Genomic DNA, 115343 nt, shown 5'->3' with positions numbered 1-115343 from the left:
GACCCAGACGGCTGAGAGCAAAGTCGCAAGCCGCGCATTGCGTCGACACGGTACACTCGGTGCCGCGGATTGGGCGTCGCCCGGCGAATCCTTGTGACTAGTTTTTCCAAAAAAATGCCCCACCTGCCCGAAAGCCGCACGTTGCACCGCGCCCTGCATCGAATTTGCCCTAGACGGAACGTTGACCGCTCTGCCACTTCGCTCACATTTTCGGTAAATCGCGCTGCTTTGTCCGTGGGTCCTACAACGGGGAATTCCAACACTTCTGTTTGATATCAGAACCTTAAGATCTACTTCAATTTAGACAAATCAATCTCGGATTTGCCGCCAATTTCGGCGGCGGCACCGACGGTTCTGGCTTTGGATTTCGTTAACACTTGGCCACTACTCAAAACTAAGGGACCGCCGGATTATGAGTGATTTTGCACTCTCGGCACCGAGGTAGAGCCAAGAACTGAAGCTCCTGACGCAGAAAGCGGCGCGCGACGCAAACGATGCGACTCCGGTCATTTGACCCGCAACGTTTCAAAGCACCCGCCAAAATCATGATTCAGAGACTTTTCAGGATTTCTGCCGATGCCGACAACGATCACCCTCGACACCTCAGCCGCTCCCATAACCGTGCAGCAGGACATGTTTGGGTCCAACCTTCTGTCGGACACCAATGAATCGGGTGGCAGGCCAAATGACGCGTTCGTTGAGGCCGCCGATTTGGTTGGTGCTAGTCACTTTCGCTATCCTGGTGGACGCGCTTCTGGTGAGGACATCTCCCAACTCGACACTTCGGCAGAGGGCTTTGACCAGCTGGATGCCGAGCTAAGGACGTTTCTGGATTGGGCAAAGGAAACCGGTACGAGCGTAACCTTAGTGGTCGCAGCACTGGACGACAGTCACGCAAATCCCGCTGAGTTGGAAGCCTGGGCCGAGCTGGTTTTAACCTACATGGGTGAAGACGCGGATTTGATCAAAGCCTATGAAATTGGCAATGAATTTTGGCAATCCATCGACGAGACCACCTATGGCTCCAACGCACAAATCATCACCGAAGCCCTGAGCAATGTCGAAATCGACGGCTTTCGGCCGGATATCTATGTGCAAACCGCCAACGTGACCGGAGGGCAGTCCCACTACAAGGGTGCCAGCAATGGCACTTTCTCTGACGCTGACGCGCTGGCCGCAATGCAGCACTGGGACCCGGACATGCGCCCGTCGGGCTGGGAAGACGGCCAAACTGCTGAAGAATACTACTACAGCCTCAACGTCTACGAGCAGCGCATCATCAAAGGCAACCTTGAGCTGATGGAACAGCTTGATGCCGATGGCGACATGTCAAACGGCTTTCAATTTGACAGTTCCAACGGCTTTGATGGCATCGTCGCGCACTACTACATGAACGAATGGACTGACGGTTTCGACCTGTCTGAAAACGCAACAAGTATGGAATTGCGTAATCTTGACCTGCGGTTTTCGGTCTGGGAGGGCCTGATCCCCGAAGACATCGATGTGCGGGTCACCGAATGGAATATCGACACGGACAACTATGGCTCGCAAGGGTTGCGCGCCGCCGGCACATTGATCGAACAGTTTTCCAACATGCTGGAGCTTGGCGTTGATGGCGCAGAGTTTTGGACTGTGCGCCACAATACCTCAACGTCGGTCGCAGGATCGCCGGATGACGTGGGCGAGATCGAACTTTCCCCCGCCGGTTTGGCGTTGATGCACTTGGCCAACACCTATCAAAACGCAAACGGCGATCTGGCTCTCTATACTGCGGGAGGCTTTGACCCGACCGAGATGGAGGTCAACGTTTACGGCGACAACTATAGCCGCATTGTGTACGTAATGTCGCTCAGCGACGAATTTGGCGAGGAATTCTCTCTGGATTTGTCGGGTATCGCTGAAGGATCGACAGGCTGGTCTGCCGTAGTAATAGGCATCGACCCCACGTCGTCCGACGGGCTGAGCGAACAGCGGGTTTATGACGAAGATGGGTTGCTGATCTCGCGCAACCCGAAACGGGAAATCACCGAAGCAGAGCGTGATGCGTTGATCGACAAGCTTGGTGACGCCTACAGCGACGGCATGATCAAATTAGTCAATGGTGTGTGGATGACTTATTTGCCGGACGCCGACGACATTCTGGTACGCCCCGGCGTGACCAATCCAACCGCGCTGGAAGACTTCTACTATCCGACCGAAAGCGACGTCATAGGGTTGGAGACCTATTTTGACATGTCCGATCTCGGCCAGTCGGTGACAGACATTTCGTTTGATCTCGATCCTTACGAATTGATCGCCATCACATTGGAAGTTGTCTACGACCAAAATGGCGGCGCCACGTCGGATTACATCGCAGGCGGGGTTGGCCGCGACCTCATTCGGGGCAACGCCGGCGCCGACACCATCCGCTCCAAAGAAGGCGACGACACCCTGCACGGTCATGCGGGTGACGACTACCTTGTGGGCGGCAGAGGCAATGACGAACTGAACGGTGGCGGCGGACGCGACAGCCTGGAAGGCGAAGACGGCAACGACCTGTTGGCTGGCCACAACGGGCGTGACACACTGCGTGGCGGCGAAGGCGACGACACGCTTGATGGCGGAAACGGCGACGATTCCCTGTATGGCGACAATGGCGCAGACTTGATCTCAGGCGGGATTGGCTCGGACCGGCTCTCAGGCGGAAACAGCAGCGACACCCTGTTTGGCGGCGACGGCCAAGACACAATTTTTGGCGGCTACGGCAGCGACAATTTGTACGGAGACGCGGGCGACGATGTGCTCCGTGGCGACGGTGGTGCCGACCGGCTCTCAGGCGGCAACGGCAGCGATGTTCTGGACGGCGGGGTTGGCGACGACAGGCTGTTTGGCGGCAATGGATATGACTATTTGCAGGGTGGCGATGGCAACGACGTGCTAAATGGTCAGGTCGGAAATGACACGCTAACAGGCGGCACCGGGGCGGACGTGTTTGAATTCAGAACCGGTGACGGCGCAGATGTGATCACAGACTTTGATGGCGGAGAAGGCGATCAGATCAACTTGCACGGTGTCGCGGATATCGTCGATTACGCCGATCTGGTGGGCAATCATTTGGTCCAATCCGGCAGCAATGTGGTCATCTGGATGGATGCAAACCACCATATTACATTGGCAAACACTGCCCTCTCCGATTTGACTGCAGAACACTTCCTGTTCTAACGACATCAAATCGCACCACGGTATTGGAGCAGCGATTGAAATCTGCCCCGTTTGGGGCAATACCGTGCTTTGCCTGCAATATGCGAGATTGAGCAACCCTTTGTCATCACGTCTATTTTTCAAACGAACAGCGGCATTCACGGTGTTGCTAGGCAATTGATAAAAAATAATTGGAAAATCAAATTTCTCTCCGTATAGTCGCCGTCAAATCATAAGGGCAAAAATGCCCAGTTTGAGAACAAGAGCGGTGAATATTTATGAATAGTTATGGTTATGCCGTCCGCGGTGCGGACGAAGGCGTGGTACGTGGTCAGACTGCGGTTTCCGATCACGGGATCATTCCAGTGTCACAGGCGACGGATGTGTCATTGAACCTCTCGCCACTGGATGTGACGGCTTACACGCGCCAAGGTGGGGATCTTGTGATCACACTTGCCTCCGGGGAAACCATTACCCTTCAGGGCTATTTTGCCGGCGACCTCGCTGACGAACGCGAACTGTTTCTCAGCAAGGATGGCCAGTTTCACAAAGTCGACCTTGGCGACGCGGTTGGCGACCAGTATTTCGCGCAATACAACAGCCTTTCGATGGACGACAAGTGGTCGGAACACGACGACCTGGCCTTTCTCGACCTTGAGCGGATCGAACCGGTTGTGGCCCCTCTTGCGGCGGCGGTACCGGGTATCGGAACCTTGCTTGGTTTGGGGGGCGCTGCGGCCGTGACCGGCGTGGTTGGAGACGACGGCGGCGGCGGCGGTGGTGGCGGCCTGATCATCCCGACAGTCAACGATCCTGATGTCGGGATCGACATTGGCGGCACCGGCACTGACACCGTGACCATCACAGGAACCGGTGAGCCCGGTTCTGATGTCTCGGTGTCCGTTGGCGACACCACCGAAACCGTCATCATCGACGATAGCGGCAATTGGGAAGTTGTCCTCGAACCCGGCGAGCTGCCTGCTGATGGGGTTTACGACACCGTTGTGACCGTTACGGCGCCCGACGGCACGATTTACGATCTGGACGGCCCGACCGTCGACATCGACACCACCGCGCCCGACGCTCTGGTCACCGATGGCACACAGTCAACAGGCGATCTGGTCAACGAAGCAGACCACGCCACCGGCCATGTTATCACTGGCACCGGCGAAGCGGGCGCGACCATCGCGGTCGAAATCGACGGCACCACCCACACCACCACGGTGCTGGACGACGGTAGCTGGTCGGTGACATTTGCCACCGGCGAAATCGCAACCGGGGAATATGAAACCGCCGTGACCATCACCTCCACCGACGAACGCGGCAACGCCACCACGGTGACCGATGTTCTGGTGGTTGACACCATCGCCCCTGGCGCCACTCTTGGCACTGTTGAAGGCGACAATGTGATCAACGCGGGCGAAGCCAGCGACGGCGTCGTTCTTACCGGCACAGGCGAGGCCGGAACCACGTTGACCGTAGAGTTCCAGGGCACAACCCAGACCGTCACCGTTGACGACAGCGGCGCATGGTCCTTGTCTTATGGTGCCGCAGACATCGTGGCCGGTACCTACGACAGCGAAGTCACCATCACCGCGACCGATCTGGCGGGCAACAGCACCAGCGAGACGTTCACGGTGCATGTGGACACCGAAGGCGGCGCCGCGATCAGCACACCGATTGCAGGCGACGGCATCGCCAACGCCGCTGAGCTTGGCGCGGGTCTGACCTTGTCGGGCACAGCAGAGGCGGGATCACAGGTTGCAGTGACCGTCGAAGGTGTCACTCACAATGTGACGGCAGATGGATCTGGCAATTGGACAGCAACTTGGACCGACGGCGAAATTCCAACCGGGTCTTACGACACTTCGGTGACCGTTGTGGCCACTGATGCCAACGGCAACAGCACCACCGTCAGCGAAACTTTCCACGTTGATACCGAAATCAACGCCGGACTGGACGCAGGACAAATGGGTGGCGACAACACCGCCAACGCAGCCGAAGTTGCGTCAGGCATCACTCTGACTGGCGTCGCAGACGCAGGCTCGCAAGTGCTCGTCACGCTCGAAGGCGTCACCCGCACGGTGATGGCCGACGGTTCAGGCAACTGGACCGCATCTTGGGCTCCCGCGGAAATTCCGTCAGGCACCTATGACAGCACAGTCTCCGTGGTTGCGACCGATTCCGCTGGCAACAGCACATCGACCAGCGGCACCGTGCACGTCGACACCGAGATGTCGGTTGGCTACGACAGCGGTCAGGCTGGCGGCGATGATATCGCCAATGCAGCCGATGTGGCGGGTGGCGTGATGCTGACCGGCACGGCCGATCCAGGCACTTTGGTGCAGGTCACCCTTGCCGGAACCACCCGCACAGTGACCGCTGCCGCCAATGGCACATGGTCCGCGGCGTTTGGCGCTGGCGACATTCCTCAGGGCGAATATGACGCCACCGTCACCGTCACAGGCTCTGACGCGGCGGGCAACGTGGCGACCACCACTGGCACCCTGCGCGTCGACACCTCCACCGCAGTGACCGTGGATGTGAACGCCGAGCTTTTCACCAGCCCTGTGAACGCGGCGCAGATGAACGGCGGTCTGGTCATGGAAGGCTCAGCCGAACCCGGCGCCACGGTTTCCGTAACTGTGGACGGCGTTGTACGCACCGCAACCGCCGATGGCTCGGGCAACTGGTTTGTCACCTATGAGTCAGGCAGCCTGCCCGAAGGCACCTATACCGCCAACGCGACACTGTCGGTAACTGACCTTGCGGGCAACACCGCGACCACCACGGCCAGCTTTGACATCGACACCGAAGTCACCACGCCAATTGTGCAGTCGGTGACATTCGCCGACGATGACGTCAGCTCTGTTTCGTTGACCACAGAAGATCAGACTTACGAAGTTCACGCACTTCATCAGAACGGCAGCACGTCGGAACTGGCCACAACAGAAGTTCCGCTGGGCGGCGATGAAAGCCTCTTTGTGCTCAATCCTTCTGCGTCGGACGGTACCCACCTTGTGGTGTCCTCCACGGATGATGCCGGCAACCAATCAGACACGCTTTTGGTGTTGGACGACAACGTCACCAACGCCGGCACGCTGGATCACGCCTCGCTTGGCGGCTTCAACATCGAAGGCATCGAACTCGACTATGCCTCCGATGCAACCCTGACCCTGAACGAAGCGCAAATTCGCGAATTGTCCGACACGTCCGACACTCTCACGATCCACGGTGGGTCAGACGATCAAGTGACCGTTGCAGGCGCCCAGAACACAGGGCAAACGGTTGATATCGAAGGGGAAACCTACGATGTCTACACAGTGGGTGATGATGGTGTGACGCTGGTCATCGATCAAGACATCAACGTGATTGTCTGATCATCAAGACCGGGACCGCGCCACGCACATCCACAGGACTTGGACACTGACAATGCCCCGTAAACCGCTCAAATATGGTCTCATGCCCCTTCTGGGGCTGAGCCTGCTTGGCGGGTGTATGCAATCGCTTCCAAAGATGGAAAAGCCGGCCTTCCTGAAAAACCTGTCCAAAACCGACGCTGGTACAGACACAGAAGTCTCCAAGGCCGCCAACGCGTTTTCACAGCCCGAAACCAAAGCGCAATCCGACATTCTGGACACACTGGTAGCCCGCCGTTCGGTTCTCCCCAGCGACAGCCATCTGGCGCATGTGTCTGGCGTGGCGTTGACCTCTTCCAACCGCGCGGCAGAGGCACAGCTCAAGACTGCCAAGCTGCGCGCCGAGGCTGAAGACAAGAACTGGTTGCCGACATTGGGCCCAACTGTGTCGCTGACATCGCTGGGTGATGTGGTCGCGGGGCTGGTGCTGGATCAGGTGATTTTTGATCACGGTCGCAAAAAAGCCGAACGCGCCTATGCGGCGGCGGATGTCGAAGTGGCGGCCGTGACCTTGTCGCAGGACATGAACGACCGCAGCTACACCGCGATGGCGCTGTATATCAAAGCTCTGCGGGGCCAAGAAAAGGCGGCAGTCGGCGACCGTGCGCTCAAGCAGATGAACCACTTTGGCGACATCGTCGAAGGGCGCGTATCGGGTGGTGTGTCCAACAAGGGTGATTTGCGCATGGTGCGCACAAAGATCAGCACCCTGCGCACCATGCGCGACACAGCCTCTGAGAGTGTCGAGACCGCTTTGTCGGAGCTAACCGCCATGACCGGCACACGTTTTGACCTCGCGCCGGTGTCCGGCGTCGAGGTCAATGGCTCTGTCGAGGCTCTTGAGGTCATCAAATCCAGCGCCGAAGCCAAACGCGCCGTCGCGCAGGCCACCGTTGAGCGCGCTGGTCAGCTGCCGGGGCTGTCTGCATCAGGCACAGCCTCGACAGGCGGCAACTCTGCGTCACTGGATATCAGCACCGAAACCGGTCTGGGATTTGGCACCGGAAAACGCATTCAGGCCATTGAGTCCACCAAAGAAACCGCAAAGCGCCAAGTCGCCGAAGCCCGCGAGGATGCCGCGCGGTCCGAAAGCCGCCTGCGTCGTGAAATAGACAGCCTCGCGCGTCAGGAAACCGAGGCCGTCGCGCTGTCCAAGGACGGGCGCGAAACCTTTAAGCTCTTCCAAGCCCAGTTCCGTGCCGGACAGCGCTCCGTGCTGGAAGTTGTGGATGTCTATGAGCAATCCACCTATCGCGCGCTGGACGGGATCGATGCGAAATTCGACAAGATCCTCGCGCAGCTCAAATTGGCCCGAGACATGGGGCTTTTGGCGGACGGAGACACAATTTGACCAAGGCCAAAGCCCCGGTTGTGCTCTCCATTGCGGCTGTGAAACCCGGCGCAGCGGCCAATGCGCCTCAATCGGTCCCCACCAGCCCCAAACCAGCCGACCAAACCCACGCGCGCTCTGCCCCGCAGCCCGCGCCGACACCACAGCCTGATACAGCCAAGCCTGCAGACGCCCTTCACGATCTGGTCGAGGCCACGGCCACCCGCATTGAACACCGCGCCGGCCTTGTGGCCACCTTGGCCGCGCTCAATGGCGTCGACATACCCGTGTCCGACATCGGCGAGTTCATGTGGACGACGGCCCCCGGCGACGTGACCATTGGCGCGCTTGCCAAAGCTTTGGCCCACGCGGGCGTCGACCCCAAAGTACACAACCGCCTCGCCATCAGCCCCAAAAGCTGGCCCGCGATCGCGATGATGACCAACGGCCAATCCGTGCTCGTTCTGTCTCAAGAAGACGACACGCTGACAGTGTTTGACGCGACCTGTGTCGACAACCGCGCCGAGGTGCCGGTGGCTGACTTCGCGCCATTCTTTGCAGGCTCTGCCTTGGCCGCCAAGGTCTCCCTGCGCCAATTGGCGGATCGGCATGTGCCGCAACTGACCACGGGGCACTGGTTTTGGGGGGAGTTCTCCAAATACCGCCGCCATGTCGGCGAAATCATGTTGGGCTCGCTTGTGGCCAACTTGCTCGCAGTCGCCGTCGCGCTGTTTTCGCTGCAAGTCTATGACCGCGTGATCCCACATCAATCCGAGGCCACGCTTTGGGTGTTGGCGATGGGCGTTGTTGCGGCGATCCTGCTTGAGGGCGCGCTGAAACTGGCGCGCGCGCGCATGAGCGATGCCGCTGGCCGCCGGATGGAGCTTTCGATCCAGCACCGGCTGATGAAACGTCTGCTGGGCATGCGCTCGGACCGCCGCCCCCTGCCCCCATCCGGCCTGTTTGCCGCCATGCGCGACTTTGGCGCGGTGCGAGATTTCTTCACCTCCTCCACCATCGCAGTGCTGGCGGACATGCCGTTTATCTTGATCTTTCTTGCGCTGGTGGCGTCAATTGCGGGCAACATGGTTTGGGTTCTGATCGCGGGCGGTCTTTTGATGGTCCTGCCCGCCTATGTCCTGCAAAAACGCATGATCGCGCTGTCGCGCCAGACCCAAGGAGCGTCGACCAAGGTCGGGCGGCTCTTGCAAGAGGTCATCACCGAACTCGACACCGTGAAAACCCAACGCGGCGAGGATCGCGTGTTGCGCCTTTGGGACGAACTCAACGAAGTTTCCAGCCACTCCAGCGCCGAACAACGCCGCCTTGCCGCCACCTTGACCCACTGGTCCCAAGGTGTGCAGCAGATCACTTATATTGCCACCGTGGTCATTGGCACCTACCTCGTGTTTGCGGGCGAATTCACTGTCGGCACCATCATCGCCACGGGTATTCTTACCTCGCGCACGCTGGCGCCGCTCACGCAATTCGCCGGCACACTGGCGCGCTGGTCCAACGTCAAAGGCGCGCTGGAAGCACTTGATACCATTGCGCTTTCCGAACAGGAAAAAGATGGCGCCCGCAAGTATTTGCGCCGCGAAACCATTAAGGGTCAGTTTGAACTGCGCGAAGTCAGCTTTTCCTATGATGAGGACGTCGCGCCCACGCTCGATGTTCCCGGCGTTGTGATTAAGCCTGGTCAGCGCGTCACCATACTGGGCGCCAACGGCTCCGGAAAATCCACACTTCTGAAACTGCTCGCCGGACTTTACGGCACCACCAAAGGCCGCATTCTTGTGGACGGCGCCGACATGGGCCAAATCGACCAGCGCGACCTGCGACGTGGCATCGGCTACCTGTCCCAAGACGTACGCCTGTTTGCGGGCAGCTTGCGGGACAACCTCAACCTGACCCAACTGGAACGCGATGATGATCGCCTGATGGCGGCGCTTGATTTTGCCGGTCTTGGCGAATTCATTCGCAACCACGCCCAAGGCCTTGACCTGCAAGTGCGTGACGGCGGCGAAGGCCTGTCGATTGGTCAGCGCCAGTCCATCGGCTGGGCGCGGCTCTGGCTGCAAAACCCGCCTGTGGTGCTGTTGGATGAACCCACAGCCGCGCTTGATCAAACGCTGGAACGCACATTGGTCAGCCGCCTTGGCACTTGGCTTGACGGACGCACCGCGCTGATCGCCACACATCGCACACCTATTCTGGCGCTTTCCACCCGCACCTTGATCCTGCAAAGCGGGCGTCTGGTGGTGGATGGCCCGCGCGAAAAAGTGCTGGCGCATCTCGCCGCAGGGGAGCGCGCATGACCAGCCTGACACCTGAGCATTTTGACGACACCGACACGGCGTTTGACGATCAACTGCGCGCCTCACGCCTGACGATCCGCCTGATTGCGGGGGCAGTTTTGCTGTTCCTGATCTGGGCCGCCTTTGCTTGGGTGGACGAAATTGTGCGCGCAGATGGCGAAGTCGTCAGTTCCTCGCGCAGCCAATCGGTGCAAAACCTCGAAGGCGGCATTCTCGCAGATCTCGCCGTGAAACAAGGCGACTTGGTCGAAGCCGGACAGGTTCTCGCCACGCTCAGCGATACCCGCTTCCGCTCTGCCTTTGACGATTTGCAGGATCAGATCGACGCACTGGAAATTCGCCGCATGCGGCTTGAGGCGGAAATCGCCGGCGCCTTTGAATTTGAAGTTCCCGCAGAATACGCCAAGCGCGCCACGCGCATTCTTGCGTCTGAACGCGCGCTGCTTAAGGCGCGCCAAACCGATCTGGACAGCCGCCGTGAGGGCGCGTTTACCCAACTTGAGCAAGCCAAAGAGGAGCTGCGCAACATGCAGTCCCTCTACAAAAAGGAATACGTCGCGCTTTTGGAGGTCAACAAGGCGCGGGAAAAGTCCGCCGAGGCCGAGATCCGCTATATGGACATCCTCACGCAGGCAGAACTTGAGCTGGCCGAGGAATACTCCGAGACCCTCAAAGACATCACATCGCTCAAACAGGAAATCCGTCTTGCCACGGATCAGCTGAACCGCACCGTGATCACCGCCCCCATGCGCGGCATCGTCAACAGCCTTGCGGTGACAACCATCGGCGGTGTCATCCGCCCCGGCGACGAGATATTTGAGATCATTCCCTTGGGCGAAGACCTGTTTGTCGAGGCGCGGGTGCGACCGGAAAACATCGCCAATGTAGAGCCCGGTCAGGAAGCGTCGATCAAGCTCACGGCTTATGACTACACGATCTACGGTACGCTCAAAGGCAAAGTGGATTTCATTTCTGCCGATACATTTGAAGATGAGCGCGACCCGTCTTTGCCACCGTTTTATCGTGTGACCGTGACGGTCGACATCGACAATCTGACTGAGCGCCAAAAAGCCATCGAGATCCGCCCCGGAATGCGCGCCAGCGTCGAGTTGCACACCGGTTCAAAAACCGTGCTGCGCTATCTGATGAAACCGCTCTACAAATCCCGCGAAGCGTTCCGCGAACCATAGAGCCTCCCGTCGATCATTTGCGTGTTTGATAGGCAGCCCCACAAAAGGTGTATGGCTCCAACTCTTTAAGGCCATGACACATCCGGCATTCTCCCCTAGCCTACGCCAAGGACAGCCGGAGCACGCCTTATGGAACTCACCCACATCATCGCTTTCAACATCGCCCTGCTGGCAGCTATTGCCAGCCCTGGTCCGGCCTTTCTCGTCGCCGTAAAAACCGCGGTGTCCAGTGGTCGGCGCGCAGGTATCGCCGTCGGCATGGGGCTTGGCCTGATGGCTGCGCTCTGGACCGGTGCAGCGCTCTTTGGGTTGGAAGTTGTGTTTGTCGCCTTCCCATGGGCCTACACCGCCGTGAAGACCATCGGCGCGCTCTATCTTCTTTATATCGCGTTTGGCATGTGGAGGGGCGCCCGCGATCCGCTGTCCACAGATGTGAAACCCGCGCGACACGCCTTTCGCCAAGGCATCCTCATCAATCTGATGAACCCGAAATCGGTGCTGTTTGCTGCCGCCGTTCTGGTGGTGATCTTCCCGCCCAACATGACATTTGGCGAAAACTTCTTGGTCCTCGCCAACCATCTTGTGGTGGAATGGATCGTGTACACCGCCATCGCATTTGGCATGAGCACCGAGGCCGTCAGCCGGCGCTATTTGCGCGGCAAGCTTTGGCTAGACCGTATCGCCGCCAGCGTGTTGGGCGCACTCGGCTTGCGTTTGCTGATTGACCGTTAGGCCTCAGCCGCCCCGCATCATCTCTTGCAGGGCCTTAGCGGTTAGCGTCGTGCCAACAGACACAGTGCGCCCGCCCATCGCGGCACGGGCTGACACCACAGACACCAACGACGGTGTTTTTCCGTTTCTTAGAGCGAGAACCGGCGCGCCCGAGGCGCCAAAATCGACGTCACACGACATCACCAGCGTTTGGTGCTGCGTGGCCAGAACCCGACAGGGATATTCCAGCACCGGATCATTGCGATTGCCGATCGTATAGCTCAACACGCCCAGCATGTCGCCAGACCCCAACCGGATGTCCTGCGCCATAGGCAGTACAGCGCTGCTGTCAATCGGGCTGGTCAGCCGCAGCAACGCCAGATCGTGGCCCACCTGCGCCGCACCATTGCGGACGTGGCGGTAATCGGGATGGGCAACGGCGCTTTGGACGCGCCTTACAGCTGTGGCCTTGCCATTCCGAAGGCCCGCCTGAAATTCGATTTGGCCGGGTTCTACGCGGCGTCCGGTTTTGGGATCATAAAGACAATGCGCCGCCGTCAAGACCAGTTCCGGCGACACCAAGGCGCCAGTACACATGGCATTGCCACTGACCATCAAGCGACCCACCGACGCTTCGCCGGGCAGGCTGTCCTTGATATTGCGCCCTTGGGTGGCGTCGGCAAAACCCGCAGTTGGCACAAGGCCAAAAACGAAACAGGCTATTTTTAGAATGCGCATATCAGCTCCTCTGGACAGCCTGACCAGATAGAAGGAGCAGTTGGGCAGCATTCAGGCAAAAGCGGCGCCATTTGCCGCCCTTTTCGGCGCAGTTGATGGCACTGCGCCGCCCCCGCGCCGCGTTCCCGCCGCAATTCTTGACGCCCTCTTTGAACGCAGTGTGAGCCCTGAGCGCGCAGGCATGGAACGTTTTGTCACACCCGCCAACAAGTCGCTTTGCGCCGCTGTCTTCTGCGCAAAGGCAGGTGATTGCACTTTTTCATACACACGCCTGAGGTTAACAGAGTCCTTATTTTCAAGTAGATGCCCGACGATTTGGCAACTAATTTACAGATATTTCAGCGCTAACAGGAAATGTATTTACAGAATTTACGTTCTTTTTCCTGTGCTTATTTAGTTATTTTCCGATCTGTCTATTCTTTGGAATTGACGCTGCCCTAAGGGCGCAGCGGGGAGAAAGTTTCGAGATCGAGGAGAGGAGCCTCTATGTCACCTGATACAGCCGTAAACCACACGTTCCCGCCGTCCAAAGACTTGGCCGAGACCGCGCACATTGATGCGGCGCGTTACGACGCGATGTACGCGGCGTCGATATCTGACCCTGAGGGGTTCTGGCGCGAGCATGGCCAGCGTGTGGATTGGATCAAGCCCTACACCAAGGTGCAAAACAGCTCCTTTGCGCCCGGTGCTGTCGACATCAAATGGTTTGAAGACGGCACGCTCAATGTGGCTGCCAACTGTATCGACCGCCATCTGGAAACCCGTGGCAATCAGGCCGCGATCATCTTTGAACCTGATGATCCCAACGAGCCGGCGCAGTCCATCACCTATGCCGATCTGCACCGCCGCGTCTGCCGTATGGCCAACGTGCTGGAAACCATGGGCGTGCGCAAAGGCGACCGCGTTGTCATCTATCTGCCGATGATCCCCGAAGCCGCCTACGCCATGCTGGCCTGTGCCCGCATCGGCGCGATCCACTCCATTGTGTTTGCCGGCTTCAGCCCCGATGCGCTGGCCGCGCGGGTGAATGGCTGCGACGCCAAGGTTGTCATCACCGCCGACACCGCGCCCCGTGGCGGGCGCAAGACCGCGCTCAAATCCAACGCGGATGCGGCGCTCTTGCACACCAAAGACACTGTCAAATGCCTCGTTGTGAAACGCACCGGCGATCAAACCACATGGATTGACGGCCGCGATTACGACTATAACGAGATGGCGATGGAGGCGAACGACTACTGCAAACCTGCAGAGATGGACGCCGAAGACCCGCTGTTTATTCTCTACACCTCAGGCTCCACCGGTCAGCCCAAAGGCGTGGTGCATTCCACCGGCGGCTATCTGGTCTACGCCGCGATGACCCATGAATACACCTTTGACTACAAAGACGGCGACATCTTCTGGTGCACCGCCGATGTGGGCTGGGTCACGGGCCACAGCTATATCGTCTACGGCCCCCTGGCCAATGGCGCCACCACGCTGATGTTTGAAGGCGTGCCGACCTACCCGGATGCGTCGCGCTTTTGGCAGGTCTGTGAAAAGCACCGTGTGCACCAGTTCTACACCGCGCCGACAGCCCTGCGCGCGCTGATGGGTCAGGGCAACGAATATGTCGAGAAATGCGACCTTTCCAGCTTGCGCATCCTTGGCACCGTCGGTGAGCCGATCAACCCCGAGGCCTGGACCTGGTACAACGACGTGGTCGGCGGCGGGCGCTGCCCGATTGTCGACACCTGGTGGCAGACCGAGACCGGCGGCCACATGATGACCCCTCTGCCCGGCGCGCATGCCACCAAACCCGGTGCCGCGATGAAGCCGTTCTTTGGCGTCAATCCGGTGGTTCTGGATCCGCAGTCCGGCGAAGAGATAACCGGCAATGGCGTCGAGGGCGTCTTGTGCATTCAGGACAGCTGGCCCAGCCAGATGCGCACCGTCTGGGGCGATCACGAACGCTTTGAGAAGACCTACTTCTCCGACTACAAAGGCTACTACTTTGCCGGTGACGGCTGTCGCCGCGACGAAGACGGCGATTACTGGATCACCGGTCGTGTGGACGATGTGATCAACGTGTCGGGCCACCGTATGGGCACCGCCGAGGTGGAATCTGCACTGGTGGCGCATGCTGCCGTGGCCGAGGCTGCCGTTGTGGGCTACCCGCACGACATCAAGGGCCAGGGCATCTATTGCTACGTCACGCTGATGAACGATCAGGAGCCATCGGAAGAGCTGCGCAAGGAACTCCGCACCTGGGTGCGCACCGAGATCGGCCCGATTGCCTCGCCTGACCTCATTCAATGGGCGCCCGGTCTGCCAAAGACCCGCTCCGGCAAAATCATGCGCCGCATCCTGCGCAAGATCGCAGAAAACGACTACGGCGCCCTCGGCGACACCTCAACACTCGCTGACCCTTCCGTCGTCGAAGACCTCATCGATAACAGAATGAACCGGAGCTGAGCTATGCTGGATAAAACCACCACGCCCGCCCCTGTTCTGATCTTGCTTGGCCCCCCCGGGGCCGGCAAAGGCACGCAAGCGCGTATGCTGGAAACCCGGTTTGGCCTCGTGCAGCTTTCCACCGGAGATCTGTTGCGCGCGGCTGTGGCTGCAGGCACGGACGCTGGCAAACAGGCCAAAGCGGTGATGGAGGCCGGTGACTTGGTGTCTGACGACATCGTCATCGCCATCCTGCGGGACCGTCTGGGCGAGGCCGACTGTGCCAAGGGCGTCATCCTTGATGGCTTCCCGCGCACAACGGTTCAAGCCGAAGCGCTGGATGCGCTCTTGTCCGAAACCGGTCAGCGCATCAACGCCGCCATCAGCCTTGAGGTTGACGACGGCGCCATGGTGACCCGCATTTCCGGTCGCTACACCTGTGGTGGCTGCGGTGAAGGCTATCACGACAGCTTCAAACAACCCGCCAAATCCGGTGTCTGCGACACCTGCGGCGGCGGCGACTTCAAACGCCGCGCGGATGACAACGCCGAAACCGTTGCGTCGCGCCTAGACGCTTATCACGCACAGACCGCACCTTTGATTGCCTACTACGACGGCAAAGGTGCACTGCAATCGGTCGACGCCATGGGCGACATCGACGCGATTGCCAAAGAACTTGGGGCCCTCGTCGCACTGGCGACGGCCTAAAGGGAAAGCGAGGGCGCAAATCGGCGCCCTTGTGGAGGAAACGGAAACGAGAGGGAGGAGACATCATGTCCGACAACTCATCCAACAGCGCATATTGGTCCGCCAATGTTCGCATCATCCTGATCAGCCTCGTCATCTGGGCGCTGGTCTCTTTCGGGTTTGGCATTCTGCTGCGCCCGATGCTGTCCGGCATTGCCGTGGGCGGCACTGACCTTGGCTTCTGGTTTGCACAGCAAGGCTCCATTCTCGTCTTTCTTGGCCTGATCTTTTTCTACGCCTGGAAGATGAACAAACTCGACGCCGAACACGGCGTTGAAGAAGAATAAGGGACCAGTGGGACAATGAGCCAATTTGCAATCAACCTGATGTTTGTGGGCGCGTCTTTTGCGCTCTACATCGGCATCGCGATTTGGGCCCGTGCCGGGTCCACGTCTGAATTTTATGCTGCGGGTCGCGGCATTCACCCGGTCACCAACGGTATGGCGACAGCGGCTGACTGGATGTCAGCGGCCTCGTTCATTTCGATGGCCGGCCTCATCGCCTTTACCGGCTATGACAACTCTTCCTTCCTGATGGGCTGGACCGGTGGCTACGTGCTGCTCGCGCTGCTGCTTGCGCCTTATCTGCGTAAGTTCGGCAAGTTCACCGTGTCGGAATTTATCGGCGACCGCTTCTACAGCCAGACCGCCCGCATCGTTGCGGTGATCTGTCTGATTGTGGCTTCCACCACCTATGTGATCGGTCAGATGACCGGTGTGGGCGTGGCTTTCGGCCGCTTCCTTGAGGTGTCCAACACAGCTGGTCTTTTGATCGGTGCCTGTGTGGTGTTTGCCTATGCTGTTTTTGGCGGCATGAAAGGCGTGACCTATACGCAGGTGGCGCAATATGTCGTCCTGATCATGGCCTACACCATTCCGGCGATCTTCATCTCGCTGCAGCTGACCGGCAACCCTATCCCTGCTCTGGGTCTGTTTGGCGATCACGTGGCTTCTGGTGAGCCTCTCTTGCAGAAGCTTGACGCCATCGTGGGCGAGCTGGGCTTTAACGAGTATACCGCCCACCACGCGGACACGCTGAACATGGTTCTGTTCACCTTGTCGCTGATGATCGGTACTGCGGGTCTGCCGCACGTCATCATGCGCTTCTTCACCGTTCCCAAAGTGTCTGACGCACGTTGGTCGGCCGGTTGGGCGCTGGTGTTCATCGCGCTGCTTTATCTGACAGCTCCGGCTGTGGGTGCCATGGCGCGTCTGAACATCACCGACATGATGTGGCCCAACGGAACCAGCGGCGAAGCTGTGTCGGTTGAGCAGATCGAAAATGAACCCCGTTACGACTGGATGGCCACATGGCAGAAGACCGGTCTGCTGGACTGGGAAGACAAAAACGGCGACGGCAAGATTCAGTATTACAACGACAAGAATGCTGACATGCAGGCGATGGCCGCGGAAAAAGGCTGGGAAGGCAACGAGCTGACCAAGTTCAACCGTGACATCCTTGTTCTGGCCAACCCGGAAATCGCCAACCTGCCGTCTTGGGTGATTGGTCTGGTGGCTGCGGGTGGTCTTGCTGCTGCGTTGTCAACAGCTGCTGGCTTGCTGCTCGCGATCTCCTCGGCTGTGTCTCACGACCTTATCAAAGGCGCCATCAATCCGGGTATCTCGGAAAAAGGTGAGCTTTTGTCGGCACGAATTGCCATGGGTGTTGCCATTGCTGTGGCCACATACCTGGGTCTCAATCCTCCGGGCTTTGCGGCGCAAACTGTGGCTCTGGCCTTTGGTCTTGCTGCGGCTTCGATCTTCCCTGCTCTGATGATGGGGATCTTTTCCAAGAAGATCAACAACACCGGCGCTGTGGCAGGCATGCTCGCAGGTCTGACCGTGACTTTGGTTTATATCTTCCTGCACAAAGGCTGGCTGTTCATTCCGGGCACCAACTCCTTTACCGATGCTGACCCGCTTCTGGGCACAATCAAATCGACCAGCTTTGGTGCTGTCGGTGCGGCTGTGAACTTTGGTGTCGCGTATCTGGTGGCCAACATGACCAAGCCGATCCCCCAGGAGATCAAAGACCTTGTCGAAAGCGTGCGCGTTCCAAAAGGCGCAGGCGCAGCACAGGATCACTGATCGGTCCCACTTGACCGATCGGGGCGGTGTCCGCTCCCCGGCGCCGCCCCCCCTGATCCTGTCCCGTTCGACTCTGTCGAGCGGGACATTTCACTGATAGGTTCCGAGAATGCCCCTTACCAACGACCAGATCACCCGCTTCTTGCGCGCCGTGCACCCCTATGATGCGCTTCCTCCTGAGACCCTGCTGACTTTGGCAGACGACTTTGAGGTCTGGGAGGTCGAAAAGGAATTCTCTGTCTATGACCTTGGCGAGAAACTCGCAGGTCTGTTCATCGTCTATGAAGGCGTGATCGAAGTGCGCGACGAAAATGACGTGGTCGTGTCCCACCTCGGTCTGCGCAACTCTTTTGGCGAACGCGGATTGCTGCGCGACGGCATCGCCGTCACCTCGGCCCGTGCCGAAGAACACGCCCTGTTGCTGGTATTGCCGCCTGCCAAATTCCGCGCCCTGATTGCGGATCATGACCCCGCGCGACGCTTCTTTGACCGCTCCCGCGGGGCGCGCAAAGCCAAGACCAACGATCTTGCCACCTCCCGCGTTGACAGCTTCATGGCACGCAACCCCATCACCGTGGCCTCGACAGTCCCTGTTGGCGAGGCCGCCCGACTGATGCGTGAAAAGAGCATCTCTTCTCTCTGCATCACCGAAAACAACGCCCTTTCCGGCATCCTCACATCTGGTGATCTGGTTGGCAAAGTGCTGGCCCAGGCCCGCCCGCTGACCACCCCCGTGTCCGAGGTGATGACATCCGCGCCGATCTCTCTGCCCCCGACCGCCATCGGCTCGGATGTGCTGCATGTGATGATGGAACGTGGCATTGGCCATGTGCCAATCGTCGAAGCTGGCAAGCTGATCGGCATCGTGACGCAAACCGATCTGACCCGTATTCAGGCAATCAGTTCCGCTGAACTGGTGGCCGAAGTCGCCAACGCGGCGACGGCTGACGACATGGCAAAGGTCACCGCGCGCATTCCGCAATTGCTGGTTCAGCTTGTTGCTGGTGGCAACCGCCACGAAATCGTCACCCGTCTGATCACCGACATCGCCGACACCGCCACCCGTCGCCTTTTGGCGCTGGCCGAAGACACATACGGCCCACCGCCCGTGCCTTACCTGTGGCTGGCCTGCGGATCGCAAGGACGTCAGGAACAAACCGGCGTCAGCGATCAGGACAACTGCCTCATTCTGGACGACGCGGTCACAGACGACATGCGTACAGGATATTTTGCAAAGCTCGCCAAGTTCGTCAGCGACGGGCTTGATGTCATCGGGTATTTCTATTGCCCCGGTGACATGATGGCGACCAACCCGCGCTGGCGCCAACCCCTGTCGGTCTGGCGTTCGTATTTCGCAGGTTGGATCGCCACGCCGGATCCAGAAGCGCAGATGCTCGCCAGCGTCATGTTCGACCTGCGCCCGATTGGTGGCACCGTCGATCTCTTTGCAGATTTGCAAAGCGACACCCTCAAGGTGGCCGCCAAGAACTCGATCTTTGTCGCCCATATGACCGGCAACTCTTTGGGTCACCAACCGCCCCTCGGCCTGTTGCGCGGCCTTGCCACGATCCGCTCGGGTGAACACAAAAACCAGCTCGACCTAAAGCACAACGGCGTTGTGCCAATCGTCGATCTGGCGCGGCTTTATGCGCTGCAGGGCCAGCTTTCCGAGGTCAACACCCGCGCCCGTCTGACGGCGGCGCAATCGGCCAAAGTGCTTTCGGAAACCGGCGCGGCGGACCTTCTGGATGCCTATGACCTGATCGCGGAAACGCGTCTTGAACATCAGGCGCGCCAGATCATGGCTGGCGGAAAACCCGATAATTTCCTCAGCCCCGCTGCCCTGTCGGACTTTGAACGCAGCCACCTGCGCGACGCCTTTGTCGTTGTGAAATCGCTGCAATCCGCTATCGGTCATGGCAAAGGCCTACTGAGCTAACCAAAGGATTGTCGCATGTTTCTTGAATTGATCGCCACTTTCGTCGCCGGTATCGCAGGCGCGGGGCTGATGCTGCTGATCACGCGTGTGACCGGCAACCGCCTGCCCCGCTGGTTGGTGCCTCTGGCGGCAGGTGGCGCAATGCTGGCGGCCACCATTGCCTCTGAATACGGCTGGTATGGCCGCACCGCCGAGGCAATGCCCGAAGGCTTCGAGGTTGTCCAAACGGTTGAGAACAAAGCGCTCTATCGCCCGTGGACCTATGTTGCGCCCTACATCGAACGCTTTGTCGCGCTCGACACGGCCTCTGTGCAGACCAACGCGGCCCTGCCCGAACAGCGTCTGGCAAACGCGTATTTCTATGGCCGGTGGGCGCCTCTCAATCGGTTGATCGTTTTGGGCGACTGTGCCCAGAACCGCCGCGCGGCGATCACCGACACCATCGACTTTTCCGAAACCGGCGCCATCGAAGGGGCCGATTGGGTCACCGTGCCTGCCGACGATCCCTTACTAACCGCCCTATGTGAGACCTGACATGACACACCTCAGCCTGCGCCTGCGTATCCTGCTTTTCTTTGTGCTCTTGGCACTTGGCGGCATGGCCATCGTGGCGTTGGCTCTGGTCGTGGGCTATCGCAGCGCTTTGGTCGATGGGGTGTCATCAGGCTTCACGCTGGCGGCTGTGATCGCAGGATTTGGCCTTTTGGGTCTCGCCACCGCTGTCTGGTTCCTGTTTGACGAAAACGTCGCCAAACCGATCGAGAAACTCGCCGCCACACTGCGGGTGCGCGCCCATGCCGGCGTGGCCACGCCGCTGGACACCCACGCGGCACGCTATCTTGGTGATCTGGCTCCGGCGGCTGATGCGGTGACCACACAGCTCGACACCAGCACGCTGGATGCCGCCGAGTTGGTGGCGCTGGAAACGGAAACTCTGGCAGACGAGAAAAACCGCCTGACCGCGCTGCTGTCAGAAATTCCCCTCGCCATCGTGCTGATCGGCCCAAGCCACCGCATCGTGCTTTATGATGGTCAGGCCGCAACCGCGCTGGCCCAAATCGCCCCGCCGCGCCTGAACGCCTCGATCTTTGAATATTTCGACAAGGCCACGCTGCTGGCAGCGCACGACGAGCTTGGCAAGACAGACCGCGAAACCGCGTTTGAAGCCACCTGCCCCAAAGGAGCCGTCAGTTTTGCCGCCCGCCTAAAACCGCTGGGCGCTGCGCGCGGCTATATGATGCTGATTGACGAGGCGCACAGCCACCTCTCACCTGAGGCCGCCCGCCCGTTGACCTATGATTTTGACCTTCTGACCGCTTCCGGCCCATCCGATTTGATGCAACTTCCGCTGGATCGCGTGCCGTTTGTGGTCTTTGACAGCGAAACCACGGGGCTTCTGCCGCACAAGGATGAGATCATACAACTCGGCGCCGTGCGCGTTCTGCGCGGCGAGATCGTTCCGGGCGAAGAGATTAACCGCTTTGTGAACCCCGGCCGCCCAATCCCGCCGGCGTCGACCAAAGTACACCACATCACCGACGCCATGGTTGCAGACGCCCCGCCCCTGCAACCGGTCGCCACCGAGTTCAATCACTTCGCGCGCGACGCTGTGATCGTCGCCCACAACGCCCCGTTTGACATGGCCTTCCTGCACCGCCGCGCCAAAGATTTTGATCTCGCATGGAAACACCCGATCCTTGACACAGTGCTGCTCTCTGCCGTGTTGTTTGGCACCACCGAAAGCCACACGCTCGACGCGTTGTGCGAACGGCTGGCGGTGGCCATCCCGACCCATCTACGCCACACCGCACTTGGCGACGCCCAAGCCACAGCCGAGGTGCTGTGTCGCATGGTGCCGATGCTGAAATCACGCGGCTTTGACACCCTGCAAAAGGTGATCGAACAGTGCCAGAAACACGGTCGCCTGCTCGAAGATCTGAACTGACCCGCACGTCGCAGGCGCATGCACAAATCCCGCACCCCCGCGGGAATTTTGCGCACCCTCTTGCAACAGACACCATTTCCCTCCAATGCTGCCCCAAAGCGCATACAGGCAAACAGCAGGCCGTCGATGGACATCATTTCAGAGGTTTTTGAACCCACCCCCGAAAATCAGCGCCCCTATCGCAATGCGTTGGGCAGCTTTTCAACGGGTGTGACCGTCATCACTACCCTGACAGACATCGGCCCCGTCGGAATGACCGCCAATTCCTTTGCCTCTGTCTCGCTTGAGCCACCGATGGTGCTCTGGTGCCCTGCCAAAACTTCTGACCGGTTCGAAGCTTTTGCTCCTGCGCAGCACTACGCCATTCACGTGCTGCGCCATGACCAGCACGCGCTGGCGCTGGAATTTGCCCGTCGCGCCGATGCCTTTGACCTTATTGATCGCCAAGATGGCGCAAACGGCGCGCCGATCTTTGACGATTGTCTTGCCCGTTTTGAATGTAGCACCGCCGCGACCCATGACGCGGGCGATCATGTCATCATGGTCGGCAACGTGACCCACGTGCTGCTCAACACCGGGGCGCCGCTTATTTTTGCACAACGCGACTATGGCACCTTCGCGCAGGGCATTTAACGCATGTGGGGCCTTCTTCGCCCCCTTTCCTTCAGGCACCCTTGCCAGATAGCTCCTGCACGGCAAAACTGCGCCCATCCCGCAAGTTTTTGCATTTCTGCAAACCAATGCGGCTATTGACCATAAGACATTCAGTTGTGGAGAATCCCTTGGACCCGAACGCCCCCCACCAGAACAGCTTTGACGCCATGCTCAAAGCCACAGCGCCACTTGATCCGATCACTACGGCGATTGTGCACCCCTGTGACGCGGCCTCGATCGAAGGCGCACTCGCCGCGCGCGATCACACGCTGATTACCCCGATCCTTGTTGGCCCGACGGCCCGCATCGAAGATGCCGCCAAAGACGCAGGTCTGGATATCGCAGGGCTTGAGATTGTCGACACCGGCCACAGTCACGAAAGCGCCGAGACCTCGGTGCGTTTGGTGCGCGAGGGCCGCGCGCAAGCTCTGATGAAGGGTGCGCTGCACACTGACGAGGTCATGGGCGCCGTGGTCGACAAAACCACAGGCCTGCGCACCGCACGCCGCATGAGCCACGTCTTTGTTCTGGATGTGCCGACCTACCCGAAACCGCTGTTGATCACTGACGCGGCGATCAACATCTTTCCCGACCTGATGGTCAAAGCCGACATTGTGCAAAACGCCATTGGTCTGGCCCAAGCGCTTGGCGTCGTCATCCCAAAAGTGGCGATCCTGTCGGCGCTGGAAACCATCTACCCTAAGATTCCCTCCACGCTTGAGGCCGCCGCGCTCTGCAAAATGGCGGACCGTGGCCAGATCACCGGCGGCATCCTCGAAGGTCCGCTGGCCTTTGACAACGCCATCTCGGCCGAAGCCGCAAAGACTAAAGGTGTGGTGTCCGACGTCCCGGGGGATGCAGACATACTTGTCGCGCCCGACCTTGAGGCCGGCAATATGATCGCGAAACAGCTGATGTATCTCGCCGGTGCCGACAGCGCCGGTCTGGTGTTGGGTGCGCGCGTGCCGATCATGCTGACCAGCCGTGCAGACGGCACACTGTCCCGCTTGGTCTCCGCCGCCTTGGCGCAGCTCATGGTGCACCACAACCTTGGAAAGGGCGTGATGTGAGCGCGCAGAAACAAGACGCCTATCTCGTTCTGAACGCCGGATCGTCGTCGATCAAATACGCCGTCTACGGCACCGACCTGACACAGCATCTGCACGGACAGGTCGACCGCATTGGCATCGGCCCCGCCTATCACGGAGGTGCCGCTTCAATTGATTTGCCGGTTGCGCCTGATGCAACCCACGCCGAAGTTCTGGACTGGCTGCTCAACCACATCGCAAGCCTAAGTGACGCGCTGCGTATCGTGGGCGCAGGCCACCGCGTGGTGCACGGCGGACGTGATTTTGCGGCCCCCGCCCGCGTCACAGACGACGTGATTGCCAAGCTCGAAACTTTGGCGCCGCTCGCGCCCGCACACCAGCCGCACAACCTTGCAGGCATCCGCGCCGTCGCACGCCGCTGGCCCGACATTCCTCAGGTCGCCTGCTTTGACACTGCCTTTCACCGCACCCAACCACGCATCGCGCAACTCTTTGCCATCCCTCGGGAATTTTCCGACGATGGCGTGCTGCGCTACGGGTTTCACGGCCTCAGCTATCACTATATTTCCACCCAACTGCCCCACCATCTCGACCGCCCAAATGGCCGCGTGATTGTTGCCCACCTCGGCAACGGCGCCTCAATGTGCGCCATGCAAAATATGCAATCGGTCGCGACAACCATGGGCTACACCGCGCTTGATGGTCTTGTAATGGGCCGACGCTGTGGCGAACTCGACCCCGGCGTGATCTTCCACATGCTGCGTGATCGCGGCATGTCCGTCGCCGAAATCGAGGACACTCTGGGCAGCAAGTCCGGCCTTCTGGGTGTTTCCGGCATCAGTTCGGACATGCGCGACCTTCTGAGTTCCGACAGTCCGATGGCAGCCGAAGCCGTCGACCTGTTCGCCTATCAGGCAATAAAGAAAATCGGCGCGTTGGCGGCCACTCTGGGTGGTCTGGATGCGTTGGTTTTCACCGGTGGTATTGGCGAGAACTCCGCCGCCGTGCGGGCCCGAATCCTTCAGGGCTGCGTCTGGATGGGCGCGGAAATCGACAACACTGCCAACGCCGCTGGCAACAGCCGCATCACCTGCGAAGGCAGCCGACTTGCTGCCCATGTCATCCCCACCGACGAAGAAGGCATCATTGCTGGCGAAACCCGCCGCTTGGTAACCAACTGACCGGCGTCTCTTCGCGCGTCCATTTTTTTGCCGACGGTTTTGCGTGACCTGCCCGCGCAAACATGGTCAAGTCATCTCATGGATTTGCTAGACCGTTTTGTCACCCTATGGGTTGTGATCGACCCAATTGGAACTGTGCCGGTGTTTATCGCCGTAACCGCCGCCATGACCGCGCCCGAGCGGCGCAAGACAGCATTGCTCGCTGCAAGTATTGCCGCTGGGGTGTTGCTGTTCTTCCTGTTGTTTGGACAGCTTCTGATTGACGCACTGGGCATCAGCCTATTGTCGTTCCAGACCGCTGGCGGGATCATCTTGTTCATCTTCGCTTTGACGATGATTTTTGGCGAAGCAAAACAGGACGCCGACATTCACACCACCGATGCGGACGCGGACCTTGACCAACGACCGTCTCCGGCTGTCTTTCCCTTAGCGGTGCCGTCTCTGGCTTCCCCCGGTGCCATGCTGGCCATTGTGCTGCTGACCGACAACAACGAATTTGCAGCCGTTGATCAGGCGATCACAGCCGGAGTGATGCTGCTGGTAGTGCTGATTGCATATCTCTGTATGCTGGCGGCCGGTCCCATCATTCGGCTGATTGGTAATTCCGGCGCGGCAATCGTTAGCCGTGTTATGGGGATGATCCTCGCCTCTGTGGCCGCCGATCTCATCATCAGTGCTCTCCTAGAAATCGGACAAAGCGGCCTCCACTAGGCCCCAACATCACACGGATGCAATACAGCCGCGATACCGACGCAATACCGAAACCCGATTTCGGGGGCTACAGATCGATCTCGATCACACCACCGTCTTCTTTGGCGCGGCTCTGACACAAGATCACAGACGTCTCACGCTGCTTGTTGGACAGCACAAAATCTCGATGCTCCACCTCGCCAGACACCAGCCCGCATTTGCAAACACCGCAGATTCCGTCGCTGCATTTGACATCGACGTGAACACCGTTCTCAAGCAGAACATCGGTCGCAATTTTATCAGCAGGAACAAGCAGTTCTCGACCGTCCTTCAACTTCATTTTGAAATCGAAATTTTCATAGTCCGGCTGTTCCGGAACGCTGAAATACTCCAGATGCCGCGCGTCTTCCGGGAACCCCTGACGCTCGGCCGCAGACATAACGCCCTCCATGAACCGGTCCGGTCCGCAGGTGTAGACATGCCAACCTTCCTGAAATCCGTTCAACACTTGATCCAGATCGGCTCGAGTGCCTTCATCCGAGAAGTGGAAGGTAACCCTGTCTGACCACTCCATCTCTTTGAGATCGTTGACATATCCAGCGCCATCCTTACGACTGGCGGAATAGTGCAATTCGAAATCTGCACCCAAATCATGCAGCCGGTGGGCAAAGGCAATCATTGGCGTGATGCCAATTCCGCCGCCCATCAAAAACGTTTTGGTTGCGGTTTCATTCAGCTCGAAATGGTTGATCGGTTTGGACACAAACACCTTGCGACCTTCGGAAAAAATCCTGTGAAGAAAAGCACTTCCGCCCCGTCCCTCATCTTCTCGCAAGACGCCAATCTGGTATTTGCTCCGATCCTCAGGATCGCCCGACATACTGTATTGGCGCAAAAACTCCGGCGCGACCAACACATCCAAATGCGCCCCTGCCGTCCACGGCGGCAAGTCCGCGCCATCCAAACTGCGGAATTCATATTTGCTGACATCAGATGTCATGGCCTCAACCGCACTGATTTCCACCCGCACCACCGGCGCATCTGCCACCGAAGGCACGCGATACTGATGCACGACCGACATGTCTCCATCAGCTATCCGTGATTTGTAGTCCTCGGCAGAAACCATTGATTCATATGCCTGAATCCCTGCCTCTCGATCCATCGGAAACGGATAAGGCCAAGGATGCGGCGCAAGCGGCGCCGGATAGACTGCAAGCGTCTGGTCCTCATATTTCAGGTCCAGATCGACCTGCAAATCACGGCGGTTCAGAGGGGCCTTCGCGGGTCGATACGCACCATCATCCTCAAGCTCTAAATCCCACCACCACTTCTTGACGTCATTCAGTCCGCCGTTGCCAACAGCGTCGTCAAGTTTGGCCAAAGGCTTGGCGAGACTGGGAAAATTGCTTGCGGCCCAACGGAAAGGTGCCTCTGCAAACAGGCCTTCAAGGTTCCACGGGCAGGTTTTCATGCACCGCCCGCACATCGCGCCGCCCGGTGTGGTGATACGATACGTGGCGCATTTTTGGCTGTCCGACTTCCAGATTTCATAGCCGTTGAACATGCGTTTTGGGCCAGCAGTGATGGCGCCTGACGGGCATTCCCGCGCACATTTGTTGCAGCTCTCGCAGAATTTTTGCAGCCCGAAATCAATGGGTTGATCGTGATCCATCGGCATGTCCGTGGTCACAGCACCAGATTTCAGACGTGGTCCAAGGTATGGATTGAGGATCACTTCGCCAATGCGGCTCACTTCGCCCAGACCAGACAACAACAACAACGGCGGCTGCAAAACCTCACCATCCATCACCGTGTGGGCTTTAGCTTTGTAACCGACATTTCGGATTTGTTGCGCGATCACGCCGCCCAACAAAGAGAACCGCAAATATGCCCGCATTGATTGCGCCACACTGATCCAGTCGTCACCACTCGCGCCTTCCATGGTTTCATAGCCTTGATCAACAATCATGCTGACCGCTTGATCATGTGGCGGTGTGATCGGCTCTCCGGTGGCATCGTGGCTGTACCAAGCCCACTCAGGACAGCGGCTTGTACCAACAGCGTCAACCCCAAGGAAATAGCTGGCGGCCTTTACGTTCGCCGCGTTACGTTCTGAATTTGTTGGCTTTTCAGCGACAGAACTCTCGCCATCTTGCAACAAGACAAACGCGCCAAGCGCCCGGCGCTGCGCCATACTTGGTGCGGCTTTGCGGGCATAGTGTCCGCCTTTGGCACCATTTTGCAGCGTTTTGCCCATGTCGCCAAACTGCGCTCGGGCAAACATGTCCGCCCGCTTCGGCACCCTTGCCACGCGGGCCTCGTCAATAAAGGTCGTCGGGGATTCCACGCGTTTCAGACGTTCAAACGGATGCGCCCCAGTGACGTAGTCACGGTTGCGAAACGGATCGCGGTTCAAGCTGGACTTCGCAAAGCCCTTCCCCAACCACCACGCCGGTCCCTGAGTGTGAAACCACGGCTGCTGTGCCATTGGTGCCAAGGGTTTGTCATGTGCCAAATCCATGTCCGTGGTCACGACAGCCAAGCCGTATCGTGTGCCCAACCAAGGCGCCACCAAAAGGTCGTCCTCATTGCTCAGCAGTCCCGCCGCCACACCCAGCCGCCCCAAATCCACATCGGTAGAAGTTGCCGTATGTGCTTTGGCATTCCATCCAAGCAGACGAATATAGTTGGCAATAACAATCGCAGTCTCAGAGGCACGAAGACAGGCGCGGTGATCTTGCGCATCCAAAATCCAGTCGCTACCGGGCTCTCCGCGCTCAGGGTCACGCATGTGCTCGATAAGGAAGACAAGCGCATTGCCCTGTCCTTCGATGCCAGAGGGCGGCGCCTGCATACTGTCCTTTAGGTCCGCCATAATCAGATCAATACCGGAAGCCAAGGTCTTGGTTTGACGCGTTTTTAGCGCATCTGACAGCCGGTCAATTTCCGGATTTCGACGCGGCTCAGCGAGCACGGACTCCGCCGTAACAGGTCCTACACCAACCATGGAGGTGTCGTTGAAATACCCAAAGGCCTTTAGATGGTTGGTGCGCTCTTGCAGGTCCGCCGGCACATCTGATTGCACGCCGTTTACGAACCCGTCTCGCAACGCGTCCATCATCGCCTGAAACTCACCCATCGCGTTCACAATGCTCTCGGGCTGCTCGGGGCGGGAAAAACTCAACACAGTGTCGTGCGGCACCTGTGCCAAATCCGGCAGCGTCCCGCGCGCCAAACGCTCAAGCGGGTATGGTCCCAAATGGACGGGCCGCGACTTGTCTGAAAAGAACTTGATCCCCATCGCATGCGCTCCCTGTCGCTTTGGTCCGGCCCAAACTGCACGGCAAACCGGTGGCTGGCAAGGCCAAAATGAATGATCGTTCAGTCGACTATTTCAAGCGTCAAGGAAATGGGGTCCAATCCTTCGATGCCACCCGTGATCGATTGTCCGGGTGACACCGCCCCAACACCGGCAGGTGTGCCCGTCATAATCACGTCACCTGGATGCAGAGCATAGAACCGAGACAGATGCCTAACAATTTCCACGGGGCTCCAAATCATTTCGGCCAACGACGCGTCCTGCCGGCTCTCGCCATCCACTTCGAGATGTATCCGTTGATCGGATGGGGTCCCGAAGTCTGTGGCCAAGGTCATCGCAGAAAAAACAGCTGAGTTTTCAACATCTTTGCCAAGGCTCCAAGGGCGTCGGTGATCTTTGCCATCTTGCTGTCGATCTCGGCGAGTCATATCCAGCGCGCATCCATAGGCAAAAATGGCGGCCTTTGCGTCTGCTTCTGTTGCTTCCGAAACGGAGGTCCCAATTGCAAAGGCCAGTTCCATTTCGTGGTGGTAATTTTGGGTACCAGACGGAAAAGGGACTTTGGCGCCACTCAACACGGCATGCGCCACGGACTTTGTGAAATACCAAGGCGCCTCACGGTCGACCTCGCCGCCCATTTCCGCCGCGTGGGCCGCATAGTTCCGGCCAACGCAGAAAATGCGCGACACAGGAATGGCCGTGTCCGTGCCGGTCACCGGCACCGAAAATACGGGCAATGGGTCAAACAGTAAGGTCGTCAAAGGGGCGCTCCTAAACAGTGTGTGTCTAGGTCAGTCCACATGAGTAGGCGCAAAGGTGCAAGTGAAAACCCCGGCCGTTCAATGCGGCGCTATACAAAGACAAAGTTGGACGCCAACCGGACCTCCGCTGCAGTCATGCTGCCTGCCAGATAAAGGCTGCCGTGGTCGCCCACATGCACAACAACACCACCATCAACCTCATTGATCGACAGATCAGCGACCGAGGAAATGTCTTCATAGTCCAGCTCGATCACGTCAGATCCAACCTCAAAGTCGGTGATCAGATCGCCAACCGCCATGTCCTCACCGGAAAACCGGAAGATGTCGGTGCCAGCCCAGCCCGTAAGCGTGTCTCGACCTTCGCCACCCGCCAAAGTATCGGTGCCCACACCGCCGTTGATAGTATCGTCCCCGTCACCGCCACGCAAAAGATCATCACCCTTGCTGCCGGACAACGTGTCATTACCCTGATTGCCGGAAATGGAGTCGTTCCCATCGCCACCCTTCATGTCATCATCGCCGCCAAATCCATAAATGGCGTCATCACCCTCATTTCCGCGGACATAGTCATCCCCTAGGCTGCCCTCCAAACTGTCGTTTCCAAGGTTGCCATACAACGTGTCGCTGCCATCCAGGCTCTCAATTGTATCGTCACCGCCCAGCCCCTCGATCTGGTCGTTGCCTGGGGTGCCCAAGATCAACTCAGCCTCGTCGGTTCCTTGCACAACAGAGCCCGGAGTGTCGTTTGGCCCCTCATCACCAAACAGGTAGGTGATTTGAATCACTTCATAAGGCTTTAGCCTCACGTCCACTTCGTTGCCGTCGACTTCCTCATCCGTAATGGTCGCCAAGGTATCAAATTCATTGAAGTAATAGCGTTCACCATCGACGATCGTGTATTCTGCTTGCTCGATGTCCCCATCGCCGTTGCGGAACACGCCGTCCGAGCTGCTTGCCGAAGTGTCATAGCCAATCCGCATGGCGTAGGCTTCGTCATAGTCTCCAACCAAAGCCGAGAAATCCAAATCCAAGTTCAGTACCTCGTCTGCTCGTGACACGACTTGGAACACCACTTTGTCTTCGTTGATATATGTCTGAATTTCAACTTGCCCGCTTTCATTGCTAAAGCTCGTTTCCATCAGTTCTGTCCCGACAAGTTCTGTTGACATGACATCAAAGATGGCGCCACGAACCGAATTCAGAACGCGATCTTCATCGTCCACAATTGGCATGTCCGTGCGGGTGCCTGCGTGATGTGTCGAGGTGTTATGGACTGGCGGCCAGGCGTGCGCCGCATCAGCCCCCATATCGATCATGTTTTCAAATTGCTCAGCTATTATACCAGCGGCACGCATACCGTTTTGGGGATAATTTGTGGTGCGGATATTCCATTCAGTGACATGCAAATCCAATTCTTTGTCGAAATTTTCATCCCAGATTTCGTAGTCATGCCCAATGAACCCCCGCTCATTGCCATCTCCGGTAAATTCATCTTCGTGCTTGTTGTAATAGTAGTGCTCAACCACTCCATCGATTTCCTCACGGGCCTCGTCGGAAAGCTGATCAATGATTTGCTGATTTGCATCATCCCGACGCGCCCCGAATGGCCGGTCGTCTACGGAAGTGTGGAATTCAGAGCCATTGTTTGGCGTTCCCATTTGCACAATGATTGACGGTTGGTCTTCTTCGGCGAGGCCTGCATTCTCCATGCCTTCTGCAAAGGCGCGGGCAGCAATGTCAGCCTTTTGGCCATAAGCCGTTTCACCTTGAATCCAGTATTCATTACCGATTTCAAAGGCTTCCACGACATCCCCATATTCCGTCACGATCAATTCCGCAAAACGTGCCATGTCGTCATACATGGCTTCATATTCTTCAACGGTGAAAACCTTGGTCGGTGTACTGAGGGTAAGCCGCACGTCCGCGCCATTTTCATGGGCAGCAATGACCGCGTCCAACGCCGACACAACCTCTTCGCGTAGGACCATCTCGCCGTCTTCGTTCTCTTCCAGCTCCATGACGTTGAGCCAACGGGTGCCTTCCTCTTCGGGTGTTTCCGGATCGGCCTGCCCGGCCGGAAACCGAACGTGCATAACATCCAGAGCGTCCACGGCCGCGACATAGTTATCAAGCGGCACACCTAGTTCGGTGTTCACGCTGTAGATCGCGTTGGCCCCAAACATGGCTGAATTCACAAAGTTGCCGGTGCCTAGTGCGGACTCCAGTGTCATCGTCAGTGATCCGGACGTCACTGATACACTGGCAGGGCCGACCGCGTCGGGATCGGGATCAAGATTTCCCAACCATATGGATTGGTCCTGCATCAAATGGGAATCCACACCATGGATCACGGCCACCATTTGGCCGTTGTGTTCCAAAATGGCTTCTCCACCCTCTTCGCTTTGATAAACCACAACAGAATCTGCGACTTCCTGCGCCGACAATGGTGCGCCATCCGCACCCAGCAGGGTAATCACCTCGATGTGTCCGCTTTCGGTACGCAACTCGTAACCGTAAATCTCGACCGGCGCATCGGCACCGTCCTGAGGCACGACGATTTCATAGGTATCGCGTCCTTCCAGACCAGCCACAAGATCGCCGTCGTCACCTCGCAGCGTGTCGTCCCCGTCGCCACCAATCAGCGTATCGGAGGCGGCCCCTTCAATTTCAGGATCGTCCAGACCGATAACAAGGTCATCCCCAGAGTTGCCCTCTAGATAGTCCGCACCATTACCGCCAATCACAGTGTCTTGCCCTGCGCCGCCTTCTATGTGGTCATCGGCCACCCCAGACAGATCGCCAGCTAGAAGATCATCACCATCAAACTGCCCCGTTAGAGCAGGAGACAGGTTGCCCAACCAATTGGTTTCCGAGGATAAATCTTCAACGGTATAACCTTGAATCGTGGCCACCACCTGGTCACCCATAATCACGTTGGTATCATCCGGTGTATCGGCTACTTCCAAGCGAGCGCCGGCCTCAATCAATTGCTCACGGGTAAGAAGTTGGCCTTCCCTGTCCAGAAAGCTCACGAGATCGGAAGGCAATTCAGCGCCCTCGCCGTGAAATAGCGATAGATCAGTAATCACAACCGGTTCGGCACCGACGCCTACCACAACCTCGAACCGATCAACGCCATCACCACCGGTCATTGTGTCGCCGTCGTCGCCGATCAGCCTGTCGTTGTCGGCCCCACCGAATAACTGATCAGCTGCACCTTGTGCACCGTCGGCTTCGACCGACAACAGAATGTCAGCTCCGGCGCCACCTTCAAGCTGATCGGACCCATTACCCGCACTCAGAACGTCGTCGCCCCCGCTGCCAACCAGCGTGTCATCCCCTTCATTTCCAAACAGGAAATCATTTCCAAGGCCGCCCTTTACCAGATCATTGCCCGCATCGCCGGACAGGACATCAACGCCAAAGCCCCCCAAAAGTGTATCTGCACCTTCATCGCCGGACATGATGTCGTCACCCGATAGTCCGACCAATCGGTCATCACCGCCAAGCCCATCAATCGTATCGTCCAACCCGCTTCCAGTTAGCTGATTGTCGCTGTCATCGCCGGTTATTTCCTCACCCGGCTGCGCCTCAGCAACCGACGTATCGGGTGAAGCAGGCGCGGCGACATCTGCCGCCGGCGATGCGTCTGGCTCGACTGGCGTTTCAGCCTCATCTGCCGGAACCGCGTGACTTTCAATTGTCTGGTCCTCAGGCACAGTCGAAGCAACCGCTGCGCCTGATGCGCTGTCGTCCTGCAAAGGACCACCATCCTGCCCACTCGTAGCCGGTTCCGACGGATCGTCGTCATTCGTCGTTTCGACTGATAAGGCAAGCAAGCCAGCAGCAGAAGCCAAGAGCAATGTCAGTAACACTTTTTCCCCAATTCAGTATCGGGAAACCTGCCAAACAAAGGTGGGCCAACTCACGCGGCGCCTTACAAACGAGCGTATACCAATCGTGAGATACCCGTTAAGGAAAAATTAAGGCATTTGTTTCCATTTGGTAAACTGTGACTTCTTGATTTGGAAATAGTTGCAAGTCAAAAAACCAGCGTTAGCCGCCGTGCACAACGCTTCGAACAAACCAGACCTTCCCCGGTCGTTCATTTTCACGGATCTGCCACGGCTACGGTCCTCGACAGGGAACACGACTAGTCGACACCAGATCAGATCCCTTAGAAACCATGCAAGCCTCTGTGATTGCAATAAATTTGACAATATCAAGACTCACATCTTCGCCAAACTCACTAGGTATACTTTAGCGATTCTGACGATTGCCGGATAAAATCCGCTCATGACCGGCACGTGACAAGCGGCCTCGGCCCAGCGATCAAACCACGGCAGGATCTCGCTATGCAAAAAGTCCCGCGTTGTTTCCGGGCCATCATCAGGTGCAGACAGTAGGACCGACGTGTACTCCAGAAGGAACGAAATATGGTCAGCGGGTTCATTGGTGGGAACCGACTGGCCCAAACCTCGCGCCGCAAACCGAGCGACCATGCGGTCATGAGTGGCGCCAAAAACCTTTCCTGTACCTTCGGAAAACAGTCCGGCGTAAGGTTGGGCGTTGGTGCGCTCCCCCAATAGGAACATTGCCGCGAAGTCCGCCGCAAGCGACAGCCGCGGGGTGTCCAGGGCTGGCAATTCGGCAAGTGCGTCCTCAAACGCGGACCTTTGTCCGTCGATATCGCAAACCTCTGACATCACATCAAAAAACGCGCCAGCCGCTCCACCATAGTATGCGGACAGCTGCTCTTGGTTCACTTCGGTCATAAACACCTGCGCCAACCAACGACACACGTCAGCATGCGACAAAGAAATCCCGTCTTGCGGCGTGTCCTTCATTCAGAGCGTCACTTCGTCCGGCCCACCAAACGCGGTCACACGTGGTGCAATGCCCTCGAATTTCTCAATTTCGACAAGACAGGTATTGGCAGACGTCGCCTGCGCCAACTTGGATGTGCCTACATCCAGCGTCAGTGTGTTGGGGTCACCATACGTGTCCAACGCGCCGATGCTGGCATCCTCAGGCCCATACCATGCGCCTTCATGGATGCGCACAACGCCCGGCGCATAATTGTCAGACACACGCACCCCTGCCAGCAACTGACCGCGATCATTATAAACGCGGACCAAATCCCCATCCACAAGACCACGCGCTTCGGCGTCCTGCGGGCTCATCCAGACCGGTTCCCGCCCCTGCACCGCATAGGTCGCGCGGTATTCATCAGATTCACACATCTGCGAGTGCAACCGTTGATCCGGGTGGCTGCTTTGCATCCAAAGTGGGTATGTGTCCGAAACCGGACCGCCATGCGAGCGTTCGACCTTTTCCATCCACTTGGGGTGAGCGCCGCAATCGTCATAACCGAACTTCTCAATGGTGCGGCTGGAAATCTCGATAAACCCAGACGGGGTTCCCAAGGCATTGAGTTCCGGATCTGCGCGGAAATCCGCATGCCGCACCCAGTTTTCGCCGCGCTCAAAGGTGACCAGCCCCTGTTCCCAGAACTCCTCAAACGGCGGCATTTCAAACCGACCCGCGTTGGCAGACCGCGTGGTTTCATAGTTTTGTTTCACCCACTGCATCTCGGTCATGCCACGGGTGTATTCATTGTGCCGACCGAACCGTTTCGTGAGCATCGTGAAGATCTCGAAGTCAGTTTTGGACTGATACAGCGGATCAACCAACTTGGGCATGGCGATCACGCCGGTGTTGGAATACCCGCCGTATGTGTCAATGTCGTTGCGCTCAAACTGGGTGCAGGCAGGCAGCACGAGATCAGAGTGCCGACTTGTCGCGGTCCAGGCAAAATCGATGGACACCACGGTTTCCAGCTTGGTCCAGGCACGGCGCATCTTGTTGCGGTCCTGATGGTGGTGCCACGGGTTGCACCCTGTAAACACACACATTTTCACATCCGGATAGGTGATATCGTGACCGTTGTGCTGCACATGGCCACCCGGCTCCAACAACATGTCGATCCAACGCGCCACAGGGATCACACCGCTCGCGCCTTTGAAATCGTCGCTGTCGTGTTCCGGCACCTTGCCCAGATCCAGATTGAGCGGAAACGCACCGGGCATATTGGCACCGGTCTCTGGCACGCCAATTCCGCTGTAGTGATGCGAATAGCTCACTCCACCGCCCGGTAGCCCCACTTGCCCCAGCATTGCGGACAGAATGGTCCCCATCCAGTAAGGTTGCTCACCATGTTGTTGTCGCTGCAACGCCCAGCCAAAAAGAAGCTGCGTGCGCCCGCCAGCCAGAAGCCGGGCAAAGTCGCGAATGTCGTCAGCGGAAATGCCGCAGATTGGCGCTGCCCATTCCGGCGTCTTTTCGGTCCCATCATCACCTTGACCGGTCACATAGTTGATGAACTGTTCAAAACCCAGCGTGTAGATCTCGAGGAACTCTGTGTCGTGTAGCTCTTCGCTATAAAGCGTGTGAGCCAGCGCCAACATAAACGCCACATCGGTTTGCGGATTGATGTACTTGTGCTCTGCTCCGGTATGGTTCTGCGTCTTGGTGCGCACCGGATCCACGCTAATGACACGCAAATCGCCAGCGGCAATCTTGTCGCGCATCTCATCCAGATACGGCAGAGACTCGTGGGTTTCACAGGTCCAGCCAACTTGTAAGTTCTTCAACGGATCCGACGCCCAAAGAACAACCGTGTCGGCATCTTCCAAAATGACCGGCCAGCTTGTGCCTTGCGAATAAACTTCTGTGTTGCCAATAACATAAGGCAAAATTGTTTGCCCGGCGCCGGTGGAGTAATCCCCGACCTTGCGCACGTAGTTGCCGTGCATGCTGACACCGCGGTTCATGTGGTTGATGCAGGTGTGGAACATGCCGGTCTGGCGCCACCCAGTGGCTCCGGCAAACAGGCCAGAAGGCCCGTAAGTTGTCTGCACACGCTCCAACTCTTCATAAAACAGATCGATTGCCTCGTCCCAAGTGACCCGCACAAAACGGTTATCGCCTCGGGTGGTTCGATCCGCGTTTTCGCGGTTGTCCAGCCAATCCGCCCGCGCCATCGGATATTTGATCCGCGACGGGTTATAGATCACGCCTTTGATGCCATTGACCATGTCCGTGGGGCTTGGGTCATTCTTGTATGGCTTCACCTCGGTGACTTTACCGCCTTTGACAAGCGCCTCGACAGCGCCCCAATGCGATCCGGTCAGACGCCATGTTCCGGCAGATGTGGTGGCGGCCGAAGCCGACCGAGACAAAAGAGACGGCCCCATAAGCGACGCCGCCGCGCTGGCTGCAAGACCTTTCAATACGGTACGACGAGTGGTCATGACTGCCTCCTACTGCGACGATTTAAAATCAGAGGAATGGTTTTGCAGATAGCTCAACACAAGCTCCTGTTCCGCCGCATCCATATTGGTAAATCCGACCATGCCATTGAACTGCGCCGGCCATGCGTTTGCAGCAAAATGATCCGGATCAGGCTGCGCGTGACACCCGCTGCAAGACGATTCATAGGAATCAGACGCCACATTCCACAACTGATCAGCATCCGAGACAAACCCTCTGGCGGAGGACCACAGGCTGACCTTAACCTCAACCCAGTCCAGGCCGGTGTTGTCGTCGTTGACCGGATCGCCAGCGGTGACATAGGCGTCATTTTGCGCCGTCTCACGTTCCAAAACGGCCACCCGCATGTTCCGGCCGAAATCTGCATAAAGAACCCGACCAAAGCCTTTGTTTTTCCGCCAAGCTGACATATCCAAACGCACCTTATCGCCTTTGACTTCGGCGATCTCGACCCGCGCCGTCATCGACAAGTTGCCAGCAGGCTTGCTCAGGTCCTCATCTTCAAACAGCGATACAGGTTGGTAAGCGTAATAATCCTCACCGGCGCTCAGGCTGTTGGCCGCGCGCCCGTCAAGCGCTGCGATCACCGGGCTCATCCCCTCGCCCTGCTGCGGAAGTTCGTGGGCAATGCCTTTGTGGCATTCAATACAGCCCGTGTTCAAAGCCGCCGCAGGCCGCATGTAAAACACGGCCTCGTCCGACATCTTGTTCCAATCCATGCTGTCATAGTCATGGCAATTGCGGCATTCCAAGGAATTATTGGCCTCCAAACGCGCCCATTCGTGCCGCGCCAAGTCTTCGCGTTTGGCAAGGAATTTTTCGCGGGTGTTGATGGTGCCAAACACCGCACCCCAAACCTCTTTGCTGGCCTGCATTTTCCGCGCGATCTTGTTGGTCCATTCATGCGGCACATGGCAATCGGGACATGTCGCGCGCACACCAGTACGGTTTTCCCAATGCACCGTCTGCTGCAATTCTACGTACACGTTGTCGCGCATCTCATGACAACTGATGCAGAACTCTTCGGTATTGGTCACCTCCAGCGCGGTGTTGAAGCCCCCCCAAAACAGTATCCCAGTGATAAAGCCACCAACCGAAATCACGCCCAGACTGATCGTCGCAGGGGGTCTTTTCAGGGTACGCCAGAATTCTTTCGCAATGCCGAGAACACTCATGGATTCGCTCCAATCTGGGATCGTCAAATCAATTTCAGGACCGCCGGTTCAGCACAGCGATCCGATCGTCTTTTTCAGAACCCAATGACGGGTGGACCGTTGATAATGTGGCTCATCCACACGACAAAGCCATAGCCACCGACAAACAATACAGCGAGTCCGGGCAACAAAATCAATGTAAGGAAAGCAAACGACAGCCACTCTCGCCGCCGTGAAGGCACATAATTCGGTTCGGAACTGCCAGTCATTGCGATGCTCCTAAAAAATGACAAAAAATCAGGTTCAGCATGAACGATCCCCACGTCTTGCGTCAAGCGGAGGATTACCAAACACAGGTTCTGCGCAGCGCGTTGTTCAATGGCACCGAGACGGGCTGACTCACTTCAATTTGGGATGAAAAGCAGCCCAAATGCCAACTTTGCGCCGTGTGCGTTTCAAGCGGAAGCTCCTAGAAGCGACCACAAATTCAATCGATTCAGTTTGAAAATGGCCCCACACGGACTCGAACCGCGGACCTACTGATTACAAACCGAGTTTGATCCATTTCTCTGCATTTCTCCAGACCGCGCCCACCGAACAAAACCGACATACAATCAATGATTTAGATTGATTTTGACTACGCCTCAGTTTCATCAATAGCGCCGAGTTCTGCTGTCTGTTGCTTCCGTATTGCTTCCGGCAGGAACACCAAAAAACCAGACTTTGCATCTACTGGAGGCGCCAAATGAAACTGACCAAACGAGCCGTTGAAGCGTTGGAAATCAACGACAAGGACTACTTTGTCTGGGACAGCGACGTTGGGGGCTTTGGATTGCGCGTCTACCCCTCAGGCAAAAAGAATTACCTGATCCAATACCGGAACGGAAAACGGACACGGCGCTATACCATCGGCTCCCATGGCGTTCTCACGTCTGACGAAGCCCGCCAACAGGCCAAGCGACTTCTTGGCGACGTTGCTAAAGGTGAAGACCCCTCAGGCAACCGTCAGGCTCGGAGGCAGGCCCCAACCGTTGCAATGCTCTGTGAAAGGTTCCTAACGGACTATGCCGAGCGTCATTGCAAGCCTTCAACCATTCGGGACTACGCCAGCAACGCGCGGCGCTTCGTTGCCCCCGCGTTCGGCCCCATGCTCATCAACGATGTCACCCGCGCCGATGTCGCAGCCCTACATCTCAAGATCAGCGAGAAAACACCCTACCAAGCCAATCGGGTTTTGGGTTTGATATCCAAGATGTTCAACACGGCCGAGGACTGGGGCTTACGGACTGAAGGCACCAATCCAGCGCGACGGGTCAAAAAAAACCGTGAAGAGGAAAAGAAACGCTATCTGCGGGACGAAGAACAGACCCGTCTGGGCGAGGTTCTCATGCGGTCGCTAGAGGACGGGTCCGAAACGGTTCACATAGTGTCCGCAATTATGCTCCTGATGTTGACCGGTTGTCGTATGAGCGAAATTACAAAACTCAAATGGGACTATGTCACGTACACCCACCTTGAACTTCCAGATAGCAAAACCGGACGACGACGTATTCCCCTGCCCCGCGAAGCCTACGACATCCTGATGGGCTTGCCGCGCATTCAAGGAAACCCCTACGCAATATTGGGAAACACCGAAGACGGACACCTGACCGAGCTCGAAAAGCCTTGGCGACGCATCCGAAAGCGTGCTGGCCTTGACGATGTCCGGCTGCACGATCTGCGACATACCTACGCCTCAGTCGCGGTTATGAATGGGATCGATCCGTTCATGCTCAAAGAAATTATGGGCCACAAAAACCTAAGCACGACTTTGCGTTACTCACATCTGGCTGATGACGCCGTGCAACGCGCTGCGGGATCGGTCGCGTCACGGTTGGCAGGTGCATTACAACAAAAGTCAAAATGCGCTCCACCTCTAAGACTCGTTCGCTAACCGCAGATGATGCCTTCCACCGGTAGCCTTATACACATCGGATATCAGCTCATTGAGCTTACGTGTAGATGTAGAGTATTCGTTGCCAGAGCACATCCAATTTTAACCCAAATGAACTCCGAATAGAAACCTTGCAAATGGCAACATATTTAGCCCGGCTCAATGACCCCGAAGTGCCAGCAATGTCTTGGCCTGAAATCTCCGATCTATTCACACCGCACCTAATTCAGACAATGCGAACCGATTTTGGGTTGCAGGGAAGCGACAAAACAATCCGCCTCCAGCTTGGCAAAATCTTAGGTCGCTATCAGGCCAGCGCAAAAAGGGCACATGAGCCGCCACCCGCTCCACAAACCAAAGACCTCGAAAGGCTCAAAATAGCGGTGGATAGGACAATTTCAGCATTTGATGCTTTGTCTGATAAAAACCTGAGTGAAATAGATGACGCGATCCTCTACCGCGATCCATTTAACCACCGGTTCGACTTCAATGAGCAACTTGATTATTGGGAGAAAAACAACGGCACATCTGAGCTTACCATTAACAAACTCAAGCAGGTTTCCCATGCTTTGAAAGCAGTGAAAGCCAAACGAATTGAGCATGCCAAAGAATTCAAGCCTACACGAAACACGCCTTTAGACCGTTTGATTCAAGATTTGGTAATGGATTTCGAATCTGGCAGGGGCAAGAAAGCGAAAAGTAGCTGCTACTACGACACCCGTCGGGACAGCTATGCAGGTCAATTCTTTGATTTTGTTATATTTATTCTAGAAAGCTTCGCACCCAGAAGTTATCATAGCCAGGTTGCTTTGGGGAAGCGTATCGAGCGCGCACTAAAGCAAATGACTGGCTAAGGACAGGCATTTCCCAAACTGAAGTTCAACTGTCCTTTGATGTCGCAACACCTACGCTGCAACTTGCTGGTATCGCACCATAGGAGTTGCTCATGCACACAAGTTCCATTTCAAACGACCCCGACACACTCGTAGACGAACGCGAAGCCGCATCCATTCTTTGCTATTCAGTGCGCGCCTTGCAGAATTGGCGGCATCGCGGGGGTGGCCCCCGATTTGTGAAGGTTTCGTCCAGATCAGTGCGCTATCGCCGCGCTGATCTGATGCGCTGGATCGAAGAGCGCACTGTCGCTCACACGTCGCAAACTATCTGACAATCAGTTTTGCCCCCGAAGGGCTGGCAGCGTTTCGGGGGATTTTGGGGCCGGATGGTCCTTGAGGGGCGTGGGCAAAACGGTCCCCCGCCCCTCTCTCTTTGCCAAATCCTCAATCCTGAAAGGACAGAACCATGGCAAATACGCCAGCACAGAAATTCAAAATCGGCCTCGTGACAGCCACCATCTGGGACAATGACGGGTTTTTCTCCATCGATCTGTCCCGTTCATACAAGACCGACACAGGCGAATGGAAAAACACCAACAGCTTCCACCATTCCGACCTGCTCAATCTTTCAAAATGCGCTGAACGGGCCGAAATCTGGATTGGCCGTCAGGTTAGCGCAAAATGACCCTACAGCCGGAGCGGCCCCGCTCCGGCCCCAAAACACATGCTGCCCCGCCGGAGGCAGCAAAGGGGCAAGGCCCCGCAGCTTTCCAACATCAGCACCACAACGCGGCATCCGCCGAAAAAGGGGGGTGATTGTAGCACCCCCCTCTGGAAATACAGAAAATACAAAGGACCACCCCAAATGCACATTGTTCATCAAGGCTTCGACACAATCGCCCTTTCGATCCAAGCCAATATTTCACAAGACCTTTTTGACGCGCTGGACGCCCTACGCGAAACCGCAGAGGAAAACCGCGCGCCCGCCCCGTTTGAATATGGCGGCGCGGAATTTGACCTCTTGCCCATGGCGGCAATGGATATCGTTTCATTCTCAGAGGCGGACCACTGGACGTCACATGGTTCTTTAAAAGGCCCACCGCGCGTGACCCTTGGGGCATCCGTGTTTCAGTTGGCTCAATTCTCTTAGCTACCCAAGGCCTAGGCTATGCCCGCGCCTACATCGACAAAACGCTGGAACGACTTGGAGTTCGCTATGGCAATCATCAGGTCAGCATTGCCCGTGTCGATTTTTGCGTGGACGCCCTTGCCCCTGATTTCGAACTGAACCCTGAAAACTTCGTAATTCACAGCCATAGCAATCGTGGCGACTACCTCACCCACGAAGACGACCGCCGCAGCAATGGAAAATCAGGCCGATTTACATCTGTCACCGTTGGGAAAATGCCGGGGCGACAGGTCATCGTCTATGACAAACGCCGCGAAGTGATCGACAAGAAAAAACCGATTTGGTGGGACATCTGGAACGCGAACCTTCGTCGGGACGACCTGCCCCTTCTGGACGCCTCAGACGCCGCCACAAGCCGCGTCTGGCGAATTGAGATACGTGCAGGAAAAAACCTCCTAAAAGACCGCTGGCAGGTCCGCACATGGGCACAACTCGACACTATGTTTGGCGACATCGTTGCCGAAGCCTTAGAAAAGGTCCGTTATTGCGAACCCTCAGACGATGGAAACCGCGCCCGCTGGCCCAATCACGCGCTTTGGGACTTGGTAGCCGCAACAACCGACGACGATCTGATGGAAATGCGCAGCTTTGTCGATCCTTCGGGGGTCAAGGATGTGCACCGTAACGAGCATATCCGACTGATACTGGCGCAAGTTGTCGGAAACGCCACCACCCTTGCAGCACTGGAAGGGGTCAGCGAGATCGAATTGATCGATTATATGGAACACGTTGGCGCACGCTTGGCCACGGTAGTTGAAGACGACCAAGAGCACGCGGCAAGAAAGCTGAATGAGGCCAAAGGCCGGTATCGATTTATCGCCTAGACCTCATCAACAAATACACATCACGGCGATGGTAGACGCCAGCATGTCGCACCATACCCACCATCGCTGCGGATGCACCCAAAGTCAGCAATGCGCAGATAGCACCCTTTGCAAAGTTTGGCCGCTTCGGGGAAGCAGACGCTGTAGCCAACGGCAGCGAAATCCCGCCTCGCGCTTTAGTTGCATAGCACTGCACGCAGCACAACTCACTGGAAACAAACTTCGGTTTGTTATAGGTGTTTCCGATGACAAATAGATTCCTCAAACTAAAAACGCCCGAACAACTCGAAACGATCATTGGTCGTCATCGCGAAGCCGGGAAGATGGACCTTCCTCTTTGCGTCGATGCTATGGCAGAATTGTCGACCCGAACCGTAAAGGGATTCAATTTAAGGTTGGCGGTTAATCACCTGATCGAGGCGGCAAAAACGGAAACGCCAACTGACTTCAAACAGATTGCGATTGCATCTGGTGTATTTGATCCGGACACACAGAAGTGGGGCCAATGGGTGAGGGGTGCATTGGCTCTTGATCGAATGTGTATCTTTTGCAGAGCACAAGGCTTGCCGCAGCTTACAGCCATGCTCGGCAACGCTGGTGGCAAAACTAACGATGCGGTGACGATAGGCTTCTTAAAGGGGTTAGACGCAGCGGGAATCGAATACGGCGGCGATCCAAGAGAAATCTATGAAGATCATCGTTCATCTTGCATCGAATGGGCAAAATCAGCCTGAGCAACGCGGCTCAAATTACAGAAATTTGCATTAAATGGCATGGCCTGCTTGAACCGAGACACACTATGCCAGAGAGACGCCTCGCTACATGCAAATTGGATTGGACCCGGAAACTCGCTGCGCCTTAGACAAACGGCGGCAAAGCACAGAAAGCGAACATTGCAAATAGTGCAGCTCACCCCCGGCTGATATAGCAGCCCATAGAAGACGCTTACAGTATAATTGAGCGCAGCATTGCCAATCTCTCATTCCTGCCGTTGACGCATTGCGCAGGAATTCAGTCAAGGCTATGGCTGTTCCGCTAAAATATCGAGTGCTTGGCGCTCTAGCTAGTCTGGGCAAACAATGGAGGTCTTGCACCGCTGCTGGATCAAAGCCGAAGCTCTATGACCTAGCAAGATGCAACCGCCGACCTAATTCTTAATGAAAAACGTGGAACATGAAAAAACTCACTAAATCTTACAAAAAATGGTTACTGCACAGGGCGAGAGTCGAAGCCAAGAAACCATTTCGTATTAGAATGCGGGAGAGGAAAAGCCACGTAGTCCGAGCTTGGTATGGCGGGGACATCGAGGAGGTGGTTTCTGAAAATCGCCCGGAAACTCCACCGCTCGAAATATGCCTGTCGGCGAATACTGACGAGACACTGAAATTTATCTCCGATTGGCGTAACAGGTTCAAGTCCTTGCTGCCATCCGCATCGGGAAAAACCTATAACTGGTTCAAAAATCCGAAATCGCTGGGCCGCAAGAGACGCATCTCAGGATACATGGATTTTGGTCAGATTTCTCGCTTCTCGACAGCTCCAGCGTTAGTGATGACTGCGGAGTATGACCGGCTGCGCACATTAATGGATGATGTGCCGCCAACTATTAACCTAGACGAGTGGAAGGATCCGGTTTTCCGGCGCCTCTACGAAATGGGTTTCTTCGAAATCTTAGGCTTAACCGAAAGCGTTTCTGAAAGATACTTCACTTCGGGTGACGTACGAACGATGAAGATAGTTTCGGGAACCAATTCTGCAGAGCTGGCGGAGGCAAGTCAGAGCATTTTGGGATTGTGCGACTTTCTTGGCGAAGCGCGGCAAATCCAAGAGGATGTCGAAATAGCATTAAACAATGCACTGTCTGAGGCCATGATAAATGTGTCAAAACATGCATATCCGAATGACCACGATTTCAAGTTCAGACACGTTGGTAAATGGTGGGTTACTGCATCGGTCGATAGAGGTAGCAGGGAGTTAACCGTCGTGATCTATGATCAAGGAGCATCGATTCCGGTGACTTTTGCCCAAAAGAACTGGTCGCAAACGGTGCGCGATTTCTTAACATCGGTCCTAACATCAAAGCCGAGCTTTGAATTCGAGAACGACGGTACCTACATAGAGGGAGCGATGAAGCCAAGGAGCAGTCAAACGGGGAAGGCTTTCAGAGGCCTGGGATTGCCCGAGATGAAAGACTTGGTGGACATTTGTGGCCGCGGTTCGCTGCGGATTTTCAGTAGAGGTGGAGAGTGCTACTATTACGCTGGAAGACCGTTGCAACGGAGGTCTCGCGATCACTCTATCGGGGGCACACTCATTGAGTGGACGCTTCATCTGCGTGGGGAATGAAAAATTGAAAGAACTACACATGCTTTCTATTGCGGAAGATTTCTGGCCTTTTCCTGCGGGCCGTGTCGAAGCCGATGGTCCCTACAATGGCGAGCGGTTTAGGAAAGAGAAACTACTACCGGCCCTAATTGCAGCCGAGGAAGCAGAGGCTGTTTTGGTTGTTCAACTCGATGGATTGAAGAGTTGTGGTTCGTCGTTTTTGGAGTCTGCGTTTGGTGGTTTAGTGCGATATGAAGGATACACTGCAAGGAAACTTCAGAAGCTTATCCGGATCGATTTACAGAGTTCGTCACTCGAAAGGTACAAGATTTCTATCGAAACCCACATTAAACGCGCTGTGGCCGAGTAAGTAGTTGGAGTTTTTAGTCGCGATATTTGCTGCACTCGCAGCTGCGTTATTGACCTACTTGGCTCAAAATTACTTTGCGATGCAGTCAGAGGACTCTGCACATCTAAATGATCACATATCCGAGATAAAGATCATAGAAAGCTACGCAGTCGAGTACTGGTTAGCAGATCCGGACGAGGAAGAAAAAAAGCAACGGCTGTATCAGGTTAAGTTAGAAGGAGCCATTTCGTCGTCAAGTTGCTTCAACGAAGATGCGCAACGAATCCTCGGATATAAATACACCGAATATGTAAAACTAGATCAGGCCATTTTTGAAGCGGCCACCGGCGGAGCGTTTGGAACAGCCGAAAAAGCAATTGACTACAATAGAGTCGTTGAGATCATGACGCTGTGCACCCAAATGCGCTCACTATTGAGGCAATCCAGAAGAATCCAGTATATGGCAAATTGAGCGATCGTCGCCGCCTGCTTGCAATGTCAGGTTTGGGCTGGAGGCTGTCATGCGGCTCCTAAACCACTAGGCGTTTCTATAGCTTCACTCGCAGCAGCCTTTCGTTTCGCACGGGCTGCCGCACTGCGCTTTCCAAGATCCGACATCGTCCGACGCAGCATTTCTTTACGCTCTGCTTCCTCCGCTGCCTCATCGGCCTCAGAACCTGCGCCCGCCTCAGAAACGGGGAAATCGAACCAGCCTGTCCCGCTTTTTGGCTGCTGCTGAGGAGCGTTGGTATCGGTAGTTTCAGCCACCTTGGCAATCACCTTCGTATCACCGATGGCAGCTGGGGTCTCATCTCCCTCTTCCTCGTCTTCATCGTGCAGCAGGTTGTAAATGCCCCAACCAACCGCGCCGATTGCAACAACGCTAAGTGTCGCCGGATTGAATAAAAATGGGAGCGCCGCCCCGATGCCTGCTTTTTGAAGTGTCATACCTAAATCCTTCACTGTTGCTTTGACCGTTCTCCAACCGTCAAAACAGATTGTTTGAACGGTTGAGCAACGGCTCATCTAGGCAAAGACATGAGTCAGGCAAGAATCAGGGTCAACAGTGCCAAACGACCCCAAACGTCGATTTGGCCCTAGGGCGTAGTGCAGCGATGCAACAGTGCGAATGCTCATCCTGTTGCTTCCGGTATGCTTCCGGCAGACGTCAAGTGACAACCGCTCACAGAAGAACGTCGCGCAAGCTTTTGATTTAATTTGTAAAAATGGTGCCCCCACACGGACTCGAACCGCGGACCTACTGATTACAAATCAGTTGCTCTACCAGCTGAGCTATAGGGGCACTGGCGGGGGGATACGAAAATTGCACACGGCCTGCAACCCCCTTTTTGACTATCTATTGGCCCTCGCCAAAAGAGCGACAGCGGCAAGACCAACCAACACGATCAGAATGGCCCCGGGACTCGCGTCTCCAAGGTTTTCCAGACTTGCCTGATCGTGCACCTGAGTCGCCAATGTGTCAAAGTTGAAAGGCCGCAACAGCATGGTTGCCGGAAGTTCTTTGACGCAATCCACGAACACCAGCAACAATGCAGACCCAACGGACCCTCGGATCAGTGGCGCATAAATTTCGCGCAGGACTTGCCCTTTTGAGCGGCCCAACGAACGCGCAGCCATTGCGAGACTGGGCGGTACGCGCCCCATGGCTCCATCTGCGGCGCCTTGAGCAATCGCAAAGAATCGCACGCAATACGCCAAAACAATTGCAAACGCCGATCCGGTGAGGATCAGGCCAGACGGTTGCCCGGTCACGGCCTCCACGGCGTCCGCCAACGTGTGGTCGACGGTGGCAAGCGGGATCAGGATGCCAACGCCAAGAACGGCTCCGGGAGCGGCATAACCAATTGTCGTTACAGGCAACAAAAGCCGAGGCAAGTTTCGCCCCGACAGGCGCACTCCATAGACCAAAAACACTCCGGCCAGAACCGTCAGAACGGCCGCTATTCCGCCCACGCGCAATGTATTGCCCAGCGCCCTCAGCAAGGCCGGATCGCTCCAGCGTTCAGCATTGGCCAACGCATGATTCAAAATCACACAGAACGGCAGCAGAAACCCAATGGCAAAGGGCAGAAAGCACGCAACAAAGGCCGCCAAGCCTGCGGTTCCGCGCAATTGTGTGCGCTCTGGCGGGCGATGCCGCGTGGTCAAGCTAAAGAACTGAAACTTACGCCGGCTGACCTTTTCCATGGTCACCAGGAAAATCACCAGGCCCAACACCACCGTCGCGATCTGAGCCGCGCCGCCAGCGTTGTTGCTTTCCAACCAAACGCTGAAAATACCAGTGGTCAGGGTCTGCACTGCAAAATAATCAACCGTGCCAAAATCATTCACCGTTTCCATCATCACGATCGCGGTTCCCGCGGCGATCGCCGGACGTGCTAGCGGCAACCCTACGCGCCAGAACCGGCCAAAGGCCCCTGCACCCAGCGATTGTGCAACTTCTTCGCCCGCGCCGGATTGTTCGCGAAATGCCGCGCGGGCCAGAATGTAGACATATGGGAACAACGCGGCCGACAGCACCATAATGGCCGCGCCGAGGGAGCGGATTTGCGGGAACCAGTAATCGCGTGCGGTCTGCCAGCCAAACACCTCGCGCAGGGCGGTCTGCACCGGCCCCGCATATTCCAGAAAATCAACGAGTGCATAAGCGCCGACATAAGCGGGTATCGCCAATGGCAACAACAACGCCCATTCGATCCAGCGTCGCCCGACAAAATCGTAACGCGTCGTCAACCAAGCCGCGGTTGCGCCGATGGTCGCGGATATCGCTCCAACCGCCACCATCAGGATCAATGTCGTGCGCAGATACCGTGGCAGCGTGGTCGACATCAAATGCGGCCAAATGTTTTCCACCGGGTGAAAGGCTATCCAGATCACCGCGACAATCGGTGCAAGAACAATAACTGCAATCAAAAACGCCCCCGCAGACCAGGGATCGACCCCCAGGCGAAGAGGCGCAAAAGAGCGTTTTGGCAGATGTGTTTCCTTCATTGCGCCCTTCTGTTGCCTGAATCTGGTTTCACTGTCCAGAAACGAAGATATACTAATCACGACCCACGCGGAAAATCAGACATAAAATGAAGCTCGTCCTCCATATTGGCGCCCATTTCACCGACGAAAACAAGCTGGTCAAAAGCCTCGTAAAAAATACGACGCTGCTGAGCGAGCATGGAGTGATCGTTCCCGAACCGCGCAGCTATCGCCGCCAGATTCGCGATATCATGGACAATGTGGACACTTATCCGATTTCACCGGCCCATCGCGAAGGCCTGTTGCGGGGTATGATCGGGGACCGCCTACCGGACCGCGTCGTTCTATCCAACAGCAACTTCTTTGGGGTGCCGCGCGGCGCCGTGCGCGAGAATCGGATCTATCCAAACGCCACCGAGCGACTGATGGATTTTTCCCGGATTTTTCACGCAGAGGACATTGAGGTGTTTCTGGCCATCCGTGACCCGGCCACCTTTTTGCCGGCTCTGGTGAATGGCAGTACCGAAAAAGACCTCGAAGTGGTGACAGGCGGCTCAGCGCCAATGGCACTGCGCTGGTCAGAACTTGTGATGCGGGTGCGTCAGGCGCTGCCGGACGTGCCGGTGACGGTTTGGTGTAATGAGGACACGCCGCTGATCTGGGAAGAAGTGCTGCGTGAGTTCGCCGGTCTTGACCACACCACACCCGTTGAAGGTGGCACTGATCTGCTGCGCTCTATCATGTCGCCGGAGGGCGGGCTGCGCTTTGAGGAATATGTCGCAACACATCCCGACTTAACCGAAATGCAAAAACGCCGCGTGATTGCGGCGTTCCTGGACAAGTTTGCCCTTGAGCATGAGGTCGAAGAAGAGCTGGATCTGCCGGGTTGGTCCGAAGACTTCGTCGAGGCGATGTCTGACATCTACGACGAAGACGTCTTCCTGATCGAACGCATCCCGGGCGTCACGCTCATCACGCCCTGAATCAATCACGGAAAGGTAGTAGCGGCCCCCGTCAGGCGCCGCCGCAACGTCAGGACATGCCTAGCGCTTCTTTGTACATTTCCAGCACCGCTTCTTCTTCGGCGATGTCGTCTTTGTCACGCTTGCGCAACGCCACAACCTTGCGCAGCACTTTGGTGTCGTACCCACGCGACTTGGCCTCGGCCATGACCTCTTTTTGCTGGTCCGCGATGTCCTTCTTTTCCATCTCAAGACGCTCATAACGCTCAACAAACTGGCGCAATTCGCCTGCGGTCACGCGATAGCTGCTGTCGGCACTGCTTTCGGTCGGGGTATCGGACGAGAAGTCGGACATGAGAACTCCTGGATGGTGGCCCGGCACAGCGGCCTGACGGCTGGAAACGAAACGGAAGCGACTGGTCGCCAAGGTGACGACTGCAATCGAGGCCGCAACCTAGCGCCCCCTACACTCCCCTGCAACAGGCGATCGCGCGCTATGCGGCATTTGCGCGTCCAACCGCGTGGGCGGCCTTGCGTGCGTACCTCTGATACGATAGGCGCCTAGCGCAAGTTACCGCGAGGAGACACATCATGAGCTGGATTATCTGGGTGGGCGCAGCCATTTCTGTGATTGGCTTGATCGGACTGCTTCTCTCGATTGTCAAAGTGAACAAAGCCCGCCGCGCGGGTCTCTCCGACGAAGACTTGCGGGAGGCTGTGCAAAAGGTGATCCCGCTCAACCTCGGCTCCTTGTTCCTTTCCGTTCTGGGGTTAATGACTGTGATCGTTGGGATCTCATTTGCCTGACACGCTCTTGGCACGCGAAAAAGTCACCGCGCCAGATGCCCGCCATTCTTGATAAGATAATCAAACACGGGATCAGGGGCTGACAAGCTGTCGCCTTCGGCTTTCATCGCCCGCAGCGTTGCCCGCACGCGCACCAAACCAGCTTGCTGTGCAGCCATCATCGGTCCGCCTCGCCAACGGGGAAATCCAAACCCGTGCACCAGCGCCACATCGATATCTGAGGGCGAAGCCACCACGCCCTTGCGCAGCAAGCCCACACCAGCATTGGCCATCGCCGCAAGGCATCTGCTCTGAATTTGAGTGCCGCTGAATGCTTTGGGCGTGCGCGCCGCCTCCGATCGCACTTGATGCAGAAAGTCGTCGAGCTCCGCAGCAATCTCCTGCGGGTGACTGCCTTCATACCGGTACCAACCGCGCCCTGCCGCACGTCCGGTCCACATCCGTCGCGCCAAGGCCTCACTCAGGGCGGCACCGCCGGGCACCACCCAAGGGGCCTCTAGCCCCACAAGGTCCGCCGCCTCAAACGGGCCCAGCGACATGCCCCAGTCCCGCATCGCCTTATCAATGTCCTCAGGCTTTGCGCCGTGCAGCACCATGTTCTCCGCCGCGCGCAGCGCTGCTGTCGTCACAGAGTGACCTATCAGGCCAACGTGGGGCGTCACCCGCACCGGCGCTTTGTGCATCGCCTTCAACACCGACAGCGCACGCACCACAGTGGCCTCAGAGGTCTGAGCGCCAACGACGACTTCCACACCGGGCGACAGATGCGCCGCAGTCGGGAAAGACAGCCCCATAACCTCCTCAGGGCACCCTGTTTCAAGCGCCAGCGCGTCTACATCCGCCTGAGGCCCATGCGCGGCCAAAACAGCACCTTCTTTGGAAATCCCATCCAATTGCGCAAAAATCTGACGTTCCACCTCCGGGTTCTGACCGGACGCTACCAGCACAAAATCCGCTTCCGCCACCGCCACCAGATCGCCCCCGCTGTGCAAGCACGCCTCGATACCATCCCGCTTCAGAGCCGACAGCTGCCCGCCCTGCACCGCCTTGTCCAAAAGCAGTCGGATCCGTTCCAATCCGCTTTCAAGCGGTTTTGCCCCACGCTCGACCCCGACAACCTCAAAGCCGGCCAAAAGCGCGGCCACAGCAAACCCTGCCCCCACCGCGCCAAGGCCGATCACGGCGACAAGCTTAACGGGTCCAGCTGTCCCTACGGCCCGTTCAGGGAAGTGGGCCGCTCGCCGTTCTGCCAGAGCGATGTGGCGCAATGCCAAAAATTCCGGCGCCTCAACGCGGGCCTTGAACCGCTCTTTTTCAAACGCCAACCCCGCCTCAAATGGCAACAGACGGCATGCCTCGACGCAGTCCAATATATCTTTGTTGGCGGATTTCGAATGGTGCGGCGCCCGCGCCCGCCACTTCGCCAACGCGGCATCAAAGGCGGATGCATCTGCCAACCCCTCGCGACGCGCAGACGTTTGGCGCACACCAAGTCTCTCGTCCACTACGCTTTTGGCAAACTCGACCGCAACTTCTTCAAGGTTGCTCTTCACAACATGATCAAAAAACGCACGTGGTCCGGGTTCAGTCACCGATTTCTGAACACCTGTGAGCATCATTTCAAGGCTAACGTCGGCCCCTGCGAGCCGAGGTGCGCGCTGCGTGCCGCCCGCGCCGCTCATCAGGCCCAGCCCCACTTCAGGAAACCCGACCCGTGCCTGCGCGTCTGCCAGCCTGTAGTGACAGGCCAACACCACATCCAGTCCCGCGCCCATCGCAACACCGGAGACCGCCGCGACAACCGGCAGAGTAGATTTCTCGATGGTGGTACAAAGTGCGGCCACGTCCGACGCGCTTTTGGTGTTCAGGGTGCCGATCGCGTGTCCAGCACTGAAAATGCCGCCTGCGCCCATGATCACAACTGCCTGAACCTCGGGCACCGCCGCTGCCCGTTCCAAGGCAGCTGTCAGCGCGGCGCACACATCAGAGGTCAAAGCATTGTTGGGCGGTTGGCTGATCCTCAGCACCGCCACGTTGTCTTCTACCGAATAGCCGACCGTTTCTGCCATGCCCCGCTCAGTGTTTTTGGCAGCCTAAACGCGTCAGGCCGCAGTATACCCTGAAACTGTAGCGCCCCGTCCTGCTGACGCAAGCCCTGAGGCAATAGATGATGCTCCCAAAAGGCGGGCGCAATTGTCAGATTACACCGGCATATTGTCGAAACCGTCCTCGATTTCTTCGTCGAGCATTTCCACGTCAAGATCATGGAACCGCCCGGGAATCTTTTGCCCCTGCAACCGGATATTCTCGATCACGCGATGCAGTTTCTGGTGCAGGTCATACCGGTCTTTTTCGTCCGCCTTGGTAATCTCTTCAATCAGCTGGTCTCCGTCTTGGATCAACTGCTCTACATTCCCTTGGCTCATGTCGTGTCCTCCAAATCGATTTTCTTTTCACCTCCACTGGCACGCTTGCCTGTGTTTCAAGTCGTTCCGTTCGTCTTACCCCTCAGATCCCGGCTTTGGCTGCACAGGCCACACACATCGTGGCCTCTGGCACCAAATCCAAGCGCGCAGACGCAATCGCTTCACCACAAGACGCGCAATCGCCGTATTCACCGGCCCGAATGCGCTTCAAGGCCGCAAGGATCCTGCCAATTTCGGCCTCGCCCTGATGTCCGAGACCTTCAAGCACATCATCATCTTCAACTTCGACCGCGCGATCTTCGATGTCGTTGGTATGTGGGGCGTCCAACTCGGCTTCGATCGAGTGAAGACGCTCATCCAGTTCGGCCAATCGCGCCAAAAGCGCCTTCTTGCGCTGTACAATGTCAGTCATAATGAGACTCCAATAGTGTTGGACTGATAGTGTGGAAAAAGCCCTGTGTCTTTGCTTTGACCCAAATCAACCCTTTGGCACAATCTTATGTATCGTCCCCTTGAAACACATTCTAAAAATGATATGTGTTAATCAACAACCGGAGGAATCACCGTGAAACCAGATGTCACAGGCTTCTTTGACGACGCCACAAACACTATCTCTTTTGTGGTCAAAGACCCACAAAGCGACTCCTGCGCGATCATCGACAGCGTGTTGGATTTTGACTACTCGTCCGGTCGAACAGACACAGGCTCTGCGGACGAAGTCATTGAGTACGTAAAGAAAAACAACCTTCGCGTCGAATGGCTTCTGGAAAGCCATGTGCACGCCGACCATCTCTCCGCAGCGCCTTATCTGCAAGAGCATTTGGGTGGCAAGATCGGCATTGGCGAGAACATCACAATGGTGCAGGACACCTTTGGCAAAGTTTTCAACGAAGGCACCGAGTTCCAAAGAGACGGCTCCCAGTTTGATAAACTGTTCGTCGAAGGCGACAGTTTCCACATCGGTCAAATGCGCGGCGACGTGCTGCATACGCCCGGCCACACTCCGGCTTGCCTGACTTATCTCATCGGAGACGCGGCCTTTGTGGGCGACACACTGTTCATGCCCGATTTTGGCACGGCCCGCTGCGACTTCCCCGGCGGCTCTTCGGAAATGCTTTTCAACTCGATCCAGAAAATCCTCGCTTTGCCGGATGAGACCCGGATTTTTGTCGGCCACGACTACAAGGCACCGGGACGCGATGACTATGCCTGGGAAACCACTGTTGGCGCGCAAAAATCTCTGAACGTGCACGTCGGCGAAGGCAAATCGCAGGCCGAGTTTGTTGAAATGCGCGACTCGCGCGACGCCACGCTTGCGATGCCGAAACTCATCATTCCGTCGCTGCAGGTGAACATGCGCGCGGGGCAAATGCCGGAACCGGACGAGGAAGGCGATGTCTTCCTCAAAGTCCCGGTCAACAAAATCTGATCCTGCGCGGGATCATGGGCCGGCGGCACCGCCTGCCCTCACAGGACACTAGGAAACGCGGAGACGACCATGCTTCAATCAATCCCCACAGACTGGGTCTGGGGCCTTATCGGCGGTATGCTGATCGGCCTTGGCGGTGCTGTTTACCTGCTCGGCAACGGGCGCATCATGGGTGCCTCGGGCATCATTGGCGGGCTGGTGGACGGCTCTGGCCGCACCGCCTGGAAAGAACGCGCGGTGTTTCTGGCCGGCGTCTTTCTGTTGCCGATCCTGCTCACCCCAATTTACCGAGAGGTCAACACCCACGCGACAACCAACATCGCTGTGCTGATCGCTGCCGGCATTTGTGTGGGCATTGGTACGCGCCTCGCCAACGGCTGCACTTCCGGTCACGGCGTCTGCGGGATCTCCCGCCTGTCGCTTCGCGGCATCGTCTCCACTGTGTTTTATATCATGGCCGGCGGTCTGACCGTGGTCCTCTTCCGTCACATTTTGGGAGTGATCTGATGCAGCGCTTGATCCTCGCCTTCCTCGCAGGCGGCCTCTTTGGCGCCGGCTTGTTTATCTCCGGCATGACCGACACCACCAAGGTTCAGGGCTGGCTTGACGTCTTTGGCAATTGGGATCCGACCCTTGCCTTTGTCATGGGCGGCGCCATCATTCCGATGGCTGTTGCCTGGCTGTTTACCAAGGGCCGCCAACCGCTGGTCGGTGGCGAGTTCCCTGCCCCTGCAGACCCCAAATTGGGCCGCAACCTTGTCGTGGGCTCGGTGCTGTTTGGCGCAGGCTGGGGCCTCGCCGGTCTGTGCCCCGGTCCGGCTGTGGCCTCGCTCAGCTATGGTGGCTGGCCACATTGGGTGTTCTTTGCCGCGATGCTTGCTGGCATGGCAATTGCACCGGCAGTTCGGACATCCCTAGACACAGCTGTGCCTGCCGAGTAATCAATCGCCATGAACATTCGCCAGATCACAGACCGTTTCTTTGTCGCCCCCCAAATTGAGGCGACCGATATGCAAGCATTGGCCGAGGCTGGTTTCAGCCTCGTCATCAACAACCGCCCTGACATGGAGGTTGGGCCCGACCAAGCCTCCGACGCCATGCAGGCTGCAGCCGAGGCTGCCGGGCTTTCCTACGTCGCCAATCCTCTGACGATGGAGACGATGACGCCTGACCGCCAATCGCTGCAGGGCGATTCCGCCGAAGGTGCCAGCGGCAAAGTGCTGGCCTATTGCCGTTCAGGCACACGGTCGGCCATATGCTGGACATTGTCGCAAGCAGGCAAAATGCCCGCAGACGATCTATTGGCCGCCACTGCCGCCGCGGGTTATGACCTCAGCGGTCTGGAGGCGCATTTAAGGGCGCAAGACGCGAGCAATTGACGTCTGCAACGCCGTTATCACTCGGCGGTAAGGTCAAAATTCCAATCTAAAAAACCGCGTCAGGCATTTGCCCCGGCGCGGTTTTATTCAGTTTTTGAGTGTGGTGGTGGCCTCAAGTGCCCGTCATATCGAGATCGGGCAAATCAGGGAAATCAGGAAGGTCGGGCAAATCAGACATGCCTGGCAGATCCGACATGTCGGGCATGTCCGGAAGGTCCGGCAACTCAGGTGCACCAAGATCATCCATATTGAAATCCCCGAGATCGGCCATGGGATCGCCCAAATCAGGCATGTCCGGCAGATCGGGCAGATCGGGTAGATCGGGCGCCAGTGGCTCTGCGGTGGCCGCAGTAGGAATATCAAATGGTGCGTCGGCTGCGGGCGCCTCGACCTGTGCCTCCGCCAAAGGCGCGAGGCCTTCGTCCATATCAATATCCTCGTCCGGCCGGGCGGGCGTGATCGCGTCGACAAGGCGCACGGCGCGCATGCCGTTGATCTGCCCCAAGCTGACCTCGGTTACCCGCGTACCCTCAGTGGTTTCCAGCGTCGTTTCCTTGGTCACATCCAAAGGCAAGGTCAAAACCTGCCCCACCTGCAATGACTGCATCTCTCCAATCGACATATTCAATCGCCCCACTACACCGGTCAACGTGGCATGCGCCTGAAGCATTTTCGCGTGAAAGGAATCCGATTTGACGTCTTCGCTGGGCACGTCTTCAGGTTCTTCAACAACGGGTTCAAAATCGGGGAAAGCGAGACCGATGGTTCCGCTCTTTGCGCCGCCATCAAGCGACACATCAAGCATCATGAAGTGATAATCATGCGCCTTTAGCGACAATGACAAAGTACGGGTGTCCTCGGTCACGGCACCGAATTTGTAATGCTGCAGCCATTTCGGCGCCTCATCGGTGCTCATCAACGTCACAAACCGCGCCAGCGTGTCCTCGATCACCGGCGTGACCAATGCGGCATCCACCAATGTGGGCGGTCGCGGGGAGGCCGGGTTTGGCAAAACGCGCCCAAGTGTTTGATGTTCAACAAGTCCCGACAACACCTGGAGATCAATTGCCAAGGCCGCCCGCGCACCGTTTTCGCCCTCAAGAACTGCCAAAAGACTATCGGAATCCAACATGCCGATCAGGGTTTCATGCGCCAGCTTGCTGCGCTGAACTTTGGTGACCTCACAGGCCAACCCCATGCCGTTTTGCGCCGACAACGCCATACCAAGACGCATCGCCTTTTCCGGGTTCATCGACCGGGCTTTATGCCCGCTCAGCCCGTCTTCCGCCTTGCGCTTCAGTATCGAAAATTCTGCCGCGTCACCCATGATCGCTGCCTGCCTGTATTGAGTGGTCCCAATTTCAGTCATGGCCCAATAAGGTTACCAGAGACTTTACATCTTCCCGCTATTGCGCCGCCAATTGCCCTTGCCCGGCCAAAACTACGCGAAAGGCTGCGCCGCCTTGGCCCGGCAAATAGCTGACTGTGCCGCCTAGACGGGTCATAATCTCGCGACAAATTGCCAAACCAAGCCCAGCCCCACTTGCGCGCTGCACGCCAGCACGCGCAAATTTTTCAAAAATCACCGCTTGATCTTTCTTCGAAATCCCCTGCCCGTTGTCGATAAAGTCCACCGTCATCTGCCCGTTTGACTGGCTGACTTCGATCCGCAGTTCAGGAGTCTCTGCGTCACAGTATTTCTGTGCGTTGCCAATCAGGTTGATGAACACCTGACTCAACCGATCAAGATCCGTGCGCAACAAAGCCTGCTCCTGACCACGTGTTCTGCGAATACGCAGGCTGTCTTGGCCGCTGCCGGTCAGCGCGGTGGCGATGGCGTGATCCAGCAGATCGTCAAGCTTACCGGACTGCATGTTCAGGCTAACCTGACCGCTCTCCAAAACGCTCAGATCAAGCAGATCATCCAACAATCGCGTCAGGCGCAACGCCTCGTCGTGGATGATGGTGCTATATTTTGTCTGCTCCGCCGCGCTCAGCCGATCCGTATCCCGAAGAATTTCGGAAAACGCCCGGATCGACGTCATTGGTGTGCGCAACTCGTGGCTCACCTGACTGAGAAAGGCATCCTTTTGAGCCGAAATCTGTGTCAACTTGTCGTTGGCCTGTCGCAATTGCCGCGCGGTGCGACTCAGCTCTGTCGACTTGGCCTGCAACTGGCTGGAATGCTCCATGATTTGCGCGGTTTCGTCAGCCACCGCCATCAGGTCTTCGACCGACACCGACGCGCCGCCGACAATTTGTTCGACCATCGCATGCGCTGTCGCCACGCCGACGGACCCAGACAATTCACGCTCCAAAACCTGCAAGAAATCTGGCGACGGCTCGGGCAGAACACCGCCCATGCCTTGCCTCTTGGCCTCGCGCTCAAACAGCCCCTGCGCCTCTCGCGCGCCCAAAATACGCTGCGCCATGATCATCAGGTCTTCGCTCTGCACCAAATCGCCGCTCCAGCCTTGTGGCGTGCCGGAATGCTCAAACACATTGACAAATTGCGCGCCCTGAAGACGCTCCACCGGCGATGGAAATCCGCCCAGAGACACCAGAAAAAACGCAAGTGCGTTCAACAGGGTTGACCAGAAAATCGCGTGCACAAGTGGATCCATTCCAGTGATCCCGAAGAACGCCTGCGGTCGCAGCCACCCGATGCCCAACGGTCCCTGTGCCAGCAGCGCTTCAGACACCAACGTACCCGTTCCAAAGCTTGGCAAAAGCAGCGCATAGGCCCAGATCAAAAAGCCCACCGTCAATCCGGCAAACGCACCCAAACGGGTGGCGCCACGCCAGAATATGCCGCCAATCAGAACTGGCAAAAACTGCGCCACACCGGCAAAGGAAATGAGTCCGATTGACGCCAGCGCAGTCCCGCCGCCCGACATGCGGTAATATAGATAGCCCAATGTGACCACCGCCCCGATCGAGATCCGGCGCGACAACAGAACAACATGGCGCACATCGCCCGAAACGGTTGCGCCGCCAAAGTTTGAGTTCAGCCAGATCGGCATCACAATGTGGTTTGACACCATTGTCGACAAGGCCAGTGCCGCCACGATCACCATCGATGTGGCGCTAGAGAACCCACCAAGGAACGACAGCATCGCCAAGCCGTTGTTACCCGTCGCCAATGGCACCGTCAGAACAAAGAAGTCGGGGTTTGATCCCGCTGGCAACAAGTCCAAGCCCACCACGGCAATAGGCACCACAAACAGACTCATAACCATCAGATAGGCCGGAAACGCCCAACTCGCGGTGCGCAAATGGTCCTCGCTGTCGTTTTCCACGACCAAAACCTGAAACATGCGCGGCAAACACAGAAACGCCGCAGCAGACAGAAAGATCAACGTCGCCCAGCGGTCACCTTCGATCTGCCAAGTGCCGATCTTGCTGGCATCAATGCGCTGCAAAATGTCACCGACACCGCCGCCAATCCCCCAGACCACGAACACGCCGACCGCCAAAAGCGCAAACAGCTTGACCACCGCTTCAACCGCAATGGCCATGACCACGCCGTGATGGCGTTCGTTCACATCCAGATTTCGGGTACCGAATATAATGGTGAACAACGCCAATCCCGCGGCTACCAAAAGCGCGTTACTTTCTTGCTCACCAAGAGGCACACTCGCATCATAAGCATCTGAAAAAACGGCAAAACTGACGGTCACGGATTGCAGCTGCAAAGCGATATATGGCGTGGTGCCAATTACGGCCAGGACGGTTACTCCAACCGCCAAAAGGTTCGATTTACCATAACGCGACGAAATCAAATCCGCGATCGATGTCACGCGCTGCGTGCGCCCAATACGCACCAATTTGCGCAGCACCCACCACCAGCCAACCATCACCAAGGACGGGCCAATATAGATCGTCAGATACTCCAAACCGGATCGGGCGGCATAACCAACCGCGCCGTAAAATGTCCAGGCGGTGCAATAGATCGACAACGACAGCGTATAAACAATCGGTGAGCGCAGCCAGCCGCCCTTGCCCTGCATCGCGGCGCGCTCCGCCGCAAATGCCACCAGAAACAAAAAGGCGACATAGACCAGACAAACAAAGACCAGCATGTTCAACGTGCCCATCAGCTGCCTCCCCCGTCCGCATCACCGCCATCACGCAGCGCCCGCGCCAGAAAGGCGCTCATCAGAACAAGTCCCAGCCAGACCAGAAACACGTAAACAACCGCATCAGATGTAGATATCTGCTCGGCGCCGTCGGTGCGCCACAGCAACGGCACAGCCCACAGGATACCGCCAATCACCGGACACATGCGGATCAGGTCGATCAAACGCCGCCGACGATAGCTTTGCCGCTCAAGAAATAAATGTTTGGGACGCTCGCTCACCCGATCACCAGATCGCGCACCGCCTCCAGCACTTCGGCATTGGAAAACGGTTTGGTCATAAATCGGCTCGCGCCGGCGCGCTCCGCCATCTCCCGATCCTTAACCTGCCCTTTGGCCGTCAGCATCAGCACCGGCAAATCAGCCAACCCCTCCGCCTCACGCAACTCCCGCAGGATTTCGTAACCGGTTTTGCCGGGCAGCATAACGTCCAAAATGACAATGTCCGGCCTGCTCTCGACCACAACGCCAACGGCATCGTGCCCATTAGAGTGGGTTGCAACGGACCAGCCGTCGCGGGACAAGATGAAGCTGATCGCTTCGATGATATTGGGTTCGTCTTCAATCAGAAGAACGCTTTTGCCCATGTAGCCTCCCCTCCCCGAAAGTCTCATGAGTGCCGGACTATTCTTAGCGGGGTCTAGTGAAAAGCCAAGGAGAATTACAGTCTTATGGCAATCAAGCCAGCAATGACGGCTCCCGACGCCCTTCACATGCCTGACTTGGACAGACCCGGCAAGTGGATCCAACCTCATACCCGTCATTCGCCCGCGCCTCTTGCGGAATGATCAACATATAACTGTGATAAAGCGGCGGCGCGTCCACGCGCATCGGGCCGATGGGGTCGGCCACCGCATAACACTCAAAACTGCGGGCATCGCGTCCAGTGACCGAAAGTATCTGCCGCAACGGCTGCATCGGCCGCGCCAGCGCTTGAAACAAGGGCCATTTCGGACATGCGGCCGAGAACCGCGGCATTGGAAACCCGTCCACTGCCTTGCGCAACATCAACGTACCCGCCCCGTCGCACATCACAAGACCACAGGCCGCAGGCAAAACCTCATCTGAAAAGGCCGCCAGTCGCCGCAACACCACCGCCAAAGGAACGCCTGCTGTGTTGGCAATCTCTACAGGCGCCGCCCCCAGTTCTGCCACCAGCGCCACCAACCGCGCCGCGGGCAACCGCCGCGCGTCATCCAACAACTGGCGGATCACAGTCATTGCCATGTCTTGCGAAGGTTCTGACGTCAGCTCCGGCTGGTTCTGTACAAACTTGCGCACATCAGCGGCGTTGGCGTCCACAAGGTCGTCAAAGCGAAACCCGTGCGTCGACAGCATCGCGTCCACTTCCTCCGTCGGCAAAGTCAGGCTGGCCGCCGCGTCGCCAGCTCTGTCCAGATACGCCACCAACTGCTGCGAGCTGTCCGCCAAGCGCTGACTGTCCTCATTCAGGTTGCGATGGAACCGCGTCTGCCACTCCGGTTCGATCTCACCCGGCTCTGCCAGAATTCCTGCGGTCGAGCGGATGGCCGTCACCATTGTCAGCATCTCGTGCATAGACGTCGCCAAATGCGGGTCATGGGTCAATCGATCCGTCAACGTCACGGCCGTGCGTTCCAGGTTTTCAATCCGGCTGTGCTGTTGCGCAATCAGCGCCGCCCAACCCGGAAATCGACCGGCAAACTCGTCGGCGCGGTCCACTTCCACACCTGCCTGCGTCCCATCGGCTGCCGCTTCGCCCAGCGCCGCAATCAGCGCCGCCTCGGCACCTTCGCTTAACAAAGACGCCTCCACACCAAGTTCGGTCGCAATATCAACAAGCAGCTTACCGCCGATTCTGCGACGGTTGTGTTCGATCAGATTGAGGTAGCTCGCCGAAATCCCTACGGCTTTCGCAAGTTCGGCTTGTCGCATGCCCGCCATCGCTCGCCTTTCGCGAATGCGACTGCCTGTCAAAGTGTCGCGCCCCATGGACTTTTCCTTGCGTAAATCAACCACTTTCCGCGCTGCAGAATAATTTGTTTACAAATTGCTGCAAGGCTTCGCGAATTACTTTACAAAAAAATTGTGTCTTTGAAAGCAGTTGTTGCGAAATTTTCGAACTCCGACCGATAATGATTTTGCACATAAGTGCGCGCCGAACGTTTGGGAAGAGGAGCCCTGACGCCGGCGAAAACGAAACGGGAGGATTACATGTCCAAAACCAATTACACACGTCGTGGTGTGCTGAAGACCGGTGCCGTTGCAGGTGCCGGCGTTGCGCTTCCGACCATCTTTACGGCTCAGTCCGCTGCGGCCTACACAAACGAACCCACCGGTTCGACCGTTACTCTGGGCTTCAACGTGCCCCAGACCGGCCCCTATGCTGACGAAGGCAACGACGAGTTGCTGGCACAGCAGCTGGCTGTTGAGCACCTGAATGGCATGGGTGACGGCGGCTGCCTGAACACATTCTCGTCCAAAGCTCTCAAGGGCAACGGCATCCTCGGCAAAAAAGTCGAGTTCGTCACAGGCGATACTCAGACCAAGTCGGACGCTGCTCGCGCATCCGCCAAGTCGATGATCGAAAAAGACGGCGCTGTAATGATCAACGGCGGCTCTTCCTCGGGCGTTGCTGTGGCTGTTCAGGGTCTCTGCCAGGAAGCTGGCGTGATCTTTATGGCGGGTCTGACCCACGCCAACGACACCACTGGTAAAGACCGCAAAGCAAACGGTTTCCGTCACTTCTTTAACGCCTACATGTCCGGTGCCGCACTCGCGCCCGTTCTGGCCAAAGAGATGGGCAACGACCGTAACGCGTATCACCTGACTGCTGACTACAACTGGGGCTGGACTCAGGAAGAGTCGATCGTCGCGTCCACCGAAGCTCTGGGCTGGAACACTGTAAACACAGTGAAAACGCCTCTGGCCTCCACGGACTTCTCGTCCTACATCGCGCCAATCCTGAACTCCGGTGCCGATACTCTGGTTCTGAACCACTACGGCGGGAACATGATCAACTCGCTGACCAACGCGGTTCAGTTTGGTCTGCTCGACAAAGTCGTGAACGGCAAAGACTTCAAAATTGTTGTTCCACTTTACTCCGAGCTGATGGCCGCTGGTGCGGGCGAGAACATCAAAGGCGTTCTTGGTTCCATGAACTACAACTGGCAGCTGCAGAACGAAGGTTCCAAGCAGTTCGTCAAGTCGTTCGGCGAGAAGTATGGCAAGCCGCCATCCAACTCGGCACAAACCTGCTACGCTCAGGTTCTGCTCTATGCTGACGCATGTGAGCGTGCGGGCACGTTCGACCCATGTGGTGTTGCAGCGGCTCTGGAGAACTTCGAATTTGACGGTCTGGGCAACGGCAAAACGCTGTACCGCGCAGACGATCACCAGTGCTTCAAAGACGTTCTGGTTGTGCGCGGCGCGCAGAACCCGACCAACGCCTATGACACGCTGGAAATCGTTGAAGTTACTCCTGCTGACCAGGTTACCTACGCTCCTAACCACCCAATGTTTGGTGGCGACGAAGCAACTCTGGGCACCTGTAACTCAGGCGCATAAGCGCAACCCAAAAGACAGCCGGTCGCGCATATTGCGCGACCGGTCCTGCCTTTAACTGGCGCCGCCACTCCGCCGCGCGCAGCGCAGGCAGCTTTCACAATCAACAGGTCGAAGACAATGGACGCATTAATCCTGCAGATCCTGAACGGGCTCGATAAGGGCTCTGCCTATGCGCTGATCGCGCTCGGGCTTACTCTCATTTTCGGCACATTGGGCGTCGTGAACTTTGCGCATGGGGCGCTGTTCATGATTGGCGCCTTCTGTGCCGTGTCGCTCTCCAAGCTGCTAAAGTTCAGCTATGTGACGATCGACGAAACCCAAAAGGACTTTCTCGGCAATCCACTCAAAGTGGAAACCCCCTATGTCGAAAGCTGGTTCGGCCCCGAACTCGGCGCCTCAATCATCGACTGGTCCGTGCCGCTATCGATCCTTCTGGCAATTCCGGTGATGATCCTTGTGGGTCTGATCATGGAACGCGGACTTATCAAACACTTCTACAAGCGTGAGCACGCCGACCAGATCCTCGTGACCTTCGGCCTTGCCATCGTTTTGCAGGAAATCGTGAAATACTATTTCGGCGCCAACCCGATCCAGACACCGCCACCGGATGCTCTGATGGGCGTGTCTAACCTCGGCGCATGGTTTGGTCTCGATCTGCCTTACCCGAATTGGCGCATTGTCTACTTCTGCTTTGCCGCGCTGGTGATCGCCGGAGTGTTTTCCTTCCTGCAATTCACCACCTTCGGCATGGTCGTGCGAGCCGGTATGGCTGACCGCGAAACCGTGGGCCTGCTGGGCATCGACATCGACAAACGTTTTACTGTCATGTTCGCGATCGCGGCCTGTGTGGCCGGCCTCGCTGGCGTGATGTACGCGCCGATCAACCCGCCAAACTATCACATGGGCATGGACTTTCTTGTGCTGAGCTTCGTGGTGGTTGTGGTTGGTGGCATGGGCAGCCTTCCAGGCGCCGTGCTGGCCGGCTTCATGCTGGGCATTCTGGAAAGCTTCGCCTCTACGACCTGGGCGACCACCACCCTGCCCGGCATCAACCAAATCATCATCTACCTTGTCGCGATCATCGTGCTGCTGACCCGTCCACGCGGGCTCATGGGCCGCAAAGGCGTGATGGAGGAATAAGACATGCTTGGACTCAACAAAAACGACCTCACACTTCTTGCGATCGTTGCGGTGCTGACCTTGTTCGCACCCTTCATCCTGAACCCTTTCCCCGCCGACAGCGCCATGGCGCAGTTTAACGCGGGCTATCCGGACCTGATGCAGCGCTTCATCATCTTTGGCATCTTTGCCATCGGGTTCAACATCCTCTTCGGCCTCACCGGCTACCTCAGCTTCGGCCACGCAGCCTTTCTGGGTGTCGGATCTTACGCCGCGGTTTGGATGTTCAAACTGCTGAGCTACAACGTAGTGCCGGCCATTGGATTGGCGATCATTGTGGCGGGGTTGTTCTCGGTGCTGATCGGATACGTTTCTCTGCGCCGCTCGGGCATCTACTTCTCGATCCTGACACTGGCCTTTGCGCAAATGTCGTTCGCGCTGGCCTACTCGGTGCTCTCAAACCCGAAGTTCAACCTCACCAACGGGGAAACCGGCCTGCAGGTTTACAAGAACGATCCGCAGATCTTCCACGGCGAGAACATGCAAGACTTCCCGCATTTCTTTGGGATTTACATGAACAGCACGCACACGATGAACTTCGGCGCCTGGAGCTTTGACTTCAACGCCGGTTACTATCTCTGTGCCATCGTGATGATCCTCGCGTTCTATCTGTCGATCCGCATTTTCCGCTCTCCGTTTGGCATGATGCTGCGCGCGATCAAATCCAACCAGACACGTATGTCTTACACCGGTTTGAACCCGCGCCCGCACACTCTGGCTGCTTTCGTGATCTCCGGTATGTATGCCGGTCTCGCCGGTGGTCTGATGGCCGCGATGGACCCTCTTGCGGGTGCAGAGCGTATGCAGTGGACGGCGTCTGGCGAAGTTGTTTTGATGACAATCCTCGGCGGCACGGGCACCTTGATCGGACCTGTACTTGGCGCAGGCTTCATCAAATACTTTGAGAACATCTTCTCCAAAATCAACGACACAATCCTGCACCAATGGTTCGCCTTCCTTCCGGACGGCATCGAAGACTTTGTTGTCTTCATCATCCACCCCTTCATCGGCAAAGGCTGGCACCTGACTTTGGGCATTCTCTTCATGCTCGTTGTTGTCTTCCTCCCCGGTGGTCTTGTTGAAGGCGGTCAACGTCTCGGCAAATGGATCAAGTCCCGCGGCAAGTCTGACGACTCTTCCGCAACCACTGAACCCGCAGAATAAGGAGACTGACAGATGGGAATTCTCGAAGTCAAAGACGTAGGCAAGCGGTTCGGTGGTCTTCAGGCCCTCGGTGACGTGAACCTCTCGGTCGCAGAAAACAGCGTACACGCAATCATCGGCCCCAACGGGGCCGGGAAATCCACCCTGCTCAACTGCCTTGTGGGTAAACTGATCCCGGACACCGGCTCTGTTATGTTTGACGGCCAGTCGGTGCTGGGCCGCAGCCCCCACGAAATCAACCAGATGGGCATTTCCCGCGTGTTCCAAACCCCTGAGATCTTTGGCGATCTCTCGGTGATGGAAAACATGATGATCCCGTGTTTCGCCTCTCGCGATGGCTCGTTTCGCTTGCACGCCCTCGAAAACATGATGAACGAAAAGGACATCGTGGAGAAAGCCGAGGCAATGCTTGAAGACATGAACATGATCGACAAGCGGCACATGCATGCCGACTCCATGTCACGCGGGGACAAGCGCCGGATGGAAATTGGCATGTGTCTCGCACAGGAACCACGCTTGCTGCTGTTGGACGAACCCACTGCCGGTATGGCACGGGCAGACACCAACAACACAATCGACCTGCTCAAACAGATCAGCGATGAGCGCGACATCACCATCGCCATCATTGAACACGACATGCACGTCGTCTTCTCGCTGGCGCAGCGCATCACCGTTCTGGCTCAGGGTACACCTCTGGTCGAGGACACCCCCGAAAACATCAAAGGTCATCCCAAGGTGCGCGAAGCCTACCTTGGCGAGACCCAAGTGGCATAAACGGGAGGAGATTTCTAATGAACGTCAAACCCGACTTTTCCAAAGGCCGCAATCTGGCTGAAACCGCCCCCGCCTTCCTGTCGATCTGGGACATGGAAAGCTACTATGGCGAAAGCTTCATTGTGCAGAACATCTCGTTCAACGTACACGAAGGCGAAATCCTTGCGCTTCTTGGCCGCAACGGCGCGGGCAAAACATCCACGCTGCGTTCTATTGCGCGGATGGACGACCCGCAGGTCACCCATGGCGAAATCTGGCTGGACCACCAGCCGCTTCACCTGATGAAAAGCCACGAGGCAGCAGCCGCCGGCATTGGCCTTGTGCCAGAAGACCGTCGCATTATCCCGGGCCTGACCGTCGAGGAAAACCTGCAACTGGCCCAGATCGCCCCGCCTATTGGTTGGTCGATCGAACGGCTTTACGACCTTTTCCCCCGATTGGGCGAGCGCCGCAAACAAGAAGGCATCACGCTTTCGGGTGGCGAGCAGCAGATGTTGTCTATCGCCCGCGCTCTTGCGCGCGACATCAAAGTGCTCTTGCTGGATGAACCTTATGAAGGCCTCGCGCCGGTGATCGTGGACGAGATCGAAAAGACTCTGCGCATCATCAAGGAACAGGGCATCACCACAGTGATCGTCGAACAAAACGCTGTTCGGGCCCTCGAACTGGCGGACCGTGCGGTGATCCTTGACACCGGCTCCGTGGTTTTTGACGGTGCGGCTGACGAAGTGCTGCAAAACGCAGAACTGCGTGCGGAATATCTGGCGATCTGATCGCAAAAAACCGCTGGCTGCGCCCAAGGTCGGATTGACAGTCCGGCGCAGCCGCCTACCCTCGCCTCAAACACGAATTCACGAGGTCCACTTATGTCTGACAAAACCTTTGCACCCTCCGCAGAAATGACTTCTAACGCGCACATTGATGCGGCGCGTTACGACGCGATGTACGCGGCGTCGATATCTGACCCTGAGGGGTTCTGGCGCGAGCATGGCCAGCGTGTGGATTGGATCAAGCCCTACACCAAGGTGCAAAACAGCTCCTTTGCGCCCGGTGCTGTCGACATCAAATGGTTTGAAGACGGCACGCTCAACGTGGCTGCCAACTGTATCGACCGCCATCTGGAGACCCGTGGCAATCAGGCCGCGATCATCTTTGAACCCGATGATCCAAACGAGCCGGCGCAGTCCATCACCTATGCCGATCTGCACCGCCGCGTCTGCCGTATGGCCAACGTGCTGGAAACCATGGGCGTGCGCAAAGGCGACCGCGTTGTCATCTATCTGCCGATGATCCCCGAAGCCGCCTACGCCATGCTGGCCTGTGCCCGCATCGGCGCGATCCACTCCATTGTGTTTGCCGGCTTCAGCCCCGATGCGCTGGCCGCGCGGGTGAATGGCTGCGACGCCAAGGTTGTCATCACCGCCGACACCGCGCCCCGTGGCGGGCGCAAGACCGCGCTCAAATCCAACGCGGATGCGGCGCTCTTGCACACCAAAGACACTGTCAAATGCCTCGTTGTGAAACGCACCGGCGATCAAACCACATGGATTGACGGCCGCGATTACGACTATAACGAGATGGCGATGGAGGCGAACGACTACTGCAAACCTGCAGAGATGGACGCCGAAGACCCGCTGTTTATTCTCTACACCTCAGGCTCCACCGGTCAGCCCAAAGGCGTGGTGCATTCCACCGGCGGCTATCTGGTCTACGCCGCGATGACCCATGAATACACCTTTGACTACAAAGACGGCGACATCTTCTGGTGCACCGCCGATGTGGGCTGGGTCACGGGCCACAGCTATATCGTCTACGGCCCCCTGGCCAATGGCGCCACCACGCTGATGTTTGAAGGCGTGCCGACCTACCCGGATGCGTCGCGCTTTTGGCAGGTCTGTGAAAAGCACCGTGTGAACCAGTTCTACACCGCGCCGACAGCCCTGCGCGCGCTGATGGGTCAGGGCAACGAATATGTCGAGAAATGCGACCTTTCCAGCTTGCGCATCCTTGGCACCGTCGGTGAGCCGATCAACCCCGAGGCCTGGACCTGGTACAACGACGTGGTCGGCGGCGGGCGCTGCCCGATTGTCGACACCTGGTGGCAGACCGAGACCGGCGGCCACATGATGACCCCTCTGCCCGGCGCGCATGCCACCAAACCCGGTGCCGCGATGAAGCCGTTCTTTGGCGTCAATCCGGTGGTTCTGGATCCGCAGTCCGGCGAAGAGATAACCGGCAATGGCGTCGAGGGCGTCTTGTGCATTCAGGACAGCTGGCCCAGCCAGATGCGCACCGTCTGGGGCGATCACGAACGCTTTGAGAAGACCTACTTCTCCGACTACAAAGGCTACTACTTTGCCGGTGACGGCTGTCGCCGCGACGAAGACGGCGATTACTGGATCACCGGTCGTGTGGACGATGTGATCAACGTGTCGGGCCACCGTATGGGCACCGCCGAGGTGGAATCTGCACTGGTGGCGCATGCTGCCGTGGCCGAGGCTGCCGTTGTGGGCTACCCGCACGACATCAAGGGCCAGGGCATCTATTGCTACGTCACGCTGATGAACGATCAGGAGCCATCGGAAGAGCTGCGCAAGGAACTCCGCACCTGGGTGCGCACCGAGATCGGCCCGATTGCCTCGCCTGACCTCATTCAATGGGCGCCCGGTCTGCCAAAGACCCGCTCCGGCAAAATCATGCGCCGCATCCTGCGCAAGATCGCAGAAAACGACTACGGCGCCCTCGGCGACACCTCAACACTCGCTGACCCTTCCGTCGTCGAAGACCTCATCGATAACAGAATGAACACCTAATTCCCCGGTTCGGGCTCTCCAATTTGCCCGAACCCACTCCCTGTCGGGCCGGCGTCTTCGCTGGCCCGCTTTTTTTTGCGCCAATGCAATTGCCATTCTCCTCACCCACGCCTAGCCTGCCGGAATGAATGAACATTCACCTACGCAGGACCGGCCACTGCTTGGCATTTTGCTGATGTTGGGGTTTTGCGTCATGGCCCCCATTGGTGATGCGCTGGCCAAACTCCTGTCCACGCAGATGCCGATGGCCCAGCTGGTGGCTGTGCGGTTTGTTCTTCAGGCCGCCATTCTGATCCCCATCGTGGTCGCCACCAAAAGGCATTGGCGCATGCCGTCACGCGTGCTGCATCTCGTGTTCTGGCGCACAGTCCTGCACATCTTGGGCATTGCGTGCATGTTTACCGCCCTACGGTACCTGCCGCTGGCAGACGCGGTGGCGATCGCCTTTGTCATGCCGTTCATTATGTTGATCCTTGGCAAATTTGTCCTGCACGAAGAGGTCGGCCTGCGCCGCATCCTCGCCTGTATTGTCGGATTCATTGGCACGCTCATGGTGATTCAACCCAGTTTTGCCAAAGTAGGCGCGCCTGCGCTTCTTCCTCTTGCCGTGGCGTTTATCTTTGCGTTCTTCATGCTGCTCACCCGCAAGATCGCCAAAGACACCGATCCGATTTCGCTTCAGGCGGTCTCGGGTGTGATCGCTTGTGTGTTGCTCGCCCCTCTGCTTTGGGTCGGTCCAAGCACCGGGATCGCCGACCTCGGCCTCATCCTGCCGCAGGGCCACGTTGTCTGGCTGCTACTGGCGATCGGGATCGCTGGCACCGTCGCGCATCTCTTTATGACATGGTCACTGCGTTACGCGCCGTCCACCACGCTCGCTCCGATGCAATATATCGAAATCCCGCTGGCCGCCTTTGTGGGCTGGATTGTCTTCAATGACCTGCCCAACGGCCTTGCCGCCCTTGGCATCTGCGTCACCATGGCGGCCGGTCTCTATGTTGTGCTCAGAGAGCGGGCCATGTTGCGTCAACCGCAAGAAGCGCCCTGACCGCCTCAGCCAAACTATCACGCGGCAGGATCACCAGCATACCCGGTGCCTCCATCCGCAACCAGACGTCTCCGTTTGCCGTGTTGGACGTGCCAACGCGCCCGTCGGGTGCCAATACGAGCCCATCTATGGGCCATAAAAGCCCCTCAGATCGTCCTGTCACACGCGCCATTGGAAACAGCGACACACGCGTTCCGGCGGCAACTCTCAGCGTCAGTTCGGGCGGCGCCGCAAAGACCACATCTTCGCCGCCCAGCAACACACACCTTCGATCCGCTTGCCGCACCAACGTGTTAAAGGCCGCCAGATGATGATCCACGCGCGCACCACCAAATCCGATCCCGACTACCAAAGGCGCATCCACAGATCGCAGCGTTTTGTCGAAATCCGTGGTTTCTTGTTCTGTGATCTGGTGCAGCTTGGCCGCGGGAATTGCTCGGCGCACGTCATCGCTCAGCGAGTCAAAATCGCCGATCACCGCCTCAGGATCGAGACCAAAAGACACACAATGCGCCGCGCCGCCGTCGGCCGCCACAACGCCTGGCGCCAGGTTTGTGGCCTGCATTACATCCAACTTGGTTAACGAACCCGCCCCCACGAGGGTCATTGGCTCCGCGCTCTTTACAATACCCGTCATTGCCCCTGTTTTTACCTCAACTCGTTGGCCACGTCACAATTTGGCCCCAAAATGATACCCTGCGTTGCACAGAATCGGTCACGTTTCGACTTTCCTGTCGTGGTAAAGAGATAGTCGAGCAGTGCAAAGGACCCGAATTAAATGGTTACAAATAACAAAGTGCTTACGGTTTCTTACGGGACTTTCTCGTGCACCCTTGAGGGGTTCGAGGACTCTTTTGATACGATGAAGGCAATTGCGGAGTATTTCCGCGATCTGGCTTCTGACGATCGTTACTTCGGAGCCGAGCCCCCGACCCCAGATGCCGAAATGCTGGCACGGATCGCCGAGCGTGAAATCGAGCGTCGCGTCAGCGCACGCATGGATCACGGCGCCATCGTTTTGCGCGCCACCGATGCGCCAGAGCCAACGCAAGAACAGGATCAGGACACAACAGCAGGCGACGCCACACAAAAGCCTGTGCAAGATGTCCCTGCTTCCGAAGCCACAGATGACATCTCTGATGACGCCCCTGCCGGAGCCACTGCTGAAACCGCTGACACAGAAGACGCACCAGCGGAAGAAGCCACCGACACATCCGACGCCATCATTGGCGCTACCGGACTCGCAACTGCCGCAGCCGTGGCCGCCACTGTTTCCACCGCTGAGGACGAAGGCGCCGACCAAGCCGAGGCTCAGGAGTCTGTCGACGCCCCTGTCGAAGCGGACATGATCGAAGAGACCGCTCAAGAAGCCCAAGAAGCAATCGCCGAGGACCAGTCCGACGCCGAGCTTGAAGAGCTACTCGAGGATGACATCGAAGCGGTTTCCGCGGAAATGATCGAAGAGGTCGCCGAAGTCTCCGAGGACAATATCACGCTCGACGAAGCTGAAGACGAAGCAGAAGACGTGCTCGACAACCTTGACCTGACAGCGACCGACGACATCGACGTGCTGGACTTGGGCGCAATCGAAGAGTCTGCCTCCGGCGAAGTTTCCGGTGACGAGCCCGCAGCAGAAGACATGTCTGACGAAAGCGACGCCGAAAATGACGACGTGTTCAACATGGACGCGATTGTCGCTGCGACCTCCGATGAGGTGCACGTTGAAGAAACCGCCGTCGACGAAATTTCGCAAACCAGCTCCGAAATTACCGAAGACGACGGTATTGACGCGTTCTCCGCATCTGACGTGCTGGTCCTGCAAGACAGCATCAAAGCTGCCATGGCAGACGAAGACATCCCCGCAGCCGACATCGACGATGCACCGGTTGACGTCGCCGCCGAAATTGAAGTGCTCCCCCCCGTTGACGAAGCCGACGCAGATGACTGGAGCGACGACGACGACGAAGGCGACTCTGACTATGCAGAAAACTCGATCGCAGCCAAACTCGACCGCATCCGCGCGGTAGTTGCCCGCGGCAGCCATGAGGCAGACGAGGACGGCTTCTCCGAGGACGAACACGCACGAGATCTTGCGGAGCCTGACAATTCCATTGCCGCCGCTTTTGAAACCGCAGCCGATGTGGTCGAAGACGTGGACGCCGAGGCCGAAAGTGTTGACGCGACACCGGAACAACCTGCCGAGGCAGACAGCAAACCTACGCTGCGCGCCCGTGTTGTCCGTATGAAGAAAGCAGACTTCGAAGAGGCAGTGGCCTCCGGCTTGCTCGAAGCCGAGCCTGTTGACGACGAAGACGCTCTGGATGACGAAGACGACATCTTTGCCGAAGACGATGCTGCTAACAACATCAGCGCCACCGCCGACTCATCTCTGACGCCAGAAGATGAAGCCGACCTGATCGCGGAGTTGGCACAAGTTGAAGCCGAGCTGAAAGGCGATATCGCGCCAGAAAGCCCGGTGCACACCGAGGAAATGGTCGAACCCGTTGCCGAAGCTCAGGCGGATCTTCAAGAGGATCTTGCAGACGTTGACGACGAAGCCGACGTTGAATTCGAATCCGAAGCTCAGGCTGAAGCCGACATCGAGACACCCGTGCTTGAAGCTGACCCTGAGGATGACACCTCGGCAGACGCTGCCCACGGTGAGCCCGACTTGTCTCGCTTGATGGCCAAAGCCAACAGCGAAATGAAAGAGCCCGAAGGCTCGCGCCGCCGCCGTGCCATCGCGCATTTGCGTGCGGCCGTTGCTGCCACCCGCGCCGAAAAAGCCGCAGGGGGCCTCTCCGGCACCAAAGACACCACAGCCGCTTACCGCGATGATCTGGCGAGCGTTGTGCGCGCCGTTCCCGGCGGCAAGGATACGTCTCAACCCGCGACCGCCAAACCGCGCGGGGCCGCGGCGCCGCTCAAATTGGTGGCCGAGCAGCGTGTCGACACCGCCGAGAAAGCCCCTGAGGCTGAGGCTGAGGCTGAAACACCGGCGGAGGCCCAAGAAGCCCCCGCAGCAGAAGAGAAAAAGGCCCCACGGCGCGTTCCTGTTCGCCCGCGCCGGGTGTCTACCGACCGGAAAGACCGCGAAGAAATCGCGCGGACTGTTGCCCCGGTCGGGTCAGTTGCGGCTGTGCAAGGCGGCTTTGCCGACTACGCCCAGACCGTCGGCGCCGCCACCATGCCGCAAATTCTCGAAGCGGCGGCGGCTTATGTGACCTTTGTCAAAGGTCAGGAGCGCTTCTCCCGTCCGATGCTCATGCGCATGGCGCGTGACATCAACGAGGCAGAGTTCTCCCGCGAAGAAGGCCTGCGCAGCTTTGGCCAGCTTCTGCGTGATCAAAAAATCCGCAAGATTGCGGGTGGTCGTTTCACTGCCGACGAAAGCATCAACTTCAAACCACAGGATCGTGCCGCAGGCTGATGCGGGGCTCACCACATTTCACGTCAAAAGCCCGGCCATCGCGCCGGGCTTTTTGCATTTGTACGCAAGTCGGGACACACCGCTCCCACTTTGACTTTTGACCCGTTTCTGACTACCCTCAGGCCAACCTCGGACACACGAGGACCATTGAGGTGGACGCGCAGCATGTCCCAGCACGAGAAATCTCGTGCAGTCGGGCCGACAGACTCCGAACTGCTTTCTATTGGAAAGTTGCAGTTCCTCGCCAGTTTTTGCCCGCTGCACCGGCAGATGCCTGCCTTGGCATTGGCCCGGATTTTTTATCCGGCGCTGAACAATGGCTGCGTGCGATTTTTCGAAAACGAACACGGCAAAACCGCTGCGGCCCTGATTTGGGCGCGCCTCAACAAAGACGCCAGCGATCGCTTGCTGCACGACGGCACGCTTCCGTCCGAAGCCGAATGGTGCAGCGGCGGCACGCTTTGGTTCCTCGATCTGATTGCCCCCTTCGGGCACGGCGGTGTCGTGGCCCGCACCATTGCGCGCGCGCCCCCGGACGAACCGTTTTGGTTCGCACGCATCGATCAACACGGATCCCTGCGCAAAGTTGTGCGCGGGGATGTTCTCGCACGTCATGGCGCTCAGGTCGCCACGTGGCGTGGCTCAGACTGGACAGGAGGCACCTAAATGGGAATTCCACTGCCTGACACCGGCGAGGTCACCGAAGATTCCGGCGTATCCGGCGGTTTTCTCAGCACCTCCGGCGACGTAGATTTCTGGTTCGGAAATGACAGCGGCGCGTGGACTGCCGAAACCATCACCGGGGCGTATGGCGGCGCCTTGGTGATCGATGCCAATGGCAATTGGACCTACACCGCGCTCAATGACCATCCTTCCATCGCTGCGCTCAACAACGGTGACACACTCACCGAAGTGTTCACGGTGACATCGTCAGGCGGCACCACAACCATCACCATCACCATCAACGGCACCACCGATCCCCCGTGTTTTGTCGCCGGCACGATGATCGAAACCGCCCTCGGCCCGCGCGCGGTGGAAACGCTGAACATCGGTGATCTTGTGCTCACCCGCGACGCTGGACCGCAACGCATCAAATGGATCGGGACCAGCACGGTCGACACAACCGCGGGTGACAACCGCGACAACCTGCGCCCTGTGCGCATTCGTGCGGATGCTTTTGGTCCAGGCATTCCGGAACGCGACTTGCTGGTGTCCCCGATGCATCGCCTTTTGGTAAGCGGTCCCAACACCGCGCTGCTGTTTGGAAAATCAGAGGTGCTGTGCGCGGCACGACATCTGGTGAACGGTGATCAAATCACCCAAGTCGATGCCGGTGTTGTGCGTTATGTGCACCTGTTTTTTGACCGCCACCAGATTGTCACCGGAAACGGCATGGCCAGCGAAAGCTTCTTTCCCGGCAAGGTGGGAATGGACCGTTTTGAAGAACAGGTGCGCGAAGAACTGTTCGCGATTTTCCCCGACTTGCGGTCGCTGCCCGAAAGCTATGGCCAGCCCGCCCGCCAGATCCTGCGCAGATACGAAGGCCGTGTGATACGCAATCTAATGCCCGACAGCTAAGGCTGGGCAGCCTTTACGGCCGCTGGACGGATCCGATTGCAGATCAGTGGGCGTCGTCTTCCGGCGGCGCATCAGGATCCGCCTGGCCGATGCCCATAAAGATCGACTTGAACGGCAAGACCCAAACGATCCCCAACCCGACATACAAGGCTAGCGTCACCAGAAACGAACTGGGGTTCAGCCAGGTGGCCAACACGCTGGCTACAAGAATGTAGACCGGCAAACCGACCAAAAGGATCACCAATGCCCAGCGCCTGCGGGCTTTGTAACTCAAGGACATTGGCTCTCCTTTTCTGCGGCACGCGGCCGCCATTGTCAGTCCGCGAAGGGATCCGTGACCAGGATTGTGTCTTCCCGCTCGGGGCTTGTGGACAACAAAGCCACAGGACACTCGATCAACTCTTCCACGCGACGCACGTATTTCACGGCGTTTGCAGGCAGATCATTCCAGCTGCGCGCGCCTTCTGTGGTTTCCGACCAGCCGTCGATCTCTTCATAGATTGGGGTGCAACGCGCCTGTTGATCCGAAGCAGTCGGCAGGTAGTCCAAACGCTCTCCGTCCAACTCATAGCCGACGCAAATCTTCAGGGTTTCAAATCCGTCCAGCACATCAAGCTTCGTCAGGCAAATGCCTTTGATGCCGGACGTGGCACAGGTCTGACGCACCAGAGCGGCATCAAACCAGCCACAGCGGCGCTGACGGCCGGTTGTGGTGCCAAATTCATGACCCCGCTCGCCAAGGCGTGCGCCGTCCACATCCGGATTGCCATCTGCATCCAGCAATTCTGTCGGGAACGGCCCCTCACCTACGCGGGTGGTATAGGCTTTGACGATGCCCAACACGTAATCGATTGAGCCCGGGCCAATGCCGACACCGGTCGCAGCCTGACCGGCAATCACGTTTGAAGATGTCACAAACGGATAAGTGCCGAAATCAATGTCCAGCAAAGCGCCCTGCGCGCCTTCAAACAGGATCCGTTTGCCGGCTTTGCGCTTTTCGTTAAGCACTTTCCAGACAGGCGCCGCATACGGCAGGATGTCCACAGCGATTTCTTTGAGTTTGGCAATCAACGCATCGCGGTCGATCTGCTCCACTCCAAGGCCTTTGCGCAATGGGTCATGGTGCTGCAAAGCACGGTCAACGCGCGCCTCAAGCGTCGCATCGTCTGCCAGATCGGCCACGCGAATGGCGCGACGGCCCACTTTATCCTCATAGGCTGGGCCAATACCGCGCCCTGTGGTGCCGATCTTGGTGCCTTTGGAGGCAGCTTCTTCGCGGGCACGATCCAACTCACCATGAAACGGCAGAATCAACGGGGTGTTCTCCGCAATCATCAGAGTTTCCGGCGTGATCTCCACTCCCTGTGCGCGCACTGTGGCGATTTCGTTCATCAGGTGCCACGGGTCCAACACAACACCGTTGCCGATCACCGAAAGCTTGCCGCCACGCACAACACCGCTTGGCAACGCATGCAGCTTGTAGACCTTGCCATCGATCACCAGCGTATGGCCGGCGTTGTGACCGCCCTGAAAGCGCGCGATCACGTCAGCGCGTTCGCTGAGCCAATCGACGATTTTGCCTTTTCCTTCGTCGCCCCACTGGGCGCCTACGACGACAACATTGGCCATATCCGGTCCTTTACACAGAGTTCAAACCCGCGCCCTTTTAGCCACGTTAAGCGGCGCTTAAAACCGCAAAGTGACCCGAAGGCTGGACAGAGTGCAGGAATTTGCGCAAGCATCACCGAAAAAGGGCACATCGAGGGGCTTTCATGGGGCTATTGATACGGTGGGTCTTCGCCTTCCTGTTGCTGGCGCTGACCTTCAATCCAACTCAGTACAATTATGTCCACTGGGGCAGCACGAACTATGTAGAGGAATTGCCTCTGACTGTGCTGCTCGGACTGTTGCTGGTGATTGGCTATATTATCTATCTGCGCGCCACGCTGCGCTCCATTGGCGGCTTTGGCATGGTTCTGGTGCTGTCGGTCGTCGCCGCCCTCGCTTGGGTGCTTTATGACTGGAACATGCTCAGCCTCGACAACACCGACGTCAACACTTGGATCGCTATACTGGCGCTGTCGATCGTTCTGGGCGTCGGAATGGGTTGGAGCCATGTGCGTCGGATGCTGTCCGGCCAGCTGGACGTCGATGAGGTCGATGGTTAGACGCCATTGGTGGCACTGCCGCTGCCCCTTCATGTTTCGAGTCCAAAAAGCCGCTTAAGACGCTGACAGTTTGACCGGATCGCCATGCGGTGTGGACAGAAAGGCTTGCTCCCAAGCGTCGCGCGTTGCCTCTATCGCCTCAGGCTGCGCCAGATCGCGGCCACGCAACATCGTCTCCAGCGCCGCAAGCCAGGCGGTGAAATAGTCCTCACCTCCATCCAGCTCCTTTGCCAGACCGTGTTCCTTCAGCGTTGCCCCAAAAATCTCTGCCCACTCAGCCCAGTTGAAGTGGCCGGCTTCGTTCATCGCCACGGTCAGGGCAAACACCTGCGCATGCCAAGGTGCCTCAAAGGCGGGCTCTGGCCGCACGCTCATGCTTGCTCCAAATAGCTTTGCCAGAGGTCCAACACCATCTCGTCATCTGCTTCGGCCTCATCGCCCCAAAGCGCCTGCGCCGTAAACTGCACGGCATAAAGCGGCTCCGGCGCCTCCCCAAGCCCATGCGCGTTGCTGTCTGGAAACACATGTGCGCCATGCAGCAACACAACCTGCCCAGTGGCACCGGCCGCATAAGCGGGCAAACGCGTGTGCCCACCAGACACCGCCACATTGCGTGCCGGCCGACGCACCCGCACGCGGTCTCCGACGGCAAACTCGGCCGCGTCAACCTCTCGCGTATAGGGACTACCGGCCGCCAAGGTCGCCGCCACGTTTTCGGCTTTCAACGCGCGATCCGCTAGCGGCGACATCCCGTATCCGCGACCGGCATCCAATTCTTCAAGCGTCAGAACACCCTTGGCCACAAGGCTGTCCGTCAGCCCGCCCAACCATTTTTCGTAGTAGGAAAACCCAGCATAATCCGCAGTCGACAGACACTCCCGCGCGTGCCGCGAGGCATCAATGTTCCATTGCCCCAAAGCCCCACACGCCAGGTTCAGCGCCAAGGCCCGCTCGTGCCACGTTTTGGCGAAGGTCGCGTTATCGTCGGGATCAACCGCGCCAGTGCCAAACCGCCCGCCCATATCGTGAACCCGGCTCATGCGCCCGGCTCCAGCGCCAGACCAGCCCCGATCATGCTGTCGCGTGTGACCAGTTTGGCCAGCGCCTCTTGGGACAAACCTTCGGTCCCCGCAGGCCGCATCGGCACCACCAGATACCGCACCTCGGCGGTCGAATCCCACACCCGCACTTTTTGGCCCTCAGACAAAGTCACACCAAACTCCGCCAGCACCTTGCGCGGCTCCCGCACAGACCGCGCCCGATAGGCGTCTGATTTGTACCAGCCCGGCGGAATGCCCAGCAACGGCCACGGGTAACAACTGCACAAAGTGCAAACCACGAGGTTGTGCATCTCAGGCGTATTTTCGACAAACACCATGTGCTCACCTTGCCGCCCATAGAGCCCCATTTCTTTGAGCCGCGGCATCGGATCGGTCAGCATTTCTTCGCGAAACGCCGGATCAGACCACATCTTGGCCACAACAGCCGCGCCGTTTTTAGGCCCGATCCTGTTCTGATAGGTGTCTATGATCTCGTCCAAAGCGGCCGGATCAACAAGCCCTTTGTCGGTAAGAATGGTCTCAAGTGCCTTCACCCGCAGGGCGGGATCAGAAGGCAGATGGGAATGCGGGTGGTCATGGTCATGTGGCATGGCGCGACCCTGCCAGAGGCATGTGCCCCATGTCCACCCCGTGACCGGCAATTGCGGCGCGGTCACAAATGCGCAGGAAACATCCTTGCCCCCCGCGCAAAACTTGCCTACATAGCCCGCTAACAATCTGAACGCTCGCATGACAGGTCCCAATGGAAAACGTTGTCCTCATCATCCACCTTCTTCTCGCTTTGGCCCTGATCGGGGTCGTGCTGATGCAACGCTCTGAAGGGGGCGGCCTTGGTATGGGCAGCGGTGGCGGCGGCGGCGCAATGTCTGGTCGCGCAGCGGCAACCGCGCTTGGCAAAGTCACTTGGGTGCTTGCAGCCGCGTTCATCTGCACCTCGGTCGCTCTGACCGTGATTGCAGCTCAGAATTCTTCTTCGAGCTCGGTTTTTGACCGACTTGGCACCTCCGCTCCTGCGGCGGAAGAAACCGACACAACCCTGCCTGGCGGCGACTCGTTGCTGCCCCCGGCCGAAGGCGACGCACCGCTGGTGCCACGCGCCGACTGATCGGGTAGCAGACTTAAACTTCTTTCAGCGGTCCTTCGGGACCGCTTGATTTTTTGCCCCCTGCGGGCATCCACTACAGCTTGAGGCACCAAAGCCGTCCGCAACAGCATCTTGCGGTCCGGTTGCCAAATTGCTGCGAATCCTTTATTACTCAAGTCCCGTGATGCATGGTCAGATTCTTCTGTTCCGGGCGCTTCATACATCGACAGGCACGTCTAAAAATCACGGGAGATGCCGCAGGCATGGCACGCTATATTTTCATTACTGGTGGGGTTGTTTCGTCTCTGGGCAAAGGTCTGGCGTCAGCAGCATTGGGCGCATTGCTTCAGGCACGGGGCTATACTGTGCGCCTGCGCAAACTTGATCCTTATCTGAACGTTGATCCCGGCACGATGTCGCCGTTTGAGCACGGCGAAGTCTTTGTGACCGATGACGGTGCGGAAACCGACCTCGACCTTGGCCACTACGAACGGTTTACCGGCGTGCCTGCGCGAAATACCGATTCCGTGTCTTCCGGCCGGATCTATTCCAACGTTCTGGAAAACGAACGTCGCGGCGACTATTTGGGGAAAACCATTCAGGTGGTTCCGCATGTCACCAACGAAATCAAAAAATTCCTGCATGTCGGAGATGACGAGGTTGATTTCATGCTATGTGAAATCGGCGGCACCGTTGGCGACATCGAAGGTCTGCCCTTCTTTGAAGCGATCCGTCAGTTCTCTCACGACAAGCCGCGCGGGCAGTGCATCTTTATGCACCTGACCCTGCTGCCATACCTTGCGGCCTCCGGTGAGCTCAAAACCAAACCGACGCAACACTCCGTCAAGGAACTGCAATCCATCGGCATCGCGCCCGACGTTCTGGTGTGCCGCTCCGAGCAACCGATTCCTGAAAAAGAACGCAACAAGATCGCGTTGTTTTGTAACGTGCGCAAAGAGCACGTTGTGGCCGCTTATGATTTGAAATCGATCTATGAGGCCCCGCTGGCCTATCACCGCGAAGGACTCGATCAGGCCGTGCTGGATGCCTTTGGCATCGCCCCTGCCCCACGTCCTGACCTGACGGTCTGGCAAGATGTGAACGACCGCATTCACAACACAGATGGCAACGTGAACGTGGCCATCGTTGGCAAGTACACGCAGCTTGAGGACGCATATAAGTCCATCAAAGAAGCGCTGACCCACGGTGGCATGGCCAACCGCGTCAAAGTCAACGTCAGCTGGGTCGACGCCGAAGTTTTCGACAAAGGCGACGCGGCACCCTATCTGGAAGGCTATGACGCCATTCTGGTACCCGGCGGCTTTGGCGAACGCGGCACCGAAGGCAAAATCAAAGCCGCACAATATGCGCGCGAGCACAAGATCCCCTACCTCGGCATCTGCCTTGGCATGCAAATGGCCGTCATCGAAGCGGCCCGCAACAAGGCTGGTATTGCTGACGCAGGCTCTGAGGAATTTGACCACGAGGCCGGCCACACCCGCTTTGAGCCTGTGGTCTACCACCTCAAGGAATGGGTGCAGGGCAACGCCAAAGTCAAACGCAAAACCTCCGACGATAAAGGTGGCACCATGCGTTTGGGTGCTTATGACGCCACCCTGCTTGAAGGTTCCAAAGTGGCGGATGTCTATGGCGGTCTGGCAATCGAGGAACGTCACCGTCACCGCTATGAGGTGGATATCAAATACCGCGAAAAGCTCGAAGAGTGCGGCCTGAAATTCACCGGCATGAGCCCCGACGGCCGTCTGCCAGAGATCGTGGAATGGGAAGATCACCCGTGGTTCATCGGCGTACAGTTCCACCCGGAGCTCAAATCCAAGCCTTTTGACCCGCACCCGCTGTTCCGCGATTTCGTGCGCGCTGCGAAAGACAATTCTCGCCTCGTCTAAAGCACACCGCGACAGATTTTTGCTTAAAACGCCCGGCCGGTTGGTCGGGCGTTTTTTGTTTTTGATGCGAGATGTCAGCTCTGATGCGAAGCCATCAATCTTCCCCCCAAATCCCTGATTGACTAGAATCACCGCTTCGCCAAATCTGTGTGAGGATCATTTGAACCAAGGATTGTATTTATGTTTTTGCGCATTTTCGCAGTTGCCACCCTCATCGCAACGCCGCTCCTCGCCACCGAATCCGAGCGTGCAGACCAGCTTATGAAACTCATCCGCGCCAATGGCTGTCAGATGACCTCCACAGAGGCCGACACAATGCTGCCCCAACACGGCTTCACGATGGACGAGACCCGCCTCATTGTCCTGAGCTGGATACAAGCCGGCCTGGTCGACACGCATGAATTTGAGGGCATCAAACTCTCTGACAAAGGTTGCCAAGGCGCCTGACCTTCGGCACCTTGACCAAAAAGAAAAAAGTTCAGGAAGGAAAACACGCATGGCCAAGGGCTATTGGATCGCACGCGTCGACGTCGACGACTTTGAGCAATACAAAAAATACATTGCCGCCAACGCAAAACCGTTTGCCGATTTTGGAGCCCAATTTTTGGTCCGCGCCGGGCAATTTGAGAATCCGGAAGGCGGCTCGCGCTCACGCAATGTCTTGATCGAATTTCCTACATATCAGGCCGCGCTCGAGTGTTACCAAAGCGCGGATTATCAAGCCGCGATCAAACTGCGCTCTGCTGTCGCCACCAGCGATCTGGTGATCGTCGAAGGGTACGAACCATGATCTGGGACAGCCTGCTTGAACGCATAAAAAACAAACCCGCACAGCAAGAGCTGCCTGAGTTGGACGAAAAACTCGCCCTTGGGGCGCTCATGGTGCGGGTGGCTAAGTCCGACAACAACTATCACGCTATGGAAATCGGCGAAATCGACCGCATCCTAGGGGCCACTTATGGCCTGAATGCCGTCGAGTCCGCCAAGATGCGGGCGACCTGCGAAAAACTCGAAGCCGCCGCGCCGGGCACACCAGACTTCGCGCTGATGATCCGCGAACACATCGATTACCCGCACCGTCTTGAGGTCGCACAGCAGCTCTGGCAGGTGATCATCGCTGACGGCGCCCGCGTCTCCGCGGAACTCACCAGCCTGCACGAAATCGAGGCCATGCTCGGCATCAACCCCGAAGACAGCCCCGCGGACGATTGACCGCGAGGCTGACGGGTCGCCTGTGTGAGTGTCAGGCGACCGCGTTGACGATTTTGGGAGCCTTGCTCACCTGCTCGGCCAGCCCTTTCAAACTGGCGGCAATCGCTTTGCCCATCATCGGCTTCAGCATCAGCTGCCCCATAAGCCACCCAAGCGGGCCAAATTTCATCCGCCCTTCAAAACCCCACACAACGCGTGCCTTGTTGCCAACCGGTTCAATCCGCAACACCGCACTCGCCGCCGACATCGGCATCGAGCCCATCTCCGAAAGCGCCACGGTATAGCCACGGCCCGCATCCCAGGCGGTAACCGTCTCCACCAACGTCTGCCCATTGTTGAAATGGCAGCGCCGCTGCGACCCCACCTGATCCTCGCCACTCGTCAATGCCTCAACCCGCGCGACCTCTGATGCGAACGCGTCAATGTGCTTGAACCGCCCCATCACTGCCCAGACTTGCTCCGGCGTCGCATCAATCTCCAATGACCGCTCAATCTTCAACATTGTCTTTCCCTTCCCGGCCTTTCCCGGCCTTCACAAACTGTGTCTCAGCCTTGGATATCCTTGCCCTGCTGACAGCGTTATGTCAGCAGTGTGTCAGCAGGAGACAAAAATGCGTCGCACCGAACGTCTGTTCCAGATTATCCAGATATTGCGTTCCTCGAGGGCGCCAGTGACAGGAGCGCGCCTTGCAGAAGAACTCGAAGTCTCTCTCCGCACGCTTTATCGCGATATGGCGGAACTTACGGCGCAACGCGTCCCATTTTGGGTGAGGCCGGCACCGGCTATGTTCTGCAAGACGGCTACGACATGCCGCTTCTGATGCTCACAGCGGATGAGTTGGAAGCCGCAGCGCTTGGCGCGGCTCTAGTGGCGGCACAGGCAGACCCGTCGCTTGCCACAGCCGCCCGCGATCTGGTCGCCAAACTCTCTGAGGCCATTCCCGACGACTTGCGGCCTGTCATCTTGGACGCAAGCAGCCGCCCGATCGCCACCGACGCGCCAAAACCAGACGCGTTTGACAGCCACAGCCTTCGCCACGCGATCCGCAACCGCTATCGGCTGCAGTTGTTCTACCGTGATCAGACAGGTTCTGTGTCCGCGCGCACCATATGGCCGCTACTGATCGCCTACCTTGGCGGCGCCCGCTATATCGTGGCCTGGTGCGAAACCCGTCAGGACTACCGCCATTTCCGTACCGACCGCGTCACAGACCTGCAGGTTCTGCCTGACACATACCCCGGCCGACGCGCCGCCCTGATCAAAGGCTGGGAAGATGCCACCGCGAAACACCGCCGGCCTTAAAAGAAAAAGTTGCCCCGCCCCTCTGGCGCGCCTACATCTTTGACCATGTTTGCAGATTTTTTGAAACGGCTCACAGCCCCCGCCCCCGACCCGCTGGATCAAACCGACGCCCGCTTGGCGTTAACGGCGCTCTTGGTGCGCATTGCGCGGGCTGACAATCACTACAGCAGTGCTGAAGCCGCGCGCATCGAGCGCATTGTCACTGAACGCTACGCTCTTGATGCGGCGGATGCGCAAACCCTCATGCGCGACGCTGAAACCCTTGAGTCCGAGGCGCCAGACACCGTGCGCTTTACCCGCGCCATCAAAGACGCCGTGGCCCATGATGACCGCATCGCAGTGATCGAGGCAATGTGGTCCGTGGCGCTGGCAGACGGACAGCGCGACGCCGAAGAAGACGCGCTGTTGCGCCTGTCGGCAAATCTGTTGGGCATCAACGACAAAGACAGTGCTCTGGCGCGCCAACGGGTGGCTGCCAGTAAATGATCGCTGCCTTGCCAATGTATGACAGGCCGGAAACTGCCGAGGCCAACAACCGATTTTGGGAGGCCGTGCGCGACCATCTCGGATTCGGTCCATCTCGTCTGACCCGTGGGCGGGATGTTTGGGACATTTGGCAAGACCCCGATCTTGTGATCGCCCAAACCTGCGGGCTGCCCTACCGCTCCAAACTGCATGGGCGGGTGAAATTGGTCGGCACGCCCGACTATCGCCTGTATGGCTGCCAGCCCGGTTACTACAACTCGGTCATTGTAGCCCACCGCTCCCGCGCAGGTGAGCCGATCACCGCGTTTGATGGCGCCAAGATGGCTTTCAACGACCCGCTTTCCCAATCCGGTTGGGCCGCGCCCTATCAGCATTTTCAAGACAACGGCCTGCGAATCGGAGAGCTGCGTGAAACCGGTTCACACGTCGAATCGGGTCGGTCAGTGGCGGATGGCTTCACCGATTTTGCCGCGCTGGACGCGCTCAGCTGGGAAATGATCCGCCGCTACGAAGAATATGCAGCGGATTTGATCGAAGTCGAGCGCACCACGCCCACACCCGCGCTGCCCTTTATTACAGCACTCAAACGCGACCCCATGCCGTTGTCCAACGCCATGTCACGCGCGATTTTCGACCTCTCGCCAGCAGACCGCGACGTGCTGCATCTGCATGACATCGTCGACATCCGCCAGACGGCCTATCTGGCAGTACCCATTCCGCCCGCACCTTGACCATTCGGACGAAAATGCGTGCAAATTGACAAAACCCGCTGCGTAGGTGCCGTTTTGCAAGTTGCAATTGCGCAATTTTTCATTCCTATTGTGTCTCCAAGTCATAACAAGAATTGATGGGGATCACGTGCCCGATACCGCGCCCGTTCTGGAAATCCGCGACCTGCACAAAGCCTACGGCAAGCTAGAAGTCATCAAAGGTGTCGACATCACCGCCAACCGCGGCGACGTCGTGTCTTTGATCGGCTCCTCTGGATCAGGCAAATCCACTATCCTGCGCTGCGCCAATCTGTTGGAACACAGCCAGCAGGGCGACATCCTGTTCAAAGGCGAACCGGTAAGCTGGCGAGGCACCGGCCACAACCGGGTTCCGGCTGATGCCAAGCAGGTGCTGCGCATCCGCACGAACCTGTCGATGGTGTTTCAACAGTTCAACCTGTGGTCCCACATGACCATCCTGCAAAACGTGATGGAGGCGCCGCTGACGGTGCTCGGCCGCGACCGCGCCGAGGTCGAAGAGGCCGCCCACGCTTATCTCGACAAGGTTGGCATCCAGGACAAACACGACGTCTATCCGGCCCAACTCTCCGGTGGCCAACAACAACGCGCCGCGATTGCCCGCGCGCTGGCGATGGAACCCGAAGCCCTGCTGTTTGACGAACCCACCTCGGCGCTCGATCCCGAACTGGAACAAGAAGTGGTGCGCGTGATCAAAGCGCTGGCCGAAGAAGGCCGCACCATGCTGATCGTGACCCATGACATGAAACTGGCAGCCGATGTCTCCGACAAAGTGGTGTTCCTGCACCAAGGCCTTGTCGAAGAACAGGGCGCACCCGATGCACTTTTCGGCAATCCCAAAAGCGAACGCCTCAAAGGCTTTTTGTCCGCCACGGTGCACGGCTGACGCCGAGTAAGACCACCCGCCAGACCGGCGCAGCCTTGACCTGCCGCGCCAAAATGGCAACCTGACGACAGTTTGGCACCAACGTGTGCCACGCAGAGACCTAAAAAACCAACTTGGAGTGAAACATGAAAAAACTGATCCTTTCCACCGCCGCGCTGGCGCTGACCGCTGGCTTCGCGATGGCCGACACCGTGCGCATGGGCACCGAAGGCGCCTACCCTCCCTACAACTTCATCAACGACGCGGGTAACCTCGACGGTTTTGAAATCGTTTTGGGGAACGAGCTGTGCAAACGCGCCAGCCTGACCTGTGAGTGGGTTAAAAACGACTGGGACAGCATCATCCCGAACCTCGTGTCCGGCAACTACGACACCATCATCGCTGGCATGTCGATCACCGACGAGCGTGACGAAGTCATCGACTTCACACAGAACTACATCCCGCCAGCCGATTCCGCATATGTCGCGACTTCCGCTGACGCGGACGTTGCAGGCGGCGTTGTTGCTGCGCAGACAGCCACCATTCAGGCGGGCTACATCGCTGAATCCGGTGCGGCTTTGATTGAATTCGCCACGCCCGAAGAAACCGTTGCCGCAGTGCGCAACGGCGAAGCCGACGCCGTGTTTGCCGACAAAGACTATCTGGCACCACTGGTTGACGAATCCGGCGGTGAGCTGGTTTGGGCCGGCGCTGACGTACCACTCGGCGGTGGCGTGGGCATGGGCCTGCGTGAATCCGACGGCGAGCTGAAAGCTAAGTTCAACGCAGCCATCGACTCAATGAAGGCTGACGGCACGCTGAACGCTCTGATCATCGAATGGTTCGGCGAAAACGCTGCCACTTACTGATCTGACTGATCTTTCAGGCCCGCGCCATCCGGTGCGGGCCTGTTTTTGTATCCGGCCCCTGCCCGCATCCGTGCAGCGCCACCCCAACCAAAGACAGCTGCGATGTTCTCCTACTGCGCCGACCCCTCTACGCTGGACACGTTCCGATGGCTCACCTGCTATCTGACGACCGGCGTGCACATGTCGTTTTACAAATCTTTCCTGCTGGTGCTGGCCCTACTGGCTGTCACAGCCCCCGTGGCGCTGTCTTTTGGCTTTCTGGGGGCAATGTCCGCCCGCAGCCCTATGAAGCCGGTAAGCTGGTTGGGCAAAGGCTATATCGCCATCGTGCGCGGCGTACCTGACATCGCCTTCTTCCTGTTTTTCGTGATCGCCCTGGATCAGTCGTTTGAGCTCATCAAACACAACATCGTCTGCCCCGACTGGACCGACCCGATCCGCCAGGGCAACGACTTCCTCGTTTGCCCACAAGCCAAGGTCCCGCTTGGCACCTCGCCTGAATATGTGCACCAGCTTTACGGCTTCCTTCTCGCAGTCATCACCTTTGCCATCGTCTTTGGCGCCTTTGCCGCCAACGTCCTATATGGCGGGATGCAGGCTGTGCCACGCGCCCAACTTGAAACCGCCGAAGCTTACGGCATGACCCGCCGCCAAACCTTCTGGCGCGTGCTTGTGCCGCAAATGTGGGTCTATGCCCTTCCCGGTCTGTCCAACCTCTGGATGGTGCTAATCAAGGCCACGCCGCTGCTGTTTCTTTTGGGTATCGAAGACATCGTCTATTGGGCCCGCGAATTGGGCGGCACCAAAACCTCGAAATTCTCGGCCTATCCGCATCCGGACTGGCGCATGTGGTATTTCCTCTTCCTGCTGATCTTCTACCTCAGCTTTACCAAAGTCAGCGAGGTCGTGCTGGAACGCGTGATGCGCCGTCTGAACAAAGGACAGGCCACCTCCGGCGGTGAAGCCATGCGCAAGGAGGCCTCAGCATGAAGACCTGCGCCCAGACCGTTTCTGATTATGCCTTCCGCGCCATCGGTTACGGCGAACGCCTGCTGCCGCGTTCGGATTTCACCATCTGCGAGCAATTCACCCTGATCGGCTCCGGCATGATCTGGAACATCTATTTCGGCGTGATCGCGCTCTGCACCGGCTTTTTCTTTGCTGTGGCGCTGGCCGTGGGCAAAAGTTCGGAACGTTGGATCTATCGCCGCCCAAGCGAGCTGTTCATCTTCCTGTTCCGCGGCAGTCCGTTGTTCATTCAATTCTTCTTTGCCTATTTTTTCTTCTTATCTCTCAAGAAAAACTACGCGTTCTTTGACCCGTTGACCGCCGCATGGCTTGGCGCGGTGATCGTGTTGTTTCTCAACACCGCCGCCTATTCCGCCGAGATCTTCTACGGCGCGCTGCGCTCGATCCCCAAAGGCGACACAGAGGCGGCAGACGCCTACGGCCTCACCGGCTGGTCCCGCTTCCGCCGTATCATTTTCCCGACCATGATGCGGCTGGCTTGGCCCGCCTATACCAACGAGGCGATCTTTTTGTTTCATGCCACGGCACTGGTGTTCTTCTCGGCCTTCCCCGCACGTGGACAAAAAGGCGACGCGCTCTACTACGCCAGCTATTTTGCCGACAAAACGTTCAACCCGTTTGTGCCTTATCCAATTCTGGCCTTCTACTTCATCCTGTTGACGCTGGTGGTCATTGGCATCTTCGGCGTGGTGAACCGCCAGCTGAACCGGCACTTGCCGCAGGCTGCCGTGCCCAAGCTCCGCGTGCGTCCCAACCTGATCCGCTGATCGCTCCACGTCACCAGTTTCTTAAACCCTCAGCGCGCGCCTCATCGGGGCGCGCGTGGTGTTTTAGGCTGTCGGCAGAGGGCCAAATCGCGCCGACGCGATACAGTCGCAATACCGACACTTTGCAGAAACCTCTGGACAAGTTGATCACAGCCAGAGATATTTTGATCAAATTATGGAAACAGGTGCCCCATGGATCCGCTCAACTATCAAACCTTCCGTATTGGCATCGCAGATCTGAACGGGCAGATCCGCGGCAAACGCCTTCCGACGGCACAAGCGGGCAAGCTCGATTCCGACGGGGTACGTATGCCTTTGTCTGTGCTGAACGTGGACATTTGGGGGCATGACATCGAAGGCAGCCCACTTGTGTTTGAAACCGGCGATCCGGACGGCATCCTGCGCCCGACCGACCGCGGCCCGATGCCGCTGCCATGGCTGGCAACGCCGTCAAAAACTGTACCAATGACCATGTTCAACGAAGACGGCACACCGTTTCTGGGCGATCCACGTCAGGCGCTTGGCGCCGTACTAGATCGCTTTTCCGCGCGCGGATGGACTGTCATGGCCGCAACCGAAATGGAGTTCACCTTGGTGGACGAAAGCGGCGAAACCCTGGTGCCGCCGACTGATCCTCGCAGCGGTCGTAGGCTAATGTCAGGCGAGATCATGGGTCTCGATGAGATCGATGCATTTGACGCGTTTTTCACCGACGTCTATGAGGGCGCCGAAGCCATGGGCATCCCAATCCAATCCATGATTTCAGAATGCGGCATTGGTCAATTTGAAGTGACGTTGAACCACCAGTCGGCCATGAAAGCCGCCGATGACGCTTTGTACTTCAAACAACTTCTGCGTGGAATCGCCCGCAAACACGGGGTTGCGGCGACGTTTATGGCCAAACCCTACGCCGGTGACGCCGGCAATGGCATGCACGTTCATTTTTCGGTGGTGGACGCTGACGGGCGGAATGTTTTTGACAACGGCGGTCCCGACGGAACCGAAATTCTGCGCCAAGCTGTGGCGGGATGTCTGCAGGCCATGCGCGCCTCTACCCTGATTTTTGCCCCTCATGGCCCAAGCTATGATCGGCTGGAGTCCGGCAACCACGCACCCACCTCTGTCTGCTGGGCTTATGAAAATCGCACCTCTGCGCTGCGCATTCCCGGCGGGGCCTATGGCGCGCGCCGTATCGAACACCGCCTCGCAGGCGGCGACATCAACCCTTACCTAATGCTGGCCGCCGTCTTGGGCGCCGCAATCGAGGGCATCGACGAAGAGCTGACACCGCCGGACCCGATCACCGGCAACGCTTATGACCTCGACTTGCCCCATCTTGCTGAAGGCTGGGAAGCCGCGATCGACCTCTTTGCCAGTGACCCGTTCATTACACGCTGTTTGCCCAAACAGCTGATAGACAATATGGTCATGACCAAGCGGCAGGAGCTGCGCGAACTAGCGTCGATCCCAAAGGGTGACCACTGGAAAACCTACCTGCAACGAGTCTGACTTGTGCGGCCTGCCAAACGCAAAAAAATTTGATCAAACAAACGGTGCACCATGAAAATCGGAATCCTGCAAACTGGCCACACTCCGGAGGAGTTAGCGGAGGAATTCGGCGAATATTCCAATCTTTTCCAAGCGCTCTTTGCCGGCCACGATTTTACGTTTGAGACCTTCAACGTGGTGGACGGGATCTTTCCTGAAAGCATCCAAGTGGCACAGGGTTGGCTGGTTACTGGCTCAAAACACGGCGCCTATGAAGACCATGCATGGATCCCGCCACTTGAGGACTTCATCCGTGCCTGTGTAACTGAAAACGTACCGCTTATTGGGGTCTGCTTCGGACATCAAATCATTGCCCAAGCCCTTGGTGGCAAAGTGGAAAAATACGAAGGCGGCTGGGCGGTCGGGCGTCAGACTTACGATTTCGCCGGCACCGAAATCGCACTCAACGCATGGCATCAGGATCAAGTGACAGAACTGCCGCCCGGCGCGGTGACGCTGGCCAGCAACGATTTTTGCGCCCACGCCGCAGTCCTTTACGGAGATCGCGCCTTGACGGTGCAGGCCCACCCCGAGTTTGACGGGTTGTTTCTGGACGGGCTGATCAATACCCGCGGTCGCGGCTTGGTGCCCGACACTCTGCTTGACGCCGCCGAAGACACCCTAGCCGAACCCATCGCCAACCAAACAATTGCCGATCAGTTTGCCGACTTTTTCCGACAGGAGCGCCACCAATGAGCGACTGGACTTCTCAAGCCCCCGAAGCCGCCCGAGAATACCTCAAAGACCGCCGGCTGGATGAGGTCGAGTGCATCATCTCGGACCTGCCCGGCATCGCCCGCGGCAAGGCTGTTCCCGCAAGTAAATTCGCGCGCCAAAGTTACTTCCACCTGCCGGATTCCATTTTTTATCAAACACTTACCGGTGGCTGGGGAGAGGCCGCCGGTGAAGGTGGATTCATCGAGAAAGACATGGTTCTGCGGCCCGATTGGTCGACCACCACAGCCGCGCCCTGGACCGGGGACTGGACGCTTCAGGTGATCCACGACGCCTATGACACCGAGGGCAACCCGGTGCCTTTCAGCCCGCGCAACGTGCTCAAACGCGTGGTCGATCTGTACCGTAAAAAAGGCTGGGAACCCGTCGTCGCCCCGGAAATGGAATTTTTTCTGGTCGCCCGCAACACCGATCCGGCACAAGAAATCAAACCGATGATGGGCCGCTCTGGTCGCCCCGCCGCCGCGCGGCAAGCCTATTCAATGACCGCCGTAGATGAATTTGGCCCGGTGATCGACGACATCTATGATTTTGCCGAGGCCCAAGGCTTTGAAATCGATGGGATTACCCAAGAAGGCGGCGCCGGACAGCTGGAGATCAATCTGGTCCACGGCGACCCTGTGGAACTGGCCGATCAGGTCTTTTATTTCAAACGCCTGATCCGCGAGGCCGCGCTGCGCCACAATTGTTACGCCACCTTTATGGCAAAACCGATCGAAAATGAGCCCGGCTCCGCCATGCATATCCACCACTCGGTGATCGATATCGAAACCGGCCAGAACATATTCTCTGGTCCACAAGGTGGCGATACGGATGCGTTTTTCCACTTTATCGCGGGCCTGCAAACCCACCTACCCTCGGCCATCGCTGTACTCGCGCCTTATGTGAACAGCTACCGTCGGTATGTGCGCGACCACGCCGCGCCGATCAATCTGGAATGGGCGCGCGACAACCGCACCACGGGCATTCGTATCCCGTTGTCCTCGCCCGCTGCGCGTCGCGTTGAAAACCGCATCGCCGGTATGGACTGCAACCCCTACCTTGGCATCGCCGCGTCTCTGGCTTGCGGATATCTGGGATTGATCGAACAGGATCGCCCCGACAAGCAATACAAGGGCGATGCTTATGACGGAGAAGAAGCCATCCCGCGTATTCTGGGCGGAGCTCTGGACCTGTTTGACGAAGCCACAGCTTTGCACGAAGTGCTGGGGCCGGAATTTGCACGGGTTTATTCCATCGTGAAACGCGCGGAATACGAAGAATTTCTCGGAGTGATCTCCCCATGGGAGCGTGAGCACTTGTTGCTGAACGTGTGATATCGGCAAAAATGATTGCGCAACAATAAAGCCCATGAGGTCAGTATGAACCTGCTCTACAGCAATGATCGCAAAGGGGAATATCCCGAGAGCTGGTACGCGGCAACTGCCGAACCTCTGGACCCGTTTCCGTCGTTTCAAGGCAACCGGCAAGCAGATGTCTGCGTCATTGGCGGAGGCTTCACTGGTCTGTCGGCGGCGCTCCATTTGGCGCAAAAAGGTTACGACGTGGTGTTGCTTGAGGCACAACGCGTTGGATTTGGCGCTTCGGGGCGCAATGGCGGTCAGCTGGGCTCCGGTCAGCGTATGGAGCAAGACGGTCTGGAAAAGCTGGTAGGTCCGGAAGACGCCGCCAAACTCTGGCAACTGGCCGAAGACGGCAAGGATCTTGTTCGCAACCTGATCAACGACCACAAAATTCCCTGTCACTTTAAACCCGGCATTGCGCATGCCTGTTTTTCCAAACGCGAAACCGACGAAGAACACGCCTATACCGACCATCTGCACCATCGCTACGGCTATGATCAGATCGAACCGCTAGATCAGGCCGCTATGCAGGGGCTGTGCCCCTCTCCTAAATACGTGGGGGGCAGCCTTGATATGGGCGCCGCCCACTTGCATCCCCTCAGCTTCGCACTTGGGTTGGCGGACGCCGCCCGAGCAGCTGGCGCGCGTCTTTTTGAGGCCAGCGAGGTCACTCAGATCAACCAAGGCAGCAAGGTCACTGTGCGCACGCGGGCGGGAAAAGTTACCGCAGATCATCTGGTTCTGGCGTGCAACGGCTATCTCGGAGATCTGGAACCCAAAGTTGCCACCCGTGTCATGCCAATCAACAATTTCATCGCCGCAACAGAGCCTTTGGGCGCAGACGCTGCCAAAGTCCTGACCCAGGATGTTGCGGTGGCTGACACAAAGTTTGTGGTGAACTACTTCCGCCTCAGTCACGACAAGCGGCTGTTGTTTGGCGGCGGCGAGAGCTACGGCTACCGTTTCCCGACCGATATTTCCGCCACAGTCCGCAAGCCAATGACCGATATTTTTCCACATCTTAGGGATGTGAAGATCGACTACGCTTGGGGCGGCACCTTGGCCATCACAATGAAACGCATGCCGTATCTTCGTCGATTGGCGCCCAACATTCTGACGGCCTCAGGTTACAGCGGACACGGCGTTGGCACTGCCACGCACGCTGGCCAGCTTATCGCTGCGGCCATTGCAGGGCAAAGCGAGGGATTTGACACCATGGCGCGTGTCCCTGCCCAACCTTTTCCCGGTGGCACGTCATTGCGCAGCCCTCTGCTGGCTCTTGCCATGACGTGGTACAGCCTGCGTGACAAGTTGGGTGTTTGACGCAACACCGACGAAAATTTCATAGACTCTTCATCCAGAACGACCGCTGAGGCCTAGCGCTCGGCTCCGTTTTGTTTTACATTTTTGGAAGTCGAGCTTAAGAAAGTTGAAATCTATGACTCTTCCGCCGAATGTGTATGACGCCGAACCAATCCCGGAATCCGCCCGCGCCGAAGTCGAGCGCCTGCTGCAAACAGGTGACTTGTTCCGCTACACCGCGCCAGAGAATGCGCCGGTGGCGCTTCTGGAATCCGAGTTTGCCGCGATGCTTGGCACCAAATATGCCTTGGCGGTATCCTCCTGTTCCGCTGCACTTTTCCTGTGCCTGAAGGCGTTGAACCTGCCACGCGACGCACGTGTTTTGCTGCCGGGCTTCACCTTCGCTGCCGTGCCCTCATCTGTAGTGCACGCTGACTGCGTGCCTGTGCTGTGTGAGGTCGGCGAAAACTACCGTATCGACATCGCCGACTTTACCAAGCGGCTGGATGACAACATCGACGCAGTGATCATCAGCCACATGCGCGGGCATACTTCTGACATGGACGCGATCATGAAATTGTGCACCGCGCGTAATATTCCGGTGGTCGAAGACGCAGCTCACAGCCTTGGCACAACGTGGAACGGCCGCAACATCGGCACTATCGGCAATGTTGGCTGCTTCTCTTTCCAGTCCTACAAACTGGTGAACTCCGGCGAAGGCGGCATTCTGGTGACCGACGACGCTGATCTGGTGGCCCGTGCGGTGATCATGTCCGGCGCCTATGAGCACAATTGGCAGAAACACAAAGCACCCGAAGGTGACAACACCGGTGCGCTGGAGGAGGCCTTTGGCCGTTGGCAGAACCAGTTGCCGCTTTACAACCTGCGCCTGTCCAACATGGCCGCCGCGATCATTCGCCCGCAACTGGCCGAAGTACCGCGCCGCGTCCGTGATGGCCGCGCCAACCACGACTATGTGGCGGCAATCCTGAACGGCTCCAACTGGCTGCAGGTTCCCGACAAACTGCCCCCCGAAGAGCGCGCACCTGATTCAATTCAGTTCAACCTTGTGGGTTTGGACAACGACCAGATCCTCGCCTTTCAAGATGCGGCCAACGCCCGCGGGATCAAAGTTCAGGTGTTCGGTCAATCCACTGACAACGCCCGTGCTTTCTGGAATTGGCAATTTGTACCGGACTTGCCAGAGCTTCCGCAGACCCGCGCCATGCTGATGAAAGCCTGTGACGTCCGCCTGCCCGCGCGCCTGAAGAAAGACGATCTCGACTACATCGCAGGTGCTCTAACCGATGCGGCCGAAGATGTCATGGGACGTCAGGCCGCCTAAGACGCCTGACCATCCCACTTAATCGAAGAGGCAGGGCCGCGGCCCTGCCTTTTTTATTTCAGCTTGGAAAGCTTGTCTTGCAGTTCAGCCAACTGCTTCTTGATGTCATCAAGATCTTCACCGTCGCCAGATTTCTCTGCAGCAGGCTCATTTGGCTGGGTCGTTCCCCAGTTCATGCCGCCAGTCATGGCTTTCATAAAGGCTTCTTGCTGCGCTTGCATAGCCTCAAGGCCGGGCACTTTCATGCCGCCGCCGCCCATGGTTTCCATGACCTTTTCCTGGCTTTCGCGCAGCATCTCAAACGAGGTTTGCAGAAATTGCGGCACCATCGACGTTGCCTGCGTGGTATAGGCCCGCACAAGATCATTCAGCACGCTCACCGGCAGGACATTTTCGCCCCGGCTTTCGTGTTCAGCAATGATTTGCAATAGATATTGTCGGGTCAGGTCATCGCCGCTCTTGAGATCAATGATCTGAACTTCACGCCCTGTCCGGATGAACCCGGCGATGTCATCCAGCGTCACGTAGTCGCTTGTCTCGGTGTTATAAAGGCGCCGGCTGGCGTAGCGTTTGATCAAAAGTGGTTTGCTGTCTTCCGCCACTGCACTCTCCCCAGAAATATTGCACTGCCGAAAAAGCTTATGCGCTTGCAGAATAAAAAGATAGCACTGAAAACAGAAAGGGCAGGCCAAAGGCCTGCCCACGCGATCTGCACAACTGGGGAGGATCGTGTGCTAGATCAGCGCCAAATTACTTGGTTGTCGCTTTTTTCGCTGCGGTGGTCACTTCGTCAGTGGCCTTTTTCACAGCGGCAGTTGCTTCTTCAGTTGCGTCTTTGCCAGCCGCCATCAGCAGCTCAACAGTTTCCATCTGAACTTTTTTCGCAACTTCAGCGAAGGCCGCCATGTTTTCCGCTGCCACTTCTGCCTGAGCAGATGCAAAGTCGGTCATTGCTTTGGCGTAGTCAGCTGGCTCTGCCTTGGCTTTGGACATGTCGGTCAGCTTGGCGATGGTGTCTTTGGTCCACTTGGACGAGATTTCCGAAGATTTCTCGGCGGCGGTCAGGGCAACACCGGTCAGCTTTTCGTTCAGCGACGCTGTGTTCTGGAACGCGCCTTCAAAAGCGGATGTGTCGACTGGAAACGCGCCCATCATGTCTTTCAGGAATGCGGTGGCGTCGGTTGCTGCTTTAGCCATAGTCAAAGTCCTCAAATCGTTTGCGGGCGATAATCAGGGAGGGCCCGCGTTTCTATTCTCGAAACCAATATCTATTCTGCACCGCAGCATTTCAAGTTTTTTCTTGCTGCATCGCAGCATTATTTTTGAAATTCGTTTGAAATCAAATTGTTGCGCGGGCCTGAACGTAGCTGCCTGGTGCGTCTTCCAAAGCTTTGTGCGTCGAATCACCGGGCTGGCGTGCTGGAACCTGTTTGCCAGACCGAGATGACAGCCATGTGTCCCACCGTGGCCACCACGATCCCTCTTGAAAGGTCGCCCCTTCCATAAAGTCATCAGCCGTGCCCTTGAGATCCTTGTTCACGTAATGCCCGTATTTCTTTTTGCTCGGCGGGTTCACGATGCCCGCGATATGCCCGGACTGCGACACGATAAACGTCTTGGACCGGCTCTTGGTCATTTGGAAGCCAGCGTAACAATCTTTCCAACGCGCAATATGATCGGTCTCGCAGGTCACAGCGCAGATCGGCACATCCACGTCGGAAATATGCAGACGTTCCCCACACAACTCGATGCCATCTTTCACGAACTGATTGTCCTGACACAGGTTGCGCAGATATTCATGCGCCATCTTGCCTGGCAAACCTGACCCGTCGCCATTCCAATACAACAGGTCAAAGGCCGGCGGCGCCTCCCCCATCATGTAAGATTTGATCGCCGGCGCATAAACAAGGTCGTTGGAGCGCAGAAAACTAAACGTGCGCTGCATAATGAACGAACGCAGAATACCCGCCTCATCAATCTCACGGTCGATGCCGTCGATAAAATCATTCTGCAAGAACGGCGTGAACTCACCCTGATCATTGAAATCCGTTAGCGTGGTAAAGAAAGTCGCGGATTTCACCGACTTGTCGCCCCGCGATTTCATCAATGCCAGTGTCAGGTGCAGCGTGGTGCCGGCAATACAGTAGCCCACCGCGTTGACCTGTTTCTGGCCGGTGATCTCTTTGGTCTCGGCAATTGCGGACAAAAATCCGTCTTCGATATAGTCGCTCATGCCAACGTCGGCATAGCTTTGATCGGGGTTGATCCAGCTGACGACAAAGACAGTATAACCCTGATCGGTCAGCCAGCGGATCATGCTGTTCTGTTCTTTCAGATCCAGAATGTAGTATTTGTTGATCCACGGCGGGAAAATCAGCAGCGGGATCTCGTGCACCGTTTCCGTGGTCGGCGTGAACTGCAAAAGCTCATACATCCTGTTGCGAAACACCACCTTGCCAGGCGCCGTGGCGATATTGCGCCCGATTTCAAACGCATTTTCATCGGCCAGCTTCACCAAAAGCTCGCCATTGTTGTCTTCCAGATCCGCAATCAGGTTCTCAAGCCCGTCAATCAGCGACTGACCATCGGTCTCTATCGCTTTCTCCAGTGCTTCCGGATTGGTGCCCAGAAAATTGGTCGGTGCCATCATGTCGAGGATTTGTTGACTGAAATATTCAACACGCTGACGTTCTTTGCCCGACAACCCGTCAAGCTCGGATACAGCCGTTTCAACCGCCTGTTTGTTGAGCATGTATTGCTGTTTGATAAAGTTGAAATAGGGGTTTGTCTGCCACATCGGATGAGAGAATCGTCGGTCGCTCGGCGTGTCATCCTGCGGTGCAGCGAACTTGCCCTGCATTAACATATGCTGCGCCTCAACATAGTGTTTGACCGACTTGGACCAAAGCTCCAACTGGCTTTCCATGACTTTTCCGGGGTTGTCAGTCATGGCCTGCCAATACGCCGCAGCTGCATTTACGAACATTCCCGTTTCCGGTGCATTTAGCTCTGTTCTCAATGGCTTATGATGCCCCATGACGTCTACGAGGCGGCGAGAAAGTTCTTCAACTTTGGCCAAATTCGCGTTCAAAAGGTCCAAATTCTGATCCGACGCGGTCTCTTTTGTTGTCATATTAACTCAATCGCCCTAGTCTCGCTGCTACGCAGCATTCAATATTGCTCCTTAAAATATCATACGGAGCTTTCGAGAACGGGGATACCCCGACGTAAAGGAGACGCACATGCGGTACATGGCCACGTATGACTTCATGGAAACCATGCGCAATACCAACCAATGGCTGGGCGCCACGGCAACGGCTATGGCCTCCTCTCCGGCGATGGCGTTGTTCCCGAACCCCGCGTTTCAGTGGATGGCCGCTTGGGGCGAAGTCACAGAACGCAGTTTCCAGCGAATGATCGTAAAGCCTGATTGGCACATTGACAGCTTCACCTGCGAAGACGGCAAAGATCACCTCGTGAACGTCAACACCATTGTGGAACGCCCCTTTGGCGACCTGATCCACTTTGAGGTCTCCGGCCGCAAACCCATGGACCGCAAGGTCATGCTGGTTGCGCCAATGTCCGGCCACTACGCCACGCTGTTGCGCTCTACCGTCAAAAGCCTGATTGCAGACTGCGAAGTTTATATCACCGACTGGCACAATGCGCGCGACATTCCCGTGAGCGAAGGCAAATTCGATATCGAAGACTACACGCTTTATCTTGTTGATTTCATGAAAGAGCTTGGCCCCGACACTCACGTCATCGCCGTGTGCCAACCGGCGCCGTTGACTTTGGCCGCAACGGCCTATCTTGCCGAAGAAGACCCGTCTGCCCAGCCGCGTTCTTTGACGCTCATTGGCGGGCCAATCGATCCTGCCGCCGCCGCCACCGAGGTGACCGATTTCGGCCACAGCGTCACCATGGGCCAGCTCGAAGAAACCATGATCCAGCGTGTCGGTTTCAAATACCCCGGCGTTGGCCGCATGGTTTATCCCGGCTTGCTTCAGCTTTCGTCCTTTATGTCGATGAACGCAGAGCGCCACTCCAAAGCGTTTATGGATCAAATCATGCGCGTCACGCAGGGCGAAGCGTCCGACCACGACGCCCACAACCGGTTTTATGATGAATATCTTGCCGTTATGGACATGACGGCGGAATTTTACCTTTCCACCGTGGATCGCATCTTCAAAAAGGGCGAAATTGCCGCCAATGAATTTATCGTTGCGGGTCGCAAGGTCGACATCGGCAAAATCACCACGGTTGCGGTCAAAACCGTCGAGGGCGCCAAAGACGACATCACAGCGCCTGGCCAATGTATCGCCGCGCTGGATCTGTGTACTGGCCTGCCCGACGACAAAAAAGCCAGCCATGTTGAGCCCGGCGCAGGCCACTACGGCATTTTCGCCGGCAAAAGCTGGCGCAACAATATCCGCCCTCTTGTGCTCGACTTCATCGACGCCAACAGCGGCAAGCCCAAAACCAAACGCAAAGCGGCCAACAAAAACGCCGCCTGATCCTTGGTATCCTAAATGTTACTGTTGCAGCGGGGCCTTCGGGCCCCGTTTTTACGTTCCCCATCCATGCGCGCCCCTTGGCGCGGGCGCATGGTGGACTATCTTGAGCACAACAACTCAGGACAGCCCATATGATCCCCTACTCCCTGCTTGACCTCGTTCCAATTCCCAGTGGCCAAACCGCAACCGACGCGTTGCAGCAAATGGTCGACCTTTCGCAACATGCCGAACGCTGGGGCTATAATCGCTACTGGCTGGCAGAACACCACAATTCCCGCGGGATCGCCTCCTCCGCAACCGCCGTGCTGATCGGTCAAGTGCTTGCCGCCACGCGCTCCATCCGGGTGGGGTCCGGTGGCATCATGTTGCCCAATCACGCGCCGTTGGTGGTCGCAGAGCAATTTGGCACGTTGGCCTCCATTTATCCCGACCGCATTGATCTCGGCCTAGGTCGCGCACCGGGCACCGATATGAACACCATGCGCGCCCTGCGGCGCGGCATGTCTGGCGCCGACAGATTTCCCGAAGAAGTTATTGAACTAATGGGGTTTCTTCAGGATCCATCGCCCGAACAGCCGGTCCGCGCCGTGCCGGGAGAAGGCACCAACGTTCCGGTGTGGATTCTTGGATCCAGCCTATTTGGCGCCCAACTCGCGGCGCAACTCGGTCTGCCCTATGCCTTCGCATCTCACTTCGCACCTGACGCACTTGAAGAGGCCGTCGAGCTTTACCGTCACCGCTTCCAACCCGGCGTCACGCAAGAACCGCACTTCATGTTGGCCACAAACGTCTTTGCCGCAGATACCGACGCCGAGGGCATCCGACTTCGCACGTCTATGCAACAGGCCTTCCTGAACTTGCGCAAAGGCGGCCCCGGCCCCCTACCCACACCGGTCGACGCCTTCTCCGAGGTCGCGACCGACTCCGAGGAAGCCGCAGTCAACCACGCCCTGCGCGTTTCGGCACATGGTGATCGCACCAGCGTGCGGGCCGCGTTTGCGGACATGATCGCAAAATATCAACCAGACGAGCTGATCCTCACAAGTATGATCCATGACCACACCGCGCGTCTGAAATCGTTTGAAATCGCATCCGAGGTATTGCGCGACATGGCGACATAACCGCTAAGCGCGGGCGCCCTCTGCTAGCTGCCGACACGAGTGAGTCATTGCAATACAAAAGGCTGCGCCATCCATGTGCGCAGCGCTTCTGTGGTCGCTTCCGGTTGTTCGAGAACCGGCAAATGACCAGCGTTTTCAATGACTTTTAATTCGGCATAGGGGATCAGTTCCGCCATAAATTGATGACGTTTGACTGGCGTCAGCCCATCATGTTCACCGCACAACACCAACGCGGGGCACTTCAAACGGCGCAACGTCTTTTGCTGGTCTAACCGCCGCTGCAACGCCCGCGCCTGCCGAACAAAAACTTCCGGTCCCATAGACCGCGCCATCGCTTGAACTTGCGCCAGAACCTGCGCCCGACCCGACCCTGGGGCGAGGTATTCGGGCCGCATAAAGTCTGCCATGACCTCATCCAACCGCCCCGCCTGAGCGCCCACGATCCACGGTTCATAGGCGGCTGCCGACGTAGGGGTTTCCGCCAAGGGGTTGGTGTTCATCAGCGCGATACGTGTCACCCGATCCGGCGCACGTCGCAAAATTTCCATCGCAACGATTCCGCCCATGCTCAATCCAGCCAGGGCAAATTTTTCAGGCAACTGGGTCAGCAAGAACGCCGCCATGTCCCCAATCCGTTCGCCCTGCGTGACCGGCCCGATGGTCACGGCACGATCTCGCGACAACGCCGCAACTTGGTATGAAAAAACCCGCGCGTCACACATCATGCCCGGCAGCAGCACCAATGGCTCGCTCATGCCCGTTCCCCAATCTTATCTTTCTTGCCAATCTGCCGGAAAACGGCCAAAGGTCAACCGGATCAGTGCCCTTCCCAGCGGAATTCGCCGTTAGCGGACAGCGGTGAAAACGGGTTGTTCGCAACCTCCCAGACGTGCCCGTCCGGATCGGCAAAGTAGCCGATGAATCCCCCCCAAAACACGTCTCCTGCGGGACGCAAAATCCGGCCACCCGCCTCTTCCGCAAGCGCCAATATCGGTGCAACTTCTTCTGCAGAACGCACGTTGTGGCCCAACGTCACCCCCGAGAACCCGCCAACGCTGTCAGCCGGAATGCCCAGATCTTCAGCCAACGCCGCACGGCTATAAAGGCCCAGCGTTTGCCCGATAAGGTCGAAGGCAATCACTCCGTCGGGACTGGGGACGCGTTGCCACCCCAAGGCTTCATAAAATGCAGCCGACCGCTCCAGATCGCCCACGGCCAGGGTGATCAGGCTCACGCGCTGGTCCATCTTCACGGTTGACATAAACTACGCCTCACAAACCATTGATAAATTTTAAAATTTCCCCGACATCACCGGCAACTTCTGCTGGCGACATTATGGCCCCGGAAATCACATGTGCATTGGAATCCGAACCCGCCTGCAACATTTGCGGCGCCAGCGTGACCGGCCCGCCCCATTGCGCCGCGACTTCACGCGTTGCGGATGGTTTGACGACAATGTCTTCATCTGAAAACATGAACATCGCCGGTAAGGCAGTATCGGAAAAATCCATCACTTTCACCGCCGCGACCAGCGCTGCCATCTGCATGACGCTCGCGGTTGGATACTGCGACGTCCAGTACTTTTCATGCTCCGCGTTGATGGTTTCGAAACTTCTGGACTTGCCAGCAACCAAAGGCACCCAATGGCGCGCTGCCGGCAAGCTCAGTAGCTTCGCGGTGGGCGCTGAAATCTCAAAGTTGGGTGAGACAAAAATGACGCCCTTTACGGCCTCCATGACCTCTGGCTGATCGACCATCGCAGCCACCACGGTGCCGCCGGTTGATGTGCCGATCACAATGACCTCATCCGCCACCCGCCGCGCGACAATCATTGCCTCAGCAAAATCAGTCGCCCACCCTTGCGCAGTTGCATTGGCCAAGACAGCCCCCGGTCTGCCGTGTCCCTGTAGGCGCGTGTATATCAAATTGGCGCCGAGCGCGTCCGCCACAAGATCAGGCACCGGGCGTATTTCCTCGCTCGTGGCGGAAAACCCATGCATGTAAACAACTGCGTGTTTGGTTTTCGAACCGGGCGCGCCTGCCCAAATCACGCGTTTCTCAACACCTTCGGTGATGTCGTCAAACCGGGCCTCTTGAGCTGCGAAATACGCATCCACATCTGCGCCAATTTCCCCCTCGACAATGGTAGGCGACACCGAAATTTCCTCATACGGCCCAATGATCCACAACGCGATCGCAGCCAGAACCATCACACTCAAAGCTCGTCCCAAAAATCGACCAAATGTCCGCATTATGTAAGTTTCGATGCCGAAAGCACCGCCTCCACTTTTGATGTGATCAATTTTAGACAAAATGGATCTGAGAACCTATGGTCCTTTCCTTTGACCATAAGCAACTGAATGTCTGCTCCCTGAGCGTGTTCAATCAACTCAATCGCGGTTTTGCTGCTGACTGCGGTGTCTTCTGTTCCTTGCAAAAACCACACCGGAAAATCGAGCACCAAATCGCTGCGCAAAACCAACTGCTTGCGCCCGTCGTCAATCATGCGTTTTGTGATGCGGTAGGGGTCCATATAATCCGACGGCAACTCGACAAATCCATCCGTCTCTAACGCTGCTTTCTCCGCCTCGCTAAATCCGGCCCAGTAACTGTCCTCGGTAAAATCAGGCGCTGCTGCGATGGTCACCATGCCTGCGATCCGCTCCGGCATGGCCTTGGCCAACAACAACGCTTGCCAACCGCCCATGGACGATCCGACCACGACCAACGGCCCTTGAGTCAACGCCGTGACCGCCGCCACCGTGTCTTCGTGCCAATCCCCGATGCAGCCCTCTTCGAAACTTCCGCTACTCTCCCCGTGTCCGGAATAGTCAAACCGCAGGAATAACTGCCCGCGCGCCTTGGCCCAGTCCTCCAGATACACCGCTTTGGTGCCCTCCATGTCCGATTTCAGACCGCCCAGAAACACAACGGTCGGCCCGCTTTGCCCGCTCTTGTGATAGGCAATCCGCCGACCCTGAGGTGTGTCCAGAAACTGAGTGATGCTCATCTTGTGCCCCTGTATGCTTTAAGCAAACCTTAACCCTCTCTGGGCAATCGGGAAACCCTGCTTGACTTGCGCTGCCTCAACGTTAAAACAGCCCCGAACCATATACCCGCAACCGGGCGTTCCGTGGGCGCCAAACTGACGAGGAGCTTGAGGCTAATGGCCGATATTTCTCTTACTTTTCCTGATGGTAACGCACGTTCTTACAGTGTTGGCGTGACCCCTGCCGAGGTCGCATCGTCGATCTCCACATCGCTTGGAAAGAAAGCAATTTCCGCAACCGTGGATGGCAAACACTGGGACCTTCAGTGGCCCATTGATGCGGATGCCGCCATTGCGATCAACACCATGAAAGACAGCGACGCCGAGGCGCTCGAACTGATCCGTCACGACTGCGCGCACATCATGGCCCGCGCCGTGCAAGAAATCTGGCCCGACGTCAAAGTCACCATCGGCCCGGTGATCGACAACGGCTGGTACTACGACTTTGACCGCCAAGAGCCGTTCACACCCGAAGACCTCGCTCTCATCGAAAAGAAGATGAAAGAGATCATCAACAAGCGCGAACCCGTGACCACCGAGGTCTGGGACCGCGACCGCGCAATCAAATTCTACGAGGCCAACAACGAGCCCTACAAAGTCGAACTGATCGACGCGATCCCCGGCGACGAGCCCCTTCGCATGTATTGGCACGGCCATTGGCAGGATCTTTGCCGTGGTCCTCACTTGGCGCACACGGGTCAGGTGCCTGCGGATGCGTTCAAACTGATGTCGGTGGCCGGCGCCTATTGGCGCGGCGACAGCGACCGCGCAATGCTGCAACGCATCTACGGTGTTGCGTTCAAAAACAAAGAAGACCTCAAAGCCCACCTGCACATGCTGGAAGAGGCCGAAAAACGCGACCACCGCAAATTGGGTCGTGAAATGAACCTGTTCCACATGCAGGAAGAAGCCCCCGGTCAGATCTTCTGGCACCCCAACGGCTGGCGCATCTACACCACCCTGCAAGACTACATGCGCCGCAAACAAGAAGTCGGCGGTTATGTCGAGGTCAACACACCACAAGTGGTCGACCGCAAACTGTGGGAAGCATCGGGTCACTGGGACAAGTATCAGGAAAACATGTTCATCGTGGAAGTGGACGAAGACCACGCCCGCGAAAAGGCTGTGAACGCGCTCAAGCCAATGAACTGCCCCTGCCACGTTCAGGTGTTCAACCAAGGTTTGAAATCGTATCGCGACCTGCCTCTGCGCATGGCCGAGTTCGGCTCTTGTGCACGTTATGAACCTTCTGGCGCGCTGCACGGCATTATGCGTGTGCGCGGCTTTACTCAAGATGACGGTCACATCTTCTGTGCCGAGGATCAGATCACCGCCGAAACCAAGAAGTTCATCGACTTCCTGTCCGAGGTCTATTCCGATCTGGGCTTTAACGACTGGACCATCAAACTGTCGACACGCCCTGAAAAGCGGATCGGCTCTGATGAAAGCTGGGACTACGCCGAAAAAGCGCTGGGTGACGCCTGTAACGCGGCCGGTCACCAGTTTGAAATCCTCGAAGGCGAAGGCGCCTTTTATGGACCCAAGCTGGAATTCACACTTACCGACGCAATTGGCCGGAACTGGCAGTGCGGCACACTTCAGGTGGATCCCAACCTGCCCGACCGTCTCGACGCCAGCTATATTGGCGCCGATGGCGACAAACACCGCCCCATCATGTTGCACCGCGCGACATTGGGCAGCTTTGAACGCTTTATCGGCATCCTGATCGAAGAACACGCCGGCAAACTGCCGTTCTGGCTGGCCCCGCGTCAGGTTGTTGTGGCCGCAATTGTGTCGGACGCCAATGACTACTGTCTTGAGGTCGTCGAGGCGCTCAAAGCGGTTGGTGTGCGTGCCGAAGCGGATCTGCGCAATGAAAAGATCAACTATAAGGTCCGCGAACACTCGGTTGGCAAAGTGCCGGTGATCCTTGCGATCGGGAAAAAGGAAATCGAAGAGCGCACCGTCTCCACCCGCCGTCTGGGTGAGAAGCAAACCAAGGTTCAGACTTTGGACGAAATTGTGGCCCAGCTGTCAACGGAATCAACACCGCCTGATTTGGCCTGAAGCCAGCGCCGAATTTCGGCCTTATTCTAACCTGAAACCACCATGTGGGGCGCGAATTCGCGCCCCATTTGCATTTTATATCAGCCCCTCAAGACCGTTAAGCGACGCAAGCAGAGGGCGTGGGTATGCCGGATTATTTGGTTTCAGGGTGGGCGTTGGAGGATTTTTCCGGCGCTTTGGCCGCGGATGCAACAGGGACGACAGGCAGCGGCCTGGTTGGTACCTCCACAACGCTTGACGCCGGCGCGGACCAGCTCAGCTTTTACATCACCGATGACGACGACCAACTGGAAGACGCCTATATCGAGACCGGCACATTGTCGGTTCTCACCAATGATCTGACGATTGGCGGTGTGACCTACCCGGCCGGCAGTAATATCGAAAGCGAGTATCAGGTTATTACCGAAGATGTGCCGCCAATCACGTTCATCATCGGCCGTATCGGCACTGGCACGTCCAACTCCGGTAGCAACCTCGTGGTGTTCACCACATCCCCGATCACGCCCGGCCAGACCGTCACTTTTGGCGGAATCAGCGACGGCCCGGTTGATCCTTACGACACCATCTGCTTTGCCCAAGGCACACGGGTTGCGACTCCCTCCGGTGATTGCGCCATCGAGTCGCTGCGCGAAGGCGATGAAATTGTTACAGAACAGGGCACAGACCGCATTTTGTGGATCGGCTCCCGCCATTTCTCGGCCTTTGATCTTTGTAACAATCGCCAGTTGCGCCCCGTTGTTGTCACCAAAGACGCGTTGGGCATGGGCCGTCCCAGTGCCGATCTCCGGCTGTCTCCGCAACATCGGGTGCTGTTGTCGGATTGGCGGGCCGAGCTTCTGTTTGGTGAAGACGAGGTGTTGGTTCCAATCAAGTCCCTGATCAATGATCACGCCATCAAAACCGACAGCGCGGCTCAGACGATCACCTATTTCCACATCCTACTTGAACGCCACGGCCTGCTCAAAGCCCAAGGAATATGGGCCGAAAGCCTATTCCCGGGCGAAGAAGTCGCCACCATCCTAACGCAAGAACAAAAAGCGGAAATCAACGCCTTGCGCCCCGGCTTTTTTGACGACGTCGCGCCGCGCTACACCTCTGCCCGCGTGATGTTGCGGCCTCGCGAGGCGTCTCTTCTGCGCTGATAGCGGGCCGCGTTTTCTCTTTGTTACAACCGATAACATACCTGTGGCACACACGCGTGTGATTGGCGCGTTACAGCTTGGCAACCCTAGTGTTGAGACATGCCAAGGCAGAAACGCCTGGCCGAGTTCAACACCGAAAGGGAAATGAAGATGTCCAACACCGTAAAAACTCTCGCCGTTGCTGGCGCCGTCGCAACCGCACTGGCCGCCCACGCAACCACCGCAGTCGCCGCTGAAAAAGAGAAATGCTATGGCGTTTCTCTGGCTGGCGAAAATGATTGCGCCGCAGGCCCAGGCACCACATGCGCCGGCACCTCGACCGTAGATTACCAGGGCAACGCCTGGAAACTGGTTGACGCGGGCACCTGTGCAGACATGGAAATTCCTGCGATGGCCGATGGTGGCGCACGCATGGGTTCTCTGGAAGCTCTGGAGCGTGACATCCCGGGTTGATCTAACCCAATCAGAGGCTCCGGGTTCATCCCCCCGGGGCCTCTTTACTCACACAGGGATGCACTTTTCTCCTCAACACCGCCACGACCGGAGACCTGACATGCTGGATGATGCACCGCGCTTTGCGAAATTGCCCAACCGCCCCGGAGTTGGCTACAAACCTCAGCATTATTCGGCTCTGACAACCGATCCAGGCGACGTTGGCTGGCTCGAAATACACGCTGAAAACTACATGGGCGCCGGAGGCCGGCCTTTGGCCCAACTACGCCACCTCTCAGAACGATTTCCGATCTCCGTGCATGGCGTTGGCCTGTCCATCGGTGGCGAAGGCCCGCTTGATCCCGAACATCTTTCGCGCCTCAAGCACCTCGTTGGCTGGCTCAATCCCACAGTATTTTCTGAACACCTCGCATGGTCCACGCATGACGGCGCATTTCTCAACGATCTGCTGCCTCTGCCCTATACCCAAGCGACATTGACCCGCGTAGCTGATCACATCGACCAGCTTCAGAACACAATTGGCCGTCAGATGATGCTGGAAAACCCGTCCAGCTACCTCGCCTTTTCCGAATCCACATGGTCGGAACCTGACTTCCTGCGTGAAGTGGCCAACCGTTCTGGCTGTGGCCTCCTGCTCGACGTAAACAACGTCTTTGTGTCTGCCACCAATCTGCATACCGATCCCAAGGACTACATTGACGCCTACCCACTTGATAAAGTTTGGGAAATCCACCTCGGCGGCCACGACGAAGACGAAGATGATCACGGCAGCCCCCTGTTGATCGACAGCCACGGCAAGGCCATTGTGGATCCGGTCTGGGCCCTTCTGGATCACACGCTCGCCCTGTCTGGCCCACGCCCGATCCTGATTGAGTGGGACAATGATGTGCCTGACTGGCCCGTCCTGCACGCCGAAGCCACCCGCGCCACCCAGGCGCTGGCCAAGGTGCCGGCATGATTGTCTCACAAACCGAATTTCGCGGTGCGTTGCTTGACGGCGCACGGGATCGCCCTTTGGGTCTTGTCGATGACAAAAGCCGGGCCGCGGGACGCCGCTTTGACGTCTATCGCAACAACGTGGCGGTATCGCTGACCGACGCGCTGGCAACCGGTTTCCCGACCATCGCCAAACTGTTGGGTGAGGAAAACTTCGCCGCCATTGCTGGCGTTTTTCTGCGCCAATCCCCGCCTGCGTCGCCTTTGATGATGCACTACGGCGCGGGGTTTCCGGAATTCCTCGCCGATTTTGCACCACTGCAACACCTCGGCTACCTCGCGGATGTGGCCCGATTGGAACTCGCCCTGCGCCGCGCCTATCACGCCGCAGATGCCGCGCCCATCGCGCCTGACGCCTTGGCCGCCATTGCACCCGAGCAGCTTGGCAACGTTGTCATGACCTTTGCGCCAGCCGTCGAAACCCTGCAATCCCCATGGCCTGTTCATGCAATTTGGGCGTTTAACATGGCCGACGGCCCCAAACCCGACGCCATTGCCCAAGATGTGCTGATCACCCGGACCGAATTTGACCCCAAACCGCATGCCCTATCCGCAGGTGGTTTTGCTTGCCTGACTGCCCTCAAGGCCGGCGTTCCGCTGGGCGATGCGGCCGCCAAAGGCTCAGAGGCGGCGCAAGACTTTGACCTTGGCGCTTTGCTCGCCCTGTTGCTCGCAGGCAATGCGATCACATCCCTCACACTCACGGAATAACAAAACAAACGGACCGCATGGGAGGTTTCATGATAAACCCGATTACACTTCACAATGATCTGGCAGACCGCCTTGATGACCAAAACTGGATCGTTCCGACCCTTGCGCGCGTCACCTTTGTCGCTGTCCTGTTTGTCTATTACTGGAACTCAGCCACGCTCAAAATCGACGGATCGATTTTTTCCGCGTCGGCGGGTGCCTTTGGTCAGATTTTCCCGAAAGCCGCCGAAGCCGTGCTGTGGGACGTCAGCCAAATGAGCTTTTTTCAACGGATAGTGATCTTTTTTGGCACCGTGGCCGAATTCGTGCTGCCGGTTTTGCTGCTAATTGGGTTGCTCACCCGCCTCGCTGCGTTGGGCATGATCGGCTTTGTTGTAGTGCAAACGGCCGCGGACGTTTTGGGGCACAATGTAAAGCTTGGGGCGCTGTTTGATCACTCCCAAACCCTGATCGATGAGCGGGCAATGTGGATATTCTTGCTGTTCGTCCTGGTGGCCAAAGGCGCAGGTCCGATCTCGGTGGACAAACTGCTGCGCCTCAAGTGATCTCAGAAGTGTGATTTTGGCTCGTCCGGCTTACCTGCGGCCAGCGCCAGAATACCGCCCAATCCGGCAAAGCTGATCGGGAACATCGTAAAGACATTGAACCCAAAGGCCGCATACATACCCACCGCCGACAATATCAAAAGCACGCCGCCCCAAAGCGCGCGTGCTTTTGCCATCGCGCCACCCGCAATTGCCAGCAAAGGCGCCAACAAGGACCCTGCCCGCACCAACTCGACGTTATTGACCTGTTCCGCAATATCAGGAATTTCGCCAAACCGATTGATCGCTTCGGTATAGCCCCAGCCGAAAAAGCCAACGATCATCCCGATCACGCCGGCGATAATCCCCAGCGTCAGTGCCGCATTGCGCATGTGTGTCTCCTATTACCTGCCCCCCAGATAAGTGTGATCCCACACTTATCCAAGCGCTGCTTGCACATCTTTGCCCCAACCCAGATACAAGGTGCCGTCCGCCTCAATAAGCGGCCGCTTCATCAGCGTCGGATGTGCCGCCAACAATTCCAGCGCCGGTTTTTCACGCTCTTCAGCGTCAAGGCCGCGCCACGTGGTTGACCGTGTGTTCAGCAAAGCGGCGCCAAATTGATCAAAGGCCCGTGCCATCACCTCACTCGGAACACCATCTGCCCGCACATCAACACTTTCCGCGTTGTCCAATACTTTCAGAGCCTTGCGACAAGTGTCACATGTCTTCAACCCATATAACCGCATGAAAGTACCTCCTGTTTGCGTTATCTGTTGCACTCCATACCCCAGCCAATTCACAGATTTAAGGTGGTTTTGCTTGCATTTTACATTGCCCATGCAATCCTTGTGGCTGGTGCAACTCATTTTCAGCATCGGCACAACATTGCTTACTGCGATTTGAAAAAGGTGCGCCCTCGGGAACAACGGCCCGAGATGTACTGGTAAAAAGAGGAGAACGGTATGCCACGCGGTACCGTAAAATGGTTCAACACCACCAAAGGTTTCGGATTTATCGAACCGGAAGACGGCGGCAAGGACGTTTTTGTCCATATTTCTGTCGTCGAACAATCGGGCCTGCAAGGGCTCTCGGACAATCAAAAAGTCGAGTTTGAAATGTCGCAAGGCCGGGATGGTCGCGACATGGCTGGCGAACTTAAGTTATTGTGAAATCAAAGGATTGGGGCGCATGACGCGCCCCGCTTTGCTGCCTCAGCCACAGCCTTTTTGGCCCGGAGGGCAGCTCATCGGAGCATGGCTGCGACGATTGCCACCCGAGCGGTTGACGTAGGCCTCTGACGTGTTTGGTGTGCCACAGCAAATGACACCCCCCATGGTGATTGGCTGCAATCCGGTTGGGCAATGGTTTGCGCCTGACGGAAAGGGATGCACCAGCAGTCCTTCCGGTTGGTTCACAGGGGCCAACTGTGGGGCGTTGCTGCTCCAGGTTTGCGCCATCGCTGGCGCTCCCGCAGCCATAACGGCCGCAACGGCCAAAAAGGTAATACGTTTCATCAATCACTCGCTCCGGCGGCTGCACAAACAATTAGTCAAAAATAAGATTAAGACTTTAAGTTGGAAACTGTCAAATTCCCATTTGGAAACAATATGTTTCGTCCAAAGGGTCAGCTCTCTGATTTTCTCAAGTATTCCCGCACGATAGAAACCGGAGTGGCGCCTTTTAACACCCGCTCATGATTCAGGCTCCACTCTTCAGCACTAAACTCCGGAAAGAATGTATCGGCGTCTTCGATCACCGTATCCACATCGGTAATCAACAAACGATCTGCCATCCCCATCATCTCGGCATAAATCCCTGCGCCGCCGATACCATAGATCCGGTCATACCCCTCGTCGCGCGCCAAAGCGACGGCCTCTGCGACCGAGCCGACGACAACATCCGCCGCGTCCGCTTGGCGGCTGACCACAATATTAAACCGCCGCGGCAGTGGTTTTTTCGGCAGGCTATCCCACGTGTGACGCCCCATGATGATGGCCCCGCCCAACGTCTCGCGCTGAAACGTCCGTAGGTCCTCGGGAATATGCCAGGGAATGTCCCCGTCCCGCCCGATTGCCCCGTTTTTGGCCCGTCCAACAACCAGTGAAATCATCGCCTATACCGCCACTTGGGCTTTGATGATCGGATCAGGGTCATAGCCCTCGATTTCAAAATCCTCGAACTTGAAGTCAAAAATCGACGCAACATCGCGCTTGATCCGCACGGATGGCAACGCCTTCGGGGTGCGCGACAGTTGCAACTGCACCTGATCCATATGGTTGGAATAGATATGCGCATCGCCAATCGAGTGCACAAAATCACCCGGCTCATAGCCGGTCACATGGGCCAACATCACTTGCAGCAACGCGTATGAAGCAACGTTGAACGGCACCCCAAGAAACATGTCAGCCGAACGTTGATAAAGCTGCAGGTGCAGCTTGCCGTTTAGAACCCGAACCTGCCACATCGTGTGACACGGCGGCAGCGCCATGTCCGGCACGTCCCCGGGATTCCATGCGCTGACGATCATGCGACGGCTGTCAGGCGTGGTTTTGATCATCTCGACCAAATCCGCCACCTGATCCACTTCGCGTTTGGTAAAAACCGGTGTGCCCGCAGCATCCTCTCCGGCTGCATCCAACGCTGGAAACGCCCGCCACTGCCGGCCATACACCGGGCCCAGATCCCCGTTTTCGTCGGCCCACTCATCCCAGATGCGCACGCCATTGTCTTTCAGGTATTTGATGTTCGTGTCACCGGCCAAAAACCACAACAGCTCATGAATGATCGACTTCAGATGCAGCTTTTTGGTGGTGACCAAAGGAAACCCGTCCGCCAACGGGTAGCGCACCTGCATCCCGAAATAGGACCGCGTGCCGGTGCCCGTGCGATCACCCGAGTTTTCGCCGTGCTCAAGAATGGTTTTCAACGCGTCATGATACTGTTGCACCGTTTGTCCTGCCTGTGTTTTCGCTGCGAGCCGCCAGTTTCGGCGATTCTTGCGCGGTCTTTGCTTGTGACTGCACCATCTATATATTGTGGCCATCAACCTGAAAACCGCAGGATTGAGCCACATCCGTAGATTTTCACCGATTTGTATCCCCAAATTTTGAACACGCCGCCCCGTCTTGCCCCTAGCAATGCCTGCACGGCTGGTGTTTCCTGTGCCCAACGAAACAAAGGATACAATAATGCACGTGAAATACCTGCACACGATGGTGCGTGTCGCTGATCTGGACGCGTCGATGGCGTTCTACGCGCTCTTTGGCCTCAAAGAGATCAAACGCTACACCGTCGAAGAGGCCCGCTTTACGCTGGTTTATCTGGCAGCCGACGGCGATCACGATGCGCCGCTGGAGCTGACATACAATTGGGACGGCGACGACGGGTTGCCGTCTGACAGCCGTCACTTTGGCCACCTCGCCTATGAGGTCGGCAATATCTATGAGATGTGCCAACACCTGATGGACAACGGCGTGACCATCAACCGCCCGCCCCGCGACGGGCGCATGGCGTTTGTGCGCTCGCCTGACAACATTTCGATTGAGCTGCTACAGCAGGGCGACGCCCTGCCTCCGGCTGAGCCATGGGCCAGCATGGAGAGCACCGGTCACTGGTGATCCGCGCGGCGACCATCGCCGCGTTGACTCTGGCGCTTGCCGCACCTGCGGCGAGCGCCCCAAACTGCCGGCTCGCGCTGCTTTTGGCGCTGGATGTCAGCTCATCCGTGGACGCCGAAGAAGACATCCTTCAACGTCAGGGGTTGGCTGCGGCCTTAAGCGCACCGGGCGTACGCGCCGCCTTTCTGAGCACCCCCAAGCCGGTCGCCCTCGCGGTCTATGAATGGAGCGGACGCGAAAAACAACAGACCCTGCTTGACTGGACGATCATCGACACATCCCGCACTCTCTTTCAGAGCGCCGCACGCTTGGGGTTGTCACAACGCCAAACCACTGAATTCCCTACTGCTTTGGGCCACGCTGTTGGCCATGCCGCAACGCTGTTTGCGCAGGCACCGGACTGTGACGTCTATATCCTCGACGTCAGCGGTGATGGTGTGAACAACGAAGGCTTTACGCCGAAACAGGCCTATGCCCATTTTCCGCTCGACGATGTGATCGTCAACGGGCTGGCCATCGAAACTTTCGGCGCCAAAGCCGCCGATCTCAGCGCGCGCCCCGGCGAAATGGCGGCCTATTACCGCTCACAGCTGATCAAGGGAACAAGCGCTTTTGTCGAGACAGCCAAAGGCTTTGACGATTTTGAACGCGCCATGGAACGCAAGCTGATCCGCGAGCTCAGCCCGGATATTGTCGGACACCTGCCCCAACGCGACAACTGACCGCTGCCGATACAGCACGGGACCCGCCGCAATGCGACGAGCCCTGATCTGTCCGGGTCAAACTGGCAAACGGATTCTGCGCGTGAACCGAAACCGCGCGCGCAGTACCTGAATGAGCTTAGTAGATGTAGCGGATCTGATCCGTCCAATAGCGTTCCACGCGGCGCAGCGAATGGGTGATCTCGGCAAAGCCATCTTCACCCAACACACCTTTGGAGCGCAGCCCTTCGGCGTGGCGCAAGAACAGGCCGGTCACGGTGTCGCGGACTTCGCGGCCTTTTTCCGTGAGGCGTACACGCACCGAACGGCGGTCAATCTCACAACGCTGGTGATGCATGTAGCCGGTCTCAACCAGCTTTTTGAGATTGTAGCTGACATTGGAGCCCTGATAGTAGCCGCGCGATTTCAACTCGCCCGCGGTCACTTCATTATCGCCGATGTTAAAAAGCAAAAGCGCCTGCACCGGGTTAATCTCCAAGACGCCGACGCGCTCGAATTCGTCCTTGATCACATCCAACAGCAGGCGGTGCAGTCGCTCCACCAGCGCCAGTGAATCCAGGTATTCCGTCATGAACGCCTCGTTAGAGCCGCTCTCCATGTTTGAATGAAAGCTCATCCTTGTCTCCGTCAACTTGCTTTGCAGGCAATTTGACGGAAATTCGCGAACAAGTCGTTAAGTCGAGAAAAAAACAGGTCAAATACGGGTCATCTCTCACCGCTAATCGCAACAGAAATGGCGGAAATCAGCCGCTTAAACCGATCTGGGGCGGGTTGTTGCCCAGTCACCCATTGATACAGGTCCTGATCGTTTTCATGCAGCAGCGCGTCATAAAGATCGAGCTCGGCCTCAGTCATCGATTCTAGCGTCTCATCGGCATACCGCTCCAGGATGATATCCATCTCTTTGATGCCACGCCGCATTGACCGCATTTTCATGCGCTTCAACCGGTTCTCGCGGGGTTCCGTGCTATCGCTCATTGTGTGGTTCCGTGTCAGAGTTTTTTGCGCAGGGCTTTTTCCAGCTTTGCCAGCCGGTCCAGATCGTTCTTGATGCGCGCACGGACATCGCGCAATTGTTGCACAATGGCAACCAGATCCGCATCCGCGTATTCCTCGCCATCCGCCAAGAATTCGACCCCATCGCCCTCACCCGTCAAAAGCCAGCCCACCGAGACGTTCAACACCCCTGCCATCATCGACAACCGGTTCGCCCTCGGCTCGCTCAAATCTTCTTCCCAAGCTGCAATCGTGGATTTTTTTACGCCCAGCCGTTTGGAAAACTCCGCCTGCTTCAGGCCCGCAGCCTCGCGCGCGGCGGCAAGCCGGTCACCAAAGGTCGCCACCTCTTCAGCGA

General features: G+C 57.4%; 115 protein-coding genes and 1 tRNA gene (2 of these 116 only partly in view). 74 read left to right on the top strand and 42 right to left on the bottom strand.

The genetic code is table 11. The features are described from left to right. The 7 genes from PG871_RS12040 to PG871_RS12010 form a co-directional block, all read left to right on the top strand. Positions 1–15: the 3' end of an NAD-dependent epimerase/dehydratase family protein gene (locus PG871_RS12040; RefSeq protein ID WP_270729628.1), read on the top strand. 882 nt of this gene lie to the left of the window's left edge; the window shows 15 of its 897 coding nt (coding positions 883–897); its start codon lies beyond the left edge, outside the window; the stop codon is at positions 13–15. Positions 16–576: 561 nt separating this feature from the next. Then, the gene (locus tag PG871_RS12035) at positions 577–3201 is read left to right on the top strand and encodes a calcium-binding protein (protein WP_270729627.1); all 2625 of its coding nucleotides are present in this window, start codon (positions 577–579) and stop codon (positions 3199–3201) included. Between the two features lie 257 nt (positions 3202–3458). Beyond that, positions 3459–6560, top strand: coding sequence for an Ig-like domain-containing protein (locus PG871_RS12030; protein WP_270729626.1), 3102 nt, complete (start codon positions 3459–3461; stop codon positions 6558–6560). Positions 6561–6612: 52 nt separating this feature from the next. After that, complete coding sequence (locus PG871_RS12025) at positions 6613–7950, top strand: TolC family protein (protein ID WP_270729624.1); 1338 nt, start codon at positions 6613–6615, stop codon at positions 7948–7950. Continuing rightward, positions 7947–10247: an ATP-binding cassette domain-containing protein gene (locus tag PG871_RS12020; protein WP_270729622.1), complete on the top strand. Its 2301-nt coding sequence runs from the start codon at positions 7947–7949 to the stop codon at positions 10245–10247. The genes PG871_RS12025 and PG871_RS12020 overlap by 4 nt, the downstream gene beginning before the upstream one ends. Continuing rightward, positions 10244–11437: an HlyD family efflux transporter periplasmic adaptor subunit gene (locus tag PG871_RS12015; RefSeq protein ID WP_270729621.1), complete on the top strand. Its 1194-nt coding sequence runs from the start codon at positions 10244–10246 to the stop codon at positions 11435–11437. Before PG871_RS12020 ends, PG871_RS12015 begins: the two co-directional genes overlap by 4 nt. Positions 11438–11566: 129 nt before the next feature. After that, positions 11567–12169 carry a LysE family translocator gene (locus tag PG871_RS12010; protein ID WP_270729620.1) on the top strand — a complete coding sequence of 201 codons (603 nt, stop codon included), beginning with the start codon at positions 11567–11569 and terminating at the stop codon, positions 12167–12169. A 3-nt stretch (positions 12170–12172) separates the two neighbouring features. On the opposite strand, the gene PG871_RS12005 is transcribed toward PG871_RS12010, so the two are convergent. Continuing rightward, positions 12173–12886 (bottom strand): trypsin-like serine peptidase, encoded by a 714-nt coding sequence (locus PG871_RS12005; protein WP_270729619.1) that lies wholly within the window; start codon positions 12884–12886, stop codon positions 12173–12175. Between the two features lie 486 nt (positions 12887–13372). Between PG871_RS12005 and acs (PG871_RS12000) the strand changes: the two genes are divergently transcribed. The 11 genes from acs (PG871_RS12000) (at position 13373) to PG871_RS11950 (ending at position 25629) form a co-directional block, all read left to right on the top strand. After that, positions 13373–15337 (top strand): acetate--CoA ligase, encoded by a 1965-nt coding sequence (acs, locus tag PG871_RS12000; RefSeq protein ID WP_270729618.1) that lies wholly within the window; start codon positions 13373–13375, stop codon positions 15335–15337. A gap of 3 nt (positions 15338–15340) precedes the next feature. Beyond that, positions 15341–16024, top strand: a complete 684-nt coding sequence (locus tag PG871_RS11995) for an adenylate kinase (protein ID WP_270729617.1) — start codon at positions 15341–15343, stop codon at positions 16022–16024. Positions 16025–16089: 65 nt separating this feature from the next. Further along, entirely contained in the window at positions 16090–16350 is a 261-nt protein-coding gene (locus tag PG871_RS11990; RefSeq protein WP_054000993.1) for a DUF4212 domain-containing protein, read from the top strand. A gap of 15 nt (positions 16351–16365) precedes the next feature. After that, positions 16366–18150, top strand: a complete 1785-nt coding sequence (locus PG871_RS11985; RefSeq protein ID WP_270729613.1) for a sodium:solute symporter family protein — start codon at positions 16366–16368, stop codon at positions 18148–18150. 109 nt (positions 18151–18259) lie between these two features. Beyond that, positions 18260–20089, top strand: coding sequence for a DUF294 nucleotidyltransferase-like domain-containing protein (locus PG871_RS11980; protein WP_270729612.1), 1830 nt, complete (start codon positions 18260–18262; stop codon positions 20087–20089). Between the two features lie 15 nt (positions 20090–20104). Next, positions 20105–20623: a hypothetical protein gene (locus PG871_RS11975; protein WP_270729610.1), complete on the top strand. Its 519-nt coding sequence runs from the start codon at positions 20105–20107 to the stop codon at positions 20621–20623. Between the two features lies 1 nt (position 20624). Continuing rightward, entirely contained in the window at positions 20625–22034 is a 1410-nt protein-coding gene (locus PG871_RS11970) for a 3'-5' exonuclease (RefSeq protein ID WP_270729608.1), read from the top strand. Between the two features lie 126 nt (positions 22035–22160). Further along, positions 22161–22667, top strand: coding sequence for a flavin reductase family protein (locus tag PG871_RS11965; RefSeq protein ID WP_270729606.1), 507 nt, complete (start codon positions 22161–22163; stop codon positions 22665–22667). A gap of 149 nt (positions 22668–22816) precedes the next feature. Beyond that, positions 22817–23758 (top strand): bifunctional enoyl-CoA hydratase/phosphate acetyltransferase, encoded by a 942-nt coding sequence (locus tag PG871_RS11960; RefSeq protein ID WP_270729604.1) that lies wholly within the window; start codon positions 22817–22819, stop codon positions 23756–23758. Beyond that, complete coding sequence (locus PG871_RS11955; RefSeq protein WP_270729602.1) at positions 23755–24918, top strand: acetate/propionate family kinase; 1164 nt, start codon at positions 23755–23757, stop codon at positions 24916–24918. The genes PG871_RS11960 and PG871_RS11955 overlap by 4 nt, the downstream gene beginning before the upstream one ends. Before the next feature lie 78 nt (positions 24919–24996). Continuing rightward, positions 24997–25629: a MarC family protein gene (locus PG871_RS11950; protein ID WP_270729600.1), complete on the top strand. Its 633-nt coding sequence runs from the start codon at positions 24997–24999 to the stop codon at positions 25627–25629. 67 nt (positions 25630–25696) lie between these two features. Here PG871_RS11950 and PG871_RS11945 read toward each other — a convergent pair whose 3' ends face one another. From PG871_RS11945 to PG871_RS11915, 7 genes are all read right to left on the bottom strand, one after another. Next, positions 25697–28909 carry a 2Fe-2S iron-sulfur cluster-binding protein gene (locus PG871_RS11945; RefSeq protein ID WP_270729599.1) on the bottom strand — a complete coding sequence of 1071 codons (3213 nt, stop codon included), beginning with the start codon at positions 28907–28909 and terminating at the stop codon, positions 25697–25699. An 80-nt stretch (positions 28910–28989) separates the two neighbouring features. Beyond that, positions 28990–29688: a fumarylacetoacetate hydrolase family protein gene (locus PG871_RS11940; protein WP_270729598.1), complete on the bottom strand. Its 699-nt coding sequence runs from the start codon at positions 29686–29688 to the stop codon at positions 28990–28992. Positions 29689–29777: 89 nt separating this feature from the next. After that, complete coding sequence (locus PG871_RS11935) at positions 29778–33563, bottom strand: calcium-binding protein (protein ID WP_270729596.1); 3786 nt, start codon at positions 33561–33563, stop codon at positions 29778–29780. A gap of 354 nt (positions 33564–33917) precedes the next feature. Further along, positions 33918–34535, bottom strand: coding sequence for a molecular chaperone TorD family protein (locus tag PG871_RS11930; protein WP_270729595.1), 618 nt, complete (start codon positions 34533–34535; stop codon positions 33918–33920). Then, on the bottom strand, positions 34536–37001 hold the full coding sequence (gene torA, locus PG871_RS11925) for a trimethylamine-N-oxide reductase TorA (protein WP_270729594.1): 2466 nt from the start codon (positions 36999–37001) through the stop codon (positions 34536–34538). Positions 37002–37010: 9 nt separating this feature from the next. Next, on the bottom strand, positions 37011–38195 hold the full coding sequence (gene torC / locus PG871_RS11920; RefSeq protein WP_270729593.1) for a pentaheme c-type cytochrome TorC: 1185 nt from the start codon (positions 38193–38195) through the stop codon (positions 37011–37013). A gap of 74 nt (positions 38196–38269) precedes the next feature. After that, the gene (locus tag PG871_RS11915) at positions 38270–38443 is read right to left on the bottom strand and encodes a periplasmic nitrate reductase, NapE protein (RefSeq protein WP_270729591.1); all 174 of its coding nucleotides are present in this window, start codon (positions 38441–38443) and stop codon (positions 38270–38272) included. A gap of 476 nt (positions 38444–38919) precedes the next feature. On the opposite strand from PG871_RS11915, the gene PG871_RS11910 reads away from it, so the two are divergent. The 10 genes from PG871_RS11910 to PG871_RS11865 all read left to right on the top strand — a co-directional run bounded on the left by PG871_RS11910 (position 38920) and on the right by PG871_RS11865 (position 46102). Then, complete coding sequence (locus tag PG871_RS11910) at positions 38920–40107, top strand: tyrosine-type recombinase/integrase (RefSeq protein WP_270729589.1); 1188 nt, start codon at positions 38920–38922, stop codon at positions 40105–40107. Between the two features lie 137 nt (positions 40108–40244). Continuing rightward, entirely contained in the window at positions 40245–40961 is a 717-nt protein-coding gene (locus PG871_RS11905; protein ID WP_270729588.1) for a hypothetical protein, read from the top strand. A 92-nt stretch (positions 40962–41053) separates the two neighbouring features. Continuing rightward, positions 41054–41275: a helix-turn-helix transcriptional regulator gene (locus PG871_RS11900; RefSeq protein ID WP_270729587.1), complete on the top strand. Its 222-nt coding sequence runs from the start codon at positions 41054–41056 to the stop codon at positions 41273–41275. A 134-nt stretch (positions 41276–41409) separates the two neighbouring features. After that, positions 41410–41628 (top strand): hypothetical protein, encoded by a 219-nt coding sequence (locus tag PG871_RS11895; RefSeq protein ID WP_270729586.1) that lies wholly within the window; start codon positions 41410–41412, stop codon positions 41626–41628. 180 nt (positions 41629–41808) lie between these two features. After that, positions 41809–42093 carry a hypothetical protein gene (locus tag PG871_RS11890; protein ID WP_270729585.1) on the top strand — a complete coding sequence of 95 codons (285 nt, stop codon included), beginning with the start codon at positions 41809–41811 and terminating at the stop codon, positions 42091–42093. A 107-nt stretch (positions 42094–42200) separates the two neighbouring features. Next, a complete protein-coding gene (locus PG871_RS11885; protein ID WP_270729584.1) occupies positions 42201–42956 on the top strand; it encodes a hypothetical protein in 756 nt (251 codons plus the stop codon). 245 nt (positions 42957–43201) lie between these two features. Beyond that, on the top strand, positions 43202–43690 hold the full coding sequence (locus PG871_RS11880) for a hypothetical protein (protein ID WP_270729583.1): 489 nt from the start codon (positions 43202–43204) through the stop codon (positions 43688–43690). A 439-nt stretch (positions 43691–44129) separates the two neighbouring features. After that, positions 44130–45302: an ATP-binding protein gene (locus PG871_RS11875; RefSeq protein ID WP_270729581.1), complete on the top strand. Its 1173-nt coding sequence runs from the start codon at positions 44130–44132 to the stop codon at positions 45300–45302. A gap of 19 nt (positions 45303–45321) precedes the next feature. After that, entirely contained in the window at positions 45322–45651 is a 330-nt protein-coding gene (locus PG871_RS11870) for an STAS-like domain-containing protein (RefSeq protein WP_270729580.1), read from the top strand. A 4-nt stretch (positions 45652–45655) separates the two neighbouring features. Beyond that, positions 45656–46102: a hypothetical protein gene (locus tag PG871_RS11865; protein WP_270729579.1), complete on the top strand. Its 447-nt coding sequence runs from the start codon at positions 45656–45658 to the stop codon at positions 46100–46102. A 47-nt stretch (positions 46103–46149) separates the two neighbouring features. Here the strand turns inward: PG871_RS11865 and PG871_RS11860 are convergent, their stop codons facing one another. The 3 genes from PG871_RS11860 to PG871_RS11850 form a co-directional block, all read right to left on the bottom strand. Next, positions 46150–46578, bottom strand: a complete 429-nt coding sequence (locus tag PG871_RS11860; protein ID WP_270729577.1) for a hypothetical protein — start codon at positions 46576–46578, stop codon at positions 46150–46152. A gap of 279 nt (positions 46579–46857) precedes the next feature. Further along, positions 46858–46933: transfer RNA gene (locus PG871_RS11855), tRNA-Thr, on the bottom strand. Between the two features lie 50 nt (positions 46934–46983). Further along, the gene (locus PG871_RS11850) at positions 46984–48642 is read right to left on the bottom strand and encodes an ABC transporter permease (protein ID WP_270729576.1); all 1659 of its coding nucleotides are present in this window, start codon (positions 48640–48642) and stop codon (positions 46984–46986) included. Between the two features lie 86 nt (positions 48643–48728). Between PG871_RS11850 and PG871_RS11845 the strand changes: the two genes are divergently transcribed. Continuing rightward, positions 48729–49604 (top strand): hypothetical protein, encoded by an 876-nt coding sequence (locus PG871_RS11845; RefSeq protein ID WP_270729575.1) that lies wholly within the window; start codon positions 48729–48731, stop codon positions 49602–49604. Positions 49605–49653: 49 nt separating this feature from the next. Here the strand turns inward: PG871_RS11845 and PG871_RS11840 are convergent, their stop codons facing one another. Beyond that, positions 49654–49938 (bottom strand): DUF2312 domain-containing protein, encoded by a 285-nt coding sequence (locus PG871_RS11840; protein ID WP_270729574.1) that lies wholly within the window; start codon positions 49936–49938, stop codon positions 49654–49656. Positions 49939–50174: 236 nt separating this feature from the next. Here PG871_RS11840 and PG871_RS11835 point away from each other — a divergent pair, with 236 nt between their 5' ends. Then, the gene (locus PG871_RS11835) at positions 50175–50390 is read left to right on the top strand and encodes a hypothetical protein (protein ID WP_270729573.1); all 216 of its coding nucleotides are present in this window, start codon (positions 50175–50177) and stop codon (positions 50388–50390) included. A gap of 23 nt (positions 50391–50413) precedes the next feature. Here PG871_RS11835 and PG871_RS11830 read toward each other — a convergent pair whose 3' ends face one another. The 3 genes from PG871_RS11830 to PG871_RS11820 form a co-directional block, all read right to left on the bottom strand. Beyond that, on the bottom strand, positions 50414–52459 hold the full coding sequence (locus PG871_RS11830; RefSeq protein WP_270729571.1) for an enoyl-CoA hydratase-related protein: 2046 nt from the start codon (positions 52457–52459) through the stop codon (positions 50414–50416). Positions 52460–52591: 132 nt separating this feature from the next. Continuing rightward, positions 52592–52816, bottom strand: a complete 225-nt coding sequence (locus tag PG871_RS11825; protein ID WP_270729569.1) for a hypothetical protein — start codon at positions 52814–52816, stop codon at positions 52592–52594. A gap of 82 nt (positions 52817–52898) precedes the next feature. Continuing rightward, complete coding sequence (locus tag PG871_RS11820) at positions 52899–53228, bottom strand: TraR/DksA family transcriptional regulator (RefSeq protein ID WP_270729568.1); 330 nt, start codon at positions 53226–53228, stop codon at positions 52899–52901. 153 nt (positions 53229–53381) lie between these two features. On the opposite strand from PG871_RS11820, the gene PG871_RS11815 reads away from it, so the two are divergent. The 4 genes from PG871_RS11815 (at position 53382) to PG871_RS11800 (ending at position 55624) form a co-directional block, all read left to right on the top strand. Further along, a complete protein-coding gene (locus PG871_RS11815) occupies positions 53382–54245 on the top strand; it encodes an MBL fold metallo-hydrolase (protein WP_270729566.1) in 864 nt (287 codons plus the stop codon). 81 nt (positions 54246–54326) lie between these two features. After that, the gene (locus tag PG871_RS11810; RefSeq protein ID WP_270730882.1) at positions 54327–54752 is read left to right on the top strand and encodes a YeeE/YedE family protein; all 426 of its coding nucleotides are present in this window, start codon (positions 54327–54329) and stop codon (positions 54750–54752) included. Beyond that, entirely contained in the window at positions 54752–55186 is a 435-nt protein-coding gene (locus PG871_RS11805; RefSeq protein WP_270729564.1) for a DUF6691 family protein, read from the top strand. Before PG871_RS11810 ends, PG871_RS11805 begins: the two co-directional genes overlap by 1 nt. A 9-nt stretch (positions 55187–55195) precedes the next feature. Then, positions 55196–55624, top strand: coding sequence for a TIGR01244 family sulfur transferase (locus PG871_RS11800; RefSeq protein ID WP_270729563.1), 429 nt, complete (start codon positions 55196–55198; stop codon positions 55622–55624). A 112-nt stretch (positions 55625–55736) separates the two neighbouring features. Here PG871_RS11800 and PG871_RS11795 read toward each other — a convergent pair whose 3' ends face one another. The 5 genes from PG871_RS11795 to PG871_RS11775 form a co-directional block, all read right to left on the bottom strand. Then, entirely contained in the window at positions 55737–56951 is a 1215-nt protein-coding gene (locus PG871_RS11795) for a FliM/FliN family flagellar motor C-terminal domain-containing protein (protein WP_270729562.1), read from the bottom strand. A 79-nt stretch (positions 56952–57030) separates the two neighbouring features. After that, complete coding sequence (locus tag PG871_RS11790; RefSeq protein WP_270729560.1) at positions 57031–59721, bottom strand: ATP-binding protein; 2691 nt, start codon at positions 59719–59721, stop codon at positions 57031–57033. Continuing rightward, complete coding sequence (locus PG871_RS11785) at positions 59721–59984, bottom strand: hypothetical protein (RefSeq protein ID WP_270729558.1); 264 nt, start codon at positions 59982–59984, stop codon at positions 59721–59723. Before PG871_RS11785 ends, PG871_RS11790 begins: the two co-directional genes overlap by 1 nt. After that, the gene (locus PG871_RS11780) at positions 59981–60349 is read right to left on the bottom strand and encodes a response regulator transcription factor (protein ID WP_270729557.1); all 369 of its coding nucleotides are present in this window, start codon (positions 60347–60349) and stop codon (positions 59981–59983) included. Before PG871_RS11780 ends, PG871_RS11785 begins: the two co-directional genes overlap by 4 nt. Positions 60350–60440: 91 nt before the next feature. Beyond that, positions 60441–61733 (bottom strand): helix-turn-helix transcriptional regulator, encoded by a 1293-nt coding sequence (locus PG871_RS11775; RefSeq protein WP_270729555.1) that lies wholly within the window; start codon positions 61731–61733, stop codon positions 60441–60443. Between the two features lie 222 nt (positions 61734–61955). Here PG871_RS11775 and PG871_RS11770 point away from each other — a divergent pair, with 222 nt between their 5' ends. From PG871_RS11770 to PG871_RS11740, 7 genes are all read left to right on the top strand, one after another. Then, complete coding sequence (locus PG871_RS11770; protein WP_270729554.1) at positions 61956–63308, top strand: substrate-binding protein; 1353 nt, start codon at positions 61956–61958, stop codon at positions 63306–63308. Positions 63309–63425: 117 nt separating this feature from the next. After that, entirely contained in the window at positions 63426–64448 is a 1023-nt protein-coding gene (locus PG871_RS11765) for a branched-chain amino acid ABC transporter permease (protein WP_270729553.1), read from the top strand. A gap of 3 nt (positions 64449–64451) precedes the next feature. Beyond that, positions 64452–65651 (top strand): branched-chain amino acid ABC transporter permease, encoded by a 1200-nt coding sequence (locus PG871_RS11760; RefSeq protein ID WP_270729551.1) that lies wholly within the window; start codon positions 64452–64454, stop codon positions 65649–65651. Between the two features lie 12 nt (positions 65652–65663). Continuing rightward, a complete protein-coding gene (locus tag PG871_RS11755; RefSeq protein WP_270729550.1) occupies positions 65664–66425 on the top strand; it encodes an ABC transporter ATP-binding protein in 762 nt (253 codons plus the stop codon). Positions 66426–66442: 17 nt separating this feature from the next. After that, complete coding sequence (locus PG871_RS11750; protein ID WP_270729548.1) at positions 66443–67198, top strand: ABC transporter ATP-binding protein; 756 nt, start codon at positions 66443–66445, stop codon at positions 67196–67198. 93 nt (positions 67199–67291) lie between these two features. Then, a complete protein-coding gene (acs, locus tag PG871_RS11745) occupies positions 67292–69238 on the top strand; it encodes an acetate--CoA ligase (protein WP_270729546.1) in 1947 nt (648 codons plus the stop codon). 124 nt (positions 69239–69362) lie between these two features. Beyond that, the gene (locus PG871_RS11740; RefSeq protein WP_270729545.1) at positions 69363–70286 is read left to right on the top strand and encodes a DMT family transporter; all 924 of its coding nucleotides are present in this window, start codon (positions 69363–69365) and stop codon (positions 70284–70286) included. On the opposite strand, the gene PG871_RS11735 is transcribed toward PG871_RS11740, so the two are convergent. Further along, positions 70243–70923 (bottom strand): thiamine diphosphokinase, encoded by a 681-nt coding sequence (locus PG871_RS11735; protein ID WP_270729544.1) that lies wholly within the window; start codon positions 70921–70923, stop codon positions 70243–70245. The genes PG871_RS11740 and PG871_RS11735 overlap by 44 nt on opposite strands. A 141-nt stretch (positions 70924–71064) precedes the next feature. On the opposite strand from PG871_RS11735, the gene PG871_RS11730 reads away from it, so the two are divergent. From PG871_RS11730 to PG871_RS11720, 3 genes are all read left to right on the top strand, one after another. Then, positions 71065–73716 carry a hypothetical protein gene (locus PG871_RS11730; protein WP_270729543.1) on the top strand — a complete coding sequence of 884 codons (2652 nt, stop codon included), beginning with the start codon at positions 71065–71067 and terminating at the stop codon, positions 73714–73716. A 165-nt stretch (positions 73717–73881) separates the two neighbouring features. Next, positions 73882–74382, top strand: coding sequence for a toxin-activating lysine-acyltransferase (locus tag PG871_RS11725; RefSeq protein WP_270729542.1), 501 nt, complete (start codon positions 73882–73884; stop codon positions 74380–74382). After that, positions 74383–75294: a Hint domain-containing protein gene (locus tag PG871_RS11720; protein ID WP_270729541.1), complete on the top strand. Its 912-nt coding sequence runs from the start codon at positions 74383–74385 to the stop codon at positions 75292–75294. It begins immediately after the preceding gene. Positions 75295–75337: 43 nt separating this feature from the next. Here the strand turns inward: PG871_RS11720 and PG871_RS11715 are convergent, their stop codons facing one another. Both PG871_RS11715 and PG871_RS11710 read right to left on the bottom strand, forming a co-directional pair. Then, positions 75338–75574 (bottom strand): DUF2842 domain-containing protein, encoded by a 237-nt coding sequence (locus PG871_RS11715; protein WP_270729540.1) that lies wholly within the window; start codon positions 75572–75574, stop codon positions 75338–75340. Positions 75575–75609: 35 nt separating this feature from the next. After that, the gene (locus PG871_RS11710) at positions 75610–76923 is read right to left on the bottom strand and encodes an adenylosuccinate synthase (RefSeq protein WP_270729538.1); all 1314 of its coding nucleotides are present in this window, start codon (positions 76921–76923) and stop codon (positions 75610–75612) included. Between the two features lie 143 nt (positions 76924–77066). Between PG871_RS11710 and PG871_RS11705 the strand changes: the two genes are divergently transcribed. After that, positions 77067–77462 carry a DUF6524 family protein gene (locus PG871_RS11705; protein ID WP_270729536.1) on the top strand — a complete coding sequence of 132 codons (396 nt, stop codon included), beginning with the start codon at positions 77067–77069 and terminating at the stop codon, positions 77460–77462. A 54-nt stretch (positions 77463–77516) separates the two neighbouring features. Here PG871_RS11705 and PG871_RS11700 read toward each other — a convergent pair whose 3' ends face one another. The 3 genes from PG871_RS11700 to nthA are packed head-to-tail and all read right to left on the bottom strand — an operon-like array spanning position 77517 to position 79113. After that, entirely contained in the window at positions 77517–77837 is a 321-nt protein-coding gene (locus tag PG871_RS11700) for a nitrile hydratase accessory protein (protein WP_270729534.1), read from the bottom strand. Further along, on the bottom strand, positions 77834–78502 hold the full coding sequence (nthB, locus tag PG871_RS11695; RefSeq protein ID WP_270729532.1) for a nitrile hydratase subunit beta: 669 nt from the start codon (positions 78500–78502) through the stop codon (positions 77834–77836). Before nthB ends, PG871_RS11700 begins: the two co-directional genes overlap by 4 nt. Beyond that, entirely contained in the window at positions 78499–79113 is a 615-nt protein-coding gene (gene nthA / locus PG871_RS11690; protein WP_270730880.1) for a nitrile hydratase subunit alpha, read from the bottom strand. The genes nthB and nthA overlap by 4 nt, the downstream gene beginning before the upstream one ends. A gap of 152 nt (positions 79114–79265) precedes the next feature. Here nthA and secG point away from each other — a divergent pair, with 152 nt between their 5' ends. From secG to PG871_RS11665, 5 genes are all read left to right on the top strand, one after another. Next, positions 79266–79628, top strand: coding sequence for a preprotein translocase subunit SecG (gene secG, locus PG871_RS11685; RefSeq protein ID WP_270729530.1), 363 nt, complete (start codon positions 79266–79268; stop codon positions 79626–79628). A gap of 242 nt (positions 79629–79870) precedes the next feature. Next, positions 79871–81514 (top strand): CTP synthase, encoded by a 1644-nt coding sequence (locus tag PG871_RS11680; protein ID WP_270729528.1) that lies wholly within the window; start codon positions 79871–79873, stop codon positions 81512–81514. A gap of 180 nt (positions 81515–81694) precedes the next feature. After that, a complete protein-coding gene (locus tag PG871_RS11675) occupies positions 81695–81961 on the top strand; it encodes a hypothetical protein (RefSeq protein WP_270729526.1) in 267 nt (88 codons plus the stop codon). A gap of 49 nt (positions 81962–82010) precedes the next feature. Then, on the top strand, positions 82011–82304 hold the full coding sequence (locus tag PG871_RS11670) for a DUF1330 domain-containing protein (RefSeq protein WP_270729525.1): 294 nt from the start codon (positions 82011–82013) through the stop codon (positions 82302–82304). After that, positions 82301–82726 carry a tellurite resistance TerB family protein gene (locus tag PG871_RS11665; RefSeq protein WP_270729523.1) on the top strand — a complete coding sequence of 142 codons (426 nt, stop codon included), beginning with the start codon at positions 82301–82303 and terminating at the stop codon, positions 82724–82726. The genes PG871_RS11670 and PG871_RS11665 overlap by 4 nt, the downstream gene beginning before the upstream one ends. Before the next feature lie 31 nt (positions 82727–82757). On the opposite strand, the gene PG871_RS11660 is transcribed toward PG871_RS11665, so the two are convergent. Continuing rightward, complete coding sequence (locus PG871_RS11660; RefSeq protein WP_270729521.1) at positions 82758–83228, bottom strand: SRPBCC family protein; 471 nt, start codon at positions 83226–83228, stop codon at positions 82758–82760. On the opposite strand from PG871_RS11660, the gene PG871_RS20335 reads away from it, so the two are divergent. The 13 genes from PG871_RS20335 (at position 83149) to PG871_RS11600 (ending at position 95067) form a co-directional block, all read left to right on the top strand. Next, the gene (locus PG871_RS20335) at positions 83149–83547 is read left to right on the top strand and encodes a helix-turn-helix transcriptional regulator (protein ID WP_443020490.1); all 399 of its coding nucleotides are present in this window, start codon (positions 83149–83151) and stop codon (positions 83545–83547) included. The genes PG871_RS11660 and PG871_RS20335 overlap by 80 nt on opposite strands. Beyond that, positions 83490–84029, top strand: a complete 540-nt coding sequence (locus PG871_RS11655; RefSeq protein ID WP_270729520.1) for a helix-turn-helix transcriptional regulator — start codon at positions 83490–83492, stop codon at positions 84027–84029. Before PG871_RS20335 ends, PG871_RS11655 begins: the two co-directional genes overlap by 58 nt. Positions 84030–84074: 45 nt before the next feature. After that, positions 84075–84515: a tellurite resistance TerB family protein gene (locus PG871_RS11650; RefSeq protein WP_270729519.1), complete on the top strand. Its 441-nt coding sequence runs from the start codon at positions 84075–84077 to the stop codon at positions 84513–84515. After that, positions 84512–85246, top strand: coding sequence for a phosphate/phosphite/phosphonate ABC transporter substrate-binding protein (locus PG871_RS11645; RefSeq protein WP_270729517.1), 735 nt, complete (start codon positions 84512–84514; stop codon positions 85244–85246). The genes PG871_RS11650 and PG871_RS11645 overlap by 4 nt, the downstream gene beginning before the upstream one ends. A gap of 127 nt (positions 85247–85373) precedes the next feature. Then, positions 85374–86150, top strand: coding sequence for an ABC transporter ATP-binding protein (locus tag PG871_RS11640; RefSeq protein ID WP_270729516.1), 777 nt, complete (start codon positions 85374–85376; stop codon positions 86148–86150). A 125-nt stretch (positions 86151–86275) separates the two neighbouring features. Beyond that, positions 86276–86998 (top strand): transporter substrate-binding domain-containing protein, encoded by a 723-nt coding sequence (locus PG871_RS11635; protein ID WP_270729514.1) that lies wholly within the window; start codon positions 86276–86278, stop codon positions 86996–86998. Positions 86999–87100: 102 nt separating this feature from the next. Next, the gene (locus tag PG871_RS11630) at positions 87101–87988 is read left to right on the top strand and encodes an ABC transporter permease (protein WP_270729513.1); all 888 of its coding nucleotides are present in this window, start codon (positions 87101–87103) and stop codon (positions 87986–87988) included. Continuing rightward, positions 87985–88794 (top strand): ABC transporter permease, encoded by an 810-nt coding sequence (locus tag PG871_RS11625; RefSeq protein WP_270729512.1) that lies wholly within the window; start codon positions 87985–87987, stop codon positions 88792–88794. Before PG871_RS11630 ends, PG871_RS11625 begins: the two co-directional genes overlap by 4 nt. Positions 88795–88986: 192 nt before the next feature. After that, positions 88987–90303 carry a glutamine synthetase family protein gene (locus PG871_RS11620; protein ID WP_270729510.1) on the top strand — a complete coding sequence of 439 codons (1317 nt, stop codon included), beginning with the start codon at positions 88987–88989 and terminating at the stop codon, positions 90301–90303. 51 nt (positions 90304–90354) lie between these two features. Next, positions 90355–91038 (top strand): type 1 glutamine amidotransferase, encoded by a 684-nt coding sequence (locus PG871_RS11615; protein WP_270729509.1) that lies wholly within the window; start codon positions 90355–90357, stop codon positions 91036–91038. Continuing rightward, on the top strand, positions 91035–92393 hold the full coding sequence (locus PG871_RS11610; RefSeq protein ID WP_270729507.1) for a glutamine synthetase family protein: 1359 nt from the start codon (positions 91035–91037) through the stop codon (positions 92391–92393). The genes PG871_RS11615 and PG871_RS11610 overlap by 4 nt, the downstream gene beginning before the upstream one ends. A gap of 45 nt (positions 92394–92438) precedes the next feature. Next, positions 92439–93743 (top strand): NAD(P)/FAD-dependent oxidoreductase, encoded by a 1305-nt coding sequence (locus PG871_RS11605; RefSeq protein WP_270730879.1) that lies wholly within the window; start codon positions 92439–92441, stop codon positions 93741–93743. Between the two features lie 115 nt (positions 93744–93858). Further along, complete coding sequence (locus PG871_RS11600) at positions 93859–95067, top strand: DegT/DnrJ/EryC1/StrS family aminotransferase (protein WP_270729506.1); 1209 nt, start codon at positions 93859–93861, stop codon at positions 95065–95067. A gap of 53 nt (positions 95068–95120) precedes the next feature. On the opposite strand, the gene phaR is transcribed toward PG871_RS11600, so the two are convergent. The 3 genes from phaR to phaC all read right to left on the bottom strand — a co-directional run bounded on the left by phaR (position 95121) and on the right by phaC (position 98200). Next, entirely contained in the window at positions 95121–95669 is a 549-nt protein-coding gene (gene phaR, locus PG871_RS11595) for a polyhydroxyalkanoate synthesis repressor PhaR (RefSeq protein ID WP_270729505.1), read from the bottom strand. A 148-nt stretch (positions 95670–95817) separates the two neighbouring features. Next, complete coding sequence (locus PG871_RS11590; protein WP_270729504.1) at positions 95818–96264, bottom strand: phasin, PhaP; 447 nt, start codon at positions 96262–96264, stop codon at positions 95818–95820. A 142-nt stretch (positions 96265–96406) separates the two neighbouring features. Then, entirely contained in the window at positions 96407–98200 is a 1794-nt protein-coding gene (gene phaC / locus PG871_RS11585) for a class I poly(R)-hydroxyalkanoic acid synthase (RefSeq protein ID WP_270729503.1), read from the bottom strand. Between the two features lie 109 nt (positions 98201–98309). Here phaC and phaZ point away from each other — a divergent pair, with 109 nt between their 5' ends. Together phaZ and PG871_RS11575 are read left to right on the top strand one after the other, a co-directional pair. After that, positions 98310–99584, top strand: coding sequence for a polyhydroxyalkanoate depolymerase (phaZ, locus tag PG871_RS11580; protein ID WP_270729501.1), 1275 nt, complete (start codon positions 98310–98312; stop codon positions 99582–99584). A 131-nt stretch (positions 99585–99715) separates the two neighbouring features. Further along, positions 99716–100705 carry an LLM class flavin-dependent oxidoreductase gene (locus PG871_RS11575; RefSeq protein WP_270729500.1) on the top strand — a complete coding sequence of 330 codons (990 nt, stop codon included), beginning with the start codon at positions 99716–99718 and terminating at the stop codon, positions 100703–100705. Between the two features lie 44 nt (positions 100706–100749). Here the strand turns inward: PG871_RS11575 and PG871_RS11570 are convergent, their stop codons facing one another. From PG871_RS11570 to PG871_RS11555, 4 genes are all read right to left on the bottom strand, one after another. Beyond that, the gene (locus PG871_RS11570; protein WP_270729499.1) at positions 100750–101460 is read right to left on the bottom strand and encodes an alpha/beta fold hydrolase; all 711 of its coding nucleotides are present in this window, start codon (positions 101458–101460) and stop codon (positions 100750–100752) included. Between the two features lie 62 nt (positions 101461–101522). Continuing rightward, entirely contained in the window at positions 101523–101951 is a 429-nt protein-coding gene (locus PG871_RS11565) for a VOC family protein (protein ID WP_270730878.1), read from the bottom strand. Positions 101952–101976: 25 nt separating this feature from the next. Further along, positions 101977–102915 carry an alpha/beta hydrolase gene (locus tag PG871_RS11560; protein ID WP_270730875.1) on the bottom strand — a complete coding sequence of 313 codons (939 nt, stop codon included), beginning with the start codon at positions 102913–102915 and terminating at the stop codon, positions 101977–101979. A gap of 41 nt (positions 102916–102956) precedes the next feature. Next, positions 102957–103715, bottom strand: a complete 759-nt coding sequence (locus PG871_RS11555; RefSeq protein ID WP_270729498.1) for an alpha/beta fold hydrolase — start codon at positions 103713–103715, stop codon at positions 102957–102959. Between the two features lie 156 nt (positions 103716–103871). Between PG871_RS11555 and thrS the strand changes: the two genes are divergently transcribed. From thrS to PG871_RS11525, 6 genes are all read left to right on the top strand, one after another. Continuing rightward, complete coding sequence (thrS, locus tag PG871_RS11550) at positions 103872–105821, top strand: threonine--tRNA ligase (protein WP_270729496.1); 1950 nt, start codon at positions 103872–103874, stop codon at positions 105819–105821. Between the two features lie 125 nt (positions 105822–105946). After that, positions 105947–106963 carry a Hint domain-containing protein gene (locus PG871_RS11545; protein WP_270729494.1) on the top strand — a complete coding sequence of 339 codons (1017 nt, stop codon included), beginning with the start codon at positions 105947–105949 and terminating at the stop codon, positions 106961–106963. Between the two features lie 150 nt (positions 106964–107113). Next, a complete protein-coding gene (locus PG871_RS11540; protein ID WP_270729492.1) occupies positions 107114–107416 on the top strand; it encodes a BufA1 family periplasmic bufferin-type metallophore in 303 nt (100 codons plus the stop codon). 100 nt (positions 107417–107516) lie between these two features. Beyond that, positions 107517–108374, top strand: coding sequence for an MNIO family bufferin maturase (gene bufB, locus PG871_RS11535; protein ID WP_270729490.1), 858 nt, complete (start codon positions 107517–107519; stop codon positions 108372–108374). Further along, the gene (locus PG871_RS11530; RefSeq protein ID WP_270729489.1) at positions 108371–109123 is read left to right on the top strand and encodes an HvfC/BufC N-terminal domain-containing protein; all 753 of its coding nucleotides are present in this window, start codon (positions 108371–108373) and stop codon (positions 109121–109123) included. Before bufB ends, PG871_RS11530 begins: the two co-directional genes overlap by 4 nt. A 29-nt stretch (positions 109124–109152) precedes the next feature. Beyond that, positions 109153–109668: a DoxX family membrane protein gene (locus PG871_RS11525; protein ID WP_270729488.1), complete on the top strand. Its 516-nt coding sequence runs from the start codon at positions 109153–109155 to the stop codon at positions 109666–109668. 2 nt (positions 109669–109670) lie between these two features. Here PG871_RS11525 and PG871_RS11520 read toward each other — a convergent pair whose 3' ends face one another. Both PG871_RS11520 and PG871_RS11515 read right to left on the bottom strand, forming a co-directional pair. Continuing rightward, positions 109671–110039 (bottom strand): hypothetical protein, encoded by a 369-nt coding sequence (locus PG871_RS11520; protein ID WP_270729486.1) that lies wholly within the window; start codon positions 110037–110039, stop codon positions 109671–109673. A gap of 45 nt (positions 110040–110084) precedes the next feature. After that, positions 110085–110396, bottom strand: a complete 312-nt coding sequence (locus tag PG871_RS11515) for an ArsC/Spx/MgsR family protein (protein ID WP_270729484.1) — start codon at positions 110394–110396, stop codon at positions 110085–110087. Positions 110397–110612: 216 nt separating this feature from the next. Here PG871_RS11515 and PG871_RS11510 point away from each other — a divergent pair, with 216 nt between their 5' ends. Continuing rightward, a complete protein-coding gene (locus PG871_RS11510) occupies positions 110613–110819 on the top strand; it encodes a cold-shock protein (RefSeq protein ID WP_270729483.1) in 207 nt (68 codons plus the stop codon). A gap of 42 nt (positions 110820–110861) precedes the next feature. On the opposite strand, the gene PG871_RS11505 is transcribed toward PG871_RS11510, so the two are convergent. The 3 genes from PG871_RS11505 to PG871_RS11495 all read right to left on the bottom strand — a co-directional run bounded on the left by PG871_RS11505 (position 110862) and on the right by PG871_RS11495 (position 112597). Continuing rightward, complete coding sequence (locus PG871_RS11505) at positions 110862–111164, bottom strand: hypothetical protein (RefSeq protein WP_270729481.1); 303 nt, start codon at positions 111162–111164, stop codon at positions 110862–110864. Between the two features lie 110 nt (positions 111165–111274). After that, positions 111275–111760, bottom strand: a complete 486-nt coding sequence (locus tag PG871_RS11500) for a dihydrofolate reductase (RefSeq protein WP_270729478.1) — start codon at positions 111758–111760, stop codon at positions 111275–111277. A 3-nt stretch (positions 111761–111763) separates the two neighbouring features. Continuing rightward, positions 111764–112597 carry a thymidylate synthase gene (locus PG871_RS11495; protein ID WP_270729476.1) on the bottom strand — a complete coding sequence of 278 codons (834 nt, stop codon included), beginning with the start codon at positions 112595–112597 and terminating at the stop codon, positions 111764–111766. A gap of 241 nt (positions 112598–112838) precedes the next feature. Here PG871_RS11495 and PG871_RS11490 point away from each other — a divergent pair, with 241 nt between their 5' ends. After that, positions 112839–113267: a VOC family protein gene (locus PG871_RS11490; RefSeq protein WP_093325071.1), complete on the top strand. Its 429-nt coding sequence runs from the start codon at positions 112839–112841 to the stop codon at positions 113265–113267. After that, the gene (locus PG871_RS11485) at positions 113234–113989 is read left to right on the top strand and encodes a DUF1194 domain-containing protein (RefSeq protein WP_270729471.1); all 756 of its coding nucleotides are present in this window, start codon (positions 113234–113236) and stop codon (positions 113987–113989) included. The genes PG871_RS11490 and PG871_RS11485 overlap by 34 nt, the downstream gene beginning before the upstream one ends. A gap of 118 nt (positions 113990–114107) precedes the next feature. Here the strand turns inward: PG871_RS11485 and PG871_RS11480 are convergent, their stop codons facing one another. The 3 genes from PG871_RS11480 to PG871_RS11470 form a co-directional block, all read right to left on the bottom strand. Next, entirely contained in the window at positions 114108–114605 is a 498-nt protein-coding gene (locus PG871_RS11480; protein WP_270729469.1) for a MarR family winged helix-turn-helix transcriptional regulator, read from the bottom strand. A gap of 89 nt (positions 114606–114694) precedes the next feature. Continuing rightward, positions 114695–114967, bottom strand: coding sequence for a succinate dehydrogenase assembly factor 2 (locus PG871_RS11475; protein ID WP_270729467.1), 273 nt, complete (start codon positions 114965–114967; stop codon positions 114695–114697). A 14-nt stretch (positions 114968–114981) separates the two neighbouring features. Beyond that, a protein-coding gene (locus tag PG871_RS11470; RefSeq protein ID WP_270729465.1) for a helix-turn-helix domain-containing protein crosses the window boundary here: on the bottom strand, positions 114982–115343 show its 3' portion. It continues 46 nt past the right edge of the window; only the last 362 of its 408 coding nucleotides appear in the window; its start codon lies off the right edge, out of view — the gene reads right to left on this strand; it ends in the stop codon at positions 114982–114984.

This window comes from Shimia sp. Alg240-R146, from assembly GCF_947331465.1.
Taxonomy (GTDB): Bacteria; Pseudomonadota; Alphaproteobacteria; order Rhodobacterales; family Rhodobacteraceae; genus Shimia.
This window is presented reverse-complemented; position numbering and strand designations above follow the sequence as displayed.

Excerpts from the sequence above, each read along its gene's own strand:
- acs (WP_270729546.1), top strand. The coding sequence starts at position 67,292 with ATGTCTGACAAAACCTTTGCACCCTCCGCAGAAATGACTTCTAACGCG.
- PG871_RS11775 (WP_270729555.1), bottom strand. The coding sequence starts at position 61,733 with ATGGGGCGCGACACTTTGACAGGCAGTCGCATTCGCGAAAGGCGAGCG.
- PG871_RS11645 (WP_270729517.1), top strand. The coding sequence starts at position 84,512 with ATGATCGCTGCCTTGCCAATGTATGACAGGCCGGAAACTGCCGAGGCC.
- PG871_RS12025 (WP_270729624.1), top strand. The coding sequence starts at position 6,613 with ATGCCCCGTAAACCGCTCAAATATGGTCTCATGCCCCTTCTGGGGCTG.
- PG871_RS11480 (WP_270729469.1), bottom strand. The coding sequence starts at position 114,605 with ATGAGCTTTCATTCAAACATGGAGAGCGGCTCTAACGAGGCGTTCATG.
- PG871_RS11880 (WP_270729583.1), top strand. The coding sequence starts at position 43,202 with ATGACAAATAGATTCCTCAAACTAAAAACGCCCGAACAACTCGAAACG.
- PG871_RS11990 (WP_054000993.1), top strand. The coding sequence starts at position 16,090 with ATGTCCGACAACTCATCCAACAGCGCATATTGGTCCGCCAATGTTCGC.
- PG871_RS11905 (WP_270729588.1), top strand. The coding sequence starts at position 40,245 with ATGGCAACATATTTAGCCCGGCTCAATGACCCCGAAGTGCCAGCAATG.
- PG871_RS11730 (WP_270729543.1), top strand. The coding sequence starts at position 71,065 with ATGGTTACAAATAACAAAGTGCTTACGGTTTCTTACGGGACTTTCTCG.
- PG871_RS11830 (WP_270729571.1), bottom strand. The coding sequence starts at position 52,459 with ATGGCAGAAACGGTCGGCTATTCGGTAGAAGACAACGTGGCGGTGCTG.
- PG871_RS11825 (WP_270729569.1), bottom strand. The coding sequence starts at position 52,816 with ATGAGCCAAGGGAATGTAGAGCAGTTGATCCAAGACGGAGACCAGCTG.
- PG871_RS11630 (WP_270729513.1), top strand. The coding sequence starts at position 87,101 with ATGTTCTCCTACTGCGCCGACCCCTCTACGCTGGACACGTTCCGATGG.
- nthA (WP_270730880.1), bottom strand. The coding sequence starts at position 79,113 with ATGCCACATGACCATGACCACCCGCATTCCCATCTGCCTTCTGATCCC.
- PG871_RS11770 (WP_270729554.1), top strand. The coding sequence starts at position 61,956 with ATGTCCAAAACCAATTACACACGTCGTGGTGTGCTGAAGACCGGTGCC.
- PG871_RS11755 (WP_270729550.1), top strand. The coding sequence starts at position 65,664 with ATGGGAATTCTCGAAGTCAAAGACGTAGGCAAGCGGTTCGGTGGTCTT.
- PG871_RS11720 (WP_270729541.1), top strand. The coding sequence starts at position 74,383 with ATGGGAATTCCACTGCCTGACACCGGCGAGGTCACCGAAGATTCCGGC.
- PG871_RS11650 (WP_270729519.1), top strand. The coding sequence starts at position 84,075 with ATGTTTGCAGATTTTTTGAAACGGCTCACAGCCCCCGCCCCCGACCCG.
- PG871_RS11820 (WP_270729568.1), bottom strand. The coding sequence starts at position 53,228 with ATGACTGACATTGTACAGCGCAAGAAGGCGCTTTTGGCGCGATTGGCC.
- PG871_RS11835 (WP_270729573.1), top strand. The coding sequence starts at position 50,175 with ATGAGCTGGATTATCTGGGTGGGCGCAGCCATTTCTGTGATTGGCTTG.
- phaC (WP_270729503.1), bottom strand. The coding sequence starts at position 98,200 with ATGACAACAAAAGAGACCGCGTCGGATCAGAATTTGGACCTTTTGAAC.
- PG871_RS11555 (WP_270729498.1), bottom strand. The coding sequence starts at position 103,715 with ATGAGCATCACTCAGTTTCTGGACACACCTCAGGGTCGGCGGATTGCC.
- PG871_RS11760 (WP_270729551.1), top strand. The coding sequence starts at position 64,452 with ATGCTTGGACTCAACAAAAACGACCTCACACTTCTTGCGATCGTTGCG.
- PG871_RS11700 (WP_270729534.1), bottom strand. The coding sequence starts at position 77,837 with ATGAGCGTGCGGCCAGAGCCCGCCTTTGAGGCACCTTGGCATGCGCAG.
- phaZ (WP_270729501.1), top strand. The coding sequence starts at position 98,310 with ATGCGGTACATGGCCACGTATGACTTCATGGAAACCATGCGCAATACC.
- PG871_RS12010 (WP_270729620.1), top strand. The coding sequence starts at position 11,567 with ATGGAACTCACCCACATCATCGCTTTCAACATCGCCCTGCTGGCAGCT.
- PG871_RS11510 (WP_270729483.1), top strand. The coding sequence starts at position 110,613 with ATGCCACGCGGTACCGTAAAATGGTTCAACACCACCAAAGGTTTCGGA.
- PG871_RS11890 (WP_270729585.1), top strand. The coding sequence starts at position 41,809 with ATGCACATTGTTCATCAAGGCTTCGACACAATCGCCCTTTCGATCCAA.
- PG871_RS20335 (WP_443020490.1), top strand. The coding sequence starts at position 83,149 with ATGTGCTTGAACCGCCCCATCACTGCCCAGACTTGCTCCGGCGTCGCA.
- PG871_RS11525 (WP_270729488.1), top strand. The coding sequence starts at position 109,153 with ATGATAAACCCGATTACACTTCACAATGATCTGGCAGACCGCCTTGAT.
- PG871_RS11995 (WP_270729617.1), top strand. The coding sequence starts at position 15,341 with ATGCTGGATAAAACCACCACGCCCGCCCCTGTTCTGATCTTGCTTGGC.
- PG871_RS11660 (WP_270729521.1), bottom strand. The coding sequence starts at position 83,228 with ATGTTGAAGATTGAGCGGTCATTGGAGATTGATGCGACGCCGGAGCAA.
- PG871_RS11800 (WP_270729563.1), top strand. The coding sequence starts at position 55,196 with ATGAACATTCGCCAGATCACAGACCGTTTCTTTGTCGCCCCCCAAATT.
- PG871_RS11600 (WP_270729506.1), top strand. The coding sequence starts at position 93,859 with ATGACTCTTCCGCCGAATGTGTATGACGCCGAACCAATCCCGGAATCC.
- acs (WP_270729618.1), top strand. The coding sequence starts at position 13,373 with ATGTCACCTGATACAGCCGTAAACCACACGTTCCCGCCGTCCAAAGAC.
- PG871_RS11845 (WP_270729575.1), top strand. The coding sequence starts at position 48,729 with ATGAAGCTCGTCCTCCATATTGGCGCCCATTTCACCGACGAAAACAAG.
- PG871_RS11985 (WP_270729613.1), top strand. The coding sequence starts at position 16,366 with ATGAGCCAATTTGCAATCAACCTGATGTTTGTGGGCGCGTCTTTTGCG.
- PG871_RS11605 (WP_270730879.1), top strand. The coding sequence starts at position 92,439 with ATGAACCTGCTCTACAGCAATGATCGCAAAGGGGAATATCCCGAGAGC.
- PG871_RS11975 (WP_270729610.1), top strand. The coding sequence starts at position 20,105 with ATGTTTCTTGAATTGATCGCCACTTTCGTCGCCGGTATCGCAGGCGCG.
- PG871_RS11610 (WP_270729507.1), top strand. The coding sequence starts at position 91,035 with ATGAGCGACTGGACTTCTCAAGCCCCCGAAGCCGCCCGAGAATACCTC.
- PG871_RS11750 (WP_270729548.1), top strand. The coding sequence starts at position 66,443 with ATGAACGTCAAACCCGACTTTTCCAAAGGCCGCAATCTGGCTGAAACC.
- PG871_RS11870 (WP_270729580.1), top strand. The coding sequence starts at position 45,322 with ATGCTTTCTATTGCGGAAGATTTCTGGCCTTTTCCTGCGGGCCGTGTC.
- PG871_RS11965 (WP_270729606.1), top strand. The coding sequence starts at position 22,161 with ATGGACATCATTTCAGAGGTTTTTGAACCCACCCCCGAAAATCAGCGC.
- PG871_RS11945 (WP_270729599.1), bottom strand. The coding sequence starts at position 28,909 with ATGGGGATCAAGTTCTTTTCAGACAAGTCGCGGCCCGTCCATTTGGGA.
- PG871_RS11875 (WP_270729581.1), top strand. The coding sequence starts at position 44,130 with ATGAAAAAACTCACTAAATCTTACAAAAAATGGTTACTGCACAGGGCG.
- PG871_RS11790 (WP_270729560.1), bottom strand. The coding sequence starts at position 59,721 with ATGGGCACGTTGAACATGCTGGTCTTTGTTTGTCTGGTCTATGTCGCC.
- PG871_RS11675 (WP_270729526.1), top strand. The coding sequence starts at position 81,695 with ATGTTTTTGCGCATTTTCGCAGTTGCCACCCTCATCGCAACGCCGCTC.
- PG871_RS11740 (WP_270729545.1), top strand. The coding sequence starts at position 69,363 with ATGAATGAACATTCACCTACGCAGGACCGGCCACTGCTTGGCATTTTG.
- PG871_RS12005 (WP_270729619.1), bottom strand. The coding sequence starts at position 12,886 with ATGCGCATTCTAAAAATAGCCTGTTTCGTTTTTGGCCTTGTGCCAACT.
- PG871_RS11970 (WP_270729608.1), top strand. The coding sequence starts at position 20,625 with ATGACACACCTCAGCCTGCGCCTGCGTATCCTGCTTTTCTTTGTGCTC.
- PG871_RS11500 (WP_270729478.1), bottom strand. The coding sequence starts at position 111,760 with ATGATTTCACTGGTTGTTGGACGGGCCAAAAACGGGGCAATCGGGCGG.
- PG871_RS11620 (WP_270729510.1), top strand. The coding sequence starts at position 88,987 with ATGGATCCGCTCAACTATCAAACCTTCCGTATTGGCATCGCAGATCTG.
- PG871_RS11475 (WP_270729467.1), bottom strand. The coding sequence starts at position 114,967 with ATGAGCGATAGCACGGAACCCCGCGAGAACCGGTTGAAGCGCATGAAA.
- PG871_RS11930 (WP_270729595.1), bottom strand. The coding sequence starts at position 34,535 with ATGAAGGACACGCCGCAAGACGGGATTTCTTTGTCGCATGCTGACGTG.
- torA (WP_270729594.1), bottom strand. The coding sequence starts at position 37,001 with ATGACCACTCGTCGTACCGTATTGAAAGGTCTTGCAGCCAGCGCGGCG.
- PG871_RS11545 (WP_270729494.1), top strand. The coding sequence starts at position 105,947 with ATGCCGGATTATTTGGTTTCAGGGTGGGCGTTGGAGGATTTTTCCGGC.
- PG871_RS11540 (WP_270729492.1), top strand. The coding sequence starts at position 107,114 with ATGTCCAACACCGTAAAAACTCTCGCCGTTGCTGGCGCCGTCGCAACC.
- PG871_RS11625 (WP_270729512.1), top strand. The coding sequence starts at position 87,985 with ATGAAGACCTGCGCCCAGACCGTTTCTGATTATGCCTTCCGCGCCATC.
- PG871_RS11910 (WP_270729589.1), top strand. The coding sequence starts at position 38,920 with ATGAAACTGACCAAACGAGCCGTTGAAGCGTTGGAAATCAACGACAAG.
- PG871_RS11725 (WP_270729542.1), top strand. The coding sequence starts at position 73,882 with ATGTCCCAGCACGAGAAATCTCGTGCAGTCGGGCCGACAGACTCCGAA.
- PG871_RS11670 (WP_270729525.1), top strand. The coding sequence starts at position 82,011 with ATGGCCAAGGGCTATTGGATCGCACGCGTCGACGTCGACGACTTTGAG.
- PG871_RS11485 (WP_270729471.1), top strand. The coding sequence starts at position 113,234 with ATGGGCCAGCATGGAGAGCACCGGTCACTGGTGATCCGCGCGGCGACC.
- PG871_RS12030 (WP_270729626.1), top strand. The coding sequence starts at position 3,459 with ATGAATAGTTATGGTTATGCCGTCCGCGGTGCGGACGAAGGCGTGGTA.
- PG871_RS12015 (WP_270729621.1), top strand. The coding sequence starts at position 10,244 with ATGACCAGCCTGACACCTGAGCATTTTGACGACACCGACACGGCGTTT.
- PG871_RS11505 (WP_270729481.1), bottom strand. The coding sequence starts at position 111,164 with ATGAAACGTATTACCTTTTTGGCCGTTGCGGCCGTTATGGCTGCGGGA.
- PG871_RS12035 (WP_270729627.1), top strand. The coding sequence starts at position 577 with ATGCCGACAACGATCACCCTCGACACCTCAGCCGCTCCCATAACCGTG.
- PG871_RS11860 (WP_270729577.1), bottom strand. The coding sequence starts at position 46,578 with ATGACACTTCAAAAAGCAGGCATCGGGGCGGCGCTCCCATTTTTATTC.
- PG871_RS11805 (WP_270729564.1), top strand. The coding sequence starts at position 54,752 with ATGCAGCGCTTGATCCTCGCCTTCCTCGCAGGCGGCCTCTTTGGCGCC.
- PG871_RS11950 (WP_270729600.1), top strand. The coding sequence starts at position 24,997 with ATGGATTTGCTAGACCGTTTTGTCACCCTATGGGTTGTGATCGACCCA.
- bufB (WP_270729490.1), top strand. The coding sequence starts at position 107,517 with ATGCTGGATGATGCACCGCGCTTTGCGAAATTGCCCAACCGCCCCGGA.
- PG871_RS11765 (WP_270729553.1), top strand. The coding sequence starts at position 63,426 with ATGGACGCATTAATCCTGCAGATCCTGAACGGGCTCGATAAGGGCTCT.
- PG871_RS11840 (WP_270729574.1), bottom strand. The coding sequence starts at position 49,938 with ATGTCCGACTTCTCGTCCGATACCCCGACCGAAAGCAGTGCCGACAGC.
- PG871_RS11850 (WP_270729576.1), bottom strand. The coding sequence starts at position 48,642 with ATGAAGGAAACACATCTGCCAAAACGCTCTTTTGCGCCTCTTCGCCTG.
- PG871_RS11520 (WP_270729486.1), bottom strand. The coding sequence starts at position 110,039 with ATGCGCAATGCGGCACTGACGCTGGGGATTATCGCCGGCGTGATCGGG.
- PG871_RS11980 (WP_270729612.1), top strand. The coding sequence starts at position 18,260 with ATGCCCCTTACCAACGACCAGATCACCCGCTTCTTGCGCGCCGTGCAC.
- PG871_RS11900 (WP_270729587.1), top strand. The coding sequence starts at position 41,054 with ATGCACACAAGTTCCATTTCAAACGACCCCGACACACTCGTAGACGAA.
- PG871_RS11735 (WP_270729544.1), bottom strand. The coding sequence starts at position 70,923 with ATGACGGGTATTGTAAAGAGCGCGGAGCCAATGACCCTCGTGGGGGCG.
- PG871_RS11515 (WP_270729484.1), bottom strand. The coding sequence starts at position 110,396 with ATGCGGTTATATGGGTTGAAGACATGTGACACTTGTCGCAAGGCTCTG.
- PG871_RS11915 (WP_270729591.1), bottom strand. The coding sequence starts at position 38,443 with ATGACTGGCAGTTCCGAACCGAATTATGTGCCTTCACGGCGGCGAGAG.
- PG871_RS11705 (WP_270729536.1), top strand. The coding sequence starts at position 77,067 with ATGGGGCTATTGATACGGTGGGTCTTCGCCTTCCTGTTGCTGGCGCTG.
- PG871_RS11795 (WP_270729562.1), bottom strand. The coding sequence starts at position 56,951 with ATGGGTGACGCGGCAGAATTTTCGATACTGAAGCGCAAGGCGGAAGAC.
- nthB (WP_270729532.1), bottom strand. The coding sequence starts at position 78,502 with ATGAGCCGGGTTCACGATATGGGCGGGCGGTTTGGCACTGGCGCGGTT.
- PG871_RS11710 (WP_270729538.1), bottom strand. The coding sequence starts at position 76,923 with ATGGCCAATGTTGTCGTCGTAGGCGCCCAGTGGGGCGACGAAGGAAAA.
- PG871_RS11680 (WP_270729528.1), top strand. The coding sequence starts at position 79,871 with ATGGCACGCTATATTTTCATTACTGGTGGGGTTGTTTCGTCTCTGGGC.
- PG871_RS11490 (WP_093325071.1), top strand. The coding sequence starts at position 112,839 with ATGCACGTGAAATACCTGCACACGATGGTGCGTGTCGCTGATCTGGAC.
- PG871_RS11665 (WP_270729523.1), top strand. The coding sequence starts at position 82,301 with ATGATCTGGGACAGCCTGCTTGAACGCATAAAAAACAAACCCGCACAG.
- PG871_RS11895 (WP_270729586.1), top strand. The coding sequence starts at position 41,410 with ATGGCAAATACGCCAGCACAGAAATTCAAAATCGGCCTCGTGACAGCC.
- PG871_RS11715 (WP_270729540.1), bottom strand. The coding sequence starts at position 75,574 with ATGTCCTTGAGTTACAAAGCCCGCAGGCGCTGGGCATTGGTGATCCTT.
- PG871_RS11780 (WP_270729557.1), bottom strand. The coding sequence starts at position 60,349 with ATGGGCAAAAGCGTTCTTCTGATTGAAGACGAACCCAATATCATCGAA.
- PG871_RS11560 (WP_270730875.1), bottom strand. The coding sequence starts at position 102,915 with ATGGTTCTGGCTGCGATCGCGTTGTGGATCATTGGGCCGTATGAGGAA.
- PG871_RS11530 (WP_270729489.1), top strand. The coding sequence starts at position 108,371 with ATGATTGTCTCACAAACCGAATTTCGCGGTGCGTTGCTTGACGGCGCA.
- secG (WP_270729530.1), top strand. The coding sequence starts at position 79,266 with ATGGAAAACGTTGTCCTCATCATCCACCTTCTTCTCGCTTTGGCCCTG.
- PG871_RS11615 (WP_270729509.1), top strand. The coding sequence starts at position 90,355 with ATGAAAATCGGAATCCTGCAAACTGGCCACACTCCGGAGGAGTTAGCG.
- thrS (WP_270729496.1), top strand. The coding sequence starts at position 103,872 with ATGGCCGATATTTCTCTTACTTTTCCTGATGGTAACGCACGTTCTTAC.
- PG871_RS11565 (WP_270730878.1), bottom strand. The coding sequence starts at position 101,951 with ATGGACCAGCGCGTGAGCCTGATCACCCTGGCCGTGGGCGATCTGGAG.
- PG871_RS11590 (WP_270729504.1), bottom strand. The coding sequence starts at position 96,264 with ATGGCTAAAGCAGCAACCGACGCCACCGCATTCCTGAAAGACATGATG.
- PG871_RS11635 (WP_270729514.1), top strand. The coding sequence starts at position 86,276 with ATGAAAAAACTGATCCTTTCCACCGCCGCGCTGGCGCTGACCGCTGGC.
- torC (WP_270729593.1), bottom strand. The coding sequence starts at position 38,195 with ATGAGTGTTCTCGGCATTGCGAAAGAATTCTGGCGTACCCTGAAAAGA.
- PG871_RS11575 (WP_270729500.1), top strand. The coding sequence starts at position 99,716 with ATGATCCCCTACTCCCTGCTTGACCTCGTTCCAATTCCCAGTGGCCAA.
- PG871_RS11570 (WP_270729499.1), bottom strand. The coding sequence starts at position 101,460 with ATGAGCGAGCCATTGGTGCTGCTGCCGGGCATGATGTGTGACGCGCGG.